General features: G+C 51.5%; 115 protein-coding genes, 4 tRNA genes and 3 pseudogenes (2 of these 122 only partly in view). 60 read left to right on the top strand and 62 right to left on the bottom strand.

What is annotated here, in order from left to right; all coding sequences use genetic code 11:
* A protein-coding gene (cycA, locus tag HUZ68_RS02055; protein WP_000228346.1) for a D-serine/D-alanine/glycine transporter crosses the window boundary here: on the bottom strand, positions 1-111 show its start. It extends 1,302 nt beyond the left edge of the window; 111 of the gene's 1,413 nt are visible here — the first part of the coding sequence; its start codon is at positions 109-111; its stop codon lies beyond the left edge, outside the window.
* A 308-nt stretch (positions 112-419) separates the two neighbouring features.
* Positions 420-1,040, bottom strand: a complete 621-nt coding sequence (gene fklB / locus HUZ68_RS02050) for a BamJ family beta-barrel-assembly machinery protein (protein WP_000211225.1) — start codon at positions 1,038-1,040, stop codon at positions 420-422.
* A 218-nt stretch (positions 1,041-1,258) separates the two neighbouring features.
* Here fklB and ytfB point away from each other — a divergent pair, with 218 nt between their 5' ends.
* Positions 1,259-1,897 carry a cell division protein YtfB gene (gene ytfB, locus HUZ68_RS02045; RefSeq protein ID WP_001119478.1) on the top strand — a complete coding sequence of 213 codons (639 nt, stop codon included), beginning with the start codon at positions 1,259-1,261 and terminating at the stop codon, positions 1,895-1,897.
* Here ytfB and HUZ68_RS02040 read toward each other — a convergent pair.
* Both HUZ68_RS02040 and HUZ68_RS02035 read right to left on the bottom strand, forming a co-directional pair.
* Positions 1,881-1,988, bottom strand: a pseudogene (locus HUZ68_RS02040) (TetR/AcrR family transcriptional regulator); the annotation flags it as partial. The gene ytfB and the pseudogene HUZ68_RS02040 overlap by 17 nt on opposite strands.
* 43 nt (positions 1,989-2,031) lie before the next feature.
* The gene (locus HUZ68_RS02035; protein WP_001383770.1) at positions 2,032-3,240 is read right to left on the bottom strand and encodes an RNA-guided endonuclease InsQ/TnpB family protein; all 1,209 of its coding nucleotides are present in this window, start codon (positions 3,238-3,240) and stop codon (positions 2,032-2,034) included.
* A 7-nt stretch (positions 3,241-3,247) separates the two neighbouring features.
* Here HUZ68_RS02035 and tnpA point away from each other — a divergent pair, with 7 nt between their 5' ends.
* Positions 3,248-3,679: an IS200/IS605-like element IS609 family transposase gene (gene tnpA / locus HUZ68_RS02030; protein ID WP_000604912.1), complete on the top strand. Its 432-nt coding sequence runs from the start codon at positions 3,248-3,250 to the stop codon at positions 3,677-3,679.
* Positions 3,680-3,715: 36 nt separating this feature from the next.
* On the opposite strand, the pseudogene HUZ68_RS02025 reads toward tnpA, so the two are convergent.
* Positions 3,716-4,030 (bottom strand): annotated as a pseudogene (locus HUZ68_RS02025) (TetR/AcrR family transcriptional regulator); the annotation flags it as partial.
* Positions 4,031-4,302: 272 nt separating this feature from the next.
* Between HUZ68_RS02025 and HUZ68_RS02020 the strand changes: the two are divergent.
* Positions 4,303-5,097, top strand: a complete 795-nt coding sequence (locus HUZ68_RS02020; protein WP_033815212.1) for a DUF2686 family protein — start codon at positions 4,303-4,305, stop codon at positions 5,095-5,097.
* Positions 5,098-5,167: 70 nt separating this feature from the next.
* Here the strand turns inward: HUZ68_RS02020 and rplI are convergent, their stop codons facing one another.
* The 4 genes from rplI to rpsF are packed head-to-tail and all read right to left on the bottom strand — an operon-like array spanning position 5,168 to position 6,607.
* Entirely contained in the window at positions 5,168-5,617 is a 450-nt protein-coding gene (gene rplI / locus HUZ68_RS02015) for a 50S ribosomal protein L9 (RefSeq protein ID WP_001196062.1), read from the bottom strand.
* A gap of 41 nt (positions 5,618-5,658) precedes the next feature.
* A complete protein-coding gene (gene rpsR, locus HUZ68_RS02010; protein ID WP_000135199.1) occupies positions 5,659-5,886 on the bottom strand; it encodes a 30S ribosomal protein S18 in 228 nt (75 codons plus the stop codon).
* A gap of 4 nt (positions 5,887-5,890) precedes the next feature.
* On the bottom strand, positions 5,891-6,205 hold the full coding sequence (priB, locus tag HUZ68_RS02005; RefSeq protein ID WP_001296681.1) for a primosomal replication protein N: 315 nt from the start codon (positions 6,203-6,205) through the stop codon (positions 5,891-5,893).
* A 6-nt stretch (positions 6,206-6,211) separates the two neighbouring features.
* Positions 6,212-6,607 carry a 30S ribosomal protein S6 gene (rpsF, locus tag HUZ68_RS02000; RefSeq protein ID WP_001216676.1) on the bottom strand — a complete coding sequence of 132 codons (396 nt, stop codon included), beginning with the start codon at positions 6,605-6,607 and terminating at the stop codon, positions 6,212-6,214.
* A gap of 326 nt (positions 6,608-6,933) precedes the next feature.
* Here rpsF and yjfY point away from each other — a divergent pair, with 326 nt between their 5' ends.
* Positions 6,934-7,209, top strand: a complete 276-nt coding sequence (gene yjfY, locus HUZ68_RS01995; RefSeq protein WP_000492914.1) for a DUF1471 family protein YjfY — start codon at positions 6,934-6,936, stop codon at positions 7,207-7,209.
* A 128-nt stretch (positions 7,210-7,337) separates the two neighbouring features.
* Here the strand turns inward: yjfY and ulaF are convergent, their stop codons facing one another.
* The 6 genes from ulaF to ulaA are packed head-to-tail and all read right to left on the bottom strand — an operon-like array spanning position 7,338 to position 11,744.
* Positions 7,338-8,024, bottom strand: a complete 687-nt coding sequence (ulaF, locus tag HUZ68_RS01990) for an L-ribulose-5-phosphate 4-epimerase UlaF (protein ID WP_001170808.1) — start codon at positions 8,022-8,024, stop codon at positions 7,338-7,340.
* Positions 8,024-8,878 carry an L-ribulose-5-phosphate 3-epimerase UlaE gene (gene ulaE, locus HUZ68_RS01985; RefSeq protein ID WP_033815213.1) on the bottom strand — a complete coding sequence of 285 codons (855 nt, stop codon included), beginning with the start codon at positions 8,876-8,878 and terminating at the stop codon, positions 8,024-8,026. Before ulaE ends, ulaF begins: the two co-directional genes overlap by 1 nt.
* A gap of 9 nt (positions 8,879-8,887) precedes the next feature.
* A complete protein-coding gene (gene ulaD, locus HUZ68_RS01980; protein ID WP_000056760.1) occupies positions 8,888-9,538 on the bottom strand; it encodes a 3-keto-L-gulonate-6-phosphate decarboxylase UlaD in 651 nt (216 codons plus the stop codon).
* Between the two features lie 13 nt (positions 9,539-9,551).
* Complete coding sequence (ulaC, locus tag HUZ68_RS01975) at positions 9,552-10,016, bottom strand: PTS ascorbate transporter subunit IIA (protein ID WP_000776543.1); 465 nt, start codon at positions 10,014-10,016, stop codon at positions 9,552-9,554.
* 9 nt (positions 10,017-10,025) lie between these two features.
* Entirely contained in the window at positions 10,026-10,331 is a 306-nt protein-coding gene (gene ulaB / locus HUZ68_RS01970; protein WP_000218362.1) for a PTS ascorbate transporter subunit IIB, read from the bottom strand.
* A 15-nt stretch (positions 10,332-10,346) separates the two neighbouring features.
* The gene (gene ulaA / locus HUZ68_RS01965) at positions 10,347-11,744 is read right to left on the bottom strand and encodes a PTS ascorbate transporter subunit IIC (protein WP_001350568.1); all 1,398 of its coding nucleotides are present in this window, start codon (positions 11,742-11,744) and stop codon (positions 10,347-10,349) included.
* Positions 11,745-12,098: 354 nt separating this feature from the next.
* On the opposite strand from ulaA, the gene ulaG reads away from it, so the two are divergent.
* Complete coding sequence (gene ulaG, locus HUZ68_RS01960; RefSeq protein ID WP_033815214.1) at positions 12,099-13,163, top strand: L-ascorbate 6-phosphate lactonase; 1,065 nt, start codon at positions 12,099-12,101, stop codon at positions 13,161-13,163.
* Positions 13,164-13,270: 107 nt separating this feature from the next.
* Complete coding sequence (gene ulaR, locus HUZ68_RS01955) at positions 13,271-14,026, top strand: HTH-type transcriptional regulator UlaR (protein ID WP_000133631.1); 756 nt, start codon at positions 13,271-13,273, stop codon at positions 14,024-14,026.
* Here the strand turns inward: ulaR and yjfP are convergent.
* Entirely contained in the window at positions 14,023-14,772 is a 750-nt protein-coding gene (gene yjfP, locus HUZ68_RS01950; RefSeq protein ID WP_033815215.1) for an esterase, read from the bottom strand. The two genes, ulaR and yjfP, sit on opposite strands and share 4 nt — an antisense overlap.
* 181 nt (positions 14,773-14,953) lie before the next feature.
* On the opposite strand from yjfP, the gene bsmA reads away from it, so the two are divergent.
* Both bsmA and yjfN read left to right on the top strand, forming a co-directional pair.
* Positions 14,954-15,283 carry a biofilm peroxide resistance protein BsmA gene (gene bsmA / locus HUZ68_RS01945; RefSeq protein WP_000254636.1) on the top strand — a complete coding sequence of 110 codons (330 nt, stop codon included), beginning with the start codon at positions 14,954-14,956 and terminating at the stop codon, positions 15,281-15,283.
* A gap of 148 nt (positions 15,284-15,431) precedes the next feature.
* Positions 15,432-15,707 carry a DUF1471 family protease activator YjfN gene (yjfN, locus tag HUZ68_RS01940; protein ID WP_000811566.1) on the top strand — a complete coding sequence of 92 codons (276 nt, stop codon included), beginning with the start codon at positions 15,432-15,434 and terminating at the stop codon, positions 15,705-15,707.
* Between the two features lie 116 nt (positions 15,708-15,823).
* Here the strand turns inward: yjfN and HUZ68_RS01935 are convergent, their stop codons facing one another.
* The 21 genes from HUZ68_RS01935 to nnr all read right to left on the bottom strand — a co-directional run bounded on the left by HUZ68_RS01935 (position 15,824) and on the right by nnr (position 37,660).
* Entirely contained in the window at positions 15,824-17,449 is a 1,626-nt protein-coding gene (locus HUZ68_RS01935; protein WP_001491463.1) for an isovaleryl-CoA dehydrogenase, read from the bottom strand.
* An 83-nt stretch (positions 17,450-17,532) separates the two neighbouring features.
* Entirely contained in the window at positions 17,533-18,696 is a 1,164-nt protein-coding gene (locus HUZ68_RS01930; protein ID WP_033815216.1) for a glutathionylspermidine synthase family protein, read from the bottom strand.
* A gap of 2 nt (positions 18,697-18,698) precedes the next feature.
* Complete coding sequence (locus tag HUZ68_RS01925; protein ID WP_033815217.1) at positions 18,699-19,337, bottom strand: DUF1190 domain-containing protein; 639 nt, start codon at positions 19,335-19,337, stop codon at positions 18,699-18,701.
* A gap of 9 nt (positions 19,338-19,346) precedes the next feature.
* Positions 19,347-19,745 carry a DUF350 domain-containing protein gene (locus tag HUZ68_RS01920; protein WP_000547760.1) on the bottom strand — a complete coding sequence of 133 codons (399 nt, stop codon included), beginning with the start codon at positions 19,743-19,745 and terminating at the stop codon, positions 19,347-19,349.
* 17 nt (positions 19,746-19,762) lie between these two features.
* Positions 19,763-20,422: a YjfK family protein gene (locus HUZ68_RS01915; RefSeq protein ID WP_095516755.1), complete on the bottom strand. Its 660-nt coding sequence runs from the start codon at positions 20,420-20,422 to the stop codon at positions 19,763-19,765.
* Positions 20,423-20,472: 50 nt separating this feature from the next.
* Positions 20,473-21,171, bottom strand: coding sequence for a PspA/IM30 family protein (locus tag HUZ68_RS01910; protein WP_000511955.1), 699 nt, complete (start codon positions 21,169-21,171; stop codon positions 20,473-20,475).
* An 18-nt stretch (positions 21,172-21,189) separates the two neighbouring features.
* Positions 21,190-21,591, bottom strand: coding sequence for a YjfI family protein (locus HUZ68_RS01905; RefSeq protein WP_000220132.1), 402 nt, complete (start codon positions 21,589-21,591; stop codon positions 21,190-21,192).
* Between the two features lie 126 nt (positions 21,592-21,717).
* Positions 21,718-22,449 carry a 23S rRNA (guanosine(2251)-2'-O)-methyltransferase RlmB gene (gene rlmB / locus HUZ68_RS01900; RefSeq protein ID WP_001293282.1) on the bottom strand — a complete coding sequence of 244 codons (732 nt, stop codon included), beginning with the start codon at positions 22,447-22,449 and terminating at the stop codon, positions 21,718-21,720.
* Positions 22,450-22,629: 180 nt separating this feature from the next.
* Positions 22,630-25,071: a ribonuclease R gene (rnr, locus tag HUZ68_RS01895; protein WP_000076316.1), complete on the bottom strand. Its 2,442-nt coding sequence runs from the start codon at positions 25,069-25,071 to the stop codon at positions 22,630-22,632.
* Positions 25,072-25,109: 38 nt separating this feature from the next.
* Entirely contained in the window at positions 25,110-25,535 is a 426-nt protein-coding gene (nsrR, locus tag HUZ68_RS01890) for a nitric oxide-sensing transcriptional repressor NsrR (RefSeq protein ID WP_001177639.1), read from the bottom strand.
* 204 nt (positions 25,536-25,739) lie between these two features.
* Positions 25,740-27,038 (bottom strand): adenylosuccinate synthase, encoded by a 1,299-nt coding sequence (purA, locus tag HUZ68_RS01885; protein ID WP_000527955.1) that lies wholly within the window; start codon positions 27,036-27,038, stop codon positions 25,740-25,742.
* Positions 27,039-27,141: 103 nt separating this feature from the next.
* Positions 27,142-27,339 (bottom strand): DUF2065 domain-containing protein, encoded by a 198-nt coding sequence (locus tag HUZ68_RS01880; RefSeq protein ID WP_001089295.1) that lies wholly within the window; start codon positions 27,337-27,339, stop codon positions 27,142-27,144.
* A gap of 81 nt (positions 27,340-27,420) precedes the next feature.
* A complete protein-coding gene (hflC, locus tag HUZ68_RS01875; protein WP_001232412.1) occupies positions 27,421-28,425 on the bottom strand; it encodes a protease modulator HflC in 1,005 nt (334 codons plus the stop codon).
* Between the two features lie 2 nt (positions 28,426-28,427).
* Positions 28,428-29,687: an FtsH protease activity modulator HflK gene (hflK, locus tag HUZ68_RS01870; RefSeq protein ID WP_000312488.1), complete on the bottom strand. Its 1,260-nt coding sequence runs from the start codon at positions 29,685-29,687 to the stop codon at positions 28,428-28,430.
* An 85-nt stretch (positions 29,688-29,772) separates the two neighbouring features.
* Positions 29,773-31,053, bottom strand: a complete 1,281-nt coding sequence (gene hflX / locus HUZ68_RS01865; protein ID WP_000460360.1) for a ribosome rescue GTPase HflX — start codon at positions 31,051-31,053, stop codon at positions 29,773-29,775.
* A gap of 76 nt (positions 31,054-31,129) precedes the next feature.
* The gene (gene hfq, locus HUZ68_RS01860) at positions 31,130-31,438 is read right to left on the bottom strand and encodes an RNA chaperone Hfq (RefSeq protein WP_001051883.1); all 309 of its coding nucleotides are present in this window, start codon (positions 31,436-31,438) and stop codon (positions 31,130-31,132) included.
* An 85-nt stretch (positions 31,439-31,523) separates the two neighbouring features.
* Positions 31,524-32,474 (bottom strand): tRNA (adenosine(37)-N6)-dimethylallyltransferase MiaA, encoded by a 951-nt coding sequence (gene miaA, locus HUZ68_RS01855; RefSeq protein WP_001280339.1) that lies wholly within the window; start codon positions 32,472-32,474, stop codon positions 31,524-31,526.
* Positions 32,467-34,314 (bottom strand): DNA mismatch repair endonuclease MutL, encoded by a 1,848-nt coding sequence (gene mutL / locus HUZ68_RS01850; protein ID WP_033815218.1) that lies wholly within the window; start codon positions 34,312-34,314, stop codon positions 32,467-32,469. The genes miaA and mutL overlap by 8 nt, the downstream gene beginning before the upstream one ends.
* Before the next feature lie 9 nt (positions 34,315-34,323).
* Complete coding sequence (gene amiB / locus HUZ68_RS01845; RefSeq protein WP_033815219.1) at positions 34,324-35,661, bottom strand: N-acetylmuramoyl-L-alanine amidase AmiB; 1,338 nt, start codon at positions 35,659-35,661, stop codon at positions 34,324-34,326.
* Positions 35,662-35,679: 18 nt separating this feature from the next.
* Complete coding sequence (tsaE, locus tag HUZ68_RS01840) at positions 35,680-36,141, bottom strand: tRNA (adenosine(37)-N6)-threonylcarbamoyltransferase complex ATPase subunit type 1 TsaE (RefSeq protein ID WP_000981977.1); 462 nt, start codon at positions 36,139-36,141, stop codon at positions 35,680-35,682.
* On the bottom strand, positions 36,113-37,660 hold the full coding sequence (nnr, locus tag HUZ68_RS01835) for a bifunctional ADP-dependent NAD(P)H-hydrate dehydratase/NAD(P)H-hydrate epimerase (RefSeq protein ID WP_077786713.1): 1,548 nt from the start codon (positions 37,658-37,660) through the stop codon (positions 36,113-36,115). Before nnr ends, tsaE begins: the two co-directional genes overlap by 29 nt.
* Here nnr and queG point away from each other — a divergent pair.
* Positions 37,659-38,798 carry a tRNA epoxyqueuosine(34) reductase QueG gene (gene queG, locus HUZ68_RS01830; RefSeq protein ID WP_001294211.1) on the top strand — a complete coding sequence of 380 codons (1,140 nt, stop codon included), beginning with the start codon at positions 37,659-37,661 and terminating at the stop codon, positions 38,796-38,798. The two genes, nnr and queG, sit on opposite strands and share 2 nt — an antisense overlap.
* On the opposite strand, the gene HUZ68_RS01825 is transcribed toward queG, so the two are convergent.
* The 5 genes from HUZ68_RS01825 to orn form a co-directional block, all read right to left on the bottom strand.
* Positions 38,781-38,834, bottom strand: coding sequence for a hypothetical protein (locus HUZ68_RS01825; RefSeq protein WP_010723271.1), 54 nt, complete (start codon positions 38,832-38,834; stop codon positions 38,781-38,783). The two genes, queG and HUZ68_RS01825, sit on opposite strands and share 18 nt — an antisense overlap.
* A 233-nt stretch (positions 38,835-39,067) precedes the next feature.
* A tRNA-Gly gene (locus tag HUZ68_RS01820) sits at positions 39,068-39,143 on the bottom strand.
* A 35-nt stretch (positions 39,144-39,178) separates the two neighbouring features.
* Positions 39,179-39,254 (bottom strand) — tRNA-Gly (locus tag HUZ68_RS01815).
* Between the two features lie 36 nt (positions 39,255-39,290).
* A tRNA-Gly gene (locus HUZ68_RS01810) sits at positions 39,291-39,366 on the bottom strand.
* 210 nt (positions 39,367-39,576) lie between these two features.
* A complete protein-coding gene (gene orn / locus HUZ68_RS01805) occupies positions 39,577-40,122 on the bottom strand; it encodes an oligoribonuclease (RefSeq protein WP_001295188.1) in 546 nt (181 codons plus the stop codon).
* Between the two features lie 94 nt (positions 40,123-40,216).
* Between orn and rsgA the strand changes: the two genes are divergently transcribed.
* The 3 genes from rsgA to mscM all read left to right on the top strand — a co-directional run bounded on the left by rsgA (position 40,217) and on the right by mscM (position 45,679).
* The gene (gene rsgA, locus HUZ68_RS01800; protein WP_239594016.1) at positions 40,217-41,269 is read left to right on the top strand and encodes a small ribosomal subunit biogenesis GTPase RsgA; all 1,053 of its coding nucleotides are present in this window, start codon (positions 40,217-40,219) and stop codon (positions 41,267-41,269) included.
* A gap of 96 nt (positions 41,270-41,365) precedes the next feature.
* Entirely contained in the window at positions 41,366-42,334 is a 969-nt protein-coding gene (gene asd, locus HUZ68_RS01795) for an archaetidylserine decarboxylase (RefSeq protein ID WP_033815120.1), read from the top strand.
* Positions 42,335-42,355: 21 nt separating this feature from the next.
* Positions 42,356-45,679, top strand: coding sequence for a miniconductance mechanosensitive channel MscM (gene mscM, locus HUZ68_RS01790; RefSeq protein ID WP_001236835.1), 3,324 nt, complete (start codon positions 42,356-42,358; stop codon positions 45,677-45,679).
* Positions 45,680-45,829: 150 nt separating this feature from the next.
* Here the strand turns inward: mscM and yjeM are convergent, their stop codons facing one another.
* Together yjeM and epmA are read right to left on the bottom strand one after the other, a co-directional pair.
* Positions 45,830-47,332 (bottom strand): glutamate/gamma-aminobutyrate family transporter YjeM, encoded by a 1,503-nt coding sequence (gene yjeM / locus HUZ68_RS01785; protein ID WP_033815121.1) that lies wholly within the window; start codon positions 47,330-47,332, stop codon positions 45,830-45,832.
* Positions 47,333-47,550: 218 nt separating this feature from the next.
* A complete protein-coding gene (epmA, locus tag HUZ68_RS01780) occupies positions 47,551-48,528 on the bottom strand; it encodes an elongation factor P--(R)-beta-lysine ligase (RefSeq protein WP_000004771.1) in 978 nt (325 codons plus the stop codon).
* Between the two features lie 324 nt (positions 48,529-48,852).
* Between epmA and frdA the strand changes: the two genes are divergently transcribed.
* From frdA to blc, 6 genes are all read left to right on the top strand, one after another.
* Positions 48,853-50,661, top strand: a complete 1,809-nt coding sequence (gene frdA, locus HUZ68_RS01775) for a fumarate reductase (quinol) flavoprotein subunit (protein WP_001192973.1) — start codon at positions 48,853-48,855, stop codon at positions 50,659-50,661.
* Entirely contained in the window at positions 50,654-51,388 is a 735-nt protein-coding gene (frdB, locus tag HUZ68_RS01770) for a fumarate reductase iron-sulfur protein (RefSeq protein WP_000829498.1), read from the top strand. Before frdA ends, frdB begins: the two co-directional genes overlap by 8 nt.
* A gap of 10 nt (positions 51,389-51,398) precedes the next feature.
* Positions 51,399-51,794 carry a fumarate reductase subunit FrdC gene (gene frdC, locus HUZ68_RS01765; RefSeq protein WP_000208757.1) on the top strand — a complete coding sequence of 132 codons (396 nt, stop codon included), beginning with the start codon at positions 51,399-51,401 and terminating at the stop codon, positions 51,792-51,794.
* Between the two features lie 10 nt (positions 51,795-51,804).
* On the top strand, positions 51,805-52,164 hold the full coding sequence (gene frdD, locus HUZ68_RS01760; RefSeq protein ID WP_000609663.1) for a fumarate reductase subunit FrdD: 360 nt from the start codon (positions 51,805-51,807) through the stop codon (positions 52,162-52,164).
* A 62-nt stretch (positions 52,165-52,226) separates the two neighbouring features.
* Positions 52,227-53,360, top strand: a complete 1,134-nt coding sequence (locus HUZ68_RS01755) for a BlaEC family class C beta-lactamase (protein ID WP_033815122.1) — start codon at positions 52,227-52,229, stop codon at positions 53,358-53,360.
* 88 nt (positions 53,361-53,448) lie between these two features.
* Positions 53,449-53,982, top strand: coding sequence for a lipocalin Blc (gene blc / locus HUZ68_RS01750; RefSeq protein ID WP_001238378.1), 534 nt, complete (start codon positions 53,449-53,451; stop codon positions 53,980-53,982).
* On the opposite strand, the gene sugE is transcribed toward blc, so the two are convergent.
* The 4 genes from sugE to efp form a co-directional block, all read right to left on the bottom strand.
* The gene (gene sugE / locus HUZ68_RS01745) at positions 53,979-54,296 is read right to left on the bottom strand and encodes a quaternary ammonium compound efflux SMR transporter SugE (protein WP_000118482.1); all 318 of its coding nucleotides are present in this window, start codon (positions 54,294-54,296) and stop codon (positions 53,979-53,981) included. The two genes, blc and sugE, sit on opposite strands and share 4 nt — an antisense overlap.
* 180 nt (positions 54,297-54,476) lie before the next feature.
* Positions 54,477-54,623: a lipoprotein toxin entericidin B gene (gene ecnB / locus HUZ68_RS01740; RefSeq protein ID WP_000239596.1), complete on the bottom strand. Its 147-nt coding sequence runs from the start codon at positions 54,621-54,623 to the stop codon at positions 54,477-54,479.
* 110 nt (positions 54,624-54,733) lie between these two features.
* Positions 54,734-54,859, bottom strand: a complete 126-nt coding sequence (gene ecnA / locus HUZ68_RS01735; RefSeq protein ID WP_000977757.1) for a lipoprotein antitoxin entericidin A — start codon at positions 54,857-54,859, stop codon at positions 54,734-54,736.
* Between the two features lie 51 nt (positions 54,860-54,910).
* Positions 54,911-55,477: an elongation factor P gene (gene efp / locus HUZ68_RS01730; RefSeq protein ID WP_000257278.1), complete on the bottom strand. Its 567-nt coding sequence runs from the start codon at positions 55,475-55,477 to the stop codon at positions 54,911-54,913.
* A 41-nt stretch (positions 55,478-55,518) separates the two neighbouring features.
* Between efp and epmB the strand changes: the two genes are divergently transcribed.
* Entirely contained in the window at positions 55,519-56,547 is a 1,029-nt protein-coding gene (epmB, locus tag HUZ68_RS01725; RefSeq protein WP_000940498.1) for an EF-P beta-lysylation protein EpmB, read from the top strand.
* Between the two features lie 394 nt (positions 56,548-56,941).
* The gene (locus tag HUZ68_RS01720) at positions 56,942-57,811 is read left to right on the top strand and encodes a YjeJ family protein (protein ID WP_001008051.1); all 870 of its coding nucleotides are present in this window, start codon (positions 56,942-56,944) and stop codon (positions 57,809-57,811) included.
* A 192-nt stretch (positions 57,812-58,003) separates the two neighbouring features.
* Here HUZ68_RS01720 and HUZ68_RS01715 read toward each other — a convergent pair whose 3' ends face one another.
* The 3 genes from HUZ68_RS01715 to HUZ68_RS01705 form a co-directional block, all read right to left on the bottom strand.
* Complete coding sequence (locus HUZ68_RS01715; protein WP_000558209.1) at positions 58,004-58,357, bottom strand: DUF4156 domain-containing protein; 354 nt, start codon at positions 58,355-58,357, stop codon at positions 58,004-58,006.
* A gap of 137 nt (positions 58,358-58,494) precedes the next feature.
* Positions 58,495-60,141 (bottom strand): chaperonin GroEL, encoded by a 1,647-nt coding sequence (gene groL, locus HUZ68_RS01710; RefSeq protein ID WP_000729117.1) that lies wholly within the window; start codon positions 60,139-60,141, stop codon positions 58,495-58,497.
* A 43-nt stretch (positions 60,142-60,184) separates the two neighbouring features.
* Positions 60,185-60,478 (bottom strand): co-chaperone GroES, encoded by a 294-nt coding sequence (locus HUZ68_RS01705; RefSeq protein WP_137560006.1) that lies wholly within the window; start codon positions 60,476-60,478, stop codon positions 60,185-60,187.
* 275 nt (positions 60,479-60,753) lie between these two features.
* Between HUZ68_RS01705 and yjeH the strand changes: the two genes are divergently transcribed.
* Complete coding sequence (gene yjeH, locus HUZ68_RS01700; protein ID WP_239594015.1) at positions 60,754-62,010, top strand: L-methionine/branched-chain amino acid transporter; 1,257 nt, start codon at positions 60,754-60,756, stop codon at positions 62,008-62,010.
* Between the two features lie 15 nt (positions 62,011-62,025).
* On the opposite strand, the gene HUZ68_RS01695 is transcribed toward yjeH, so the two are convergent.
* Complete coding sequence (locus HUZ68_RS01695) at positions 62,026-62,502, bottom strand: FxsA family protein (protein ID WP_033815123.1); 477 nt, start codon at positions 62,500-62,502, stop codon at positions 62,026-62,028.
* 336 nt (positions 62,503-62,838) lie between these two features.
* Between HUZ68_RS01695 and aspA the strand changes: the two genes are divergently transcribed.
* The 12 genes and pseudogenes from aspA (at position 62,839) to lysS (ending at position 77,967) form a co-directional block, all read left to right on the top strand.
* A complete protein-coding gene (gene aspA, locus HUZ68_RS01690) occupies positions 62,839-64,275 on the top strand; it encodes an aspartate ammonia-lyase (RefSeq protein ID WP_000069437.1) in 1,437 nt (478 codons plus the stop codon).
* 117 nt (positions 64,276-64,392) lie between these two features.
* Positions 64,393-65,694 carry an anaerobic C4-dicarboxylate transporter DcuA gene (gene dcuA / locus HUZ68_RS01685; protein ID WP_000961959.1) on the top strand — a complete coding sequence of 434 codons (1,302 nt, stop codon included), beginning with the start codon at positions 64,393-64,395 and terminating at the stop codon, positions 65,692-65,694.
* A 115-nt stretch (positions 65,695-65,809) separates the two neighbouring features.
* A complete protein-coding gene (cutA, locus tag HUZ68_RS01680; RefSeq protein WP_000883400.1) occupies positions 65,810-66,148 on the top strand; it encodes a divalent cation tolerance protein CutA in 339 nt (112 codons plus the stop codon).
* Positions 66,124-67,821 (top strand): protein-disulfide reductase DsbD, encoded by a 1,698-nt coding sequence (gene dsbD, locus HUZ68_RS01675; RefSeq protein WP_033815124.1) that lies wholly within the window; start codon positions 66,124-66,126, stop codon positions 67,819-67,821. The genes cutA and dsbD overlap by 25 nt, the downstream gene beginning before the upstream one ends.
* Before the next feature lie 36 nt (positions 67,822-67,857).
* Complete coding sequence (locus tag HUZ68_RS01670) at positions 67,858-68,433, top strand: transcriptional regulator (RefSeq protein WP_001188520.1); 576 nt, start codon at positions 67,858-67,860, stop codon at positions 68,431-68,433.
* A 106-nt stretch (positions 68,434-68,539) separates the two neighbouring features.
* Positions 68,540-68,615, top strand: a tRNA-Phe gene (locus HUZ68_RS01665).
* Positions 68,616-68,812: 197 nt separating this feature from the next.
* A pseudogene (locus tag HUZ68_RS25000) lies at positions 68,813-68,972 on the top strand (tyrosine-type recombinase/integrase); the annotation flags it as partial.
* A 259-nt stretch (positions 68,973-69,231) separates the two neighbouring features.
* Positions 69,232-70,770 (top strand): lysine decarboxylation/transport transcriptional activator CadC, encoded by a 1,539-nt coding sequence (gene cadC, locus HUZ68_RS01660; protein ID WP_033814921.1) that lies wholly within the window; start codon positions 69,232-69,234, stop codon positions 70,768-70,770.
* 365 nt (positions 70,771-71,135) lie between these two features.
* A complete protein-coding gene (gene cadB / locus HUZ68_RS01655; RefSeq protein WP_000092909.1) occupies positions 71,136-72,470 on the top strand; it encodes a cadaverine/lysine antiporter in 1,335 nt (444 codons plus the stop codon).
* 79 nt (positions 72,471-72,549) lie between these two features.
* Entirely contained in the window at positions 72,550-74,697 is a 2,148-nt protein-coding gene (cadA, locus tag HUZ68_RS01650) for a lysine decarboxylase CadA (protein WP_001295383.1), read from the top strand.
* A 58-nt stretch (positions 74,698-74,755) separates the two neighbouring features.
* Complete coding sequence (dtpC, locus tag HUZ68_RS01645; RefSeq protein WP_023308599.1) at positions 74,756-76,213, top strand: dipeptide/tripeptide permease DtpC; 1,458 nt, start codon at positions 74,756-74,758, stop codon at positions 76,211-76,213.
* Between the two features lie 236 nt (positions 76,214-76,449).
* On the top strand, positions 76,450-77,967 hold the full coding sequence (lysS, locus tag HUZ68_RS01640) for a lysine--tRNA ligase (protein ID WP_001295087.1): 1,518 nt from the start codon (positions 76,450-76,452) through the stop codon (positions 77,965-77,967).
* A gap of 118 nt (positions 77,968-78,085) precedes the next feature.
* Here lysS and ghoT read toward each other — a convergent pair whose 3' ends face one another.
* From ghoT to yjdI, 4 genes are all read right to left on the bottom strand, one after another.
* On the bottom strand, positions 78,086-78,259 hold the full coding sequence (gene ghoT / locus HUZ68_RS01635; protein WP_001173343.1) for a type V toxin-antitoxin system toxin GhoT: 174 nt from the start codon (positions 78,257-78,259) through the stop codon (positions 78,086-78,088).
* A 27-nt stretch (positions 78,260-78,286) separates the two neighbouring features.
* Positions 78,287-78,583 carry a type V toxin-antitoxin system endoribonuclease antitoxin GhoS gene (ghoS, locus tag HUZ68_RS01630; protein ID WP_000398619.1) on the bottom strand — a complete coding sequence of 99 codons (297 nt, stop codon included), beginning with the start codon at positions 78,581-78,583 and terminating at the stop codon, positions 78,287-78,289.
* 226 nt (positions 78,584-78,809) lie between these two features.
* Positions 78,810-79,082, bottom strand: a complete 273-nt coding sequence (locus HUZ68_RS01625; RefSeq protein WP_000405647.1) for a GNAT family N-acetyltransferase — start codon at positions 79,080-79,082, stop codon at positions 78,810-78,812.
* A gap of 11 nt (positions 79,083-79,093) precedes the next feature.
* The gene (gene yjdI / locus HUZ68_RS01620; RefSeq protein WP_000371704.1) at positions 79,094-79,324 is read right to left on the bottom strand and encodes a 4Fe-4S mono-cluster protein YjdI; all 231 of its coding nucleotides are present in this window, start codon (positions 79,322-79,324) and stop codon (positions 79,094-79,096) included.
* A 180-nt stretch (positions 79,325-79,504) separates the two neighbouring features.
* Between yjdI and HUZ68_RS01615 the strand changes: the two genes are divergently transcribed.
* The 5 genes from HUZ68_RS01615 to HUZ68_RS01595 all read left to right on the top strand — a co-directional run bounded on the left by HUZ68_RS01615 (position 79,505) and on the right by HUZ68_RS01595 (position 86,239).
* The gene (locus HUZ68_RS01615; RefSeq protein WP_001216477.1) at positions 79,505-81,136 is read left to right on the top strand and encodes a sensor histidine kinase; all 1,632 of its coding nucleotides are present in this window, start codon (positions 79,505-79,507) and stop codon (positions 81,134-81,136) included.
* Entirely contained in the window at positions 81,133-81,852 is a 720-nt protein-coding gene (dcuR, locus tag HUZ68_RS01610; RefSeq protein ID WP_000611288.1) for a two-component system response regulator DcuR, read from the top strand. The genes HUZ68_RS01615 and dcuR overlap by 4 nt, the downstream gene beginning before the upstream one ends.
* A 570-nt stretch (positions 81,853-82,422) precedes the next feature.
* Positions 82,423-83,763: an anaerobic C4-dicarboxylate transporter DcuB gene (gene dcuB / locus HUZ68_RS01605; protein WP_000899522.1), complete on the top strand. Its 1,341-nt coding sequence runs from the start codon at positions 82,423-82,425 to the stop codon at positions 83,761-83,763.
* Positions 83,764-83,840: 77 nt separating this feature from the next.
* Positions 83,841-85,487 (top strand): class I fumarate hydratase, encoded by a 1,647-nt coding sequence (fumB, locus tag HUZ68_RS01600; protein WP_000066681.1) that lies wholly within the window; start codon positions 83,841-83,843, stop codon positions 85,485-85,487.
* A gap of 122 nt (positions 85,488-85,609) precedes the next feature.
* Positions 85,610-86,239, top strand: coding sequence for a DUF2238 domain-containing protein (locus HUZ68_RS01595; RefSeq protein ID WP_000198733.1), 630 nt, complete (start codon positions 85,610-85,612; stop codon positions 86,237-86,239).
* 138 nt (positions 86,240-86,377) lie between these two features.
* Here HUZ68_RS01595 and melB read toward each other — a convergent pair whose 3' ends face one another.
* Positions 86,378-87,799 (bottom strand): melibiose:sodium transporter MelB, encoded by a 1,422-nt coding sequence (gene melB / locus HUZ68_RS01590; RefSeq protein ID WP_033814920.1) that lies wholly within the window; start codon positions 87,797-87,799, stop codon positions 86,378-86,380.
* A 102-nt stretch (positions 87,800-87,901) separates the two neighbouring features.
* Positions 87,902-89,257 carry an alpha-galactosidase gene (gene melA, locus HUZ68_RS01585; RefSeq protein WP_000986600.1) on the bottom strand — a complete coding sequence of 452 codons (1,356 nt, stop codon included), beginning with the start codon at positions 89,255-89,257 and terminating at the stop codon, positions 87,902-87,904.
* Between the two features lie 282 nt (positions 89,258-89,539).
* Between melA and melR the strand changes: the two genes are divergently transcribed.
* The 7 genes from melR to pmrB all read left to right on the top strand — a co-directional run bounded on the left by melR (position 89,540) and on the right by pmrB (position 98,987).
* Positions 89,540-90,448: a transcriptional regulator MelR gene (gene melR / locus HUZ68_RS01580; protein WP_001090758.1), complete on the top strand. Its 909-nt coding sequence runs from the start codon at positions 89,540-89,542 to the stop codon at positions 90,446-90,448.
* A gap of 198 nt (positions 90,449-90,646) precedes the next feature.
* On the top strand, positions 90,647-92,914 hold the full coding sequence (gene adiA, locus HUZ68_RS01575; protein ID WP_001308282.1) for an arginine decarboxylase: 2,268 nt from the start codon (positions 90,647-90,649) through the stop codon (positions 92,912-92,914).
* Between the two features lie 324 nt (positions 92,915-93,238).
* Positions 93,239-94,000: a DNA-binding transcriptional activator AdiY gene (gene adiY / locus HUZ68_RS01570; protein ID WP_001217059.1), complete on the top strand. Its 762-nt coding sequence runs from the start codon at positions 93,239-93,241 to the stop codon at positions 93,998-94,000.
* Between the two features lie 136 nt (positions 94,001-94,136).
* A complete protein-coding gene (gene adiC / locus HUZ68_RS01565) occupies positions 94,137-95,474 on the top strand; it encodes an arginine/agmatine antiporter (RefSeq protein ID WP_000093154.1) in 1,338 nt (445 codons plus the stop codon).
* Positions 95,475-95,577: 103 nt separating this feature from the next.
* Entirely contained in the window at positions 95,578-97,221 is a 1,644-nt protein-coding gene (gene eptA, locus HUZ68_RS01560; RefSeq protein ID WP_000919792.1) for a phosphoethanolamine transferase EptA, read from the top strand.
* Entirely contained in the window at positions 97,218-97,886 is a 669-nt protein-coding gene (gene basR / locus HUZ68_RS01555) for a two-component system response regulator BasR (RefSeq protein WP_000697915.1), read from the top strand. Before eptA ends, basR begins: the two co-directional genes overlap by 4 nt.
* Positions 97,887-98,987 (top strand): two-component system sensor histidine kinase PmrB, encoded by a 1,101-nt coding sequence (pmrB, locus tag HUZ68_RS01550; RefSeq protein ID WP_001052137.1) that lies wholly within the window; start codon positions 97,887-97,889, stop codon positions 98,985-98,987.
* On the opposite strand, the gene pmrR is transcribed toward pmrB, so the two are convergent.
* The 4 genes from pmrR to crfC all read right to left on the bottom strand — a co-directional run bounded on the left by pmrR (position 98,963) and on the right by crfC (position 104,033).
* Complete coding sequence (pmrR, locus tag HUZ68_RS01545; RefSeq protein WP_000797656.1) at positions 98,963-99,052, bottom strand: LpxT activity modulator PmrR; 90 nt, start codon at positions 99,050-99,052, stop codon at positions 98,963-98,965. The two genes, pmrB and pmrR, sit on opposite strands and share 25 nt — an antisense overlap.
* A 111-nt stretch (positions 99,053-99,163) precedes the next feature.
* The gene (gene proP / locus HUZ68_RS01540; protein WP_012311661.1) at positions 99,164-100,666 is read right to left on the bottom strand and encodes a glycine betaine/L-proline transporter ProP; all 1,503 of its coding nucleotides are present in this window, start codon (positions 100,664-100,666) and stop codon (positions 99,164-99,166) included.
* Positions 100,667-100,929: 263 nt separating this feature from the next.
* On the bottom strand, positions 100,930-101,808 hold the full coding sequence (locus HUZ68_RS01535) for a diguanylate cyclase regulator RdcB family protein (protein WP_033814919.1): 879 nt from the start codon (positions 101,806-101,808) through the stop codon (positions 100,930-100,932).
* Entirely contained in the window at positions 101,805-104,033 is a 2,229-nt protein-coding gene (gene crfC / locus HUZ68_RS01530) for a clamp-binding protein CrfC (RefSeq protein ID WP_033814918.1), read from the bottom strand. Before crfC ends, HUZ68_RS01535 begins: the two co-directional genes overlap by 4 nt.
* A gap of 401 nt (positions 104,034-104,434) precedes the next feature.
* Between crfC and HUZ68_RS01525 the strand changes: the two genes are divergently transcribed.
* The 15 genes from HUZ68_RS01525 to phnO all read left to right on the top strand — a co-directional run.
* Entirely contained in the window at positions 104,435-104,770 is a 336-nt protein-coding gene (locus HUZ68_RS01525) for a zinc ribbon domain-containing protein YjdM (RefSeq protein ID WP_001300891.1), read from the top strand.
* A gap of 359 nt (positions 104,771-105,129) precedes the next feature.
* The gene (gene yjdN / locus HUZ68_RS01520; protein ID WP_001131312.1) at positions 105,130-105,573 is read left to right on the top strand and encodes a VOC family metalloprotein YjdN; all 444 of its coding nucleotides are present in this window, start codon (positions 105,130-105,132) and stop codon (positions 105,571-105,573) included.
* A 132-nt stretch (positions 105,574-105,705) separates the two neighbouring features.
* Positions 105,706-106,494 (top strand): phosphonate ABC transporter ATP-binding protein, encoded by a 789-nt coding sequence (gene phnC / locus HUZ68_RS01515; RefSeq protein ID WP_001193418.1) that lies wholly within the window; start codon positions 105,706-105,708, stop codon positions 106,492-106,494.
* Positions 106,495-106,518: 24 nt separating this feature from the next.
* Complete coding sequence (gene phnD / locus HUZ68_RS01510; protein ID WP_033814917.1) at positions 106,519-107,535, top strand: phosphonate ABC transporter substrate-binding protein; 1,017 nt, start codon at positions 106,519-106,521, stop codon at positions 107,533-107,535.
* A 105-nt stretch (positions 107,536-107,640) separates the two neighbouring features.
* Entirely contained in the window at positions 107,641-108,420 is a 780-nt protein-coding gene (gene phnE, locus HUZ68_RS01505) for a phosphonate ABC transporter, permease protein PhnE (RefSeq protein ID WP_001193500.1), read from the top strand.
* A 20-nt stretch (positions 108,421-108,440) separates the two neighbouring features.
* Positions 108,441-109,166: a phosphonate metabolism transcriptional regulator PhnF gene (phnF, locus tag HUZ68_RS01500; protein WP_001400506.1), complete on the top strand. Its 726-nt coding sequence runs from the start codon at positions 108,441-108,443 to the stop codon at positions 109,164-109,166.
* Positions 109,167-109,619: a phosphonate C-P lyase system protein PhnG gene (phnG, locus tag HUZ68_RS01495; protein ID WP_000542787.1), complete on the top strand. Its 453-nt coding sequence runs from the start codon at positions 109,167-109,169 to the stop codon at positions 109,617-109,619.
* The gene (gene phnH / locus HUZ68_RS01490) at positions 109,616-110,200 is read left to right on the top strand and encodes a phosphonate C-P lyase system protein PhnH (protein ID WP_033814916.1); all 585 of its coding nucleotides are present in this window, start codon (positions 109,616-109,618) and stop codon (positions 110,198-110,200) included. The genes phnG and phnH overlap by 4 nt, the downstream gene beginning before the upstream one ends.
* Positions 110,200-111,264, top strand: a complete 1,065-nt coding sequence (gene phnI, locus HUZ68_RS01485; RefSeq protein WP_033814915.1) for an alpha-D-ribose 1-methylphosphonate 5-triphosphate synthase subunit PhnI — start codon at positions 110,200-110,202, stop codon at positions 111,262-111,264. Before phnH ends, phnI begins: the two co-directional genes overlap by 1 nt.
* Positions 111,257-112,102 (top strand): alpha-D-ribose 1-methylphosphonate 5-phosphate C-P-lyase PhnJ, encoded by an 846-nt coding sequence (gene phnJ / locus HUZ68_RS01480; RefSeq protein ID WP_033814914.1) that lies wholly within the window; start codon positions 111,257-111,259, stop codon positions 112,100-112,102. The genes phnI and phnJ overlap by 8 nt, the downstream gene beginning before the upstream one ends.
* Positions 112,099-112,857: a phosphonate C-P lyase system protein PhnK gene (gene phnK / locus HUZ68_RS01475; RefSeq protein ID WP_239594014.1), complete on the top strand. Its 759-nt coding sequence runs from the start codon at positions 112,099-112,101 to the stop codon at positions 112,855-112,857. Before phnJ ends, phnK begins: the two co-directional genes overlap by 4 nt.
* Before the next feature lie 110 nt (positions 112,858-112,967).
* Positions 112,968-113,648 (top strand): phosphonate C-P lyase system protein PhnL, encoded by a 681-nt coding sequence (phnL, locus tag HUZ68_RS01470; protein WP_033814913.1) that lies wholly within the window; start codon positions 112,968-112,970, stop codon positions 113,646-113,648.
* Positions 113,645-114,781, top strand: a complete 1,137-nt coding sequence (phnM, locus tag HUZ68_RS01465; RefSeq protein ID WP_033814912.1) for an alpha-D-ribose 1-methylphosphonate 5-triphosphate diphosphatase — start codon at positions 113,645-113,647, stop codon at positions 114,779-114,781. The genes phnL and phnM overlap by 4 nt, the downstream gene beginning before the upstream one ends.
* The gene (gene phnN / locus HUZ68_RS01460; protein WP_033814911.1) at positions 114,781-115,338 is read left to right on the top strand and encodes a ribose 1,5-bisphosphokinase; all 558 of its coding nucleotides are present in this window, start codon (positions 114,781-114,783) and stop codon (positions 115,336-115,338) included. Before phnM ends, phnN begins: the two co-directional genes overlap by 1 nt.
* On the top strand, positions 115,325-115,343 hold the 5' end (the start) of the coding sequence (gene phnO, locus HUZ68_RS01455) for an aminoalkylphosphonate N-acetyltransferase (protein WP_001110490.1). The gene runs 416 nt beyond the window's last position; 19 of the gene's 435 nt are visible here — the first part of the coding sequence; its start codon is at positions 115,325-115,327; the stop codon falls past the right edge of the window. Before phnN ends, phnO begins: the two co-directional genes overlap by 14 nt.

Below are 115,343 nucleotides of genomic sequence, written 5' to 3'. Positions count from 1 at the left end.
AATGGCACCGCCAATGGCAATAAGCTGAATATGTCGGTTTGTGAGATTGCGCCGTAGCGACTGTTCAGCCGGAGCCTGATCATCGGCAACGACTTTTACCTGATCTACCATGTTTTTTTCTTCCTGTACCTGTCTGTGTTGTTCAGGCTCTACGGCCTTTAGTCAGTCTATGATACGACGAATCTGTATCGGGACTCATCGATATTAGGTAACAATACGCGGGATGAATACTAAGATTTAGATCTAATGTTAATTTTATGTTTAAAATGAGTGTCATATCACGGTGATAACGCGAAACAGCTCACAAAAATACACGCTTACGGGGTCTTTGCAACACAAAATAGCGCCGTTTGGCAAACTGAAGGGTTTATTGCTGAATGCCTGCTCCCCTCTGGTTCGAGGGGAACAGAATGCGCTGCTTAGAGGATTTCCAGCAGTTCGACTTCAAACACCAGGGTGCTGAACGGAGGGATGGATGCGCCTGCGCCGCGCTCGCCATATGCCAGTTCCTGCGGGATAGTCAGTTCCCATTTAGAACCTACCGGCATCAGAGTCAGTGCTTCAATCCAGCCAGGGATCACGCCATTAACCGGGAATTCAGCGGGTTCACCACGAGCAACGGAGCTGTCAAACACGGTGCCGTCGATCAGTTTACCGGTGTAATGAACACGAACGCGGTCGGTACGTGCCGGAATTGCGCCTTCACCCTGGTTGATCACGCGGAATTGCAGGCCAGATTCGGTGCTATTCACACCTTCTTTTTTGGCGTTTTCTTCCAGGTATTTCACACCTTCTGCAGCCATCGCCTGGAAACGCTGACGACGAACGGCATCGGCGCGTTCGTGGATTTCACGCAGCGCGCGATGCACCACATCAACCGGAACAGCCGGATGTTTGCCTTCCAGCGCATCGGCAATACCTGCAACCAGTGCTTCTGGCAGCAGCCCTTCCAGGCCAGATTCACTCAGTTGTTGCCCTACCTGCAAACCAATGCCGTAGCTTGCTTGCGCTTCGATGGTGTCAAAAGTTGGGGTGGTCATCGTATTTCCTTTCTTAGGGTATAAAAGTAGCGGGCAGCATATCAGCCACACTTCTTTGGGTAAAACTTTGTCGCAGGAATGATGACAAATCCCGGGGAAAAAGAAACAATAGCAATATCCCGTATGAATATAATAAAGGCGGGTTTACCACGGACATCATAGCGTTAGCTTATTCATAGGCTATGATTGAGGAACAAGACGCGGAGCAGGAGGAAACCATGCCCGGGCGCTTTGAACTAAAACCAACCCTGGAGAAAGTCTGGCACGCGCCGGACAATTTTCGCTTCATGGACCCGCTGCCGCCGATGCATCGTCGGGGGATCATTATTGCCGCCATTGTATTGGTGGTCGGATTTCTGCTTCCATCTGATGATACGCCCAACGCGCCGGTGGTGACGCGTGAAGCGCAGTTAGATATTCAGTCGCAATCACAACCGCCGACAGAAGAACAGCTGCGGGCGCAATTAGTCACCCCACAAAATGATCCTGATCAGGTGGCTCCGGTCGCTCCAGAACCTATACAGGAAGGCCAGCCAGAAGAACAGCCGCAAACTACCCAAACGCAACCATTCCAGCCAGATAGCGGAATTGATAATCAATGGCGCTCTTACCGTGTCGAACCCGGTAAAACGATGGCGCAGCTGTTCCGCGACCACGGACTGCCCGCTACCGATGTCTATGCAATGGCGCAGGTAGAAGGCGCGGGTAAGCCGCTGAGTAATTTGCAAAACGGGCAGATGGTGAAAATCCGCCAGAACGCCAGCGGCGTGGTGACGGGCTTAACCATTGATACGGGGAATAATCAACAGGTCCTGTTTACCCGCCAGCCGGATGGCAGTTTTATTCGCGCGCGGTAGATGAAGGGTCAACCAGAAGCCAGCTAAGGATTGTCTCTTTGATGACCTTACGTCTGGCTTCCAGTGCCTGGGGTGAAATCATACTGATGTGTTGACATCCTCCACGCCCTGAAGGACGTGGATCCCTGCTACGTTCAGGCTGTCGCCTGAATCATTTCGGTGGGTTCCTGCTTCAACGAGCGGCCTGACTGCACCATCTCTCCACAGGCAAGAACGGCGTGCCCCGCCGCTAAAATGTTACGAGCGCCATTTACATCAGCGTTCGCTGTATATCCACATGCCTGGCATCTGAATTTACTTTGTGACAGGCGATTTTCTTTCGCTGTATGACCACAGCACGCGCAACGCTGGCTTGTGTACGCTGGCGGAACAGCAAGCACCTGACCGCCTCGCCAGAGCTGCTTGTACTCAAGCTGGCGGCGCATTTCATACCAGCCCTGATCCAGTATCGAACGGTTTAAACCTGATTTTGCCCGGACATTGCGCCCCGGCTGGCTGACCGTACCCGCTGCTGACTTTGACATGTTGCTGACCTTCAAATCCTCAATGACTATCATTGCGTGGTTTTTGCTGACGGTCGTTGTGACTTTGTGAAGGTAGTCCCTGCGGATATTTGCGATACAGGAATGCAGTCGCTGTATTTTGCGTTTCTGCTTCTGCCAGTTGTTGCTGAATTTGACCTTGCGGCTTAACTGTCGCTGAAGTCTCGCCAGCGTCTTCTGGTTTTTCTGAAAACTGTTTACAGGCCCAAAGACTGTGCCATCTGACAGCGTGGCGAGTTTAGCCACGCCAGCATCCAGTCCGACCATTAATGCTGAAGGGTGAACCGGAGTTGATACTTCATTTTCAGTCTGAATACTGATGTACCACTTACCGCAGGACTGGCTGACAGTGACATTTTTCACAACACCCGTGACCTGACGGCTATTCCGGTAGCGCATCCAGCCAAGTTTCGGCAGAAAAATACGGCTGTTTTCCTGATCGAGCTTAACGCCCTGCGGGTAGCGGAATGCATCATTCTGTCCCCGCTTCTTGAATCGGGGAAAAGCAGCCCGCTTCTGGAAGAAGTTTTTGTAAGCCCGCTCAAGGTCTTTCAGTGACTGTTGCAATGGCTGTGACGGGGCATCTTTAAGCCATTGCGTTTCAGTGGCATTTTTCCACTCAACCAGCCAGGAAGCCATTTTCCCGTAAGGGATGTATTTATTACCGGCCTCATGATTCTCATTCTGAAGCGCCAGAGCACGATTGAAAACGAAACGACATGCGCCTGCGAAGCGCCTCATTTCACGCTCCTGTTGACCACCGGGTCTTAACTGGAATTTAAATGCCTGTAGTCGTTTCACAGGCCAAATGATACTTTGGTCTGTGAAAAAAGAAACCGATATCCGGCGTGGAAGGCATTGTGTTTTCCTGATGCATGTTCACCTGGTCTTTGTCACCAAATACCGACGCCAGATTTTTGACCATGACGCGACAGAAAAACTACGCACTTACTTTTCAAAGGTATGTGCTGATTTTGAAGCTGAACTGGTTGAAATGGATGGCGAACCAGATCACGTCCATTTGTTAATTAACTATCCTCCCAAACTGGCGATATCCAGTCTGGTAAACAGCCTCAAAGGCGTATCGGGTAGGTTACTGCGACGAGATCGACCAGATATTGCAGTCAGGTATTACTACAAAGGCGTTTTGTGGAGTCCTGGCTATTTTGCCAGTAGCTGCGGAGGTGCGCCAATATCCGCCATCCGTCAATACATTGAACAACAGCAAACACCTGGTTAGGTGGAAAACCGCGCCGTATATCCCCGCCCTGAAGGACGGGGTTTTACGGCGCACCGGATAAACCAGGCCAAGCGTATGCTGGTTGATCAAATAATATCCCCCAAGCGCAGCAATATTAATATTCACCTGAAATGGGTCGATATCTGGCTTAAAAATATTGTGTTTCTTCCCTTCATCCAATAAGGATTCCATTAACTGCAAGTGCGCATGGGTAATTTCTAAGAGACGCTGTGATTTTGCATAATGCACACCTTTACTTTGATTTTCACTATGCACAATTTTTAAAAACCAAGGATTGGCAATATAATAATTCCATGTAAAATCAATAATTTTCTCAATGGCTTTTTGTGGCTGGTTAACCTGCTGATTAACGAATACACCAATACCGACAGCGTAGAATAATTACATACCGCACAACAAGAATGTACGGTGTAAGGCGTGGAAGTCATTTTCTCCCCTGCTGCATCGTTATATCCACAATGAGCGATTTTTGATATTAATATCTTTCACCATCCGCTATTTTCACTACTTCAGAAAACAAACTTATTTTTATTAATATCAATTCTTTTTCTTTGAACATTCAACTGCGATATTTGTAAAAATATTAAACAGGCAACAATAAAATGACATTACCAACAACTATTTATTCATTCCCCGCATATTTACCTCGTTTTTCGTCCACCGACAAACCAGCAAAACTAAAATTTCATCAATACGCACGCGCTACATTACTGTCAAATCGTGGAAGAGATCATAATTGCGATGGCAGACGTACTGTTGAGATCCACAAACTAGATCTCTCAGACTGGCAAGCATTCAATAAGTTAGCGACGAGGTGTAATGCTTACGATGGAATCACAATGAATGGTGATAATTCTTTTGGATGGAACCATGAAGCTACATTAGATAATATTCACGCCCAGAAATACAATAAAGCTTACGCGGGTGCGAGGTTAACCGCAGAACTGAAATATTTATTGCAAGATGTCGAATCCTTCGAACCCAACAGTAAATACACAATACACGAAGTGGTTTTGGGACCTGGTTATGGTACTCCAGACTATACCGGCCAAACGATAGGATACGTTGTAACCCTTCCTGCCCAAATGCCTAATTGCTGGTCATCTGAACTACCAACAATCGATCTTTATATCGACCAACTTCGCACTGTTACAGGCGTTTCTAATGCCCTCGGATTCATCATTGCTGCATTGCTAAACGCGTATTCTGATTTACCCCATGATTTGAAAATTGGTCTGCGTTCCTTATCAAGTTCAGCCGCAATCTACTCGGGTTTGGGTTTCGAGCGAGTGCCGCAGGAGCGAGACATCAGTTGCGCTCGTATGTATCTAACGCCAGCAAACCATCCTGACTTATGGACACAAGAGAATGGTGAATGGATCTACTTGCGAAACTAATACCTGACGAAAAATAGAAAGCAAAACGCCGACCACTGGTCGGCGTTTTTACGTCTCGTTGAATAACGAATTATTCAGCTACTACGTTTACGATCACTTTCGCGAATACTTCGCTGTGAACCTGGAAGCTCACTTCGTGTTCGCCAGTGGTACGCAGAACGCCGTTCGGCAGACGAACTTCGCTCTTAGCCACTTCAACGCCAGCTGCAGTTACAGCGTCAGCGATGTCGCGAGTACCGATGGAACCGAACAGTTTACCTTCGTCGCCAGCTTTAGACGCGATGGTAACAGTTTCCAGTGCATTGATTTTCTCAGCGCGAGCATTAGCAGCTGCCAGAACCTCAGCCAGTTTAGCTTCCAGTTCAGCGCGACGTGCTTCGAAGAATTCAATGTTTTTCTTGGTAGCTGGAACAGCTTTACCCTGCGGTACCAGGAAGTTACGAGCATAGCCCGCTTTAACGTTTACCTGATCACCCAGGCTACCCAGGTTTGCTACTTTATCAAGCAGAATAACTTGCATTACCTTATCCTCTCAAAGTCGTATTAATGGACCGTGACCGATTACTGATGGCGATCAGTGTACGGCAGCAGGGACAGGTAGCGAGCGCGTTTGATAGCGCGAGCCAGCTGACGCTGGTATTTTGCACGGGTACCGGTGATACGGCTTGGGACAATCTTACCGCTTTCGGTGATGTAGTTTTTCAGCGTAGCGATATCTTTATAGTCGATCTCTTGAACGCCTTCCGCGGTGAAACGGCAGAACTTGCGACGACGGAAATAACGTGCCATATGGCTAGTCTCCAGAATCTATCAATTCAATCTGCTCGGCATGCAAAACCATTTTGCTCAGTCCGTTCTTTGCCTTGTGGCATGAAATGAACCCCTGAACGGTTATGCGACTGCCGACCGTTATACTGTGAGTAATGGCCTGGTTTTCGTGTCCGCTAACAATAACGGGCATTTGGCACCACGCCTGCCGGTGAAAACCGGCTTCCTCCTGCACAGAACGATGCTCAAGCACGAACTGGCAGTGAGGAATTCCTGATGGACTGACCTTTCGAAGGGGAGTCCTGCACACGGTGCCGGACAACACCAGACGGTTGGTCATCAGAAATTACTCTTCAGAATCCCCAGCTTCAGCATCATCAGCGGTTTCGTTTGCGAAATCATCGCGACGCTCACGGCGCTCGTCTTTCGCTTTAACCATCGGAGATGCTTCGGTAACAGCGTGCTTGGTACGCATAACCATGCTGCGGATAACGGCATCGTTGAAGCGGAAGGTAGTTTCCAGCTCATCGATCACTTCCTGCGGAGCTTCAACGTTCATCAGAACGTAGTGAGCTTTGTGCAGTTTGTTGATCGGGTAAGCCAGCTGACGGCGGCCCCAGTCTTCCAGACGGTGGATCTTGCCTTCTGCACCAGTGATGGCAGCAGTGTAGCGCTCGATCATGCCCGGAACCTGTTCGCTCTGGTCAGGATGGACCATAAAAACGATTTCGTAATGACGCATCGAATTGCTCCTTACGGATTATTCAGCCTCCTGTCTGGGTCAGCCGAATCCCGGGGAGGCAAGGAACGTGTTAAAGGTCGGCTGAAAAATGACGCGTTATAGTACTGACATACCCCGCTAAACTCAAGGCCAGCCGACAAATAAATCTCATCTTTCACCAAAGTGGACTAACACGCTGATTTGAAGTTCATCACACTTCATCATGGTGTTTTTTTGAACAACTGCATCAGAAATGGTCACCATCAACTTCTTTATCATTGATTAAAATTAAATCAGAAGATCATCACAGAGGAGAGCACACAAAGTCAGCCGTCGAGGAGGTATCTATGTTCAGTCGTGTTTTAGCCCTTCTGGCTGTGCTTTTGCTAAGTGCAAATACATGGGCAGCCATTGAAATTAATAACCACCAGGCCAGAAATATGGACGATGTGCAAAGCTTAGGCGTGATTTATATCAATCATAACTTCGCCACTGAAAGCGAAGCACGTCAGGCATTAAATGAAGAAACAGATGCGCAAGGCGCAACGTACTACCACGTAATTCTGATGCGGGAACCGGGGAGTAACGGCAATATGCACGCCAGCGCGGATATTTATCGCTAGCACCAGGTATAACCAACGAAACATTGCCATAGTTTGCTTTGCCCCCTTCGCAGGGGGCTTTTTTTGAAAAACGGCTGCGGAATTAGACCAGTTATCTCCCGAGGAAGGAAATTTCCGCAGCGCGTGTTCTACTTCTGCCCGTAATAAGCGTTAGGACCGTGTTTACGCATGAAGTGTTTATTCATCAGGTAGCTGTCGATGTGATTGAGTTGTGGGTTAATGCCGCGGGCAATCCACGCCATTTTCGCCACTTCTTCCATCACCACCGCGTTATGCACCGCATCGTGAGCATCTTTCCCCCAGGCGAACGGCCCGTGCTGATACACCACAATTCCCGGCGTATGCAGCGGCTCGGCGTTGCCCAGCGTTTCGATAATCACTTTGCCGGTGTTCAGTTCATACTCGCCCTGCACCTCTTCTTCGCTTAACCCGCGCGTACACGGAATGTCGCCAAAGAAGTAGTCGGCGTGCGTGGTGCCTAACGCCGGGATCGCCAGCCCCGCCTGCGCCCATGCGGTAGCATGAGTTGAGTGGGTATGGACAATGCCGCCAAGCGACGGGTAACGACGGTAGAGTTCAAGATGCGTCGCTGTGTCGGAAGACGGACGATATTCCCCTTCCACCACCTTACCGCTCATATCGACCACCACCATATCGTCTGCTTTCATGGTTTCGTAGGCGACGCCGCTGGGCTTGATCACCACCAGCCCGCGTTCGCGGTCGATAGCGCTGACGTTGCCCCAGGTAAAGGTCACCAGCCCATAGCGCGGCAGATCCATGTTGGCTTCAAACACCTGCTGTTTTAGCTTTTGCATTATGCCGCCTCCACCATGCCCGCTTTGGCCATGCGCGCTTTCACCCAATCACGCGCTTTCGCCACTTCTGCCGCCGGGTCTTCCGCCGTTTCGCTCCACATCTCAATCAGGTACGGCCCGCAATAGCCACTCTGTTTGAGCGTTTCAAAGCAACGTTCAAAATCCACTACACCTTCGCCAAACGGCACGTTTTTAAAGACACCCGGTTTGGTGTCTTTCACATGCACCGCGACGATATGCCCCATTCCGGCCTGCAACTCCATCTGCACGTCGTTGTCCCACGCCGACAGGTTGCCGATATCCGGGTAGAGCTGGAACCACGGATTGTTGAGATAGTGCGCGTAGCCCAGCGCCTTGCTGATGGAGTTCATCAGAGGATAATCCATGATCTCCATCGCCAGCGTCACCTGCGCGCGGCTTGCCATCTCAACGCTCTCTTTCAGTCCGTCACGGAAACGACGACGCGTTTCGTTATTGGCTTCCTGATAGTAAACGTCATAGCCCGCCAGCTGGATCACGCGAATGCCAACGTCCTGGGCGAACTGGATAGCTTTACGCATAATCTCCAGCCCCTGCGCCCGCACCGCGTCATCTTCACTGCCCAGTGGGAAACGACGATGAGCAGAAAGGCACATGGACGGCACGCGCACGCCGGTTTCAACAATCACATTGACCAGCGCCAGACGCTGCTCGCGGCTCCAGTCGAGGCGCGACAGGCGCTCGTCCGTTTCATCTACCGACATCTCGACAAAATCGAAGCCCAACGTTTTTGCCAGTTGCAGGCGTTCCAGCCAGCACTCCCCGGCGGGGAGCGCTTTTTCATAGATGCCAAGCGGGATTTGTTTGGACAACATATCCGCTCCTTAGCCCCACAGTTCAGCGATGGAACGTTTGAACTGACGTGCGGCTTCCACCGGAGAAGCGGCATCACGGATACTACGGCCCGCGATAAAGACGTGAATCGGAATACCCTTGAACAGCGGCAGATCTTCCAGCGCCAGGCCTCCGGTGACGGTGACTTTGAAGCCCATATCGGAAAGACGTTTGATCGCGGTAATGTCCGCTTCACCCCACGCCACACCTGCGGCCTGTGCGTCACGGCTGCGGTGATAAACCACCTGCTGAATGCCTGCATCGCGCCACTGTTGCGCCTGTTCCCAGGTCCAGTAACCGGTCAGTTCGATCTGCACGTCGCCGTTAAACTCTTTTGCCACGTCCAGCGCGCCTTTGGCGGTGTTGATATCCGCACAGCAAATTACCGTCACCCAGTCAGCGTTGGCTTCGAAGCACATACGCGAAAGGATTTTGCCTGCATCGGCAATTTTGGCGTCTGCCAGTACGATTTTGTGCGGGTAGAGCGCTTTCAGGTCACGAACCGCACGCACGCCTTCGCCCACGCACAGAATGGTGCCCACTTCGATAATGTCGACTTCTTCGGCAATCAGGCGAGTGGTTTCGTAGGCGCTATCCATAGTCTGGTTGTCCAGCGCGACTTGCAACATCGGTAATGACATGTTCAATTCCTTCTTAAGCTGCCGCGTTGGTGCGGTCAATTAAATCCAGTACTTCCTGCTCGGTACGGCAGGCGCGTAAACGGTCAAAATTCTCTTCATCTTCAAACAGGTTGACGATCTGCATGATGCCCACTTCCTGGTGAGTATTGGCATCGACCGCCGCCATGGTGATGAGGATATCCACCGGATCGTTGTCGTCGTGGTTAAATTCCAGCGGCTTTTTCAGCGTTACCAGAGAGAAACCGGTTTTCTTAACACCCTCTTCCGGCCGCCCGTGCGGCATCGCCAGCCCCGGAGCGATAACGAAATAAGGGCCAAACTGTTCCACGCCATCCAGAATCGCCTGGTAATAGCGCGGCTCGACAACGTCCGCCGCCACCAGCAGATCGACGCCGATTTTCACCGCGTCCTGCCAGGTTTCAGCTTCAGCCTGCAGGCGGATGGATTTATTTACAGCCAGCGAATCACGTAATTTCATGGCGCGTCCTTACTTCACATCCTGCGGGAAATGCTCTTTGATCACTTCCAGCAGTTTCGGGCCAAAGTCAGCAGGAGAGAGCATGTTGCGCACGCCAACCACGTATTTGTTGCCGGTCACGGTGATTTCGCCCGCAATGTGCGTAGAAGCGATGATGATATCCGCGCCGCTCAACTCGCTTTTGTATTCGCCAACCGCGCAGCTGTTTACCGTGTGGTCAATGTTTGATTGGGTTAAAAACTGGTCCACTTTCATCTTCATGATCATGGAACTGCCTTGTCCGTTGCCACACACAGCCAGAATACGTACGGTCATAATCAAAACTCCTTATTAAGCAGACTGTTCTGCCAGTTGTTTTTCTGCATCTTCTTCTGCGCGCAGCGCGCGGCCAGCGAAGAACATATAAGCCAGTGCAATTACAATGATGACGGCCATAAAGGCGATACCGATGGAGAAGAAGCCCTGCATCATCGGCGGTGCCAGAATCGACCAGTCCGCCATACCCATCCAGGCACTCATACCGGTAAGTTTCACCGCCCAGACGCAACCAAAGATTTCGATCATCCCCATCACCAGACAAATCTTCAGCGCCGCACGCCAGCCGCCGAAGTGGTTAGCGAACACGCCGATGGTGGCGTTGGAGAAGAACATCGGGATAAAGCCTGGAATAATCAGAATGGAAGAGCCGCAGGCGACCAGGATGCCAACTGCAATCAGCTGACCGATGGTGCCCCACATAAAGCCCCAGACCACGGCGTTCGGCGCGAAGCTATAGATAGCCGCACAGTCAATCGCCAGAACCGCACCTGGGATCAGGCGCTGGGAGATACCGTTAAATGCTTCAGAGAGTTCCGCCACAAACATGCGCACGCCCTGAGTGATGATGAAGATCGCCACCGCGAAGGAGAAACCGGTTTGCAGGATGTAGACCGTCCAGTGCACTTTGCCCGCCATCGCCTGCACGGTGTCGATACCGAAGGAGAGCAGAATGGCACCAAAGAAGATGGTCATGACAATCGCCGTGGAGACGATGTTGTCGTGGAAAATATTCAGCCAGCCTGGCAGTTTGAGGTCTTCAACGCTTTCCTCTTTTTTGCCGAGGAACGGCGCAACTTTATAGGCAATCCATGATGCAAACTGTTGCTGGTGACCGATGGAGAAACCACAGCCGTCGGTGACTTCCTGAGTCGGCTTGTACATCATGTTGGAGGTAATGCCCCAATAGAGCGAAACCAGAATCGCGGTGCAGATAATGGTGGTCCACATGGAGTAGCCAAAGATGAACAGCGTGACGGCAATCAGCCCCGCCTGCTGAAACATAATGTGGCCGGTCAGCATGATGGTACGAATACCGGTAATGCGACGCAGCAGCACGTAACAGATGTTCAGTGCCAGCGCTAACAACACCGCGTAACCTACCCAGCTATAGGCATCGCCCATGCGGTCGATGGTTGCCATCATCGAAGCGTAAGTATCTGAAATTGCGCCGTTAATGCCGTAGACTTCGGACATTTTCGCCACCACCGGTTTGAAGGTGCTGGTGAGGATGCCGGACCCTGCCTGCAACAACATGAAACCAATTATGGTTTTAATCGTGCCTTTAATAATAACGCTGACACTTTTGCGCAGTAGGATGTAGCCCAGACAGGTCACAATACCCAGCAACAACGGGGCATTGGTCATGACCTGGTTAAAAAACACGGTAAAGATGTTGTAGAGGATCTCCATAACGATCTCCTGAAGAAGAGGTAACCGGGTATTCCACACACCCGGAATGTTGTGCACTCACTCTAATTTTCAAAAGTAATCACAACAAGATTATTTATGATTAAATGTGACGCGACCCGCAAATAATTCCACATGGAAAGAGTGGGATTCACACAACGAAACAATTATTCATTTAAATTCATTTAGTTAATCGAATTACACATTCCATTAAATCTTTCCATACTCAAAATCAACAACAACTTCCCTGGCAAAAAGTCAAAAAACGGTCATTGCCTTCCTGAAAAAATAGTGTCAGGATTAATCAAAACCAATCACATATTGATTCGAATTGAACTATCATGAAGGTAAATGGCGATGAGTAAAGTGAAAAGTATTACCCGTGAATCCTGGATCCTGAGCACTTTCCCGGAGTGGGGTAGCTGGCTGAATGAAGAAATTGAACAAGAGCAGGTAGCTCCTGGTACATTCGCGATGTGGTGGCTCGGTTGTACCGGGATCTGGCTGAAATCGGAAGGCGGTACCAACGTCTGCGTCGATTTTTGGTGCGGTACTGGCAAACAAAGTCACGGTAACCCGCTGATGAAACAGGGTCACCAGATGCAGCGTATGGCTGGCGTGAAAAAACTGCAGCCGAACCTGCGTACCACCCCGTTTGTTCTTGATCCGTTTGCGATTCGCCAGATCGACGCGGTACTGGCGACTCACGATCACAACGATCATATCGACGTTAACGTCGCTGCTGCCGTGATGCAGAACTGTGCTGATGACGTACCGTTTATCGGACCGAAAACCTGTGTGGATTTGTGGATTGGCTGGGGCGTACCGAAAGAGCGTTGCATCGTGGTCAAACCGGGCGATGTAGTAAAAGTGAAAGACATTGAAATTCATGCACTTGATGCTTTCGACCGTACTGCACTGATCACCCTGCCTGCCGATCAAAAAGCGGCTGGCGTACTGCCAGATGGCATGGACGATCGCGCGGTGAACTACCTGTTCAAAACGCCTGGCGGCTCCCTGTATCACAGCGGCGACTCCCACTACTCTAACTATTATGCGAAGCACGGTAACGAACATCAGATCGACGTGGCGTTAGGATCGTACGGCGAAAACCCGCGCGGTATCACCGACAAAATGACCAGCGTCGATATGCTGCGTATGGGCGAAGCGCTGAATGCGAAAGTAGTGATCCCGTTCCACCACGATATCTGGTCAAACTTCCAGGCCGATCCGCAAGAGATCCGCGTGCTGTGGGAGATGAAAAAAGATCGCCTGAAATATGGCTTTAAGCCGTTTATCTGGCAGGTGGGCGGCAAATTTACCTGGCCGCTGGATAAAGACAACTTCGAGTACCACTATCCGCGCGGTTTCGATGATTGCTTCACTATTGAACCGGATCTGCCGTTCAAGTCATTCCTGTAATCTGTCGTTTATACCGGATAGCGTGGAGAAGTTCGCGCTATCCGGCGTAGTATTTCCTGGCTATTTCAAATATCATCTAAAAAAATCAAATTTTATCGGAATAGCTCATGACTGAAGCACAAAGACATCAAATCCTCCTGGAAATGCTCGCACAATTGGGCTTTGTGACCGTTGAGAAAGTCGTTGAGCGTCTGGGAATTTCGCCTGCCACTGCGCGACGCGATATCAATAAACTTGACGAAAGCGGCAAACTGAAAAAAGTGCGCAATGGCGCAGAAGCTATTACCCAACAGCGCCCGCGCTGGACGCCGATGAATCTGCATCAGGCGCAGAATCACGATGAAAAAGTACGTATCGCCAAAGCGGCATCACAGCTGGTTAATCCGGGCGAAAGCGTAGTCATCAACTGCGGCTCCACCGCGTTTCTGCTTGGGCGGGAAATGTGTGGCAAGCCAGTGCAAATCATCACTAATTATCTACCGCTGGCAAATTACCTGATCGATCAAGAACATGACAGCGTGATCATTATGGGCGGACAGTACAACAAAAGTCAGTCCATCACTTTAAGCCCGCAGGGCAGCGAAAACAGTCTCTATGCCGGGCACTGGATGTTTACCAGCGGAAAAGGGCTGACCGCAGAAGGGTTGTATAAAACCGATATGCTGACAGCAATGGCAGAGCAGAAGATGCTGAGCGTGGTAGGGAAACTGGTGGTACTGGTTGATAGCAGTAAGATTGGCGAACGCGCGGGAATGCTTTTTAGCCGTGCCGATCAAATCGATATGCTTATCACCGGCAAAAATGCTAACCCGGAAATCCTGCAACAACTGGAAGCGCAAGGGGTCAGCATTCTGCGTGTTTAAAGATGCTGGCGGAAAAATGTCACGGCAGCATCTAACGCCTCAGGCGTAATGCGGTGACGCACGCCTGGCTGCCATGAACAGGTTAGCAGTTTATCCCGTCCCGTCTCGCTTAAGGCCTGCTGCAAACGTAGTGATTCGTCGGCAGGCACAACGTCATCGTCGAGGCCATGCCACAGCAGTAGAGGTCTGTCACTAAGTTGTTCCAGGTGGTTTGTCGCTTCCCACTCTGCCAGCGGCGCGACAATGTTATTGAATTCATTCTGCTGTGCTGTCGTTTCAGGTATCAGCGGTGGAAACAGTGAACGGGCGAGTGATGTAAAATAGCCCGATCCCATCATGCTGGCGGTACATTTCACCGTGGGGTGGCGAGCGGTAATTCCCAGTGCCGTCATCGCGCCCATCGACGCGCCACCGACTGCCAGACGGTCATCAAGCAGCCAGTTTTCTTCGGCTATTGCCGCACGTAAAGTAGTGAATTCCTGCATACTTTGTAGCAAGATTTGCCAGAATTGATTTAACCGCCGCGCTGCGTCACCACTAAAACGACTACCGTGATCGGGCGCATCCGGCATGATCACCCGCAAACCAGCCTGCGCCAGCGCAACGGCAAAATAGCTATACACCAGACTGGACGAAGTAAAGCCGTGATAAAAAATCACGCACGGTAACGGGGTATCTTTTTGTCCGACAGGATAAGCATGAAGAACGGGAATATCTGCCAGCTCGCGTGATTCTATTTCAATCATCTGTCTCTCCTTTTTGTCTGGTATGACATGAAGAAATCCTTAGCACAAGTTTCTGCTGGCGGTATTAGTTCATAATGTTGAGATGTGGGTTACGCTTTCGTCACGTTTTCATTCGAAAATCGCGTACCAGGTAACAATTCGGGAACATTCCCCCAAAGTTAAATTAATAAGGCACTACACTATGGTTAGCAGGAAACGTAATAGCGTTATTTACCGGTTTGCCAGTTTATTATTGGTGTTGATGTTAAGTGCCTGTAGCGCACTGCAAGGTACGCCACAGCCAGCACCGCCAGTAACGGACCATCCGCAAGAGATTCGCCGCGACCAGACGCAAGGGTTACAGCGAATAGGTAGCGTAAGCACGATGGTTCGGGGTTCTCCGGATGACGCATTAGCAGAAATCAGAGCGAAAGCTGTCGCTGCAAAAGCTGATTATTACGTTGTCGTCATGGTGGACGAAACCATCGTGACAGGACAGTGGTATTCACAAGCCATTTTGTACCGTAAATAAATCAGACAACTTACATAGTCAGCTTTACATTGCTTTGCGTCCCTATGCGTTTACCTGTGCACAATAAATTACCGGCTGGAAGCCTGGGCGTTTATTACCGCGATGGAATGCCCTGCAACATGTGGGGAAATGAAAAATGGAGCTGACGATGAAACAATTACTTGCCTCACCCTCGCTGCAATTAGTGACTTATCCTGCGAGCGCCACGGCACAGTCTGCAGAATTCGCCAGTGCTGACTGCGTGACGGGCCTGAATGAAATAGGTCAGATCTCAGTTAGCAATATTTCAGGGGATCCGCAGGACGTGGAACGTATCGTGGCGTTAAAGGCCGATGAACAAGGTGCGTCATGGTACCGCATTATTACCATGTACGAAGACCAGCAGCCTGATAACTGGCGTGTACAGGCGATACTGTATGCGTGAGTGTCATCTACAGCAAATGAACAATGCCGGATGCGGCGCGAGCGCCTTGTCCGGCCTGCAATTTTCACATATTTCATTGAGTTAATCGAAACCAGCGTCGCATCAGTCGTATACGCTTACACACACACTCCCCCCGTCGCCCGCAGCAATAAATCATTCTGGATCTGCTCTGACAACCGTACGCCGCCGCGCGTATCTAACATCACCTGACACCACGCCTGCGCCATTGGCGGAGAGGCATATTTCAACATTTGCGCACCGCAGCCCAGCAGGAATAGCTGATGAGTAATCTCTCGCCCCAGTTCTTCAGCTGGCTTACGCAGCTGCTGCTGTAAACGACGAACCGCGCGATCAAAATAGCGATCCTGCCCTTTCACTTCCACAAATGCTTCCGACAATAAGTCGTATACGCCCGCTTGCTTATTGAGAACGCGCAGCACATCCAGGCACATAATATTGCCGGAACCTTCCCAAATACTGTTTACCGGCATCTCCCGGTAAAGCCGCGGCAGCTCGCTCTCCTCGCAATAACCAATGCCGCCCAGCACCTCCATCGCTTCGGCCACAAACGGCATACCTCGTTTGCAGATCACAAATTTTGCCGCAGGCGTAAATAAACGCGCCCACAGGGCTTCTTTGGCATCGGCACGCCGGTCCCACGCTCGCGCAAGACGAAACAGCAACGCCGTTTGCCCTTCAAGCTGAAGTGCCATGCGACTTAAGACATGACGCATAAGGGGCTGTTGGATCAATGGATTACCAAAAACATGGCGTTGATGTGCATGATAAATCGCCAGCGAAAATGCACGGCGCATCATGGCATGGCTACCCAGGGCGCAATCAAAACGCGTCATCCCCCCCATTTTCAGGATCAGACGAATTCCTTCCCCTTCCTGCCCCAATAACCAGCCAATGGCATCCTGAAACTCCACTTCGCAACTGGCGTTAGAGCGATTACCCAGCTTATCTTTCAGCCGCTCGAGGCGAATCGCGTTGCGTTGCCCGTCAGGCAAAAAGCGCGGCACAAAAAAGCAGGACAGACCGCCCGCGGTCTGCGCCAGCACCAGATGCGCATCGCTTTGCGGCACCGAGAAAAACCATTTATGCCCCACCAGCCGATAAGAGCCATCTTCCAAACGCTCTGCACGGGTGGTGTTGCTCATGACATCGGAACCGCCCTGCTTTTCCGTCATTCCCATGCCAATCAACAAACCGCGTTTTTGCCCACCAGGCAATAAGTGAGAATCGTAGCGATCGCTCAGCAGCGGCGTGGTCCAGTCCTGAAACGGCGTGGGTAACATCTGTAACAACAATGGCGTGGCGGCAAAGGTCATGGTTATCGGACATAACGACCCCGCCTCAACCTGTGCGTGCAACATAAAACGCGCCGCGCGCGCCACAAATGCGCCGGAGCGAGCGTCTTCTTCCCAGGCAAGATTGTGCACCCGATTGGTACATAGCGCCTGCATCAGCAGGTGCCAGGCGGGGTGAAAACGCACATCGTCCAGACGGCGTCCTTGCGCATCGTAGCGCAATAATTCAGGCGGATTCACATTCGCCAGCCGCCCCAGTTCAAGGGATTCAGCCGTTCCTAACTGCTGACCAATACTGGCTAGAAAATCGCTATCCCAGCCAGCACCTTCACGCGTTACCGCTTCGCAAAGCGCACCATCAGACAGGTATAAGTTGCTGTTATTTAATGGTATAGGTTGATTAAAAACGGTGTGAGTTTGCCAGTGCACTGTGTCTCCCTCCATCAATGGCAGTCACCATTAGTATGGTCACTGCCATGGATTCATGACAGAAAGAGATTGCTAAAACATTCTTATCCAGCAATGTAATGCGGAACGAAACGTGAGGTGTCTTTGGTGATCAGTGTGTTATCTTCACGGATCCCCATTCCGCACGCTTCATCATCGACAATCCAGCTACCGATGAGTGTGTAGCTATCGCCAAATTGCGGCAGAGGTTGAAACGCCTGGTAGATCATCGGTTCATCGGCGTAATCACCATCAGCGTGGTCAACGACGTTATTCTGGCCGTCGAAAATGGTGACATTTCCGCCTTCGCGCGAGTAGATCGGTTTACGCACATAGCTTTCGCCAGCGGCAATCTGCGGTTTTTCACCCTCAAACCAGGATGCAAGAAGGTTAGGATGACCAGGGAAGAAGCGCCAAAGCAGCGGCATTAGCCCTTTATTACTCAAGATACTTTTCCATAACGGCTCCACCCATTGCTCGCGACGCTTGCGCAGCAGCGGACCATTATCGTCACGCATCATCCACTCCAGCGGATACAGCTTAAATGCACGCTGGATGACATTATCATCAAGATCGGTCAGTACGCCGCCGACGCCCAAACCGAGATCTTCAATGTAGATAAACCGCGACTCCTGCCCTGCCTGCTGGGCGCAGTCCTGCAAGTACAGCACGGTACTCCTGTCTTCATCGGTGTCCTGACAGCAGCAAAAATAAAACGGCTCCCGACTGTAAAGCTCACTAAAGCGCGAAATCAGGCGTTCCTGAATGGCATTGTACTGATCGGCATCACGCGGAATAATGCCGCTGCGCCGGGCATCCTCTAGCCACAACCACTGGAAATAAGCCGACTCATACAACGAGGTCGGCGTATCGGCGTTGTACTCCAGCAGCTTCACCGGCGCATTGCCACACCAGGCAAAATCCATCCGGCCATACAGCGAAGGATCGCGTGCGCGCCAGCTTTCAGCGATCACATCCCAGTACAACGGCGGGATCGCCAGTTGCGTCAGGATCTCTTCGTCTTTAACCGCGCGATCCACCACCTCAAGGCACATCTGATGCAGTTCCGCAGTCGGTTTTTCGATCTGCTCTTCAATCTGGCGCAGAGTAAAACGGTAAGCCCGACTCTCGTCCCAATAGATTTCATTGTCGATGATATGAAAGTCGAAACCGTTGTCAGCGGCGATTTGGTCCAGATCCCGCCGCACAGGAACGTTGTGTCTCAGCATGATTAGCCTCCCCAATGCCCACGGGCGCTGGAAGAACGACCATAGCCGCCGCGCGAAACGGTCGACGCTTTTCTGGTGGTAAAGCCGCCTGAAGAGTAAGATTCTTTTTTGCCAGAACCGGAGCGCCAGGAGTAATCACCAGAAGTGTTGCGCCAGACGGGGCGGGAAGCAAATGAGGATCCGCCGCTGTTATAGACGAACGGCTCATCGCGATCTTTACGAATAACCCGGCTTAACAAAAATCCAGAAACGACCGGGATCCAACTCTGTTCAACATTGTCGTAGTAGCAATTTTCGTACTTAGACTGACAGTTCTGCTGAGTCATATTCTTCGGAACATCGGCATAAAATGCCGCTTTGGCGTTGTTCCAGCCACGCGCGCAAATGTCGGCATTATTACCGTCATCAATACAATCCTGCACAGTCGAGTAAAACGTTCCGTCGCCGTCGTTATCGACATCGCTACTTTCACTCCATCCTTTGACTATTAAAAAAGCGGCACCGCCCATTAGCGCCAACGTTAAGTATTTTTGTGCGTAGCGATTGCGACGCGGTTCAAAAGGATTATTCGGTCTACCAATGCGACTGATCGCTCCGTGACCAATTTTACTGTTATTTCTTGATTTGCGTTTTCTGGCCATGATCGTCCATTACCATGTCATACAAGCTGCGTTAAAAATACCGCCAGCCAGCGCGGCGGTTCCCATAAACATTCCTGCTGCGGTATTGTGATTAATAATTTTTTCGCTTAATGCGGGCATATAAAGTCTGACACCAGCAAAAACGAGTAACTGAATCACCAGTGCAATCCCGCCCCAGGCGAAATAGTCTGGAATACTCACCGCATTGATTGCCGCACTGGATAAGGGGATCACGTAACCCAACAATGTACCGCTGAACGCCAGTGACGCTGCGGTATTATTGTTTTTGATTAATTGCCATTCATTGTGCGGTGTAATTTTGGAGTAGATAAACAGAAAAATAATCACCATCGCCACGCCAATAAAAAAATAGGCACTAAAGGCAAGAAGTGAATCCAGTATATGCATTGTAAACGTCCTTGTAATTAACCAATAATATGAAGTGATGTCAGCGGGATATCGACACCCAACGCGCGCGAAAATAACCACTCTGGCTCACCGAGATCGTTAAAAAATTCCTCACCATTTAGCAGCAAATATTCGTAAGTATCTTCGGTCACTTGCCGCTGGTAGCCCATGGTAAAATTATGGACTTCCCATTTAGCATGATTTTGATTTTCTACTTTTTCCAGCATGTAGACGGGTTCGATATTTCCCGGTTCTTCGCTGTTAAAAAATCGCTGCCAGCGTTTTTCCTGCCAGTTTAAGGTCATTGCCCCCATCGTTTTGGCGTTGATCGCCTCGCGCCAGTGACTCTCTTTACTGATACCGTAGCTCTCTTCATAGACAAAGAGCTTGATATCATCAATGTCATCAATATCTTCGCCGCCGGTGGTATTGATTTGCAGAAACTCATCGCCTGAAGTGTAGTAGCGGAAAATCTGGCTACCGCCGCCCAGATCGATGTGACTGACAGCGGCTACCGTAAATTCCTCACCCGGCAGCGCAATCAGCAATTCATCTTCCAGCAAACGAAACGCTAACGTGTCGAGCGTAAAGCCACTATTGAGATGAAGTCCCAGCGGACCGCGAGCGATAGCAGGCTTATTATCCTTGCCAAACAGACGCTGGAAAAAACCAGACATATTTTATCCTTAAAATAGTTGCCAGCCTTGCAGTGAGGCTGGCAAAAAAATTACTCGCCCTGTTGGCGTTGCAGTCTTGCTAATACATCCTGGGCGCTACTTTTATTGCTACCGCCAATTCCGGCTTCCGCCAGCTTTTCGTCAAGGTCGCGACCGTCTGCGACTTTCTCCAACTGTGCGGCAGCATCCAGGCGAGCCTGACGTTCGGCCTGACGCGTTTGCAGGCGTTTTAAGGATTCTGCCGCTGTCGAAACGCTGGAAGATGCGCCAACGGTAGAGGTTGTTACAGCCTGTTGTGCACGCTGCATGGCTTCAGTGGCTTTAACGACTTCCATTTGCTGCTCAAACTGAGCGATACGCTGCGCTGTCGCTGTAACTGCTTTTTCCACGCCATCACGGGAGACTTCCAGATTCGACAACACTTGCTCTTCAGCGGTAATGAGATTCTCAAGGCGCGCGATTTCTTCAGCAACTTCGTTAATCAACGACGGATTAACGTTCTTGCTTAACGCTTCCAGCGCACGGGCTTCCAGACTGGCTTTGCGCTCACGTAAATCTTTCAGCTTATCGTGACTTAATTTCACCCGCGCCAGCAGATCAACGCGAGATTTTCCGGCTTTATCGAGTTCAGCTTTAGCGTCACGAATATGCTGTTCCAGCATGCGCACACCCTGGGTTTCTTCAATGGACTCTTCCGCCTGGGAGATAAACGATTTCCCCAGCGTAAATAAACTTTTTAAAATTCCCATAAATACCCGTCCTTGTAATTAGTGTGAATATTCTTCTGTAATTTCAGCCAGATCCAATGCGTTATCTACCAGCGAGGTTATCTCAAGCAGGATATCTTCAAGAGAAGATTTAAGCGATAACGCCCCGAAAACAATGTAATACTCTTCCTGTTGCACGCTGGAGATTCCTACCGATGACAACGGCATCATCTTCTGATTTCTTAATAAGAAGGTATTAAATTTATCTGGATTGCTGATACTACTTACCGGACAAATAAAGGTTTCGATAATCATTTGGCGGGAAGTAAAAAGAATATTGATTTGCAAATCGCCATAATCATTCATTTTAATAATTAATGCGTTCTCGCTATTTGTTACATCAATATTTTGTTCAGGTACAGTTTGCAGCGCCGTCGCCAGCGCCAACGGATTCCATGTCATATATTATTCCATATAGATTAAGTTTAAATATTAATAAAATGAATATTTGCAGTACGTAATTATCTTACCAGCTATAGACAAAAAAAAACCATCCAAATCTGGATGGCTTTTCATAATTCAGAGGAACTAGCTGCGCTGACGAACCGCTTCAAATAAGCAAATTCCGGTTGCAACCGAAACGTTCAGAGAAGAAACACTTCCTGCCATTGGGATGCTGATCAACTCATCGCAATGTTCACGGGTCAGGCGACGCATACCTTCACCTTCCGCGCCCATCACCAGCGCCAGGCGTCCGGTCATTTTGCTCTGATAGAGTGTATGATCCGCCTCACCTGCCGTACCGACGATCCAGATATTCTCTTCCTGCAACATACGCATGGTGCGCGCAAGGTTAGTCACCCGAATCAGTGGAACGCTTTCTGCCGCGCCGCAGGCTACTTTTTTCGCCGTGGCGTTGAGCTGTGCGGAGCGATCTTTCGGCACAATCACCGCGTGAACGCCAGCAGCGTCCGCGCTACGCAGGCACGCGCCGAGGTTGTGCGGATCGGTTACACCGTCGAGGATCAGCAGGAACGGTTGATCGAGCGAAGCGATCAGATCCGGCAGATCGTTTTCCTGATACTGACGTCCTGGCTTCACGCGGGCGATAATGCCCTGATGCACGGCACCGTCGCTTTTCTCGTCGAGATATTGGCGGTTTGCCAACTGGATAACCACGCCCTGAGACTCAAGGGCGTGAATCAGCGGTAACAGACGTTTATCTTCACGGCCTTTTAAAATAAAGACTTCCTGAAAACGTTCAGGGGCGCGCTCCAGCAGGGCCTGCACTGCGTGGATGCCGTAAATCATTTCGCTCATTAATGTACTCGTTGTTTACGTTTTGCCTGATGCACTACGTTTATCCGGTCTACATGATCCCTGCAATATATTGAATTTGCGTGATTATGTAGGCCGGATAAGGCGTTCACGCCGCATCCGGCATGAACAAAGCGCATTTTGTCAGCAATCTAACCCTCTTCTGTTTGAAGAGGGTAATGATCACTCTGCCACTTTTTTCTTCGCCGCACGCTTCGCTTTGGTCGCTGCAGCTATTTTCTGCGTTTTCGCCGATGGCTTTTTCGCTTTTCTCGCGTCTTTCTTCGCTGCTTTCGGCTTCGTTTTTTTCTCACCGCGGAAGGCGCTGTCTGGCTCAAAGTTTACCTTTTTACCGACCTGACGACGCTTGCCGCCTTTTTTACCTGCATCGCCTTTTTTCGCTTTCTCGCGCGCCGTTTTACCGACGTTGCGCGGTGCGCGTTCGCTGGAGATCAGGCTAAAGTCGATTTTGCGCTCGTCCATATTAACCGCTTCGACGCGAACTTCCACGCGATCGCCCAGGCGATAAGTCTGGCCGCTGGATTCACCCATCAGGCGTTGCCCTACCTGGTCAAAGCGATAGTAGTCATTGTCCAGCGAAGAGACATGGACCAGCCCATCAATGAACAAGTCGTCCAGACGGACGAAGAAGCCAAAGCCAGTGACGCTGGAAATTACGCCTTTAAAGACGTTACCTACCTGGTCGAGCATGAAGTCACACTTCAGCCAGTCAGCCACATCGCGCGTTGCTTCGTCGGCACGACGTTCCGCCATCGAACAGTGCTGACCCAGTTGCAGCATCTCTTCCATCGAATAATGGTAGCCACCGGTTTCAGTGGTGTTGCCCTGATGCCCCTGCTCTTTCGCCAACAGATACTTAATGGCGCGGTGCAGCGTCAGGTCAGGATAACGACGAATCGGCGAAGTAAAGTGCGCATAGGACTGCAATGCCAGGCCAAAGTGACCACGGTTTTCCGGATCGTAAATCGCCTGTTTCATCGAGCGCAGCAGCATGGTTTGCAGCATTTCTGCATCAGGACGGTCGGCAACCGACTCCAGCAGCTCCGCGTAGTCGCGCGGTTCCGGCTTGTTACCGCCCGGCAGTTCCAGCCCCAGCTCTGCCAGCACTGAACGGAAAGAGGTAATCGCTTCGGTGCTCGGCTTGTCGTGAATACGGAACAGTGCCGGTTCTTTGGCTTTCTCAACGAAACGCGCCGCCGAGATATTCGCCAGAATCATGCACTCTTCAATTAACTTGTGCGCGTCGTTACGCTGAGTCTGTTCGATACGCTCAATACGGCGTTCAGCGTTGAAAATAAACTTCGCTTCTTCGCTCTCAAATGAGATCCCGCCACGTTCTTCACGGGCTTTATCCAGCACTTTATAGAGGTTATGCAACTCTTCGAGATGCTTAACCAGCGGAGCGTACTGCTCGCGCAGATCCTGATCGCCCTGCAGAATATGCCAGACTTTGGTGTAGGTCAGACGCGCGTGAGAGCTCATCACCGCTTCGTAGAATTTGTAGCCCGTCAGGCGGCCTTTCGACGAAACCGTCATCTCGCACACCATACACAGGCGGTCTACCTGCGGATTGAGCGAGCACAGACCGTTAGAGAGCACTTCCGGCAGCATCGGGATAACCTGCGAAGGGAAGTACACCGACGTACCACGGTTACGCGCTTCTCTGTCCAGCGGCGTTGGCGGACGCACATAGTAGCTGACGTCAGCAATCGCGACCCATAAACGCCAGCCGCCGCCGCGTTTTTTCTCGCAGTAAACTGCATCGTCAAAGTCACGGGCGTCTTCGCCATCAATGGTGACCAGCGGTAAATCGCGCAGATCAACACGGCCCGCTTTTGCTTCTTCCGGCACTTCTTCTTTCAGCCCGGCAACCTGTTGCTCAACAGCCTGCGGCCAGATGTACGGAATTTCATGGGTACGCAGAGCGATATCAACCGCCATGCCGGTGCCCATATTATCGCCAAGGACTTCGACGATTTTACCCACCGCTTTGGTGCGGCGAGTCGGACGCTGAGTCAGTTCGACTACGACCACAAAGCCCATCCGCGCGCCCATGATCTGATCGGGCGGGATTAAGATATCGAAGCTCAGACGGCTATCGTCAGGAACCACAAAGCCGACGCCCGCTTCGGTAAAGTAGCGACCAACAATCTGGCTGGTTTTTGGCACCAGTACGCGGACAATACGCGCTTCACGACGACCTTTACGGTCAGCGCCCAGCGGCTGCGCCAGCACCTGATCGCCATGAATGCAGGTTTTCATCTGCTCGCTGGAGAGATACAAATCATCTTTACGCCCTTCAACCCGCAGAAAGCCGTAGCCATCACGGTGGCCAATAACGGTACCTTTCACCAGGTCGAGGCGTTCCGGCAGCGCATAGCACTGACGACGAGTGAAGACCAGTTGACCATCGCGCTCCATCGCGCGCAGGCGGCGACGCAGGCCTTCAAGCTGCTCTTCGCCTTCAATGTGCAGTTCTACCGCCAGCTCATCACGGCTGGCCGGTTTTTCACGTTTGGTTAAATGTTCGAGGATAAATTCCCGACTAGGGATGGGATTCGCGTATTTTTCAGCTTCGCGTTCCTGGAAAGGATCTTGTGACATCTCGGTTCCTCCGTTGTCATCTCTGATGAAGATTTTCGTCACTCCACCAGCAATAATTTATAAAGCGGTTGATTCTCTTCAACCAAATCGGCAAGCGTGTAGTTATCCAGTTCCGTAAGAAAACTTTGCACGGCCTTAGAAAGCGCCTGTTTCAACCGACAGGCAGGTGTAATGTGGCAAAACTCACTGCTGCAATTCACCAGCGATAAGGGCTCCAGCTCGCGCACCACATCACCAATACGTATCGCACTCGCCGGTTTACCCAGGCGAATGCCGCCATTTTTTCCACGAACAGCAGTCACGTAGCCGGCACGACTAAGTTGATTGATTATTTTGACCATATGATTACGGGAGACGCCGTAGACGTCAGTCACTTCAGAAATACTGGTCATCCGCCCTTCTGGCAATGACGCCATGTAGATCAGCGCACGTAATCCGTAATCAGTGAAACTCGTTAACTGCACATCAACCTCAAAAGGGAAATCGGGAAAAAATACATTTATATTGATGATAAACCAGCCACAAGCTGTGTCGCTAATTTATTTCAGTTCGGGGAAGGAAAAAAGCGAGGATTTAACACTGTGTCGGATAGCGTAATGGCTTAACCGACACAGCAATGTATCACACTGTTAGCCCGGCAGGCAAAATATCTGCCAGGCGTACCAGAATTACGCGTCGAACGGGTCGCGCAGAATCATGGTTTCAGTACGATCCGGACCGGTAGAGATGATATCGATCGGCACACCGGTCAGCTCTTCAATACGTTTGATGTAGTTCAGCGCCGCCTGCGGCAGACCGCTACGATCTTTAACGCCGAAGGTGGATTCAGACCAGCCCGGCATGGTTTCGTAAATCGGCTCTACACCTTTCCAGTCGTCAGCTGCCAGCGGAGTGGTAGTCACTTCACGACCATCCGGCATACGGTAAGCCACGCAGAGTTTAACCTCTTTCAGGCCATCCAGAACGTCCAGTTTAGTCAGGCAGAAGCCAGACAGGGAGTTCAACTGTACCGCACGACGAACGGCAACGGTGTCCAACCAGCCGGTACGACGACGACGACCCGTAGTTGCGCCGAATTCGTTACCCTGCTTGCAGAGGAACTCGCCAGTTTCATCAAACAGTTCAGTCGGGAATGGACCTGCACCCACACGAGTGGAGTAAGCTTTGAGAATACCCAGAACGTAATCAACATAACGCGGGCCCAGGCCGGAACCGGTCGCCACGCCACCAGCAGTGGTGTTGGAAGAAGTTACGTACGGATAAGTACCGTGGTCGATATCCAGCAGCGTACCCTGCGCACCTTCGAACATGACGAAATCGCCACGCTGACGCGCCTGGTCGAGCAGGTCAGAAACGTCAACCACCATAGAAGTCAGGATGTCGGCAACAGCCATCGTATCATCCAGAACTTTCTGGTAATCAACCGCTTCAGCTTTGTAGTAGTTAACCAACTGGAAGTTGTGATATTCCATCACTTCTTTCAGTTTTTCAGCGAAGGTTTCTTTGTCGAAAAGGTCGCCAACACGCAGACCGCGACGTGCCACTTTATCTTCATAAGCAGGCCCGATACCACGACCGGTGGTGCCGATCGCTTTCGCGCCACGCGCTTTCTCACGCGCGTTATCCAGCGCAACGTGATAATCAAGGATCAGCGGACATGCTTCAGACAGCAGCAGACGCTCACGAACGGGGATGCCACGGTCTTCCAGTTCTTTCATCTCTTTCATCAGCGCGGCCGGAGACAGCACAACACCGTTACCGATGATGCTGGTTACATTCTCGCGGAGAATACCTGATGGAATAAGATGGAGAACGGTTTTTTCACCGTTGATTACGAGAGTATGGCCTGCGTTGTGACCGCCCTGGTAGCGTACAACATATTTAGCCCGTTCAGTCAGAAGATCGACGATCTTACCTTTACCTTCGTCACCCCATTGGGTGCCCAGTACGACGACGTTGTTACCCATTTTTCAAAATCACCGTTTGCTTAAAAATGGATTCTACCATCGCTTTTTCAGAGTTACAGCACTTTTTGCACTCAAAAATGACCTCGATCAGTCTGTTTTTTGTTCAGCCAATCGTTTTCCTCAACATGTAGTAGACCACAACGCCCGCAACCACAAGTCCACCGCCAAAACGACGTAAAATATTATCGGGCAAATTGGTCATCGCAGAGATCATCTTCTTCCATGCCTTCGGGTAAAGCATCGGCCCTAAACCTTCCAGTACCAAAACCAGGGCAAGCGCCAGCCAGATTGTCGAATTCATTCATTATCCTTATAGAAAAAGAAAACCACCGACATCCCAGAGGATGCGGTGGCTTTATTGACCTGTACCGCAGTCGTTATATTAACGCGTTGCGGAAGTCGGCGTCTTCATGTAGCGGAAGAAATCGCTATCCGGGCTCATGACCATCACGTCCTGATTGCCAGAGAAGCTGTTCTCATAAGCACGCAGGCTACGGATGAATGCGTAGAAGTCCGGATCTTTACTGAATGCATCAGCAAACAGTTTGGCTGCTTCGGCATCGCCTTCACCACGCATGATACGGCCCTGACGCTCAGCTTCTGCCAGCGTTCTGGTCACTTCATAGTCGGCAGTCGCGCGCAGTTTTTCCGCTTCTTCCTGACCTTGTGAACGGTGACGACGCGCTACCGCTTCACGCTCGGCGCGCATACGGTTGTAGATCGCTTCAGACACTTCGGTCGGCAGGTTGATCTGCTTGATACGCACATCGACAACTTCAATACCCAGCGCCGCCATACTGTTCGGGTTGATGACCGGAACTTTGCCCTTCGTCTCAGCCGTTACGCGCTCTGCCGCTTCGGCAATGGCGTTATCTGCCGCCGGGGTAGTAACTTCATCTTCTGTACCCGCAGAACCGGAGTTCAGCGCGTCACGTACTTCGAGGGTCAGACGACCACGGGAATCAGTGACGATATCTTTCACGTCCAGGCGACCAATTTCAGAACGCAGACGGTCAGAGAACTTACGTTTCAACAGCACTTCCGCTTGCGAAATGTCGCCACCACCCGTTGCCAGGTAGTAACGGCTGAAATCGCTGATGCGCCATTTGATGTAAGAGTCGACGATCAGGTCTTTCTTCTCTTTGGTCACAAAGCGGTCGGCCTGGTTGTCCATGGTCTGAATACGTGCGTCGAGCATTTTCACCGTTTCAATGAACGGTATCTTGAAATGCAGACCCGGCTCATAAACCAGAGGTTTGTTGTCATCGTCACGCAGTACCTTACCAAAACGCAGCGTAATACCGCGCTCACCTTCTTTGACGACAAAGACAGACATGTAAAGCACTACCAGCACGATGATGATAATCGCGATAACTGACTTACGCATCGTTATTCCCCCTGACGCTGGTAGTCGTTACGCTGCGCATTGGCGCGGCGTTGGTCCATAATATCGCCCTGACTGGTGGACGACGTGTTGCTTGCTCCACTGGTTGTGGAGGAAGAGGCTGGCGGCAGACGCAGCAGATTGCTGGCACCGTTATCGCTCTTCGCCGCAGGGGCGTTACCACCTTTCAGCATCTGGTCTAACGGCAGAACCATCAGGTTGCCACCTTTGTCGTTAACCAGCACTTTGCGGGTGTTGCCCAACACTTTTTCCATCGTCTCGATATACAGACGCTCGCGAGTAATTTCCGGCGCGGCTTTATATTCCGGCAGAAGTTTAGCAAAGCGCGCCACTTCACCCTGAGCTTCCAGGATGGTCTGGGCCTTGTACGCACGCGCCTCTTCGAGGATACGTTGCGCCTGACCGTTCGCACGCGGCTGAACTTCGTTGGTATACGCTTCTGCTTCACGAATGTATTGCTGTTCGTTTTCACGCGCGGCAATCGCATCGTCAAACGCCGCTTTTACTTCTTCCGGCGGACGAGCTGCCTGGAAGTTGACGTCCAGCAGCGTGATACCCATGTCATACGGGCGGATAGTTTCTTCCAGTTCGCGCTGAGTATCGCTACGAATCACGGTACGACCTTCCGTCAGAATGCGGTCCATGGTGTATTTACCGATAACTCCACGCAGGGCGCTGTCGGTAGCCTGACGCAGGCTGTCATCCGGGCTGGTCACGCTATACAGATATTTTTCCGGATTGGTGACGCGATACTGCACGTTCATCTCAACGCGCACTACGTTCTCGTCCGACGTCAGCATCACACCAGAAGCGGCCAGTTCACGCACGGCTTCCACGTTCACCGGTTTGACTTCGTCGATAAACGTCGGTTTCCAGTTCAGACCCGGCTCAACCAGATGGCTGAATTTACCAAAGCGTGTTACCACGCCGCGTTCGGCTTCTTTAATGGTATAGAAACCACTGGCCGCCCAGATAATGACAATCGCTGCCGCTGCGATGGTAACGACACGACCGCCAAGCTGCGGGCGCGGGCCTTGCGATGAACTGCCACCGCCAGATCCGGTGCCTTTACCGCCGCCCAGACCACCGAGCTTTTTGCTCAGTTTGCGGAAGATATCATCTAAATCAGGTGGCCCTTGATCGCGACCGCCTTTGTTTCCATTTCCCTCAGAGTTGCCGCCAGGTTTGCTGCTTCCCCACGGGTCGCGGTCTTGTCCGTTATTACCGGGCTGATTCCACGCCATGTTTGTGCTCCATATTTGTTATGCGGTGATCCCTGTTGTCTTTCGACGCCAGAGGATATGACTCCACGCTTCAGACGCTACGCCGTTAGATCAGGTAATCGATCAACGCCGGTTCTTGTTTACAGAGGCGACGCCAGTCAACGATCGGCATACGAACTTGCAGACTTACGCTGCCGTCCTCCTCCATCCACTCTTTTTCTATTGCCTGAAGCTGATAAAAACGACTTCTCAGACGCCCTTCCTGCGGTGGCAGACGCAATGTATGCTGCGCCACCTCGCCGGAAAGCCGCTCCGTCAAAGCCTGAAAAAGCTGTGGTATCCCCGCTCCGGTCTGTGCGGAAAGCCAGACACGGATCGGTTTGTTCTCTTCGTCCCGATCAATACGCGGTTCGAAATCTTCCAGCATATCGATCTTGTTCATCACCAGCAGGGTTGGGATCTCGTGAGCGTCGATCTCTTCAAGAACCGTATTCACCGCTTCGATGTTTTCTTGTACACGCACATCCGCCGCATCAATGACGTGCAGCAGTAATGTGGCTTGCCGCGTCTCTTGTAACGTGGCTTTAAATGCTGCCACCAGATCGTGCGGCAGGTGGCGAATAAACCCTACGGTATCTGCAAGTACGGTTTCACCGACATCTGCAACGTCAATACGCCGCAACGTCGGGTCGAGGGTGGCAAACAACTGGTCTGCCGCGTAGACCCGCGCTTCGGTGATGCGATTGAAAAGGGTAGATTTACCGGCGTTGGTATATCCCACCAGCGAAACAGTAGGAACGTCGGCTTTGATACGCGATTGCCGCCCCTGCTCACGCTGCTTTTCAACTCTTTCCAGGCGCGACTGTATCTGCACGATGCGATTACGCAACAAACGACGGTCGGTTTCGAGCTGGGTTTCACCCGGACCACGCAAACCAATCCCGCCTTTCTGTCTTTCAAGATGGGTCCAGCCACGCACCAGGCGTGTAGCCAGATGGCGCAGCTGCGCCAGCTCAACCTGCAACTTACCCTCATGGGTACGCGCACGTTGGGCGAAAATATCTAAAATAAGGCCGGTGCGGTCGATAACACGACACTCGCACAAACGCTCCAGGTTACGCTCTTGCGCCGGGCTCAGGGCATGGTCAAAAAGTACGACCGAAGCACCCGTCGCTTTGACAGCTTCCGCAATTTCAACTGCTTTACCTTCACCTACAAAATACTTTGGGTGCGGCGCTTTACGGCTACCGGTAATCACCTGCAATGCTTCGACACCGGCGGAAGAGACCAGAGATTCAAACTCCTGGAGGTCTTCCATATCTTTGTCTTGCGTAAAATAGATGTGTACCAGTACCGCCTGCTCACCAGCATCATAACGGTCAAACAAGCGTATAACCCTCTAAATAGATCAGCGGGGAACGCAGGATCGCTGGCTCCCCGTGTAAAAAAAACAGCCCGAAACCTTATTCGGTTTCTTCGCTGTCCTGTTGCGCGGAAGTATTCTGCGCGCTGCTACCATGATGGTAGTTACTGCTGGTACCGCCACCGGCGTTGTTACTGTGATGAGAAACCGGGCGAGACGGGACAACAGTAGAAATCGCGTGCTTGTAAACCATCTGGCTGACCGTGTTTTTCAACAGGATCACGAACTGATCAAAAGACTCGATTTGCCCTTGCAGCTTAATACCATTCACCAAATAAATAGAAACTGGAACACGTTCCCGACGCAGTGCGTTCAGGAACGGATCTTGTAAAGATTGCCCCTTAGCCATTCTCTCTTTTCCTTATATGCTTATTTGTACTTTGAACCTTTCGATTCTGAAAAAATTGCGCACGATACGTCTCAATTGTACACATTCAGCCTGCGATAGCACCAACAACCTGTAATACTTCGTCACGCGCCTGTTCTGGTTTTTCACTATCAAGCCAGTGAACCCCTTCCCAACCACGCAGCCAGGTTATCTGCCGCTTCGCCAACTGTCTCGTGGCGCAAACACCTCGATAAACCATTTCATCGTATGAGATTTCGCCTTCAAGGTAAGACCACATCTGGCGATAACCCACGCAACGAATGGAAGGCAAGTCCGTATGCAAATCTCCTCGGGCAAAAAGCGCCCGGACTTCTGCTTCAAAACCTGAAGCCAACATCTGATGAAAACGCTGCTCAATTCGTTGATGGAGCAGTTCACGGCTCGCCGGGGCGATGGCGAACTGATGCACCTGATACGGTAGAGCGTCTCCTGACGTTTGCGTCAGTTCCGTTAAAGTTTTACCCGAAATGAAAAAAACTTCCAGTGCCCGGGAAAGCCTTTGTGGATCATTTGGATGAATCCTTGCTGCCGCAACCGGATCGATCTCCTGAAGTTGACGATGCAATGACTCCCAACCTTGCTCTGCCGCCTGTTGCTCAATTCTGGCCCGTACTTCCGGGTCTGCCGACGGTAGCGGCGACAACCCTTCCAGCAATGCCTTGAAATACAACATCGTACCGCCCACTAACAGTGGGATCCGCCCCGCCGCGGTGATATCGGCCATTTCCGCCAGCGCATCGCGGCGAAAATCAGCAGCCGAGTAAGCCTGCGACGGATCGCGAATATCCAGCAATCGGTGCGGCGCGGCGAGTAACTCTTCAGCGTTCGGCTTCGCCGTCCCGATATCCATCCCTTTGTAAATAAGGGCAGAATCAACGCTTATCAACTCTACTGGTAAAATTTTACGCAGTTCAATGGCTAACGCCGTTTTACCGGAGGCCGTCGGCCCCATCAAAAAAATCGCCTTAGGCAGGCTCGCCTTACTGATATCACTCATCTTTCAGGGCTTTTATCGCCGGATGTAAATCAACAGATTGTAACAGACCACCCGGCGGCGTTTTCACAAGTTGCGGACATAACCGTTCCACGTCCGCCAGCAGGGTTATGGCCTGTGCCATTGACCACTGCGCATGTTCGCTCATCAGATTTCGTGCAATCCACTGCGCAATATTGCCAGGTTCGAATACGGACTGCTTCGCCAGGTAGCCTATCAGTTCAGGAATCAAGATTTGTAAATTTTGTTGGCGTAAGGGTAAAGGCACGGCCCTGATGGTCACATGCTGCGCATCGGACTGAAATTCAATACCCAATTCCGCCAGGGCAGACTGCGCTTTTTCTAATGCCGATTTTTCTTCGCCAGAAACTTTTAGCCGCAACGGAATCAGCAACGGCTGGGCGCAAACGGGCGCTTCACCCGGCGTCAATTGTGCCTGACGCAGCCAACGTTCTGCCACTGGCAAGGCTAAAAGTGAAATGTTGCCGTCGCGCTCCAGCAACGCACAGTCGGAATGGACGATAGTCAGTACCCGACCAAAACTCTGACTGTTCGCCGCAAGTGCAGGTTCCTGCGGTTCCGGCGCTTTTGGTTTTTGCATCGGCGCGGGCGTTTGCAAAAGCTGGCGATACACTTCACCTTGCTGTTTCTGGTAACCTGGCTGCGCATTCGGCCAGGGGGCAGCCGGACGACTGCCTGAGGCGGGCGCAGGAGAGTAGCGCGGAGCTACCGGCTCACGAGCTGCCGGTTCTGCAAAGTGATTGCGCCCCGCCGCCACGCGGTTTTCCGGAATGGGACGCGGTGCAGGTTGGGGTTCATCGTCCAGCGGTAGCGGCGTTTCCAGTTGCTGTTGTAGCACGCTCAGCACGCCCTGATAGATAAAATCATGCACCAGACGCGACTGATGGAAACGCACTTCGTGTTTGGCGGGGTGTACGTTGACGTCCACCTGATGCGGGTCGATCTCCAGATACAACACAAACGCCGGTTGTTGATCGGCCCCCAGTTTGTCTTCGCAGGCCTGGCGGATCGCGTGATTGATCAGGCGATCGCGCATCATGCGACCATTCACGTAGCAATACTGAATTTCCGCCAGTGCGGGCGTGGTGTGATTTGGATCGGCCACCCAGCCGCGCAGGGTGAGATCGCCGTGTTGCCATTCAATCGCCAGCGCTTGTTCGAGAAAAGCGGTGCCACAAATCGCGCCTAAGCGCCGTTCTTTTTGCCCGCCTTCCGGCACTGCGCGGTACTGACGCACAATTTTACCGTTATGCGACAGGTTGATCGTGACGTCGAAACGCGCCAGCGCAATGCGGCGGATGATTTCATCGATATGGTTAAATTCGGTTTTCTCGGTGCGCAGGAATTTGCGCCGCGCCGGGGTGTTGTAGAACAGATCCAGCACCTCCAGCGTCGTTCCCACCGGATGCGCCGCCGGTTTAACCGTCACGTCCATATCGCGCCCTTCGGCATAGGCCTGCCAGGCTTCCTGCTGTTCTGCGGTGCGTGAAGTGAGCGTCAGGCGGGAAACCGAACTGATACTCGCCAGCGCCTCACCGCGAAAGCCCAGGCTGATAATGGCTTCGAGATCGTCCAGAGAGGCGATTTTACTGGTGGCATGACGAGCCAGCGCCAGCGCCAGCTCATCTTTTTTGATACCGCAGCCGTTATCACGAATGCGGATAAGTTTCGCCCCACCGCGTTCGATATCAATATCGATACGCGTCGCACCTGCATCGAGGCTGTTTTCCACCAGTTCTTTGACTACCGACGCAGGTCGCTCGACCACCTCACCTGCGGCAATCTGGTTCGCCAGTTGTGGCGGTAAGACCTGAATTGGCATCAATCGTCCTTAGTTTGGCAGCGAACGATCTGGCGTCGTCACCGTACTGGCAGTTTGTGCCGTTGCCCCCTGCGGCGCAGATTGCATCGGATGCGCAAGGAAATAATTGCGCAGGCCTTTATAAATGGCTTCTGCCAGCTGTTGTTGGTAATCGTCGCTCGCCAGCAAACGTTCTTCGCTGTTGTTGCTGATAAAACCGGTTTCGACCAGTACTGATGGGATATCCGGCGAACGCAGAACGCCAAGGCTGGCATGTTCTGGTCGACGTTTATGAATTTCGCCAATGCGTTGCAACTGACTGATCATACTGGTCGCTACATCATACCCTACCCGCTGGGAATGACCGAACTGTAAATCCAGCACCGCCTGGCTTAAATAGGGGTCAGACTGACTGTTCGCCAGCACATCGCCCGCGCCGCCCAGCAGCTCCGACTGTTTCTCATGCTGTTCCAGCCAGCTTGCCATCTCGCTGTTTGCACGACGGTTTGAGAGCACCCATACGGAAGCGCCAGTCGCACTGCGGTTCGGTGCGGCATCAGCGTGAATCGACACGAGGAAATTGGCGTTTTGCTTACGTGCCACATCGCTGCGCCCCATCACCGAGATAAAGTAATCCCCGTCACGGGTTAAAACGCCTTTAAACATCGGATCGTCATTGAGCAAGGTACGTAATTTACGCGCGATGGCGATGGTGACATTTTTCTCCCGCGTACCACCGGGGCCGATAGCGCCAGGGTCCTGACCGCCGTGTCCGGCATCAATAGCGATGATAATTTTATCGCCAGTGTTAGCCGTCGCGCGGGCTGCCGGACGCGTTACCGTATTACTGCTGATAACACCCGTAGTGCGGTTACTTTCCGTTTTAAACGGATTGCGCGCCGGTTCGCTGACGCGCGGTGCGACAACCGCAGGCGTTTCAACGCGTTTCGCAACCACGGGCGGCGGAGGAGGCGGTGGCGGCGCATCGGCGTTAATCGTAAAGACGACAGTGTAATTGCTGCCATTCTGCCGCTTCACCGCTTCGGTTTTACCATTTTCGGTAAGATCGACCACCAGCCGTAGCGTTTGTGCATCTTTAGGCGTTCCAGAGCGAATCGCCTTCACCAGATTATTGCCGCTGAACAACAATGGCAGTCCCTGAATCACGCCCGTTTGTTTGATATCGAGCGCCACGGTGCGTTTGCTTTGATGGCTAAACGCATAATCAGGATCGCCAATAAAACTCAACGTTATCCGCGCCTGTTGGTTGCCGTTAGAAACCTGAATATCAGAGAGCGTCGCGGCACCCACCTGCGCGCACAGCAGCAGCAACGTCGCTACCAACCAATTTCTGATGCGATACATCATCCCGCCACCTTTCAAAGGTTAACCGGCTAAACGCGCCAGCAACAATTCACCCGCAGAGGAAACCGCACTCACGCGCGCCTCACGGCCTTGTGCCTGATAATCAATGTGTATTTCGACATCCGGGTCAGGAAGAACACCTGTACCTTGTTGTGGCCACTCCACCAGGCAGATGGCATCGTTGGCAAAATAATCGCGGATCCCCATAAACTCCAGCTCCTCGGGATCGGCAAGGCGGTACAAATCAAAGTGATAAACCATTAAGTTGTCGAGCGTATAGGGTTCGACCAGCGTATAAGTGGGGCTTTTGACATTACCCTGATGGCCCAAAGCCTGTAAAAAGCCCCGGCTAAAGGTGGTTTTACCTGCGCCTAAATCGCCATACAGATAGATTACGGTTGCGCCATCGCAGGCTTTCGCTACCCGCTCGCCCAGGTCTAATGTTGCCTGCTCATCAGGGAGCGGAATTACTCGATTCATCATGGTTTTTATCAGTCACTTCCGGGTTAACAATACGCTGTAGCGTGGAAAAGAGATCGGTTGCCAGCATCCCGCGCGTTCCAAAACGCGCCGCCAGTACGTCAGCTGCCTCACCGTGCGCGACACAGCCCGCACAGGCGGCATCATACGGCGATAGTTTTTGCCCAAGCAATGCGCCAATAATACCAGAGAGCACATCGCCCATGCCGCCGCTCGCCATGCCTGCATTTCCGGCATCAATAATGCCTAAAGCGTCAGGATGGGCGGCGACCACGGTTCCGGCACCTTTCAGCACCGCTACGCCGCCATAACGTTGTACCAGACGTTGGGCGCAATGTAAGCGGTCACTTTCAATTTCAGCGACGGAACAGCCTAACAACCGTGCGGCCTCGCCAGGATGCGGCGTGATCACGCGATTGTGACGCTTATCGGGATTGATTGCCAGCAGGTTCAATGCATCGGCATCCCACAACATCGGTTTGCGAAAATTCTCAACTTTTTGCAGGGCTTTTTTCCCCCACTCTTGCTGGCCCAGACCGGGACCAATCACCACCACATCGGCCCATTCCAGGCTTTCGGTAAGAGAGTCCATAGTCAGTTCATGCACCATCAATTCTGGTCGTGCAGTCAGCAGCGGCGCAATGTTTTCACTGCGGGTCAGAACTCGGACTAAACCAGCACCAGCACGCAGCGCCGCTTCCCCCGTCATACGAATAGCCCCCGCCGTGCCGTGATCGCCACCGATAATCACCAGCCGCCCGTGATCGCCTTTATGCGAAGTCGGGCGACGCGGTTTCAGCCAGTGAGAAAGTTGTTCTGCCGAAAACCGCTGAATTTTCGTCTCCTGACCTGCCAGCCAGCTATCCAGCCCCAGTGAGTCAAAATGCAGTTGTCCTGTAACATCCCGCGCTTTTCCAGTGAGCAAGCCTGGTTTCAGCGCAATAAAAGTGATGGTGTGATCGGCGTTGATCACTGCGCCTGGCGTAGCGCCGGTTTCAGCCAGCAGGCCGGAAGGGATATCAACCGCCACAATCGGCGCAGAATGGGAATTAGCGTGGTCGATTAACTGGCTAATGGATTCGCGGGGCGCTTGCTGCAAGCCGGTACCGAGCAGCGCATCAACGATCAGATCTACCGATTCGGGCCAGACAATATTCGAAGCATGGATCTCGCCACCCGCGTTTAACCATGCTTCGCGTGCCAGCGCGGCCTCTTCCGGCAACGGTTTGTCGCTATCCTGGGCCAACAACGTGACCTCAATGCCGAGCGCTTTGGCCAGTCGCGCGACCACGTAGCCATCGCCGCCGTTATTACCATGACCGCACAGCACCAGCCAGTGGCGGGCGTCAGGATACGCCGAACGACACACCTGGAATGCGGCCTCGCCAGCGCGAAGCATCAGCTCATAGAGTGTGAGCCCCAGCACATCTGCCGCCTCGCGTTCTCCGCGGCGGATATCGTCGGCGTACCAGACGGTGTGTGGTATACTTACGGGGTTTTTCTTCATTGTATGGTCCGTCATGTCAGAGCCCCTCGATCTCAATCAGTTAGCGCAAAAAATTAAACAGTGGGGGCTGGAACTGGGCTTTCAGCAGGTAGGTATTACCGATACCGATCTCAGCGAGTCCGAGCCCAAACTGCAAGCATGGCTGGACAAACAATACCACGGCGAAATGGACTGGATGGCACGTCACGGTATGTTGCGCGCCCGCCCTCACGAATTATTGCCCGGTACGCTGCGCGTGATCAGCGTGCGGATGAATTACCTTCCTGCTAACGCCGCATTTGCCAGCACGCTGAAAAACCCCAAACTCGGCTATGTTAGCCGTTATGCGCTGGGCCGTGACTATCACAAACTTCTGCGCAACCGACTCAAAAAGCTGGGCGAGATGATTCAGCAACATTGTGTTTCGCTGAATTTTAGACCGTTTGTCGATTCTGCGCCTATTCTCGAGCGCCCGTTAGCTGAAAAAGCTGGGCTCGGCTGGACAGGTAAGCACTCACTTATCCTCAATCGCGAGGCCGGTTCGTTCTTCTTTTTAGGCGAATTGCTGGTCGATATTCCTCTGCCCGTGGATCAACCAGTCGAGGAAGGATGTGGTAAATGCGTGGCCTGTATGACGATTTGCCCGACCGGTGCCATCGTCGAGCCATATACCGTCGATGCTCGCCGCTGTATCTCTTATCTCACCATCGAACTGGAAGGGGCGATCCCGGAAGAGTTGCGACCGTTAATGGGAAACCGTATTTACGGTTGCGATGACTGCCAGCTTATCTGCCCGTGGAATCGCTATTCACAACTCACTACAGAAGACGATTTCAGCCCGCGTAAGCCGCTACACGCACCGGAACTCATTGAGTTATTCGCCTGGAGCGAAGAGAAGTTTTTAAAAGTCACGGAAGGTTCGGCGATTCGCCGTATAGGTCACCTGCGTTGGCTGCGTAATATTGCTGTAGCCTTAGGCAATGCGCCCTGGGATGAAACGATTCTGGCGGCGCTGGAAAGTCGTAAAGGTGAGCACCCACTTCTTGATGAGCACATAGCGTGGGCGATTGCGCAGCAAATCGAGAGACGAAATGCGTGCATAGTCGAAGTGCAATTGCCGAAAAAACAGCGTCTGGTTCGGGTGATTGAAAAAGGGTTACCGCGTGACGCCTGATTCATCCACAGCTTGTGAATAAAAATAAAAACGCATTGCAATTCAAGACGAATAAAATCGTCAAGTGATCGACTCGACAAAACGAGATCTTAATTTTTAACTTATCTATCAAAAGGTTAAAAAAATACTATTCACCGTGCGAAGTTTCTTTGAAATTAAGATTACGGCCTGAGGCTGTGGATAACTCTGTTTACAAGAGTTTGTCAGAGACAACAAAAACCAGCAATAACGCATCGCGTCGCTGTGGATATTTTATTGAGAGAAGAATTTGGAGCGGGAAACGAGACTCGAACTCGCGACCCCGACCTTGGCAAGGTCGTGCTCTACCAACTGAGCTATTCCCGCTTGGGTGGTCTGTGCTTTGCAGCACTTTCAAATTTTGGAGCGGGAAACGAGACTCGAACTCGCGACCCCGACCTTGGCAAGGTCGTGCTCTACCAACTGAGCTATTCCCGCTTGGGTGGTCTGTGCTTTGCAGCACTTTTCAAATTTTGGAGCGGGAAACGAGACTCGAACTCGCGACCCCGACCTTGGCAAGGTCGTGCTCTACCAACTGAGCTATTCCCGCGTACTACTTAATTTTGCTTTCGTAATTTTCGCATTTCTGCGTCGTTACGGGAGGCGCATTATACGAGAAATCTTTCCCTCTGCAACCCCCCTAAAAAATTTTTTTTGAGTTTTTATCTCAAGTGCTGAAATTATCAGCAAGGCGTTCAATTTAGCGTCAAAATCACGCCGCCGCAAGTGGATTCCGACGCTTACGTGACCAGGAAAAATTTTACAGCTTGATAAAATGCTCGCGGTAGTAAGCCAGCTCCGCCACCGATTCACGGATATCATCCATCGCCTGATGCGTCCCCTGCTTGGTAAAACCATCCAGAATTTCCGGCTTCCAGCGGCGCGCCAGCTCTTTCAGGGTGCTGACATCGAGATAACGGTAGTGGAAGTAGGCTTCCAGCTCCGGCATGTATTTAAACAGGAAGCGACGGTCCTGACCGATGCTGTTACCGCAAATCGGCGATTTACCCGCAGGCACCCACTGTTTTAAAAATTCGAGCGTTGCCAGTTCAGCTTCACGATCGCCCATCGTGCTCGCTTTCACGCGCTCCACCAGCCCGCTGGCGGTATGGGTGCGCACGTTCCAGTCATCCATCAGCGCCAGCTGTTCATCGGACTGATGTACTGCAATGGTCGGCCCTTCTGCCAGAATATTCAGGTTGGCATCGGTCACCAGCGTGGCAATCTCAATAATGCGATCGCGCTCGGGATCCAGACCGGTCATCTCAAGATCGATCCAAATCAGGTTGTTTTCATTGGCACTCATGCTATTTTCCACCCATTCACAGTGACTATATTGATCCACAATTGCGTGTATCATAGATGTTTTGCCCATCAGGGGCGACCAGGAGTCTGTACGATTGAGTAAAAATAAACTCTCCAAAGGCCAGCAGCGCCGCGTGAACGCCAATCACCAGCGTCGTCTTAAAACGTCTAAGGAGAAGCCCGACTACGACGACAATCTGTTTGGCGAGCCTGATGAAGGTATCGTCATCAGCCGCTTTGGTATGCACGCTGATGTGGAATCCGCCGATGGCGACGTTCACCGCTGCAATATTCGCCGTACCATCCGTTCGCTGGTGACCGGCGACCGCGTAGTCTGGCGTCCGGGTAAACCGGCGGCGGAAGGCGTAAATGTCAAAGGGATCGTGGAAGCGGTGCATGAGCGCACCTCAGTGTTGACGCGTCCGGATTTCTACGACGGCGTGAAACCTATTGCCGCCAACATCGACCAGATTGTCATTGTCTCCGCCATTTTGCCGGAGCTGTCGCTCAATATTATCGACCGTTATCTGGTGGCCTGCGAAACCTTGCAGATTGAGCCGATTATTGTGCTCAACAAGATAGACCTGCTGGACGACGAAGGTATGGAGTTCGTCAACGAGCAGATGGATATCTACCGCAATATCGGTTATCGCGTATTGATGGTTTCCAGCCATACTCAGGATGGGCTAAAACCGCTGGAAGGGGCGTTGACCGGGCGCATCAGCATTTTTGCCGGGCAGTCTGGCGTTGGTAAATCCAGCCTGCTGAACGCGTTGCTGGGGCTGCAAAAAGAGATCCTGACCAACGATGTCTCTGACAACTCGGGGCTCGGTCAGCACACCACGACCGCCGCTCGGCTGTATCACTTCCCGCACGGCGGTGATGTGATTGATTCCCCTGGTGTGCGTGAGTTCGGCCTCTGGCACCTGGATCCGGAACAAATCACTCAGGGTTTTGTCGAATTCCATGACTACTTAGGTCTGTGTAAATATCGCGATTGCAAACACGATACCGATCCGGGCTGCGCTATCCGGGAAGCGGTTGAGGAAGGAAAAATCGCGGAAACCCGTTTCGAAAACTATCACCGTATTCTGGAAAGCATGGCGCAGGTAAAAACGCGTAAAAACTTTTCTGATACGGATGACTGACAATTAAGCTAACCGTCGTTAGAATCGTCCCCTTTTTTTCAGGATCCGGCATGTAGGCCGGATCAGGAACGACAAAACAATGGCCTGGAGGCTACTTTGTTAAATTCATTTAAACTTTCGCTACAGTACATTCTGCCGAAACTATGGCTTACTCGCCTGGCGGGTTGGGGCGCAAGCAAGCGGGCAGGATGGCTGACAAAACTGGTTATCGATCTGTTCGTTAAATACTACAAGGTCGACATGAAAGAGGCGCAAAAGCCGGACACCGCCAGCTACCGCACCTTTAACGAATTCTTTGTCCGTCCGCTGCGTGACGAAGTACGCCCAATCGATACCGATCCGAATGTCCTGGTTATGCCTGCCGATGGCGTTATCAGCCAGTTGGGTAAAATCGAAGAAGATAAAATCCTGCAAGCCAAAGGCCACAACTATAGCCTCGAAGCCCTGCTGGCAGGTAACTACCTGATGGCGGACCTGTTCCGCAACGGTACGTTTGTGACCACTTACCTCTCCCCGCGTGACTACCACCGCGTACACATGCCGTGCAACGGTATTCTTCGTGAGATGATCTACGTGCCGGGCGATCTCTTCTCCGTTAACCATCTCACGGCTCAGAACGTGCCGAATCTGTTTGCCCGTAACGAACGCGTGATCTGCCTGTTCGATACCGAATTTGGCCCAATGGCGCAGATTCTGGTCGGGGCGACGATTGTAGGCAGCATTGAGACTGTCTGGGCGGGCACCATTACGCCGCCGCGCGAAGGCATCATCAAGCGCTGGACCTGGCCTGCCGGGGAAAACGACGGTTCTGTGGCACTGCTGAAAGGCCAGGAAATGGGTCGCTTTAAACTCGGTTCCACCGTTATCAACCTGTTTGCACCGGGTAAAGTGAATCTGGTTGAGCAACTGGAAAACCTGTCTGTCACGAAAATTGGCCAGCCGCTGGCAGTATCTACCGAAACCTTTGTTACGCCAGACGCTGAACCCGCCCCGCTTCCTGCTGAAGAGATCGAAGCAGAACACGACGCCAGCCCATTGGTTGACGATAAAAAAGACCAGGTCTAATCCATCAAAGGAAACACTGACGTGCGCCTGATTATCACTTTTCTGATGGCCTGGTGCCTCAGTTGGGGGGCGTACGCCGCGACGGCCCCCGATAGCAAACAAATCACCCAGGAACTGGAGCAGGCAAAAGCGGCGAAACCCGCGCAGCCGGAAGTCGTAGAGGCGCTCCAGTCTGCCTTAAATGCGCTTGAGGAACGAAAAGGTTCCCTTGAGCGCATCAAGCAATATCAAGAAGTTATTGATAATTATCCGAAACTCTCCGCGACTCTTCGCGCGCAGTTAAACAACATGCGTGACGAGCCGCGCAGCGTGTCGCCGGGGATGTCTACCGACGCGCTGAATCAGGAAATTCTCCAGGTCAGCAGTCAGTTGCTGGATAAAAGCCGTCAGGCCCAGCAAGAGCAGGAGCGCGCCCGCGAGATTGCCGATTCGCTGAATCAACTGCCGCAACAGCAAACCGACGCCCGCCGTCAGTTAAACGAGATCGAGCGCCGCCTGGGAACGCTTACCGGCAATACTCCGCTCAATCAGGCACAAAATTTCGCGTTGCAGTCTGACTCCGCACGTCTTAAGGCGCTCGTTGATGAACTGGAGCTGGCGCAGCTGTCTGCCAATAACCGCCAGGAATTAGCGCGCTTGCGCTCAGAGCTGGCGGAAAAAGAGAGCCAGCAACTGGATGCGTATTTGCAGGCCTTGCGTAATCAATTGAACAGCCAACGCCAGCTTGAGGCAGAGCGGGCGCTGGAAAGTACCGAATTACTAGCAGAAAACAGTGCCGATTTGCCGAAAGATATCGTCGCGCAATTCAAAATTAACCGCGAACTATCGGCGGCTTTGAATCAACAGGCGCAGCGGATGGATCTCGTTGCCTCGCAACAGCGTCAGGCTGCCAGCCAGACGTTACAGGTCCGGCAGGCGTTGAATACGCTGCGTGAACAGTCGCAATGGCTGGGATCGTCCAATCTGCTCGGTGAAGCGTTGCGGGCGCAGGTGGCACGGCTGCCGGAAATGCCGAAACCACAACAGCTTGATACCGAAATGGCGCAGTTGCGTGTGCAACGGTTACGTTATGAGGATCTGCTTAATAAACAGCCGCTGCTACGGCAAATTCATCAGGCCGACGGTCAGCCGCTGACTGCCGAGCAAAACCGTATTCTCGAAGCACAGCTACGCACTCAGCGTGAGTTGCTGAACTCATTGTTGCAGGGTGGCGACACACTACTGCTGGAACTGACCAAGCTGAAAGTCTCTAACGGGCAACTGGAGGACGCGCTGAAAGAGGTGAACGAAGCGACGCACCGCTATCTGTTCTGGACCTCTGACGTGCGCCCGATGACCATCGCCTGGCCGCTGGAAATCGCCCAGGATCTGCGTCGTCTCATTTCGCTGGACACCTTCAGTCAGTTGGGCAAAGCCAGTGTGATGATGCTGACCAGCAAAGAGACGATTTTGCCGCTGTTTGGCGCGTTGATTCTGGTCGGTTGCAGTATTTACTCGCGCCGCTATTTCACCCGTTTTCTTGAACGTTCGGCGGCGAAAGTCGGTAAAGTGACTCAGGATCACTTCTGGCTGACGTTACGCACTCTTTTCTGGTCGATTCTCGTCGCGTCACCGCTGCCGGTGCTGTGGATGACGCTGGGTTACGGCTTGCGCGAGGCGTGGCCTTATCCGCTGGCGGTCGCGATTGGTGATGGCGTCACAGCCACCGTGCCGCTGCTGTGGGTAGTGATGATTTGCGCTACCTTTGCCCGCCCGAACGGCTTGTTTATCGCTCATTTTGGTTGGCCGCGCGAACGTGTTTCCCGTGGGATGCGCTACTACCTGATGAGCATCGGGCTTATTGTGCCACTGATTATGGCGCTGATGATGTTCGATAACCTCGACGACCGCGAATTTTCCGGTTCGCTGGGACGGCTTTGCTTTATCCTCATTTGCGGTGCGCTGGCGGTGGTCACCCTCAGCCTGAAAAAGGCCGGGATACCGCTGTATCTCAACAAAGAGGGCAGCGGCGACAACATTACCAACCATATGCTGTGGAACATGATGATTGGCGCGCCACTGGTTGCCATTCTGGCGTCGGCGGTGGGTTATCTGGCAACGGCGCAGGCACTGTTAGCGAGGCTTGAAACCTCGGTTGCCATCTGGTTCCTGCTACTGGTGGTTTATCACGTTATCCGCCGCTGGATGCTGATCCAGCGCCGCAGGCTGGCGTTTGACCGGGCGAAGCATCGCCGGGCAGAGATGTTAGCGCAACGCGCGCGTGGCGAAGAGGAAGCGCATCATCACAGTAGCCCGGAAGGGGCAATTGAAGTCGATGAAAGCGAAGTCGATCTCGATGCCATTAGTGCGCAATCCTTGCGGCTGGTGCGCTCAATTTTGATGTTGATCGCCCTGCTTTCGGTCATTGTGCTGTGGTCAGAAATCCATTCCGCTTTCGGCTTCCTCGAAAATATTTCGCTGTGGGATGTCACCTCCACGGTACAGGGCGTAGAAAGTCTGGAGCCAATTACCCTCGGTGCGGTGCTGATTGCCATTCTGGTGTTTATCATCACCACGCAACTGGTGCGCAACCTGCCCGCGCTGCTGGAACTGGCGATTTTGCAGCACCTGGATTTAACGCCGGGTACGGGTTACGCCATCACCACCATCACCAAATATCTGCTGATGCTGATTGGCGGGCTGGTCGGCTTCTCAATGATTGGTATTGAGTGGTCGAAATTGCAGTGGCTGGTTGCCGCGCTCGGTGTTGGTCTCGGTTTTGGTTTGCAGGAAATTTTCGCCAACTTTATCTCTGGCCTGATCATCCTGTTCGAAAAACCGATTCGCATTGGCGATACGGTAACGATCCGCGATCTTACTGGTAGCGTGACAAAAATTAACACCCGCGCCACCACCATCAGCGACTGGGACCGTAAAGAGATAATCGTGCCGAACAAGGCGTTTATTACCGAGCAGTTTATCAACTGGTCGCTCTCTGACTCGGTCACGCGCGTGGTATTGACGATTCCGGCCCCTGCCGATGCCAACAGTGAAGAAGTGACGGAAATCCTGCTCACCGCAGCGCGTCGCTGCTCGCTGGTGATCGACAACCCGGCACCGGAAGTCTTCCTGGTGGATCTGCAACAGGGGATTCAGATTTTCGAGCTGCGTATTTACGCCGCTGAGATGGGTCACCGTATGCCGCTACGCCATGAGATCCACCAGCTGATTCTGGCTGGCTTCCATGCCCACGGTATCGATATGCCATTCCCGCCCTTCCAGATGCGTCTGGAAAGCCTCAACGGTAAACAAACGGGGAGAACGCTGACGTCTGCGGGCAAAGGTCGTCAGGCGGGAAGTTTGTAATGCATGAAGCTGCCAAATGATGTCAACGTGGCTCATTTAGCAGCTTAACATCATCTTCAGTTATCACCGGCCCTGGAGAGTATCATCCATACGCATTACTTCCTGACAACTCATCGCCGGAGAGACGATGAGTTGCAGGATTTCATATGATCAGTCGAGAGCTAACTCAGGTTTATTCGCCATGCGACTGCAATAGTTCTGGTAAATCGCCATCGCTAACAGCGAGAAGAAGACAGGGCCGCCAATCATCCACAATGTGCTGTCCCAGTCTCCGGCTTCAACCACAGGCTGAATAATGGTGAAGACGTTCGCAAATGTCACCACCAGAACGACAACCACCGTCGCAATCATTGCCGACATACGCGTTTTGAAAATCACAAATGGTCTGTCGAGATCCTGACGTGCTTTAAAGAATGGGAAAGCCAGCGCGAGGAACAGGTAAGGAAGCGTCATAGACACGTTCGCCATCAGCGTCAGCTTGTTAAAGAACGCCGATGCGGTACCGCCACCAAACGAAACCAGCAGGATGAAGACAGTAACCAACCCGCACTGCATCCACATGGCGATAGACGGCATCCCCATCTCATTCAGGCGCGTCATCGGTTCCGGCCACAACGCTTTCGGCGTCCCCTGGATGATGGCTTTCAGCGGTGAATAGCAAAGCGTAAAGAACGCACCGGTATAAGCGAGGAACATCGAAAGTCCGGTAATACGCGCAAACCATACTCCCAGCGACAATGACGCTTCAGGTGACAAATGCAGTGCGTTACCCAGCGTCACCCCGAGGCTCTTCATCAGCACATAGGTAATATTGCCAAGGTTAACGGAACCATTACTTAATACCTGCTGCCAGTTTGTGCTGACGCCCCATAAAAATATTGCCAGCGAATAACCGATTGAAATAACAATAGCGGCAAAAACAATACCTTTGGCAAAGTTCTTTTCTGGATTTTCCGTTTTATCGACCAGACCACCAACCGCTTCAATTCCGCCATAGGCAAAAATAGCAAATACCACAAACGATAGCATTGCCAGACCGGACTGATAACCCGGGTTCGGTGATGCAAGGAAATTAATATCCTGCGCGAAATGCCCACCATTTAATAACAAAATAGTAATGCTTACTAACAGCAATACTAAATTCAGACACATTACTGCAATACCGCCCACCGCAGTAATGCGGGCAATTTTATTAATCCCCTTAGAAGCAACGACGGTGACCAGAATCATCCATGCCACTGCCAGCAGACCAACCACCTGCGTAGGCTCCAGTCCGGCAATACGCCAGTGCTGGGTCATGTCGCTACCATAGAGGAATGTTGAGAACGGTACCCAAACTTTCGCGGAGGTACTCACCATCCAGATGATATAAGAGGAAAACCACATAAACGTACCAATGAAGGCAAAACGTGGTCCGACACTATTATTCATCCAGGAATAGATACCACCTTCTTCTTTGCGATAAGCAGCTCCCATTTCAGCCATCATTAAGGCGAATGGAATAAAGAATAACAATGCAGAAAATATATAAAAGGGAATCGCACTATAACCCATTAAGTAATAAGCCGATGGGCTATTGGCAAATCCAAATACGGAAGTAAAGATCATCAATATGAGTCCTATCAGACTCATCTTTTTTATCGTGTGAGGCATGAAACCATCCTTCATTTCAGCGCGTGTATAAAACGCGCCCACTGAACTGCACTGCCCAACATTGAGCGGGCAGCGTAAAAACCAATACAGAATTGATACCTGGATGATATCAAATATCCAGTCTTAAATTGTGGCCTTTAGCGGAAAAATGAAAACATATGCTACAGAATGGCGCTTATCACGCCATTCTTCGCTGTTAATTCAGTAATTTTTCAGAATTATGCCCGGTCAACGCTAAAGGCGATGACTTCAGCCAGTGTCTCCGCACCCAGCGCCAACATCACCAGACGATCAACGCCTAATGCCACGCCGGAACAGTCAGGCATACCGACTTTCAAGGCTTCAATCAGATTCTGGTCAATGGGGTGCTGCGGCAAACCGCGCGCCGCGCGCTTACGGTTATCTTGTTCAAAGCGTTGTTGCTGCTCACGGGCATCCGTCAATTCATGGAAACCATTCGCCAGCTCAATACCTTTATAATAAACCTCAAAGCGTTCAGCGACCCGATGATCTTCGGTACTGATTTGCGCCAGTGATGCCTGGCTGGCTGGAAAGTGGTACACAAAGGTCGGTTTTTCTTTACCAATATTTGGCTCTACGCCAAAGGTAAACAGCAATTGTAGCAACGTGTCGCGGTCTTCTTCGGTATCAGCAACATTGCTCAAATCCAGTTTCGCTGCCACTTCCCGCAGTTGCGTTTTGTCGGCAGAGAGTGGGTCAATTTCCAGATAACGCAAGAAAGCTTGTTGATAAGAAAGGCTTTCTGCTGCCGGGCAGTCCAGCACCTGTTGTAAGAGATCGTCCACCTCGTTCATCAACCGGTACATATCATAGTGCGGTCGATACCACTCAAGCATAGTGAACTCAGGGTTGTGATAACGCCCCATCTCTTCATTACGGAAGCTGCGGCACAGCTGGAATACCGGCCCACAACCAGCAACCAGCAGGCGTTTCATATGGTATTCAGGGCTGGTCATTAACCAGAGATTCATCCCCTGCGAATGCCCGGGGCCAACGAAACGTGTCTCAAACGGGACCAAATGAATATCGGTTACCGTCGCCTGGCTCATACAAGGCGTCTCCACCTCCAGCACTCCACGATCGGCAAAGAAACGACGGATCTCCGCCATAATCGCCGCGCGTTTTAATAAGTTAGGAATGGATGCGCTCGGCTGCCAGGATGCCGTTTCGCTCATAGTTAAATCTCCAGTTTTTGACAAGGGCACGAAGTCTACTCGCAACGCGACGGCGAGACAAATTTTACGCAGGAATCAAACAACGGTGGGCAGTGACTAAAAAAAGCACGATCTGATGGTTTAGTAATTAAATTAATCATCTTCAGTGATAATTTAGCCCTCTTGCGCACTAAAAAAATCGATCTCGTCAAATTTCAGACTTATCCATCAGACTATACTGTTGTACCTATAAAGGAGCAGTGGAATAGCGTTCGCAGACCGTAACTTTCAGGCACTTACCCTGAAGTACGGGGCTGTGGGATAAAAACAATCTGGAGGAATGTCGTGCAAACCTTTCAAGCCGATCTTGCCATTGTAGGCGCCGGTGGCGCGGGATTACGTGCTGCAATTGCTGCCGCGCAGGCAAATCCAAATGCAAAAATCGCACTAATCTCAAAAGTATACCCGATGCGTAGCCATACCGTTGCTGCAGAAGGGGGCTCCGCCGCTGTCGCGCAGGATCATGACAGCTTCGAATATCACTTTCACGATACAGTAGCGGGTGGCGACTGGTTGTGTGAGCAGGATGTCGTGGATTATTTCGTCCACCACTGCCCAACCGAAATGACCCAACTGGAACTGTGGGGGTGCCCATGGAGCCGTCGCCCGGATGGTAGCGTCAACGTACGTCGCTTCGGCGGCATGAAAATCGAGCGTACCTGGTTCGCCGCCGATAAGACCGGCTTCCATATGCTGCACACGCTGTTCCAGACCTCTCTGCAATTCCCGCAGATCCAGCGTTTTGACGAACATTTCGTGCTGGATATTCTGGTTGATGATGGTCATGTTCGCGGCCTGGTAGCAATGAACATGATGGAAGGCACGCTGGTGCAGATCCGTGCTAACGCGGTCGTTATGGCTACTGGCGGTGCGGGTCGCGTTTATCGTTACAACACCAACGGTGGCATCGTTACCGGTGACGGTATGGGTATGGCGCTAAGCCACGGCGTTCCGCTGCGTGACATGGAATTCGTTCAGTATCACCCAACCGGTCTGCCAGGTTCCGGTATCCTGATGACCGAAGGTTGCCGTGGCGAAGGCGGTATTCTGGTCAACAAAAATGGCTACCGTTATCTGCAAGATTACGGCATGGGCCCGGAAACTCCGCTGGGCGAGCCGAAAAACAAATATATGGAACTGGGTCCACGCGACAAAGTTTCTCAGGCCTTCTGGCACGAATGGCGTAAAGGCAACACCATCTCCACGCCGCGTGGCGATGTGGTTTATCTCGACTTGCGTCACCTCGGCGAGAAAAAACTGCATGAACGTCTGCCGTTCATCTGCGAACTGGCGAAAGCGTACGTTGGCGTCGATCCGGTTAAAGAACCAATTCCGGTACGTCCGACCGCACACTACACCATGGGCGGTATCGAAACCGATCAGAACTGTGAAACCCGCATTAAAGGTCTGTTCGCCGTGGGTGAATGTTCCTCTGTTGGTCTGCACGGTGCAAACCGTCTGGGTTCTAACTCCCTGGCGGAACTGGTGGTCTTCGGCCGTCTGGCCGGTGAACAAGCGACAGAGCGTGCAGCAACTGCCGGTAATGGCAACGAAGCGGCAATTGAAGCACAGGCAGCTGGCGTTGAACAACGTCTGAAAGATCTGGTTAACCAGGATGGCGGCGAAAACTGGGCGAAGATCCGCGACGAAATGGGCCTGGCTATGGAAGAAGGCTGCGGTATCTACCGTACGCCGGAACTGATGCAGAAAACCATCGACAAGCTGGCAGAGCTGCAGGAACGCTTCAAGCGCGTGCGCATCACCGACACTTCCAGCGTGTTCAACACCGACCTGCTCTACACCATTGAACTGGGCCACGGTCTGAACGTTGCTGAATGTATGGCGCACTCCGCAATGGCACGTAAAGAGTCCCGCGGCGCACACCAGCGTCTGGACGAAGGTTGCACCGAGCGTGACGACGTCAACTTCCTCAAACACACCCTCGCCTTCCGCGATGCTGATGGCACGACTCGCCTGGAGTACAGCGACGTGAAGATTACTACGCTGCCGCCAGCTAAACGCGTTTACGGTGGCGAAGCGGATGCAGCCGATAAGGCGGAAGCAGCCAATAAGAAGGAGAAGGCGAATGGCTGAGATGAAAAACCTGAAAATTGAGGTGGTGCGCTATAACCCGGAAGTCGATACCGCACCGCATAGCGCATTCTATGAAGTGCCTTATGACGCAACTACCTCATTACTGGATGCGCTGGGCTACATCAAAGACAACCTGGCACCGGACCTGAGCTACCGCTGGTCCTGCCGTATGGCGATTTGTGGTTCCTGCGGCATGATGGTTAACAACGTGCCAAAACTGGCATGTAAAACCTTCCTGCGTGATTACACCGACGGTATGAAGGTTGAAGCGCTAGCTAACTTCCCGATTGAACGCGATCTGGTGGTCGATATGACCCACTTCATCGAAAGTCTGGAAGCGATCAAACCGTACATCATCGGCAACTCCCGCACCGCGGATCAGGGTACTAACATCCAGACCCCGGCGCAGATGGCCAAGTATCACCAGTTCTCCGGTTGCATCAACTGTGGTCTGTGCTACGCCGCGTGCCCGCAGTTTGGCCTGAACCCAGAGTTCATCGGTCCGGCTGCCATTACGCTGGCGCATCGTTATAACGAAGATAGCCGCGACCACGGTAAGAAGGAGCGTATGGCGCAGTTGAACAGCCAGAACGGCGTATGGAGCTGTACTTTCGTGGGCTACTGCTCCGAAGTCTGCCCGAAACACGTCGATCCGGCTGCGGCCATTCAGCAGGGCAAAGTAGAAAGTTCGAAAGACTTTCTTATCGCGACCCTGAAACCACGCTAAGGAGTGCAACATGACGACTAAACGTAAACCGTATGTACGGCCAATGACGTCCACCTGGTGGAAAAAATTGCCGTTTTATCGCTTTTACATGCTGCGCGAAGGCACGGCGGTTCCGGCTGTGTGGTTCAGCATTGAACTGATTTTCGGGCTGTTTGCCCTGAAAAATGGCCCGGAAGCCTGGGCGGGATTCGTCGACTTTTTACAAAACCCGGTTATTGTGATCATTAACCTGATCACTCTGGCGGCAGCTCTGCTGCACACCAAAACCTGGTTTGAACTGGCACCGAAAGCGGCCAATATCATTGTAAAAGACGAAAAAATGGGACCAGAGCCAATTATCAAAAGTCTCTGGGCGGTAACTGTGGTTGCCACCATCGTAATCCTGTTTGTTGCCCTGTACTGGTAAGGAGCCTGAGATGATTAATCCAAATCCAAAGCGTTCTGACGAACCGGTATTCTGGGGCCTCTTCGGGGCCGGTGGTATGTGGAGCGCAATTATTGCGCCGGTGATGATCCTGCTGGTGGGTATTCTGCTGCCGCTGGGGCTGTTTCCGGGTGATGCACTGAGCTACGAGCGCGTTCTGGCGTTCGCGCAGAGCTTCATTGGTCGCGTATTCCTGTTCCTGATGATCGTTCTGCCGCTGTGGTGTGGTTTACACCGTATGCACCACGCGATGCACGATCTGAAAATCCACGTACCTGCGGGCAAATGGGTTTTCTACGGTCTGGCTGCTATCCTGACAGTTGTCACGCTGATTGGTGTCGTTACAATCTAACGCATCGCCAATGTAAATCCGGCCCGCCTATGGCGGGCCGTTTTGTATGGAAACCAGACCCTATGTTCAAAACGACGCTCTGCGCCTTATTAATTACCGCCTCTTGCTCCACATTTGCTGCCCCTCAACAAATCAACGATATTGTGCATCGCACAATTACCCCGCTTATAGAGCAACAAAAGATCCCCGGTATGGCGGTGGCGGTAATTTATCAGGGTAAACCTTATTACTTTACCTGGGGCTATGCGGACATCGCCAAAAAGCAGCCCGTCACACAGCAAACGTTGTTTGAGTTAGGTTCGGTCAGCAAAACATTTACGGGCGTGCTTGGTGGCGACGCTATTGCTCGAGGGGAAATCAAGTTAAGCGATCCCGCAACAAAATACTGGCCTGAACTTATCGCTAAACAGTGGAATGGGATCACACTATTACATCTCGCAACCTACACTGCTGGCGGCCTGCCATTGCAAGTGCCGGATGAAGTGAAATCCTCAAGCGACTTGCTGCGCTTCTATCAAAACTGGCAGCCTGCATGGGCTCCAGGAACACAACGTCTGTATGCCAACTCCAGTATCGGTTTGTTCGGCGCACTGGCTGTGAAGCCGTCTGGTTTGAGTTTTGAGCAGGCGATGCAAACTCGTGTCTTCCAGCCACTAAAACTCAACCATACGTGGATTAATGTACCGTCCGCAGAAGAAAAGAATTACGCCTGGGGATATCGCGAAGGCAAGGCAGTTCATGTTTCGCCAGGGGCGTTAGATGCTGAAACTTATGGTGTGAAGTCGACCATTGAAGATATGGCCTGCTGGGTACGAAGCAATATGAATCCCCGTGATATCAACGACAAAACACTTCAGCAAGGGATACAACTGGCACAATCTCGCTACTGGCAAACCGGCGATATGTATCAGGGTCTGGGCTGGGAAATGCTGGACTGGCCGGTAAATCCTGACATCATCGTTAACGGCAGTGACAATAAAATTGCACTGGCAGCACGCCCCGTAAAAGCGATTACGCCTCCAACTCCTGCAGTACGCGCATCATGGGTGCATAAAACGGGGGCGACCGGCGGATTTGGTAGCTATGTCGCGTTTATTCCAGAAAAAGAGCTGGGTATCGTGATGCTGGCTAACAAAAACTATCCCAATCCAGCGAGAGTCGCCGCCGCCTGGCAGATTCTCAACGCTCTGCAGTAAAATTTCATCGGGTCCGAATTTTCGGACCTTTTCTCCGCTTTTCCTTGCTGTCATCTACACTTAGAAAAAAACCAGTAAGGAAACATTTATGCGCCTGCTCCCTCTCGTTGCCGCAGCGACAGCTGCATTTCTGGTCGTTGCCTGCAGTTCTCCTACGCCCCCGCGTGGCGTGACCGTAGTGAATAATTTCGACGCTAAACGCTATCTCGGTACCTGGTATGAGATTGCCCGTTTTGATCACCGCTTTGAACGTGGACTGGAAAAAGTCACCGCAACATACAGCCTGCGTGATGACGGCGGCCTGAATGTCATTAATAAAGGCTATAACCCTGACAGAGGAATGTGGCAGCAGAGTGAAGGGAAAGCGTACTTTACCGGCGCACCAACTCGCGCTGCGCTGAAAGTGTCATTCTTTGGTCCTTTCTATGGCGGTTATAACGTTATTGCACTCGATCGGGAATACCGCCATGCGCTGGTTTGCGGCCCGGACCGCGACTACCTGTGGATACTCTCCCGCACGCCAACCATTTCTGACGAAGTGAAACAGGAGATGCTGGCAGTCGCGACCCGGGAAGGGTTTGATGTCAGTAAGTTTATTTGGGTACAGCAGCCCGGTAGTTAGTGAGTGCTGAGTTTCAGACCAATAATCCCCAATACGATTAACGCCAGACTCGCCAGACGCATCGGGTTAGCGGACTCACCGAGCAGCACAATGCCGGTGATGGCCGCGCCGACTGCGCCAATACCCGTCCACACGGCATAAGCCGTCCCTACTGGTAACGATTTCATCGCCCAGGCAAGTAGCGCCATACTGACAATCATCGCCGTCACGGTAATAACACTCGGCGTCAAACGACTAAAGCCGTGGGTATATTTCAGGCCAACGGCCCATACCACTTCCAGCAGACCAGCAATAACTAAGATAATCCAGGACATATCAGGCTCCGGAGAATTGGGGCCGTCCCCGGTGAAAAGAGGCGTTTGCAGGTCGTCCTGCAAAGCTGATGGTTGAACGGATATTTTGCCAGGTGGCAGAGGAATTTCAACTATTACCTTTGTGACTATCGCAAAAAAACAAACGGCACGACACAGCTGTCGTACCGTTATTGCTTATTGCTATTGCTGCGCTTTCGTTGCTGCGCCAGAAATCGCGTTACCGCCATCAGAAATGTCTTCACCAACGCCACGCGTGGTGTTGCAGGCAGTTAATACTGTTGAAAGCACCAGAACAGAAAAGATCGCTGCAATTGTCTTCTTCACCATAACGTCTTCCTTTTAGGTAATGTTATTTATGTTTGCCTATAGCAAATTAATAATAGACAACATCGCCAAAAATGACGGAAATCTGATGATTTTTCGGAAGAGAAGAAAAATTAGCTGGCAGCGCGGGAGATGGAGTTGCCGAGATGTTTGATGTCTTCGCCGAAACCGCGAGCGGTGTTACAGCCCGTGAGCAGCGTGCTGGCAAGCAAAACAAGAACGATAAGGCGTTTCATCATCTCTGACCTGAATAAGTGATGGTGCAGCCTGCAGGCCGCACCACAACCGCATTACTTCACGCGAGAGACGTATTCACCAGAGCGGGTATCCACTTTGATGACTTCGCCGATTTGTACGAACAGCGGAACTTTAACCACAGCGCCAGTAGACAGGGTAGCCGGTTTGCCGCCAGTACCTGCGGTATCACCTTTCAGGCCCGGATCGGTATCAACGATTTCCAGTTCAACGAAGTTCGGCGGAGTAACGGAGATCGGCTGACCATTCCACAGAGTTACGATACACTCTGCCTGATCCAGCAGCCATTTAGCGTTGTCGCCAATTGCTTTTGCGTCAGCAGACAGCTGCTCGAAAGTTTCGTTGTTCATGAAGTGCCAGAACTCACCGTCGTTGTACAGGTAAGTCAGGTTCATATCGACAACATCAGCGCCTTCAGCGGAATCAGTAGATTTGAAGGTTTTTTCTACGCGAGTACCGGTCAGCAGACGACGCAGTTTAACGCGAGCAAATGCCTGGCCTTTACCCGGTTTTACGAATTCACTCGCTTCAACCGCGTAAGGTTCGCCGTCTAACATGATTTTAAGACCAGCACGAAAATCGTTGCTATAGTACGTTGCCATAAGGCCCTCTGAAATTTGTTAATTGGTAGCTAAGCCACAAAATGGCGCATATTGTAACCCTAAATACCCCATCCAGAGAAGATTGGTTAACGCAACTTGCCGATGTTGTGACCGATCCTGATGAACTTCTGCGTCTTTTGAATATAGACGCGGACGAAAAACTGTTGGCCGGACGCAACGCCAAAAAGCTGTTTGCCCTGCGTGTGCCCCGCTCATTTATCGATCGCATGGAGAAAGGCAATCCGGACGATCCGCTTTTGCGTCAGGTACTTACCTCGCAAGATGAGTTTGCCATCGCGCCCGGATTCTCCACCGACCCGCTGGAAGAACAGCACAGCGTAGTGCCTGGTTTGTTGCATAAATACCACAACCGGGCGCTTTTGCTGGTCAAAGGCGGCTGCGCGGTAAATTGCCGCTATTGCTTCCGCCGCCACTTCCCCTATGCCGAAAATCAGGGCAACAAGCGTAACTGGCAAACTGCACTTGAGTATGTTGCTGCGCATCCGGAACTGGACGAGATGATTTTTTCCGGCGGCGATCCGCTGATGGCGAAAGATCACGAGCTGGACTGGTTGCTCACACAACTGGAAGCCATCCCGCATATCAAACGTCTGCGGATTCACAGTCGTCTGCCGATTGTGATCCCGGCACGCATCACAGATGCGCTGGTTGAACGCTTTTCACATTCTACGCTGCAAATCTTGCTGGTGAATCACATCAACCATGCCAATGAGATAGATGAAACATTCCGTCAGGCGATGGCTAAGTTGCGCCGGGCGGGCGTTACTTTGCTGAACCAGAGCGTTCTGTTACGTGGTGTGAACGATAACGCACAAACGCTGGCAAACCTAAGTAATGCGTTGTTCGATGCCGGCGTGATGCCGTATTACCTGCATGTGCTCGATAAAGTACAGGGCGCGGCGCATTTTATGGTGAGTGATGACGAAGCACGGCAGATTATGCGTGAGTTGCTGACACTGGTGTCGGGATATCTGGTGCCGAAACTGGCGCGAGAAATTGGCGGCGAACCCAGCAAAACGCCGCTGGATCTCCAGCTACGCCAGCAGTAACTGATTAAACAGGGAAGTCAAACATTAAAATTGCCTGATGCGCTACGCTTATCAGGCCTACATCGTGCATTGAAATTGAATGGATTTGCAATGAACTGTAGGCCGGATAAGGCGTTTACGCCGCATCCGGCAAGAGCAACAAACGCAAGTACAGCAACCTGTCATTAAACTGGGAAATTTAATCTTTGCCCGTTGCATAACCTTTAATTATTCATATGCATTGCTGTTGTTGCTCTTTATATAACTAACATCAATAATTAACCTTTCTTTTCTGTTTATATAGAGTGAGTACGGCTATTTATGTTATTTTAACAACTATTACTACCAAGCCCATTTATCTGGCTTATAAATTAAAATTAATTATTTAATTGAGAAATGGTTAGGGAGAACCTACATGGCCATAAGCATCAAGGGTGTTAATACCGGTGTTATTCGCAAGAGTAATAATTTCATTGCACTGGCGCTGAAAATTAAAGAACCTCGCAATAAAGAATCGTTGTTCTTTATGTCTGTCATGGAACTGCGCGACCTGCTGATTGCGCTGGAAAGTCGTCTGCATCAAAAGCATAAACTGGATGCTGCTGCACGCCTTCAGTATGAGCAAGCTCGCGATAAAGTCATTAAGAAAATGGCAGAAAATATCCCAGAAATTCTGGTTGATGAGCTTAAAAATGCCGATATTAATCGTCGGGTTAACACGCTGGAACTTACCGATAATCAAGGCGAAAATCTTACCTTCGTATTAACGCTACATGACGGTAGCAAATGTGAGTTAGTCGTCAATGAGTTGCAGATTGAAATGCTGGCGCGAGCAATCATTCATGCAATTAATAATGCAGAAATGCGCGAACTGGCATTACGTATTACCTCACTGTTAGATTTCCTGCCGTTATACGACGTTGACTGCCAGGAAAATGGCAATCTGGAATATGACACCTATTCCCAACCGGAATGGAAACATAACTTGTTTGACCATTATCTGGCGGTGCTTTACCGCTTTAAAGATGAAAGTGGCAAAGAACAATTTAGCGGCGCAGTGGTGAAAACGCGTGAAGCAACGCCGGGTAAAGAAGTAGAGGCGATCACTCGCCGAATGCTTGATTTCAGCCCACGACTGAAAAAACTCGCGGGTGTGCCATGTCAGGTCTATGTTCGCACCGTAGCGGCGAATAACGCCCAACCGCTAACCCAGGATCAATGCTTACGCGCGCTGCATCACTTACGTGTTCAATCCACCAGCAAAACTGCACCACAGGCGAAATAATCTCATCTTTGCTAATGCGAGGCTGGAGCCATCCAGCCTGAAATGACTGATAACGTGATCGTTGGTCATGCCGGATGCGGCGTAAACGCCTTATCCGGCCTACAAATTCTCAAGCATTCAATCAGTTGCAATGCCTTATGTAGGCCTGATAAGCGAAGCGCATCTGGCAATTATACGTTTGTCACCATCACATCAGTTCGGGCACTTATAAACCTGACCGATAATCTGGCTATCCGTCGGGACAAAACTGGACAACATTCCCTGCGACGGGCTGCTGATGCCATAAATCACGTTACCGCCCATTGCAGCCGCCTGGTTGCGCAGATCGTTTGCAGCGCCGCGCATAGAACCGCCCTCTTCTCCGTGTTGCCCGGAAAGCCAGTTGCTTTGCTTACCTGTCGCAGTACCAATCAGCTGGCACTCTGCGCCTGGCTGCTCGTCCACAATGCGTACACTCTGACCGGCAGCACTCAATTCGTTGCTGGAGCTACAACCCGCCATCAGTAGCGCGGCACCGACAATCCCTGCTAAGTATTTTACGTGCATGTTATTCCCCATAATCAATGAGCTGGACGCCACTCGCGTCGTCCGTGTCTGAATCTTATACTAGAAAGATGACCAAAAGAAAAACCCCCAGACATTTCTGCCCGGGGGTTTGTTTATTTCTGCGAGGTGCAGGGCAATTACATCATGCCGCCCATGCCACCCATGCCGCCCATACCGCCAGCAGCGCCTAAGTCAGCTGCATCGTTTTTCGGCAGGTCGGTAACCATGCATTCGGTGGTGATCATCAGGCCAGCCACAGAAGCTGCGTACTGCAGAGCAGAACGAGTTACTTTGGTTGGGTCCAGGATACCCATGTCGATCATGTTGCCGTATTCTTCGGTTGCTGCGTTGTAACCGTAGTTGCCGTCGCCACCTTTAACGGTGTTAGCAACAACAGACGGTTCTTCGCCGCAGTTCAGGACGATCTGACGCAGCGGAGCTTCCATTGCACGCAGTGCAACTTTGATACCCACGTTCTGGTCTTCGTTCTGACCACGCAGGTCAGCCAGTTTAGACGCTACGCGGATCAGCGCAACACCACCACCAGCAACCACGCCTTCTTCTACCGCAGCACGGGTCGCGTGCAGGGCGTCTTCAACGCGTGCTTTTTTCTCTTTCATTTCAACTTCGGTAGCAGCACCTACTTTGATAACTGCAACGCCGCCTGCCAGTTTCGCTACGCGCTCCTGCAGTTTTTCACGGTCGTAGTCAGAAGTTGCTTCTTCAATCTGCTGACGGATCTGAGCAACACGGCCCTGGATTGCAGCTTCTTCACCCACGCCATCGATGATAGTGGTGGTGTCTTTGTTGATCACAACACGTTTAGCCTGACCCAGGTCTTCCAGGGTTGCTTTTTCCAGCTCCATACCGATCTCTTCAGAGATTACGGTACCGCCAGTCAGGGTTGCGATATCCTGCAGCATAGCTTTACGACGATCGCCGAAGCCCGGAGCTTTAACTGCAGCAACTTTCACGATGCCACGCATGGTGTTAACAACCAGAGTTGCCAGCGCTTCGCCTTCTACATCTTCAGCGATGATCAGCAGCGGTTTGCCTGCTTTGGCAACGGCTTCCAGAACCGGCAGCATTTCGCGGATGTTGGAGATTTTCTTGTCAGCCAGCAGGATGAACGGGCTTTCCAGTTCTACTGCGCCAGTTTCCGGCTTGTTGATGAAGTAAGGAGACAGGTAGCCACGGTCGAACTGCATACCTTCAACCACGTCCAGTTCGTCCTGCAGACCGGTACCGTCTTCAACGGTGATAACGCCTTCTTTACCGACTTTGTCCATCGCTTCAGCGATCAGTTTACCTACGGTTTCGTCGGAGTTAGCGGAGATAGTACCAACCTGAGCAATCGCTTTAGAGTCAGAGCACGGTACGGACAGCGCTTTCAGTTCTTCAACTGCAGCGGTAACAGCTTTGTCGATACCACGTTTCAGGTCCATCGGGTTCATGCCCGCAGCAACAGCTTTCAGACCTTCAGTGATGATAGCCTGAGCCAGTACGGTTGCAGTGGTGGTACCGTCGCCTGCAGCGTCGTTCGCTTTAGAGGCAACTTCTTTCACCATCTGCGCACCCATGTTTTCGAACTTGTCTTCCAGTTCGATTTCACGAGCAACGGAAACACCATCTTTGGTGATGGTCGGTGCACCGAAAGATTTATCCAGAACTACGTTACGGCCTTTCGGACCGAGGGTAACTTTCACTGCATCTGCCAGTACGTTTACGCCGCGCAGCATTTTCACACGAGCGTCGTTACCGAATTTTACGTCTTTAGCTGCCATTATCTTTATTCCTTAAATTCGTATGTTCAGTGTCGTGCGAGGATTACGCTTCAACAATTGCCAGAATGTCGCTTTCGGACATGATCAACACTTCTTCATTGTCGATCTTCTCGGATTTCACACCGTAGCCATCGTTGAAAATAACGATGTCGCCAACTTTCACATCCAGCGGCTTCACTTCGCCATTTTCAAGGATACGGCCATTGCCGACAGCCAGCACTTCGCCGCGGGTGGATTTAGCCGTTGCAGAGCCGGTCAGAACGATGCCGCCAGCAGATTTAGTTTCAACTTCTTTACGCTTGACGATCACGCGATCATGCAATGGACGAATATTCATTGATAACTCTCCTTTGAGAAAGTCCGTATCTGTTATGGGTGACGCCGGAGCTTACGTGGTTTCCCGGCTGGTGACCAGAGAAATGGGGATGAGGCTTCGCCCCTTCAAGGGGGAAAAAGAAAAAAAATTCTGATCAGCACAAAATCGGGTGAAAACCCTGATTCACCTCACATTTCATCGCAATTTCTTCATCGCCGTCATAAGCGAATCTGATTGTGCTACCATCGAAAATCTACGCAGTTGCCCAAAATTTGGGCGCAATCGGACATCAACCCATGAGTGGACTCAAACAAGAACTGGGGCTGGCCCAGGGCATTGGCCTGCTATCGACGTCATTATTAGGCACTGGCGTGTTTGCCGTTCCTGCGTTAGCTGCGCTGGTAGCGGGCAATAACAGCCTGTGGGCGTGGCCCGTTTTGATTATCTTAGTGTTCCCGATTGCGATTGTGTTTGCGATTCTGGGTCGCCACTATCCCAGTGCAGGCGGCGTCGCGCACTTCGTCGGTATGGCGTTTGGTTCGCGGCTTGAGCGAGTCACCGGCTGGCTGTTTTTATCGGTCATTCCCGTGGGTTTGCCTGCCGCGCTACAAATTGCTGCCGGATTCGGCCAGGCAATGTTTGGCTGGCATAGCTGGCAACTGTTGTTGGCAGAACTCGGTACGCTGGCGTTGGTGTGGTATATCGGTACTCGCGGTGCCAGTTCCAGTGCAAATCTACAAACAGTTATTGCCGGACTTATCGTCGCGCTGATTGTCGCTATCTGGTGGGCGGGCGATATCAAACCTGCGAGTATCCCCTTCCCCGCGCCAGGAAATATCGAACTTACCGGGTTATTTGCTGCGTTATCAGTGATGTTCTGGTGTTTTGTCGGTCTTGAAGCATTTGCCCATCTTGCCTCGGAATTTAAAAATCCAGAACGTGATTTTCCTCGTGCTTTGATGATTGGTCTGCTGCTGGCAGGATTAGTCTACTGGGGCTGTACGGTAGTCGTCTTACACTTAGACGCCTATGGTGAACAAATGGCCGCGGCAGCATCGCTTCCAAAAATTGTAGTGCAACTGTTCGGTGTAGGAGCGTTATGGATTGCCTGCGTAATTGGCTATCTGGCCTGCTTTGCCAGTCTCAACATTTATATACAGAGCTTCGCCCGCCTGGTCTGGTCGCAGGCGCAACATAATCCTGACCACTACCTGGCACGCCTCTCTTCTCGCCATATCCCGAATAATGCCCTCAATGCGGTGCTCGGATGCTGCGTGGTGAGCACTTTGGTGATTCATGCTTTAGAGATCAATCTGGACGCTCTTATTATTTATGCCAATGGCATCTTTATTATGATTTATCTGTTATGCATGCTGGCAGGCTGTAAATTATTGCAAGGACGTTATCGACTACTGGCGGTGGTTGGCGGGCTGTTATGCGTTCTGTTACTGACAATGGTCGGCTGGAAAAGTCTCTATGCGCTGATTATGCTGGCGGGGTTATGGCTGTTTCTGCCAAAACGAAAAACGCCGGAAAATGGCATAACCACATAATCCGGCGTTTCGACATTAATCCTGGCGATCGTCTTTATGATCAAGGCGGTCGCGGTCATCATCCTTTCGCTGGTACTCACCATCAAAAGTATTACCGCCACCGGTCCCGGCGCTAAAACCGCCGCCTGGCATGCGAGAAAAGCGCAAATGTGGCATCAACTTCACTGTCAGATGCTTTTGCACCGGCGGCAATAAAAGCAGAAGACCGAGGAAGTCGGTGAAAAAGCCCGGTAATAAAAGCAGCAAACCGGCAATGATCAGCGAAACACTTTTAATCATCTCCGCCGCAGGGTTTTCACCCGCCGCCATTTTTTGCTGCATCAGCACGAAATTCTTAAAGCCCTGGTTACGTACCAGTGACATACCGATAACTGACGTAAATATAACCAGCACGAGAGTCAGCAATACCCCCAATACATGGGCAACCTGAATAAAGATTGAAATCTCAATATAGACATAAAGGAAAATGACAATAAAAGGTAACCAGCGCAAAGGTTTCTCCTGTAATAGCAGCCGGTTAACCCCGGCTACCTGAATGGGTTGCGAATCGCGTTCAGCTTATATTGTGGTCATTAGCAAAATTTCAAGATGTTTGCGCAACTATTTTTGGTAGTAATCCCAAAGCGGTGATCTATTTCACAAATTAATAATTAAGGGGTAAAAACCGACACTTAAAGTGATCCAGATTACGGTAGAAATCCTCAAGCAGCATATGATCTCGGGTATTCGGTCGATGCAGGGGATAATCGTCGGTCGAAAAACATTCGAAACCACATATATTCTGTGTGTTTAAAGCAAATCATTGGCAGCTTGAAAAAGAAGGTTCACATGTCAAACAACATTCGTATCGAAGAAGATCTGTTGGGTACCAGGGAAGTTCCAGCTGATGCCTACTATGGTGTTCACACTCTGAGAGCGATTGAAAACTTCTATATCAGCAACAACAAAATCAGTGATATTCCTGAATTTGTTCGCGGTATGGTAATGGTTAAAAAAGCCGCAGCTATGGCAAACAAAGAGCTGCAAACCATTCCTAAAAGTGTAGCGAATGCCATCATTGCCGCATGTGATGAAGTCCTGAACAACGGAAAATGCATGGATCAGTTCCCGGTAGACGTCTACCAGGGCGGCGCAGGTACTTCCGTAAACATGAACACCAACGAAGTGCTGGCCAATATCGGTCTGGAACTGATGGGTCACCAGAAAGGTGAATATCAGTACCTGAACCCGAACGACCATGTTAACAAATGTCAGTCCACTAACGACGCCTACCCGACCGGTTTCCGTATCGCAGTTTACTCTTCCCTGATTAAGCTGGTAGATGCGATTAACCAACTGCGTGAAGGCTTTGAACGTAAAGCTGTCGAATTCCAGGACATCCTGAAAATGGGTCGTACCCAGCTGCAGGACGCAGTACCGATGACCCTCGGTCAGGAATTCCGCGCTTTCAGCATCCTGCTGAAAGAAGAAGTGAAAAACATCCAACGTACCGCTGAACTGCTGCTGGAAGTTAACCTTGGCGCAACAGCAATCGGTACTGGTCTGAACACGCCGAAAGAGTACTCTCCGCTGGCAGTGAAAAAACTGGCTGAAGTTACTGGCTTCCCATGCGTACCGGCTGAAGACCTGATCGAAGCGACCTCTGACTGCGGCGCTTATGTTATGGTTCACGGCGCGCTGAAACGCCTGGCTGTGAAGATGTCCAAAATCTGTAACGACCTGCGCTTGCTCTCTTCTGGTCCACGTGCCGGCCTGAACGAGATCAACCTGCCGGAACTGCAGGCGGGCTCTTCCATCATGCCAGCTAAAGTAAACCCGGTTGTTCCGGAAGTGGTTAACCAGGTATGCTTCAAAGTCATCGGTAACGACACCACTGTTACCATGGCAGCAGAAGCAGGTCAGCTGCAGTTGAACGTTATGGAGCCGGTCATTGGCCAGGCCATGTTCGAATCCGTTCACATTCTGACCAACGCTTGCTACAACCTGCTGGAAAAATGCATTAACGGCATCACAGCTAACAAAGAAGTGTGCGAAGGTTACGTTTACAACTCTATCGGTATCGTTACTTACCTGAACCCGTTCATCGGTCACCACAACGGTGACATCGTGGGTAAAATCTGTGCCGAAACCGGTAAGAGTGTACGTGAAGTCGTTCTGGAACGCGGTCTGTTGACTGAAGCGGAACTTGACGATATTTTCTCCGTACAGAATCTGATGCACCCGGCTTACAAAGCAAAACGCTATACTGATGAAAGCGAACAGTAATCGTACAGGGTAGTACAAATAAAGAAGGCACGTCAGATGACGTGCCTTTTTTCTTGTGAGCAGTAACTTAAAAATAACAATCTAATATCAACTTGTTAAAAAACAAGGAAGGCTAATATGCTAGTTGTAGAACTCATCATAGTTTTGCTGGCGATCTTCTTGGGCGCCAGATTGGGGGGAATAGGTATTGGTTTTGCAGGCGGATTGGGGGTGCTGGTTCTTGCCGCTATTGGCGTTAAACCCGGTAACATCCCGTTCGATGTCATTTCCATTATCATGGCGGTTATCGCCGCTATTTCTGCCATGCAGGTTGCTGGCGGTCTGGACTATCTGGTTCATCAGACAGAAAAGCTGCTGCGCCGTAACCCGAAATACATCACGATCCTCGCACCGATCGTGACCTATTTCCTGACTATCTTTGCTGGTACTGGCAACATCTCTCTGGCGACACTGCCAGTTATCGCTGAAGTTGCGAAGGAACAAGGCGTTAAACCTTGCCGTCCGCTGTCTACTGCAGTGGTATCCGCGCAGATTGCGATCACCGCATCGCCAATCTCAGCGGCAGTGGTTTACATGTCTTCCGTGATGGAAGGTCATGGCATCAGCTACCTCCATCTGCTCTCCGTGGTCATCCCGTCCACCCTGCTGGCGGTTCTGGTGATGTCCTTCCTGGTCACTATGCTGTTCAACTCCAAACTCTCTGACGATCCGATTTATCGCAAGCGTCTGGAAGAGGGCCTGGTTGAACTGCGCGGTGAAAAGCAGATTGAAATCAAATCCGGTGCAAAAACGTCCGTCTGGCTGTTCCTGCTGGGCGTAGTTGGCGTGGTTATCTATGCAATCATCAACAGCCCAAGCATGGGTCTGGTTGAAAAACCGCTGATGAACACCACCAACGCAATCCTGATCATCATGCTCAGCGTTGCAACTCTGACCACCGTTATCTGTAAAGTCGATACCGACAACATCCTCAACTCCAGCACCTTCAAAGCAGGTATGAGCGCCTGTATTTGTATCCTGGGTGTTGCGTGGCTGGGCGATACTTTCGTTTCCAACAACATCGACTGGATCAAAGATACCGCTGGTGAAGTGATTCAGGGTCATCCGTGGCTGCTGGCCGTCATCTTCTTCTTTGCTTCTGCTCTGCTGTACTCTCAGGCTGCAACCGCAAAAGCACTGATGCCGATGGCTCTGGCACTGAACGTTTCTCCGCTGACCGCTGTTGCTTCTTTCGCTGCGGTGTCTGGTCTGTTCATTCTGCCGACCTACCCGACGCTGGTTGCTGCGGTACAGATGGATGACACGGGTACTACCCGTATCGGTAAATTCGTCTTCAACCATCCGTTCTTCATCCCGGGTACTCTGGGTGTTGCCCTGGCCGTTTGCTTCGGCTTCGTGCTGGGTAGCTTCATGCTGTAATGACCAATCGCGGGGCGTTCACGCCCCGCTTTCTTTCCCGCCGACTAACATCCTTCCCCCGTCCGTTGTATAGTGACCTCTCTCTTGCGGTTCCATCTGTTCTTGCGAGGTGTTTATGCTTGATGAAAAAAGTTCGAATACCGCGTCTGTCGTGGTGCTATGTACCGCACCGGATGAAGCGACAGCCCAGGATTTAGCCGCCAAAGTGCTGGCGGAAAAACTGGCGGCCTGCGCGACCTTGATCCCCGGCGCTACCTCTCTCTATTACTGGGAAGGTAAGCTGGAGCAAGAATACGAAGTGCAGATGATTTTAAAAACTACCGTATCTCACCAGCAGGCACTGCTGGAATGCCTGAAGTCTCATCATCCATATCAAACCCCGGAACTTCTGGTTTTACCTGTTACACACGGAGACACAGATTACCTCTCATGGCTCAACGCATCTTTACGCTGATCCTGCTACTTTGCAGCACTTCCGTTTTTGCCGGATTATTCGACGCGCCGGGACGTTCACAATTTGTCCCCGCGGATCAAGCCTTTGCTTTTGATTTTCAGCAAAACCAACATGACCTTAATCTGACCTGGCAGATCAAAGACGGTTACTACCTCTACCGTAAACAGATCCGCATTACGCCGGAACACGCGAAAATTGCCGACGTGCAGCTGCCGCAAGGCGTCTGGCATGAAGATGAGTTTTACGGCAAAAGCGAGATTTACCGCGATCGGCTGACGCTTCCCGTAACCATCAACCAGGCGAGTGCGGGAGCGACGTTAACAGTCACCTACCAGGGCTGTGCTGATGCCGGTTTCTGTTATCCGCCAGAAACCAAAACCGTTCCGTTAAGCGAAGTGGTCGCCAACAACGCAGCGTCACAGCCTGTGTCTGTTCCGCAGCAAGAGCAGCCCACCGCGCAATTGCCCTTTTCCGCGCTCTGGGCGTTGTTGATCGGTATTGGTATCGCCTTTACGCCATGCGTGCTGCCAATGTACCCACTGATTTCTGGCATCGTGCTGGGTGGTAAACAGCGGCTCTCCACTGCCAGAGCATTGTTGCTGACCTTTATTTATGTGCAGGGGATGGCACTGACTTACACGGCGCTGGGTCTGGTAGTTGCCGCCGCAGGGTTACAGTTCCAGGCGGCGCTACAGCACCCATACGTGCTCATTGGCCTCGCCATCGTCTTTACCTTGCTGGCGATGTCAATGTTTGGCTTGTTTACTCTACAACTCCCCTCCTCGCTGCAAACGCGCCTCACGCTGATGAGCAATCGCCAACAGGGCGGCTCACCCGGCGGAGTGTTTATTATGGGGGCGATTGCCGGACTGATCTGTTCACCATGCACCACCGCACCGCTTAGCGCGATTCTGCTGTATATCGCCCAAAGCGGGAACATGTGGCTGGGCGGCGGCACGCTTTATCTCTATGCGTTGGGCATGGGCCTGCCGCTGATGCTAATTACCGTCTTTGGTAACCGCTTGCTGCCGAAAAGCGGCCCGTGGATGGAACAAGTCAAAACCGCGTTTGGTTTTGTGATCCTCGCACTGCCGGTCTTCCTGCTGGAGCGAGTGATTGGTGATGTATGGGGATTGCGCTTGTGGTCGGCGCTGGGTGTCGCATTCTTTGGCTGGGCCTTTATCACCAGCCTACAGGCCAAACGCGGCTGGATGCGCGTGGTGCAAATAATCCTGCTGGCAGCGGCATTGGTTAGCGTGCGCCCACTTCAGGATTGGGCATTTGGTGCGACGCATACCGCGCAAACTCAGACGCATCTCAACTTTACACAAATCAAAACGGTAGATGAGTTAAATCAGGCGCTCGTTGAAGCCAACGGCAAACCGGTGATGTTAGATCTTTATGCCGACTGGTGCGTCGCCTGTAAAGAGTTTGAGAAATACACCTTCAGCGACCCGCAGGTGCAAAAAGCGTTAGCAGACACGGTCTTACTTCAGGCCAACGTCACGGCCAACGACGCACAAGATGTGGCGCTGTTAAAGTATCTTAATGTCCTTGGTCTACCGACAATTCTCTTTTTTGACGGACAAGGCCAGGAGCATCCACAAGCACGCGTCACGGGCTTTATGGATGCTGAAACCTTCAGCGCACATTTGCGCGATCGCCAACCGTGAACGACACTTGCAGTGGGAAAGACGGAGGAAAATAGCGTGCAACGTGAAGATGTACTGGGAGAAGCCCTGAAATTATTAGAATTACAAGGGATTGCCAACACCACGCTGGAGATGGTTGCTGAACGTGTGGATTATCCACTGGACGAGCTGCGCCGCTTCTGGCCAGACAAAGAGGCAATCCTCTACGATGCGCTGCGTTATCTTAGCCAACAGATAGATGTCTGGCGTCGTCAGCTGATGCTGGACGAAACGCAAACCGCCGAACAAAAGTTGCTGGCACGTTATCAGGCGTTATCGGAGTGCGTTAAAAACAACCGCTATCCGGGCTGTCTGTTTATCGCTGCCTGTACGTTTTATCCCGATCCTGGCCACCCTATTCATCAACTGGCCGATCAGCAAAAAAGCGCGGCCTACGATTTCACCCACGAACTGTTAACCACGCTGGAAGTTGACGATCCGGCGATGGTAGCAAAGCAGATGGAACTGGTGCTGGAAGGCTGTTTAAGCCGAATGCTGGTGAATCGTAGCCAGGCGGATGTCGACACTGCACATCGGCTGGCGGAAGATATCCTGCGCTTCGCCCGCTGCCGCCAGGGTGGCGCATTGACCTGACAGAAACACAGAAAAGAAGCGATTTGCCGCAATCTTAAGCAGTTGAATCGCTTTTACTGAAATTAGGTTGACGAGATGTGCAGATTACGGTTTAATGCGCCCCGTTGCCCGGATAGCTCAGTCGGTAGAGCAGGGGATTGAAAATCCCCGTGTCCTTGGTTCGATTCCGAGTCCGGGCACCAAATTCATATAAACGGACCTCCACGGAGGTCCGTTTTTCGTTTCAAGACGCCACGATTTAAGCGTTCTGCCTCCAAATCAATTCTACCGAACTCAACCAGATTCTCCCCACATCACCAGCAATTTGCGGGCATATCCCAATTCGGGAAAATTTGTTCCTGAGCGATAGCACTAACTGACGTGAAATGTCGTGCGACCCCGTGATGCTGTTGAACGTCAAATGACGTCATCAGGAGCGTAACGCATCCATAAAGCACAACACCGGTCTGAACGGCGACTGATGAGATTTTCTGAATGAGAACAAAGAGAAATGTATCAGTCCGCTTGCTCATGCAAAGACTAACAATCCATTAAAATAGTAAGCGCTCCGGACAATTTTCCATGGATTATTTTCTGAACATTTTTCTTTGGCAAAGATGATGAATTTTGATGGTAAGGAATATTACTTCTGGTTCTCAGTAAAATCCTTTCGTAATACTATGTAATCAAGAAGTTTATGGCTGGTAAAAATAACGTCTTGCATTCACCAATAATATGTAAATAAACCCATCTATAGATGGTAAAAATAGGTTGTGGCAATTATCATTGCATCATTCCCTTTTCGAATGAGTTTCTATTATGCAACAACCTGTAGTTCGCGTTGGCGAATGGCTTGTTACTCCGTCCATAAACCAAATTAGCCGCAATGGGCGTCAACTTACCCTTGAGCCGAGATTAATCGACCTTCTGGTTTTCTTTGCTCAACACAGTGGCGAAGTACTTAGCAGGGATGAACTTATCGATAATGTCTGGAAGAGAAGTATTGTCACCAATCACGTTGTGACGCAGAGTATCTCAGAACTACGTAAGTCATTAAAAGATAATGATGAAGATAGTCCTGTCTATATCGCTACTGTACCAAAGCGCGGCTATAAATTAATGGTGCCGGTTATCTGGTACAGCGAAGAAGAGGGAGAGGAAATAATGCTATCTTCGCCTCCCCCTATACCAGAGGCGATTCCTGCCACAGATTCTCCCTCCCACAGTCTTAACATTCAAAACACCGCAACGCTACCTGAACAATCCCCAGTTAAAAGCAAACGATTCACTACCTTTTGGGTATGGTTTTTTTTCCTGTTGTCGTTAGGTATCTGTGTAGCACTGGTAGCGTTTTCAAGTCTTGATACACGTCTTCCGATGAGCAAATCGCGTATTTTGCTCAATCCACGCGATATTGACATTAATATGGTAAATAAAAGTTGTAACAGCTGGAGTTCCCCGTATCAGCTCTCTTACGCGATAGGCGTGGGTGATTTGGTGGCGACATCACTTAACACCTTCTCCACCTTTATGGTGCATGACAAAATCAACTACAACATTGATGAACCGAGCAGTTCCGGTAAAACATTATCTATTGCGTTTGTTAATCAGCGCCAATACCGTGCTCAACAATGCTTTATGTCGATAAAATTAGTAGACAATGCAGATGGTTCAACCATGCTGGATAAACGTTATGTCATCACTAACGGTAATCAGCTGGCGATTCAAAATGATTTACTGGAGAGTTTATCAAAAGCGTTAAACCAACCGTGGCCACAACGAATGCAGGAGACGCTCCAGCAAATTTTGCCTCATCGTGGTGCGTTATTAACTAATTTTTATCAGGCACATGATTATTTACTGCATGGCGATGATAAATCATTGAACCGTGCCAGTGAATTATTAGGTGAGATTGTTCAATCATCCCCAGAATTTACCTACGCGAGAGCAGAAAAAGCATTAGTTGATATCGTGCGCCATTCTCAACATCCTTTAGATGAAAAACAATTAGCAGCACTGAACACAGAAATAGATAACATTGTTACACTACCGGAATTGAATAACCTGTCCATTATATATCAAATAAAAGCGGTCAGTGCTCTGGTAAAAGGTAAAACAGATGAGTCTTACCAGGCGATAAATACTGGCATTGATCTTGAAATGTCCTGGCTAAATTATGTATTGCTTGGCAAGGTTTATGAAATGAAGGGGATGAACCGGGAAGCGGCTGATGCATATCTCACCGCCTTTAATTTACGCCCAGGGGCAAACACCCTTTACTGGATTGAAAATGGTATATTCCAGACTTCTGTTCCTTATGTTGTACCTTATCTCGACAAATTTCTCGCTTCAGAATAAGTAACCCCCGGGTTGATTCATGATCGGGAATATTTGTTGTTGAGTTTTTGTATGTTCCTGTTGGTATAATATGTTGCGGCAATTTATTTGCCGCATAATTTTTATTACATAAATTTAACTAGAAGACGTCACGCAATCTATTGTAAACATTGAATGTTTATCTTTTCATGATATCAACTTGCGATCCTGATGTGTTAATAAAAAACCTCAAGTTCTCACTTACAGAAACTTTTGTGTTATTTCACCTAATCTTTAGGATTAATCCTTTTTTCGTGAGTAATCTTATCGCCAGTTTGGTCTGGTCAGGAAATAGTTATACATCATGACCCGGACTCCAAATTCAAAAATGAAATTAGGAGAAGAGCATGAGTTCTGCCAAGAAGATCGGGCTATTTGCCTGTACCGGTGTTGTTGCCGGTAATATGATGGGGAGCGGTATTGCATTATTACCTGCGAACCTAGCAAGTATCGGTGGTATTGCTATCTGGGGTTGGATTATCTCTATTATTGGTGCAATGTCGCTGGCGTATGTATATGCCCGACTGGCAACAAAAAACCCGCAACAAGGTGGCCCAATTGCTTATGCCGGAGAAATTTCTCCTGCATTTGGTTTTCAGACAGGTGTTCTTTATTACCATGCTAACTGGATTGGTAACCTGGCGATTGGTATTACCGCTGTATCTTATCTTTCCACCTTCTTCCCAGTATTAAATGATCCTGTTCCGGCGGGTATCGCCTGTATTGCTATCGTCTGGGTATTTACCTTTGTAAATATGCTCGGCGGTACTTGGGTAAGCCGTTTAACCACTATTGGTCTGGTGCTGGTTCTTATTCCTGTGGTGATGACTGCTATTGTTGGCTGGCATTGGTTTGATGCGGCAACTTATGCAGCTAACTGGAATACTGCGGATACCACTGATGGTCATGCGATCATTAAAAGTATTCTGCTCTGCCTTTGGGCCTTCGTGGGTGTTGAATCCGCAGCTGTAAGTACTGGTATGGTTAAAAACCCGAAACGTACCGTTCCGCTGGCAACCATGCTGGGTACTGGTTTAGCAGGTATTGTTTACATCGCTGCGACTCAGGTGCTTTCCGGTATGTATCCGTCTTCTGTAATGGCGGCTTCCGGTGCTCCGTTTGCAATCAGTGCTTCAACTATCCTCGGTAACTGGGCTGCGCCGCTGGTTTCTGCATTCACCGCCTTTGCGTGCCTGACTTCTCTGGGCTCCTGGATGATGTTGGTAGGCCAGGCAGGTGTACGTGCCGCTAACGACGGTAACTTCCCGAAAGTTTATGGTGAAGTCGACAGCAACGGTATTCCGAAAAAAGGTCTGCTGCTGGCTGCAGTGAAAATGACTGCCCTGATGATCCTCATCACTCTGATGAACTCTGCCGGTGGTAAAGCATCTGACCTGTTCGGTGAACTGACCGGTATCGCAGTACTGCTGACTATGCTGCCGTACTTCTACTCTTGCGTTGACCTGATTCGTTTTGAAGGCGTTAACATCCGCAACTTTGTCAGCCTGATCTGCTCTGTACTGGGTTGCGTGTTCTGCTTCATCGCGCTGATGGGCGCAAGCTCCTTCGAGCTGGCAGGTACCTTCATCGTCAGCCTGATTATCCTGATGTTCTACGCTCGCAAAATGCACGAGCGCCAGAGCCACTCAATGGATAACCACACCGCGTCTAACGCACATTAATTAAAAGTATTTTCCGAGGCTCCTCCTTTCATTTTGTCCCATGTGTTGGGAGGGGCCTTTTTTACCTGGAGATATGACTATGAACGTTATTGCAATATTGAATCACATGGGGGTTTATTTTAAAGAAGAACCCATCCGTGAACTTCATCGCGCGCTTGAACGTCTGAACTTCCAGATTGTTTACCCGAACGACCGTGACGACTTATTAAAACTGATCGAAAACAATGCGCGTCTGTGCGGCGTTATTTTTGACTGGGATAAATATAATCTCGAGCTGTGCGAAGAAATTAGCAAAATGAACGAGAACCTGCCGTTGTACGCGTTCGCTAATACGTATTCCACTCTCGATGTAAGCCTGAATGACCTGCGTTTACAGATTAGCTTCTTTGAATATGCGCTGGGTGCTGCTGAAGATATTGCTAACAAGATCAAGCAGACCACTGACGAATATATCAACACTATTCTGCCTCCGCTGACTAAAGCACTGTTTAAATATGTTCGTGAAGGTAAATATACTTTCTGTACTCCTGGTCACATGGGCGGTACTGCATTCCAGAAAAGCCCGGTAGGTAGCCTGTTCTATGATTTCTTTGGTCCGAATACCATGAAATCTGATATTTCCATTTCAGTATCTGAACTGGGTTCTCTGCTGGATCACAGTGGTCCACACAAAGAAGCAGAACAGTATATCGCTCGCGTCTTTAACGCAGACCGCAGCTACATGGTGACCAACGGTACTTCCACTGCGAACAAAATTGTTGGTATGTACTCTGCTCCGGCAGGCAGCACCATTCTGATTGACCGTAACTGCCACAAATCGCTGACCCACCTGATGATGATGAGCGATGTTACGCCAATCTATTTCCGCCCGACCCGTAACGCTTACGGTATTCTTGGTGGTATCCCACAGAGTGAATTCCAGCACGCTACCATTGCTAAGCGCGTGAAAGAAACACCAAACGCAACCTGGCCGGTACATGCTGTAATTACCAACTCTACCTATGATGGTCTGCTGTACAACACCGACTTCATCAAGAAAACACTGGATGTGAAATCCATCCACTTTGACTCCGCGTGGGTGCCTTACACCAACTTCTCACCGATTTACGAAGGTAAATGTGGTATGAGCGGTGGCCGTGTGGAAGGGAAAGTGATTTACGAAACCCAGTCCACTCACAAACTGCTGGCGGCGTTCTCTCAGGCTTCCATGATCCACGTTAAAGGTGACGTAAACGAAGAAACCTTTAACGAAGCCTACATGATGCACACCACCACTTCTCCGCACTACGGTATCGTGGCGTCCACTGAAACCGCTGCGGCGATGATGAAAGGCAATGCAGGTAAGCGTCTGATCAACGGTTCCATTGAACGTGCGATCAAATTCCGTAAAGAGATCAAACGTCTGAGAACGGAATCTGATGGCTGGTTCTTTGATGTATGGCAGCCGGATCATATCGATACGACTGAATGCTGGCCGCTGCGTTCTGACAGCACCTGGCACGGCTTCAAAAACATCGATAACGAGCACATGTATCTTGACCCGATCAAAGTCACCCTGCTGACTCCGGGGATGGAAAAAGACGGCACCATGAGCGACTTTGGTATTCCGGCCAGCATCGTGGCGAAATACCTCGACGAACATGGCATCGTTGTTGAGAAAACCGGTCCGTATAACCTGCTGTTCCTGTTCAGCATCGGTATCGATAAGACCAAAGCACTGAGCCTGCTGCGTGCTCTGACTGACTTCAAACGTGCGTTCGACCTGAACCTGCGTGTGAAAAACATGCTGCCGTCTCTGTATCGTGAAGATCCTGAATTCTATGAAAACATGCGTATTCAGGAACTGGCTCAGAATATCCACAAACTGATTGTTCACCACAATCTGCCGGATCTGATGTATCGCGCATTTGAAGTGCTGCCGACAATGGTAATGACTCCGTATGCTGCATTCCAGAAAGAGCTGCACGGTATGACCGAAGAAGTTTACCTCGACGAAATGGTAGGTCGTATTAACGCCAATATGATCCTTCCATATCCGCCGGGAGTTCCTCTGGTAATGCCGGGTGAAATGATCACCGAAGAAAGCCGTCCGGTTCTGGAGTTCCTGCAGATGCTGTGTGAAATCGGCGCTCACTATCCGGGCTTTGAAACCGATATTCACGGTGCATACCGTCAGGCTGATGGCCGCTATACCGTTAAGGTATTGAAAGAAGAAAGCAAAAAATAATTAGCTCGTACAAGGGAAGTGGCTTGCCACTTCCCTTTTTTGCTCATAAGGAGAACACATGAAAACACCCTCACAGCCGCGCGCGATATACTATATCGTGGCGATCCAAATCTGGGAGTACTTCAGTTTTTACGGCATGCGTGCCTTACTCATTCTCTATCTCACCCATCAGCTTGGTTTTGATGATAACCATGCCATCAGCCTGTTCAGCGCATATGCTTCTCTGGTTTACGTTACCCCTATTCTCGGCGGCTGGCTTGCCGACCGCCTGCTCGGCAACCGCACTGCAGTGATTGCCGGCGCGCTGTTAATGACCCTTGGCCATGTGGTGCTGGGCATTGATACAAATTCAACCTTTAGCCTGTATCTGGCGCTGGCAATCATTATTTGTGGCTACGGTTTATTCAAATCAAACATCAGCTGTTTGCTTGGCGAGCTCTACGACGAGAACGATCATCGACGTGATGGCGGTTTTTCGCTGCTGTATGCTGCGGGCAATATCGGTTCTATCGCCGCCCCCATCGCCTGCGGCCTGGCTGCTCAGTGGTATGGATGGCATGTTGGCTTTGCCCTTGCGGGTGGCGGCATGTTTATCGGTTTGTTGATTTTCTTAAGCGGACATCGTCATTTCCAGTCCACGCGTAGTATGGATAAAAAAGCGCTCACTAGCGTCAAATTTGCCTTACCAGTATGGAGCTGGTTAGTGGTGATGCTCTGTTTAGCCCCAGTATTTTTTACCCTGCTGCTGGAGAACGACTGGTCGGGATATTTGCTGGCGATCGTTTGCCTCATTGCCGCACAAATCATTGCCCGCATGATGATCAAATTCCCCGAACACCGCCGTGCTCTTTGGCAAATTGTATTGTTGATGTTTGTCGGGACATTGTTCTGGGTACTGGCACAACAGGGCGGCAGTACCATCAGCTTGTTTATCGATCGCTTTGTGAATCGTCAGGCATTCAATATTGAAGTACCTACAGCACTATTCCAGTCGGTGAATGCAATTGCGGTGATGCTCGCTGGGGTTGTACTGGCCTGGCTGGCATCGCCAGAAAGCCGCGGCAACTCAACATTGCGCGTCTGGCTGAAGTTTGCCTTTGGCTTACTTCTGATGGCTTGTGGCTTTATGTTGCTGGCATTTGATGCCCGACATGCAGCGGCTGGCGGTCAAGCGTCAATGGGCGTGATGATATCCGGGCTGGCGCTAATGGGCTTTGCCGAACTCTTTATTGACCCGGTGGCGATTGCGCAAATCACGCGTCTGAAAATGTCTGGCGTATTAACCGGGATTTATATGCTGGCAACAGGCGCGGTCGCCAACTGGCTGGCAGGCGTAGTGGCACAGCAGACGACAGAGTCGCAAATTAGCGGTATGGCAATTGCAGCTTACCAGCGATTCTTTTCTCAGATGGGAGAGTGGACGTTGGCTTGTGTCGCGATCATCGTCGTATTGGCCTTTGCTACCCGTTTCCTGTTTAGCACGCCGACGAATATGGTACAGGAGAGCAACGATTAACTGTCGTAAAAACAATTGGTTATGAATAAATTAACTTTCAGTTTATCACACTAGTAAATCGAGATTAATAAGTCATTTAAACCATTTTGATGGTTATTTATTAGTGATATCAACTTGAGGTAAGCGTTAGTTTCGATAAGATAAACTGAGTTATTAATAGTCGAGGCAGATAATACAGTGTACCGATCTGTCTCTTTATCTACGCTAAATTGAAAGCTGGATTTAGAGGAACCAAAATGTCTGAACAAGAAACACGGGGAGCCAATGAGGCTATTGATTTTAACGATGAACTGAGAAATCGCCGCGAAAAACTGGCGGCACTACGTCAGCAAGGTGTGGCGTTTCCCAATGATTTTCGCCGCGACCATACCTCTGACCAGTTGCACGAAGAGTTTGATGCGAAGAATAACCAGGAACTGGAATCCTTAAACATTGAAGTCTCGGTTGCTGGCCGAATGATGACCCGTCGTATCATGGGGAAAGCCTCCTTTGTAACGTTGCAGGATGTCGGTGGCCGTATTCAACTGTACGTCGCACGAGATAGCCTGCCAGAAGGTGTTTATAACGATCAGTTTAAAAAATGGGATCTGGGTGACATTATCGGTGCCCGCGGTACGCTGTTTAAGACGCAAACGGGTGAGCTTTCCATTCACTGTACTGAGTTGCGCCTGCTGACTAAAGCACTACGTCCTTTACCAGATAAATTCCATGGTCTGCAGGATCAGGAAGTCCGTTATCGTCAACGTTATCTGGACCTCATCGCTAACGATAAATCCCGTCAAACGTTTGTTGTCCGTTCAAAAATTCTGGCCGCTATCCGTCAGTTCATGGTCGCGCGCGGCTTTATGGAAGTAGAAACCCCGATGATGCAGGTAATTCCAGGTGGGGCATCTGCTCGCCCATTTATTACCCATCATAATGCTCTGGATTTAGATATGTATCTGCGTATCGCGCCGGAGCTGTATCTGAAACGTCTGGTTGTAGGCGGTTTTGAACGGGTATTCGAAATCAACCGTAACTTCCGTAATGAAGGTATTTCTGTTCGCCATAATCCTGAGTTCACAATGATGGAACTCTACATGGCGTATGCGGATTACCACGATTTGATTGAACTGACAGAGTCACTGTTCCGCACCCTGGCACAAGAGGTTCTGGGTACCACTAAAGTCACTTATGGCGAGCATGTGTTTGATTTCGGCAAACCGTTTGAAAAACTCACCATGCGCGAAGCAATCAAAAAATATCGTCCAGAAACCGATATGGCCGACCTGGATAATTTTGATGCTGCTAAAGCATTAGCTGAATCTATCGGAATTACGGTAGAGAAAAGCTGGGGGCTGGGACGTATTGTCACGGAGATCTTTGATGAAGTGGCAGAAGCACATCTGATTCAGCCAACCTTTATTACGGAATATCCGGCAGAAGTGTCCCCGCTGGCGCGCCGTAATGATGTTAACCCGGAAATCACCGACCGTTTTGAATTCTTCATCGGTGGTCGTGAAATCGGTAATGGTTTTAGCGAATTAAACGACGCAGAAGATCAGGCTGAACGTTTCCAGGAACAGGTTAACGCTAAAGCCGCAGGTGACGACGAAGCCATGTTCTATGACGAAGATTACGTGACTGCGCTGGAATATGGTCTGCCGCCAACCGCTGGTCTGGGTATTGGTATCGACCGAATGATTATGCTGTTTACAAACAGTCATACTATTCGTGACGTTATTCTCTTCCCGGCGATGCGCCCACAGAAATAAATTTCACTTTAATGAACGAAGCAGTCAGGCGACTGCTTCGTTCATCGTTCCGCAAATCCAGTTTTGAGGAGAGACGCTTCGTTTCAAGATAACCAGCGGGTCCACTCAACTACAGCTCCTAAAAGAGAGAAAAAAGTAATGCCACAGGCAGACTCATTGGCCAGGTTATTCCGACCAGGAATGCACTAAGTAAACGAATATGTGTTTTCTCATGTGAGATAAACCAGATAATGACAAAGGATATGTTCACACCAATCACATAAAAAATTAATATTTTAGAGAATAGTGCCATTTTTTATGTTCTTCTTATCCTTCCTGGCTATTTGTAAAACTGACGGAAATAGTCATCAACTGTCATAATGTTGAGGTCAAAGTCAATATCCGGTAAGTCTAAGCATTTAAGCCTGATTAAATCTTCGATTTCACTTGCGGCTAACGATGTCGTTATTGCGAAGGAGTTTTCATTCAATTGTCGTGGTATCCCATATTCATCAGCCACGATAGAGGAGAAATTCATATCATACATCAATGATCTTAACCTTAAGAACACTGAGGAATAAGATGATGGATAATCAAAAGAAACAACATAAGTATTGAACTTGTTTTTACCTTCCATAATATGACTCCTATCAATATTGAACGCTCTGGGGACGCAAAACTTATTAACCCCGATTGATGATTCTCATATAGGAGATATTCTTTTTTTTGCTCAGTAAAGGGGATGACTTGGGACAAAAAAACGCGCTCTCTGCCCATTCTTTGTGCATCCCCCTACCCTTCAGATGCTCTCCTGCATCACTCCGCGGAGAGCATGAAAAATATCGTGGCTCTGTACTCTTCCATCAACTGCGAATATCATCATACTCCCGCGTTTTATCAAATTCGTGTTTCGCAAATGGGCATAGTGGGATAATTTTTCGTTTTTCCCGACGCATTTTTTCCACTACTTTCGCAACCAGCTGTTTACCGATCCCTTGCCCTTTCAGGCTTTCATCGACATCGGTATGTTCTATAATTGCTAAATTCTCTCCGGTCGGCACAAAGACAATTTCAGCGATTTGCTTGCCTTGTTCGTCATTAATGTAAAATTTATTGTGGCCTTCGCGTATTTCCATTTTACCCTCGCTTATTTATGACGGTATTTCAGCGCACCACTCGGGCACGTATCAATCACTTTCACCACAGTGGCAACGTCGACTTCATCCGGCATGATCCACGGCTTTCGTTTGAGATTAAATAACTTGCCGTTGCCACGTACGCAATTGCCAGAATGCTGACATATCGCAGTGTTGAAATAGACATCGATCTTTTCGCCGGTATAACAGCGATAACCCCCGTCCAGTAGCGCCTGATCCATGACCTTCCCTCTCTCATCAGTATGGTTTTCACTATAAGCATAGCCCTGGAATCTTCATACAGCACTGGCAGTTTCCGTTGCCAGAGTCTCTTCCCCTATATAGCCAATCATTCTTACTCCCTTTGAATTACCCGCCTCATCAGAGATAATGCTTAAGAAATTTGTCACACAAGGAAGCTGATGAGACATTCATTGCCCTACCGCATGTTACGCAAACGTCCGATGAAATTGAGTACCACAGTGATCTTAATGGTCAGCGCGGTACTGTTCTCGGTGCTATTGGTGGTGCATCTGATTTACTTCTCGCAAATCAGTGATATGACGCGAGACGGGCTAGCCAACAAGGCACTGGCAGTGGCGCGTACTCTCGCCGACTCGCCGGAAATCCGTCAGGGCTTGCAGAAAAAACCGCAGGAGAGCGGCATCCAGGCCATCGCGGAAGCCGTGCGCAAACGCAACGATCTGCTGTTTATTGTCGTTACCGATATGCAAAGTCTTCGCTACTCGCATCCTGAAGCCCAGCGTATTGGTCAGCCATTTAAAGGTGATGACATCCTTAAAGCGCTGAATGGCGAAGAAAATGTCGCTATCAATCGCGGTTTTCTGGCGCAGGCTTTACGCGTATTTACCCCCATCTACGATGAAAATCATAAACAAATTGGCGTGGTGGCGATCGGCCTTGAGTTAAGCCGCGTGACCCAACAGATCAATGACAGTCGCTGGAGCATTATCTGGTCAGTATTATTTGGCATGCTGGTCGGACTGATTGGCACCTGCATTCTGGTTAAAGTACTGAAAAAAATCCTTTTCGGCCTGGAACCCTACGAAATCTCCACGCTGTTTGAGCAACGCCAGGCCATGTTGCAGTCTATCAAAGAAGGCGTCGTTGCCGTGGACGATCGCGGCGAGGTCACGCTGATCAACGATGCCGCACAAGAATTGCTGAATTACCGTAAGTCGCAGGACGATGAGAAACTGTCGACGCTAAGCCACTCGTGGTCACAGGTGGTAGATGTCTCGGAAGTGTTACGCGACGGTACCCCGCGCCGCGACGAAGAGATTACGATTAAAGATCGGCTATTACTGATCAACACCGTTCCGGTGCGCAGTAATGGCGTTATCATCGGTGCCATTTCAACCTTCAGGGACAAAACCGAAGTACGTAAACTGATGCAGCGACTCGATGGTCTGGTCAACTATGCTGACGCACTTCGTGAACGATCCCACGAATTTATGAATAAATTGCATGTGATTCTCGGATTATTGCATCTGAAGAGTTATAAGCAGTTGGAAGATTACATTCTCAAAACAGCCAATAACTATCAGGAAGAGATTGGCTCTCTGCTGGGTAAGATCAAATCTCCGGTTATCGCTGGTTTTTTAATCAGCAAGATTAACCGCGCGACCGATTTAGGCCATACGCTGATTTTAAACAGTGAAAGCCAGCTGCCAGACAGCGGCAGTGAGGACCAGGTCGCGACGCTGATTACCACATTGGGAAATCTGATAGAAAACGCGCTGGAAGCATTAGGGCCGGAACCCGGTGGCGAAATTAGCGTAACATTGCACTACCGTCACGGCTGGCTGCACTGCGAAGTTAACGATGATGGACCGGGGATCGCACCCGACAAAATCGATCACATTTTTGACAAAGGTGTCTCGACAAAAGGAAGCGAGCGAGGCGTCGGTTTAGCACTTGTCAAACAACAGGTAGAAAATCTCGGCGGCAGCATCGCCGTGGAATCGGAACCCGGGATTTTCACACAATTTTTTGTCCAGATACCCTGGGACGGGGAGAGGTCGAACAGATGATCAATGTATTAATTATCGATGACGACGCAATGGTCGCGGAGCTGAATCGCCGATACGTAGCACAAATCCCAGGCTTTCAATGCTGTGGAACAGCCTCGACGCTGGAGAAAGCCAAAGAGATTATCTTCAATAGCGATACGCCTATCGACCTGATATTGCTCGATATCTATATGCAAAAAGAGAACGGGCTCGATTTACTGCCTGTCCTGCATAACGCGCGTTGCAAAAGTGACGTGATTGTCATCTCCTCCGCAGCCGATGCGGCAACCATTAAAGATTCGCTGCATTACGGTGTCGTGGATTACCTGATCAAACCCTTCCAGGCTTCCCGCTTTGAAGAGGCGCTCACCGGCTGGCGGCAAAAGAAAATGGCGCTGGAAAAACATCAGTATTATGACCAGGCCGAGCTTGATCAGCTAATCCACGGCAGCAGCTCCAACGAACAGGATCCTCGTCGCTTGCCAAAAGGCTTAACGCCGCAGACGTTACGCACGCTGTGCCAATGGATTGACGCGCATCAGGACTATGAGTTTTCAACCGACGAGCTGGCTAACGAGGTTAACATCTCGCGTGTTTCCTGCCGTAAATACCTCATCTGGCTGGTCAACTGCCACATCTTGTTCACCAGTATCCATTATGGCGTCACGGGGCGTCCGGTTTACCGTTACCGTATTCAGGCAGAACACTACTCACTACTGAAACAATATTGCCAATAACGGATCGCTGGTTATCTGTAAGTAATAATTATTACCGTAATGCAAAATACCCCTGGCACAAGTTACATCCTTCATCAGTAAAACTTGTGCCAGATCAAATATAATTATCCCTCCATCATCGCTAAAAATTAATATCTCTTCAGGTGAACGGTGTTTTTAATTTCAAAACGCTAACAAAAGTTAATTAACTATTATGTCACCCGCATTATGTGTATTTTTACCCACAAATGGGTAGATCAGATTAATCTATAAACCTAATGATATCTGCCCTGAGAACAAAAAATAGACCGATAAATATCAATAAGATAACAGCAAACAAAACATTAACATCTGCGCAGTACAAACTTTAAACCCATCGCCAGAGAGTTTTTCTCTCTGAAAAAGCCGCTTATCACAGTGCATAAATTTGCCGCTGCTTTAATCAGCCAATATTCACTGTGAGGTATTTGCTAAAGCCGGTAACGACCAAACGGATATTTAGTCAGGCTCTGAAAACAGTTCATACAAAACAGAACGTGACTGTGATCTATTCAGCAAAAATTTAAATAGGATTATCGCGAGGGTTCACACATGTTATTTACTATCCAACTTATCATAATACTGATATGTCTGTTTTATGGTGCCAGAAAGGGTGGTATCGCGCTGGGTTTATTAGGCGGTATCGGTCTGGTCATTCTGGTCTTCGTCTTCCACCTTCAGCCAGGTAAACCACCAGTTGATGTCATGCTGGTTATCATTGCGGTGGTGGCGGCATCGGCGACCTTGCAAGCTTCGGGCGGTCTTGATGTCATGCTGCAAATTGCCGAGAAGCTGCTGCGCCGCAACCCGAAATATGTCTCAATTGTCGCGCCGTTTGTGACCTGTACGCTGACCATTCTTTGCGGTACGGGTCATGTGGTTTACACCATTCTGCCGATCATCTACGACGTCGCCATTAAGAACAACATCCGTCCGGAACGTCCGATGGCGGCAAGTTCTATCGGTGCACAGATGGGGATTATCGCCAGTCCGGTGTCGGTTGCGGTCGTGTCTCTGGTTGCAATGCTGGGTAATGTCACCTTTGATGGTCGCCATCTTGAGTTCCTCGACCTGCTGGCAATCACCATTCCATCGACGTTAATCGGTATCCTGGCGATCGGTATCTTCAGCTGGTTCCGCGGTAAAGATCTGGATAAAGACGAAGAGTTCCAGAAATTCATCTCCGTACCGGAAAACCGTGAGTATGTTTACGGTGATACCGCGACGCTGCTGGATAAAAAACTGCCGAAAAGCAACTGGCTGGCAATGTGGATTTTCCTCGGGGCAATCGCTGTAGTCGCACTTCTTGGTGCTGATTCGGACCTGCGTCCATCCTTCGGCGGCAAACCGCTGTCGATGGTACTGGTTATTCAGATGTTTATGCTGCTGACCGGGGCGCTGATTATTATCCTGACCAAAACCAATCCCGCGTCTATCTCAAAAAACGAAGTCTTCCGTTCCGGTATGATCGCCATCGTGGCGGTGTACGGTATCGCATGGATGGCAGAAACCATGTTCGGTGCGCATATGTCTGAAATTCAGGGCGTACTGGGTGAAATGGTGAAAGAGTATCCGTGGGCCTATGCCATTGTTCTGCTGCTGGTTTCCAAGTTTGTAAACTCTCAGGCTGCGGCGCTGGCGGCGATTGTTCCGGTCGCGCTGGCGATCGGCGTTGATCCGGCATACATCGTGGCTTCAGCACCGGCTTGCTACGGTTATTACATCCTGCCGACTTATCCGAGCGATCTGGCAGCGATTCAGTTTGACCGTTCCGGCACCACCCACATCGGTCGCTTCGTCATCAACCACAGCTTTATTCTGCCGGGGTTGATTGGTGTGAGCGTATCGTGCGTCTTCGGCTGGATCTTCGCCGCGATGTACGGGTTCTTATAAATGCACTTTGCGTGCCGCCCGTGACTACGCGGCACGCCATTTTCGAATAACAAATACAGAGTTACAGGCTGGAAGCTATGTCAAACAAACCCTTTATCTACCAGGCACCTTTCCCGATGGGGAAAGACAATACCGAATACTATCTACTCACTTCCGATTACGTTAGCGTTGCCGACTTCGACGGCGAAACCATCCTGAAAGTGGAACCAGAAGCCCTGACCCTGCTGGCGCAGCAAGCCTTTCACGACGCTTCTTTTATGCTCCGTCCGGCACACCAGAAACAGGTTGCGGCTATTCTTCACGATCCAGAAGCCAGCGAAAACGACAAGTACGTGGCGCTGCAATTCTTAAGAAACTCCGAAATCGCCGCCAAAGGCGTGCTGCCTACCTGCCAGGATACCGGCACCGCGATCATCGTCGGTAAAAAAGGCCAGCGCGTGTGGACCGGCGGCGGTGATGAAGAAGCGCTGTCGAAAGGCGTCTATAACACCTATATCGAAGATAACCTGCGCTATTCACAAAACGCGGCGCTGGACATGTACAAAGAGGTCAACACCGGCACTAACCTGCCTGCACAAATCGACCTGTACGCGGTAGATGGCGATGAGTACAAATTCCTTTGCGTTGCGAAAGGCGGCGGCTCTGCCAACAAAACGTATCTCTACCAGGAAACCAAAGCCCTGCTGACTCCCGGCAAACTGAAAAACTTCCTCGTCGAGAAAATGCGTACCCTCGGTACTGCAGCCTGCCCGCCGTACCATATCGCGTTTGTGATTGGCGGTACGTCTGCGGAAACCAACCTGAAAACCGTCAAGTTAGCAAGCGCTCACTATTACGATGAACTGCCGACGGAAGGGAACGAACATGGTCAGGCGTTCCGCGATGTCCAGCTGGAACAGGAACTGCTGGAAGAGGCCCAGAAACTCGGTCTTGGCGCGCAGTTTGGCGGTAAATACTTCGCGCACGACATTCGCGTTATCCGTCTGCCACGTCACGGCGCATCCTGCCCGGTAGGCATGGGCGTCTCCTGCTCCGCTGACCGTAACATTAAAGCGAAAATCAACCGCGAAGGTATCTGGATCGAAAAACTGGAACACAATCCAGGCCAGTACATTCCACAAGAACTGCGTCAGGCCGGTGAAGGCGAAGCGGTGAAGGTCGACCTTAACCGCCCGATGAAAGAGATCCTCGCCCAGCTTTCGCAATATCCGGTATCCACCCGTTTGTCGCTCACCGGCACCATTATTGTGGGTCGAGATATTGCACACGCCAAGCTGAAAGAGCTGATTGACGCCGGTAAAGAACTTCCGCAGTACATCAAAGATCACCCGATCTACTACGCGGGTCCGGCGAAAACCCCTGCCGGTTATCCATCAGGTTCACTTGGCCCAACCACCGCAGGTCGTATGGACTCCTACGTGGATCTGCTGCAATCCCACGGCGGCAGCATGATCATGCTGGCGAAAGGCAACCGCAGCCAGCAGGTTACCGACGCGTGCCATAAACACGGCGGCTTTTACCTCGGTAGCATCGGCGGTCCGGCGGCGGTACTGGCGCAGCAGAGCATCAAGCATCTGGAATGCGTCGCTTATCCGGAGCTGGGTATGGAAGCTATCTGGAAAATCGAAGTAGAAGATTTCCCGGCGTTTATCCTGGTCGATGATAAAGGTAACGACTTCTTCCAGCAAATCGTCAACAAACAGTGCGCGAACTGCACTAAGTAACCTCTTCGGCCCAGCGCCTGGCAGCATGCTGCCAGGTGATCCCCCTGGGCCACCTCTTTTGCGATTGTAATTTCACGCTTGCTGGTGAATAGTCAGTATTTTCCCTGACTTGCGAACTCACCATGACCCGCACACTCAAGCCGTTAATTCTTAACACCGGCGCACTGGCGCTAACGTTAATCCTGATTTATACCGGCATTTCGGCCCATGACAAACTCACCTGGCTGATGGAAGTGACACCGGTGATTATTGTCGTGCCGCTACTGCTTGCCACCGCGAAACGTTATCCGTTAACGCCGCTGCTCTATACGCTCATTTTCTTTCACGCCATCATCCTGATGGTCGGCGGGCAATACACCTACGCGAAAGTCCCCATCGGTTTTGAGGTGCAGGAATGGCTGGGGTTGAGCCGTAATCCGTATGACAAGCTGGGGCATTTTTTCCAGGGGCTGGTGCCTGCACTGGTGGCACGTGAGATCCTTGTGCGCGGGATGTACGTTCGCGGACGTAAAATGGTGGCGTTTCTGGTCTGTTGCGTGGCGCTGGCGATAAGCGCGATGTATGAATTAATCGAGTGGTGGGCGGCGCTGGCAATGGGCCAGGGAGCGGATGATTTTCTCGGCACCCAGGGCGACCAGTGGGACACGCAATCCGATATGTTCTGCGCGCTACTTGGCGCATTAACGACGGTGATATTCCTCGCTCGCTTTCATTGCCGCCAGCTACGGCGCTTTGGCTTGATAACCGGATAACAACGTGCACTTTGTTGATGCCGGATGCGGCGTGAATTCCTTATCCGGTCTACAAAATTTGCAAATCCAAAGCATTACATTAAGACGTGGCCTGATAAACATATCGCATCAGGCCATTTTCGTTAGCTATTGTCCACGTCAGGCTTTCACATCACTCACTGCACCGACCGGAATATCAGCATGAACAGGCTCGGGCGGTACTTTGCGATATTTATCCAGCAGATGAATCTGGATCCTGCGCAGCGTGTCGCCATTGAGGCGATAGAAACGGAAGTAGAGAATCAGCGTTACCATGAAAAACAGAGTCGGTAGAGCAATCATAATAAACTGCATACCTAATAGGGCTTGCGTAGACTGTTCAACATTCGGTACATAGCCAATCATCCCTAACACAACCGCAATGAAAAAAGCCGCAAAGGCTGAACCGCCCTTCACCACCATAGTCTGCACGGAGTAAGCGATGCTTTCACAGCGTACGTGCAGTTTATATTCACCGTAATCAACGGTATCTGCCACCATGATGACCTGTAATACCCAGAAAAGCGCCGTTCCCACATTCAGCAAAATACCCGCAATCACAATGAGGACGACGTTGTGATAGCTCATTAATGCCATTAACAGGAGAACACCACAGCTTAACACCGGAAGAATAGATGCTCCGGCCCATAAAATGCGTCGGGATAATGATTTAACTAAGCGTGGGAAGAATACTAACGTCACCAGGTTAGCAGCTCCCGCATACGACAGATAATAGGGGAACAAATCCGCATCACCGATAACATATGAGAAATAATAGATAGCAAAGCCGGTAATAATGTTGCTGGCTACATTATAAGCAAGAGCCATACCCAAGAGGCATGAAAGCTGATCGTTTTTATAAATAAGCGCAACGATGGCTTTAAGTGTCAGATGGCTTCCTTCAGCAGACGGTTGATTGTCTGACGAAAAGACTTCATGCACATTGCGCAGAGTGATGATGGTTGAAACAATAAAAAAGGCGATCAGTACCAGTGTGAACATCTGAAAGCCAAATCCCCGATCGCCACCGCCGACATAATTAACAAATGGTAGCGTCACACCTGCCGTAACAAAGCCCGCCAGACTGGCAAAAAAACGCGGATAAGGAACCAGTTGTTCACGCTCACGTTTATCGAGCGTGATGGTTGGAACCAGCGACCAGAAGGGAATATCCATAATGGTGTAAGTCATGCCCCAGAGGATGTAGGTCACGCAAACAAAGGCAATCTGAGTAGTACCTTCAAACAGATGCGCACTAAAGAGGAGAAATAAGATTACAGAGTTTGCCAACGTACCGATCAGGATCCAGGGTTTGAACTTACCCCATCGCGATCGCGTAGCATTTACAATCCATCCCATAATCGGATCGTTAATAGCATCCCAGATCCTCGCCACCAGAAACAAAGTACCGACCAAACCCACAGACAGCCCGACGACATCGGTGTAGTAATACATGAGGTACATATACACAATGCCGATCGCAAAATCCTTCCCGAACGCTCCAAATCCATAACTGAGTTTTGTAGTCATTGAAATGCTCATAGGGTATCGGGTCGCTGTTACCAACGCCCGCCTTCTGTTATTGGTATCGTCAGAGGTGTGCGCCGGAATAAATCCCCCGGCGCAGTAGCGTTTAGTCGCGTTTTAACGGTGCAACCAGCCTGGCAGCCAGTCGCCGTGGGCGGCAATCAGGTCGTCAACAAGAGCATATATTTCGTCAATGCCCAGCACGGCGGCAGTATGCGGGTCCATCATCGCGGCGTGGTAAACACGGTCGCGATTTTCCGTAAGAATAGCTTCGGTCAGCAGCGTCTGTACGTTAATGTTGGTTTGCATCAGGGCGGCCAGATGCGAAGGTAGCGTACCGACTTTGGTCGGCTGAATGCCATTAGCATCAACCAGACAGGCTACTTCCACGCAACATCCTTGTGGCAGGTTATCAATCAAACCATCGTTACGGACGTTGCCGTAAATCACACTCGGCTCGCCCGTCCAGATAGCGTTCATGATTGTGCTGGCATATTCCCGTGACGGTTTAATATCAATCCGGGAGGCGTTTTTATACTCCTCCAGCTCTTTATGCCAGTTCGCCAGCTGCTCGACGCAGCGTTTCGGGTACTCATCCAGCGGTACTTTATAACGCTCAATCAAATCCTCACGACCTGGCTTAATAAACCACGGTGTGTACTCAGCAAAATGTTCTGACGATTCCGTGACGAAATAGCCCAGCTTTTTGAACATTTCATAGCGCACAATATTCTGGCAGCGAGTATTGCCGTGAATATTCGGCTTCGGTGCCTGCCCTGCGTCATAAGCCGCCAGCAGTTCCGGGTAGAGATTCACGTAACTGCCGTCGGCGGTTTTGCGCTCCAGCTCCAGGTAAAACGCCATATGGTTGATACCTGCGCAACGGTAACGCAGCGTAGCCGGGTCGATATTGAGGTCACGCGCCAGCTCTTCCGCCGTTCCCTGCACCGAATGGCACAGCCCGACCTGTTTGATATGCGGATAGCGGGCATACATCGCCCAGGTATTCATCGCCATTGGGTTAACATAGTTGAGCATGGTGGCATCGGGGCAGACTTCCGTCATGTCCTCGCAAATTTGCCACAGATGCGGAATGGTACGTAGCGCGCGCATAATACCGCCCGGCCCCAACGTATCGGCAATGGTTTGTTCCAGACCATGCCGCTTACAGACCTCGAAATCAGTCACCGTGCAAGGTTCATAACCGCCAATCTGAAATGCCACCACGACAAAATCGGCATCCTCTAAGGCTTCTTTCTGTTGGGTGTGGCAGGTGATTTTGCCGCTGGCCCCTGCTGAATCCATCAGCTTACGCACCACAATATGCGACTCTTCCAGGCGGGTGGGGTCAATGTCCATCAGGGCAATATGCGCCGTTTTCAGCGCCTCGCGATGGAACACATCACCAAGAATATTTTTAACGAAAATCGTCGAACCAGCGCCGATAAATGTAATTTTGGGTGCAGACATCATGCAGATCTCCTGGCTTGCTTGAATAACTTCATCATGGCAGGCGAATCTGCAGAAAACCTCCGGCTTCCAGGTTGAGCATTCCCATAAACTCAGATCCTGCGTGAAGCAGCAGTAAATCTGAGTTTATGGGAATAATTCACCTGAAAAGCAGAGTTTTCGGCCTCATGATGCTCGGACACTCCCCTCGCCCCTCTGGGAAGAGGGTGAAAACCGTGCTCCCACTCGCAGTCATCCTCCCTCACTCCTGCCATAATTCTGATATTCCAGGAAAGAGAGCCATCCATGAATACAGATACGTTTATGTGCAGCAGCGACGAAAAACAGACCCGCAGCCCGCTGTCGCTGTATTCGGAATACCAGCGGATGGAGATTGAGTTTCGCGCACCGCATATCATGCCCACCAGCCACTGGCATGGTCAGGTCGAAGTGAATGTGCCTTTCGATGGCGATGTGGAATACCTGATCAACAATGAAAAAGTGAATATCAATCAGGGTCATATCACGCTGTTCTGGGCCTGTACACCGCACCAACTAACAGATACCGGAACCTGTCAGAGCATGGCGATTTTTAATCTGCCGATGCATCTGTTTCTCTCCTGGCCGCTGGATAAAGACCTGATTAACCACGTCACTCACGGCATGGTGATCAAATCACTTGCCACACAGCAACTTAGCCCGTTTGAAGTACGCCGCTGGCAGCAGGAATTAAACAGTCCGAATGAACAAATTCGCCAGCTCGCCATTGATGAAATTGGCCTGATGCTCAAGCGATTTAGCCTCTCTGGCTGGGAACCGATTCTGGTCAATAAAACCTCGCGCACACACAAAAACAGCGTCTCGCGCCATGCGCAATTTTATGTTAGCCAGATGCTGGGCTTTATTGCCGAAAACTATGATCAGGCGCTGACCATCAACGATGTGGCTGAGCACGTCAAACTTAACGCCAACTATGCAATGGGGATATTCCAGCGGGTCATGCAATTGACGATGAAACAGTACATTACCGCGATGCGCATCAACCACGTTCGCGCGTTACTGAGCGATACCGATAAAAGTATTCTCGATATTGCCCTGACGGCAGGCTTTCGTTCAAGTAGTCGTTTTTACAGCACGTTCGGCAAATATGTCGGCATGTCGCCGCAACAATACCGCAAACTTAGCCAACAGCGCCGCCAGACGTTTCCCGGCTAAAGACGATATCAGTATCAGCCAAAAAAATAGTTTAGCCGTCGATAATAAGCAGTGAAAATAATTTAAAATAATCACATAAAGCATTGTTTATAAAAACAAATATTTGAAAAATGTTTGTTTTTCACGCGCTTTACAGCCCGAAAAGGCCGGAAGATACTTGCCCGCAACGAAGATTCCTTCATAACCGGGTAAGCAATGATGAAAGTATTAATTGTTGAAAGCGAGTTTCTCCATCAAGACACCTGGGTCGGTAACGCCGTTGAGCGTCTGGCAGATGCTTTAAGCCAGCAAAATGTTACCGTGATTAAATCCACCTCCTTTGATGATGGTTTTGCCATTCTCTCTTCAAACGAAGCCATTGACTGCCTGATGTTCAGCTATCAAATGGAACATCCGGACGAACATCAAAACGTCAGACAATTGATCGGTAAGCTTCATGAGCGCCAACAAAACGTGCCGGTCTTCCTGTTGGGCGATCGGGAAAAAGCCCTCGCCGCAATGGATCGCGACCTGCTGGAGCTTGTCGATGAATTCGCCTGGATTCTGGAAGATACCGCCGACTTTATCGCCGGACGCGCCGTTGCCGCGATGACCCGCTACCGCCAGCAGCTGTTGCCGCCACTGTTCAGCGCGCTGATGAAATATAGCGACATCCATGAATATTCCTGGGCAGCGCCAGGCCACCAGGGCGGCGTTGGTTTTACCAAAACACCCGCCGGACGTTTCTACCATGACTACTATGGTGAAAATCTGTTCCGCACCGACATGGGCATCGAACGAACTTCCCTCGGTTCTTTGCTTGACCATACTGGCGCATTTGGCGAAAGCGAAAAATATGCCGCACGCGTATTTGGTGCCGATCGCTCCTGGTCGGTAGTCGTCGGTACTTCCGGCTCTAACCGCACCATCATGCAGGCTTGCATGACCGATAACGATGTAGTGGTTGTTGACCGTAACTGCCATAAATCCATCGAACAAGGTTTGATGCTGACAGGCGCGAAACCGGTCTACATGGTGCCAAGCCGCAACCGCTACGGCATTATCGGGCCAATCTATCCGCAGGAAATGCAACCTGAAACCTTGCAGAAGAAAATCAGTGAAAGCCCGCTGACTAAAGACAAAGCCGGGCAAAAACCGTCTTACTGCGTGGTGACCAACTGCACCTATGACGGCGTGTGTTATAACGCTAAAGAAGCGCAGGATCTGCTGGAAAAAACCTCCGATCGTCTGCACTTTGACGAAGCCTGGTACGGCTATGCACGTTTCAACCCGATCTATGCCGATCACTATGCCATGCGCGGCGAACCTGGCGATCACAACGGCCCTACCGTTTTCGCCACCCACTCCACCCACAAACTGCTGAATGCGCTGTCACAGGCCTCTTACATTCATGTGCGTGAAGGTCGTGGTGCGATTAACTTCTCCCGCTTCAATCAGGCGTACATGATGCATGCCACCACCTCCCCGCTGTATGCCATCTGCGCATCCAACGACGTGGCGGTGTCGATGATGGACGGCAACAGTGGCCTGTCACTGACGCAGGAAGTGATCGACGAAGCGGTTGATTTCCGTCAGGCGATGGCGCGGCTGTATAAAGAGTTCACCGCTGACGGTAGCTGGTTCTTCAAACCGTGGAACAAAGAAGTCGTCACCGACCCACAAACCGGCAAAACCTATGACTTTGCTGACGCGCCAACCAAACTGTTGACCACCGTTCAGGACTGCTGGGTAATGCATCCGGGCGAAAGCTGGCACGGCTTCAAAGATATTCCGGATAACTGGAGTATGCTCGACCCGATTAAAGTCAGCATCCTTGCTCCGGGAATGGGTGAAGATGGTGAACTGGAAGAAACCGGTGTTCCGGCGGCGCTGGTCACTGCCTGGCTTGGTCGCCACGGCATTGTGCCTACCCGCACCACTGACTTCCAAATTATGTTCCTGTTCTCTATGGGCGTAACCCGTGGGAAATGGGGGACTCTGGTTAACACCCTTTGCTCCTTCAAACGCCACTATGACGCCAACACACCGCTGGCGCAGGTGATGCCGGAACTTGTTGAACAATATCCTGACACTTACGCGAACATGGGGATTCACGATCTGGGTGACACCATGTTTGCCTGGCTGAAAGAAAACAATCCTGGCGCACGGTTGAACGAAGCCTATTCCGGCCTGCCGGTGGCGGAGATCACCCCGCGTGAAGCGTACAACGCGATTGTCGATAACAATGTCGAACTGGTATCCATTGAAAATCTACCAGGACGCATCGCGGCAAACTCAGTTATCCCGTATCCGCCAGGAATCCCGATGCTGCTGTCTGGTGAAAACTTCGGCGATAAAAACAGTCCGCAAGTAAGTTATTTACGCTCGCTGCAATCCTGGGACCATCATTTCCCTGGATTTGAACACGAAACTGAAGGGACTGAAATTATTGACGGTATTTACCACGTTATGTGTGTGAAAGCGTAACCACTATTCCGCTGAAGGCGTAATTGTTTAAATAACATTACGCCGCCTGGCCTTAGGCCTTTTGAGTATGGCAACGTTTTCATAAAAATTGCTGCAAACAAAAATGTCATACTTTTTGCGCGGCCCCACCCCGCGCTTTTTTTTGCCTGTTATTTACCCTGTAAAAAAATATGTACATGAGAAATTTTTATAAAAATTTGTAATATTAGTAAAACTCGTTATTTTTATGCATGTTTATATTCATCATACAATTATATAACCATTTCCCGGTATCGCTTTGCTTTAGCGAGAACTGGTCTTTTATTCGCACTCAGGAGTACATGTATGAGGATTTGCAGCGACCAACCTTGTATTGTTTTATTGACTGAAAAAGATGTCTGGATAAGGGTGAATGGGAAAGAACCTATTAGCCTTAAAGCTAACCATATGGCGTTATTAAATTGTGAAAATAATATTATCGACGTCTCCTCTCTTAACAACACTTTGGTTGCTCATATTAGTCACGACATCATCAAAGATTACCTCCGGTTTCTGAATAAAGATCTCTCGCAAATACCAGTATGGCAACGTAGCGCTACGCCCATTCTCACCCTGCCATGCCTGACACCAGACGTCTTTCGCGTTGCCGCGCAACACAGCATGATGCCCGCAGAAACTGAGTCAGAAAAGGAACGAACACGCGCATTATTATTCACGGTGCTATCCCGTTTTCTCGACAGTAAAAAATTCCTTTCATTAATGATGTATATGTTACGTAATTGTGTAAGTGACAGCGTTTATCAAATTATTGAAAGCGATATTCACAAAGACTGGAATCTTAGTATGGTAGCCAGTTGTTTATGTCTTAGCCCAAGTCTGTTAAAGAAAAAGCTGAAAAGCGAAAACACCAGTTATAGCCAAATAATCACCACCTGCCGCATGCGTTATGCCGTAAATGAATTAATGATGGACGGTAAAAATATCTCTCAGGTATCACAGTCCTGCGGCTACAACAGTACGTCGTACTTTATTTCTGTCTTTAAAGACTTCTACGGTATGACGCCGCTGCATTATGTTAGTCAGCACAGAGAACGCACTGTCGCCTGATTTTTAACCTTAACGAAGAGCTATATTAATAACGGCATCAGCGATAACCCGGTCGATAATAATTCAACTATCGAATGCAGGCGTATGATATGACGTAATTTATTGTCACGAAGCTCGCCTTCGCAGGAGTTTAATTATGTCTTCGGATGCTGATGCTCACAAAGTGGGCTTAATCCCCGTCACCCTGATGGTGTCGGGGAATATTATGGGGTCAGGTGTTTTTCTGTTACCTGCAAACCTGGCCTCCACTGGCGGGATTGCCATATATGGATGGTTGGTGACGATTATCGGTGCGCTGGGGCTCTCGATGGTATACGCCAAAATGTCGTTCCTCGATCCAAGTCCTGGTGGTTCTTACGCTTACGCCCGCCGCTGCTTTGGCCCGTTTCTCGGTTATCAAACCAACGTCCTCTACTGGCTGGCCTGCTGGATCGGCAATATCGCCATGGTGGTCATTGGCGTAGGATATTTAAGTTACTTCTTCCCGATTCTGAAAGATCCATTGGTATTAACCATCACCTGCGTCGTGGTGCTGTGGATCTTCGTCCTGCTGAACATTGTCGGTCCGAAAATGATCACCCGTGTGCAGGCCGTTGCCACCGTGCTGGCGCTGATCCCCATCGTCGGGATTGCCGTATTTGGCTGGTTCTGGTTCCGTGGTGAAACCTATATGGCGGCATGGAACGTCAGCGGCCTGGGCACCTTCGGTGCAATTCAAAGTACCCTTAACGTTACGCTGTGGTCGTTCATCGGTGTGGAAAGTGCCTCCGTTGCCGCAGGTGTGGTGAAAAACCCGAAACGCAATGTCCCTATCGCCACCATCGGTGGGGTATTGATTGCCGCCGTTTGCTATGTGCTCTCCACCACCGCGATTATGGGGATGATCCCTAATGCCGCACTGCGCGTTTCTGCCTCGCCATTCGGTGATGCCGCACGGATGGCGTTGGGTGACACCGCCGGGGCCATTGTTTCCTTCTGCGCAGCTGCGGGTTGCTTAGGTTCACTGGGCGGCTGGACATTGCTGGCGGGTCAAACGGCGAAAGCCGCTGCCGATGACGGACTGTTCCCACCGATTTTTGCCCGTGTAAATAAAGCGGGTACGCCAGTGGCGGGGCTGATTATCGTCGGTATTTTGATGACCATCTTCCAGCTCAGCAGCATTTCACCAAACGCGACCAAAGAATTCGGTCTGGTTTCTTCCGTGTCGGTCATCTTTACACTGGTGCCATATCTTTACACCTGTGCGGCGTTACTGCTGCTCGGACACGGTCACTTTGGTAAAGCACGCCCGGCATATCTGGCAGTTACTACCATTGCCTTCCTCTACTGCATCTGGGCCGTGGTGGGGTCCGGGGCGAAAGAGGTTATGTGGTCATTTGTCACCCTGATGGTCATCACCGCCATGTATGCGCTGAATTACAACCGGCTGCATAAAAACCCGTATCCCTTAGATGCACCAATAAGCAAAGATTAATTCCCCTTAATCCAGCAAAGATAAAAGCCAACCTTAAGAACTTAAGGTTGGCTTAATTTTGCTTTGCGAGCATATGCGCACTTTGTTCGATGGAAACACCGTGATGTTGAAGCGCCTACTAAAAAGACCCTCTTTGAATTTACTCGCCTGGCTATTGTTGGCCGCTTTTTATATCTCTATCTGCCTGAATATTGCCTTTTTTAAACAGGTGTTGCAGGCGCTGCCGCTGGACTCGCTGCATAACGTACTGGTTTTCTTGTCGATGCCGGTCGTCGCCTTCAGCGTGATTAATATTGTCCTGACACTAAGCTCTTTCTTATGGCTTAATCGACCGCTGGCCTGCCTGTTTATTCTGGTTGGCGCGGCTGCACAATATTTCATAATGACTTACGGCATCGTCATCGACCGCTCGATGATTGCCAATATTATTGATACCACTCCGGCAGAAAGTTATGCGTTGATGACGCCGCAAATGTTATTAACGCTAGGATTCAGCGGCGTGCTTGCTGCGCTGATTGCCTGCTGGATTAAAATCAAACCTGCCACTTCGCGCCTGCGCAGTGTTCTTTTCCGTGGAGCCAATATTCTGGTTTCTGTACTGCTGATTTTGCTGGTCGCCGCACTATTTTATAAAGACTACGCCTCGTTGTTCCGCAACAACAAAGAGCTGGTGAAGTCCTTAAGCCCCTCTAACAGCATTGTTGCCAGCTGGTCATGGTACTCCCATCAGCGACTGGCAAATCTGCCGCTGGTGCGAATTGGTGAAGACGCGCACCGCAACCCGTTAATGCAGAACGAAAAACGTAAAAATTTGACCATCCTGATTGTCGGCGAAACCTCGCGGGCGGAGAACTTCTCCCTCAACGGCTACCCGCGTGAAACTAACCCGCGGTTGGCGAAAGATAACGTGGTCTATTTCCCTAATACCGCATCTTGCGGCACGGCAACGGCAGTTTCAGTACCGTGCATGTTCTCGGATATGCCGCGTGAGCATTACAAAGAAGAGCTGGCACAGCACCAGGAAGGCGTGCTGGATATCATTCAGCGAGCGGGCATCAACGTGCTGTGGAATGACAACGATGGCGGCTGTAAAGGTGCCTGCGACCGCGTGCCTCACCAGAATGTCACCGCGCTGAATCTGCCTGATCAGTGCATCAACGGCGAATGCTATGACGAAGTGCTGTTCCACGGGCTGGAAGAGTACATCAATAACCTGCAGGGTGATGGCGTGATTGTCTTACACACCATCGGCAGCCACGGTCCGACCTATTACAACCGCTATCCGCCGCAGTTCAGGAAATTTACCCCAACCTGCGACACCAATGAGATCCAGACCTGTACCAAAGAGCAACTGGTGAACACTTACGACAACACGCTGGTTTACGTCGACTATATTGTTGATAAAGCGATTAATCTGCTGAAAGAACATCAGGATAAATTTACCACCAGCCTGGTTTATCTTTCTGACCACGGTGAGTCGTTAGGTGAAAATGGCATCTATCTGCACGGTTTGCCTTATGCCATCGCCCCGGATAGCCAAAAACAGGTGCCGATGCTGCTGTGGCTGTCGGAGGATTATCAAAAACGGTATCAGGTTGACCAGAACTGTCTGCAAAAACAGGCGCAAACGCAACACTATTCACAAGACAATTTATTCTCCACGCTATTGGGATTAACTGGCGTTGAGACGAAGTATTACCAGGCTGCGGATGATATTCTGCAAACTTGCAGGAGAGTGAGTGAATGAAAATTCTGATTGTTGAAGACGATACGCTGTTATTGCAGGGACTGATTCTGGCGGCGCAAACCGAAGGCTACGCGTGCGATGGCGTGACAACCGCGCGGATGGCGGAACAAAGCCTTGAGGCAGGTCATTACAGCCTGGTGGTACTGGATTTAGGGTTACCCGACGAAGATGGACTGCATTTTCTCGCCCGTATCCGGCAGAAAAAATATACCCTGCCGGTACTGATCCTCACCGCTCGCGATACGCTGACCGACAAAATCGCCGGGCTGGATGTCGGTGCCGACGACTATCTGGTGAAGCCTTTTGCGCTGGAAGAGTTACATGCCCGTATCCGCGCCCTGCTACGACGCCATAATAATCAGGGCGAAAGTGAGCTGATTGTTGGCAATCTGACGCTGAACATGGGTCGCCGTCAGGTATGGATGGGCGGTGAAGAGTTGATTCTGACGCCCAAAGAATATGCTCTGCTGTCACGGTTAATGCTCAAAGCAGGCAGTCCGGTGCATCGGGAAATTCTCTACAACGACATCTATAACTGGGACAATGAACCCTCGACCAACACCCTGGAAGTGCATATCCACAATCTGCGCGACAAAGTGGGCAAAGCCCGTATCCGCACCGTGCGCGGCTTTGGCTATATGCTTGTCGCGAATGAGGAAAACTAATTGAATCTGATGCGTTTTCTGCGCCGACCAATATCGCTGCGCCAACGGCTGATATTGACCATCGGGGCCATTTTGTTGGTGTTTGAGCTGATCAGCGTCTTCTGGCTATGGCATGAAAGTACCGAGCAGATTCAGCTGTTTGAGCAGGCGCTACGCGACAATCGCAACAACGATCGCCACATCATGCGTGAGATCCGCGAGGCGGTCGCCAGCCTGATTGTCCCCGGCGTCTTTATGGTCAGCCTGACGCTATTTATCTGCTATCAGGCGGTACGCCGCATCACCCGCCCGCTGGCGGAGCTGCAAAAAGAGCTGGAAGCGCGCACCGCCGACAACTTAACGCCAATTGCCATTCACAGCGCCACCCTCGAAATCGAAGCGGTGGTTTCGGCGTTGAACGATCTGGTCAGTCGCCTGACCAGCACGCTGGATAACGAAAGGTTATTTACCGCTGACGTCGCGCACGAACTGCGAACGCCACTGGCGGGGGTGCGTTTGCATCTGGAACTGCTGGCGAAAACGCATCACATTGATGTAGCACCGTTAGTGGCACGGCTTGATCAGATGATGGAGAGCGTCTCCCAGCTGCTGCAACTGGCGCGTGCCGGACAGTCATTTTCTTCCGGTAATTATCAACATGTAAAACTGCTGGAAGATGTCATTCTCCCCTCGTATGACGAACTCAGTACCATGCTCGACCAGCGACAGCAAACCCTGCTATTGCCAGAGAGCGCCGCCGACATCACCGTTCAGGGTGATGCAACCCTGCTGCGGATGTTATTGCGAAACCTGGTAGAAAACGCCCATCGTTACAGCCCGCAAGGCAGCAACATTATGATTAAGCTGCAAGAAGATGGCGGAGCGGTCATGGCAGTTGAAGATGAAGGACCAGGTATTGATGAGAGTAAATGCGGGGAGTTGAGTAAAGCGTTTGTACGTATGGACAGCCGTTATGGCGGGATTGGTCTGGGGTTAAGTATTGTCAGCCGCATTACACAGTTGCATCACGGGCAGTTTTTCCTGCAAAACCGGCAAGAGACTTCCGGCACGCGGGCCTGGGTACGGCTGAAGAAAGATCAGAACGTGGCAAACCAGATATAAAGAAAGCTGCTGACCACCAGCACGCTGAACACGGTAGTTAAACTTTCATAAACACGGTTTTTCATTGCACTCTCCTCCGTTAACCTGGAGGAGAGTATGCGCGTCAGAGATTAAGTGAACCTTAAGAGTTCAATTGGCCTGATAAGACAGCGTCACATCAGGCCATCCGTTTCAGCTTATTCATCAATTCGCGGATGTTGCTGCACCAGGCGGGTACGTTTCGCCTGCAAATCGGCAATCTCGTGGTCAATATCATCGATTTTCTGCTCGATATTATCGTAATGCTCGACGAGAATTTCCTTCGCTTCCTGTATATCTGACGCCGCCGGTGTCGCACCTTTCAACGGACGATTCGCCGTCTCTTTCATGGTTACGCCAGTGATTAAACCAACCACCGCCACTACCATCAGGTAATAGGCAGGCATCATCAGATTCTGCGAGCTTTCGACCAGCCAGGCCGCCAGTGTTGGCGTCAGACCGGCAACCAGCACCGAAATATTAAATGCCGCCGCCAGCGCGCTGTAACGGATATGCGTCGGGAACATCGCTGGCAAGGTAGAAGCCATAACGCCCGTAAAGCAGTTAAGGATCACCGCCAGCATCAGTAACCCGGCAAAAATCAGACCGATGACGTTACTGTTAATCAGAATAAACGCCGGGATCGCCAACACAAACAGGGCAACACTACCAAGTAGCACAAACGGACGACGGCCAAAACGGTCGCTCAGCAAGCCCATCACCGGCTGGACAAACAGCATACCGATCATAATGGCGATAATAATCAGCACCCCGTGGTCTTCGGAGTAATGCAGGTTATGCGACAAATAACTCGGCATATAGGTCAGCAACATGTAGTAAGTCACGTTGGTGGCAATTACCAGACCAATACATGTCAACAGGCTGCGCCAGTATTTAGTGGCAATCTCTTTAAACGAGACTTTCGGGCCATCCTGCAAACCTTCGCGGTCGCCCTGTTCCAGTTTATCAACATGCTGCTGGAACGCCGGAGTTTCTTCCAGCGCATGGCGCAGGTAAAGCCCGATAATCCCTAACGGCAGAGCGATAAAGAACGGAATACGCCAGCCCCAGTCGAGGAAGTTCTCTTCGCCGACAATGGTCGAAATTAACACCACTACGCCAGCTCCCAGCACAAACCCGGCAATAGAACCGAAGTCCAGCCAGCTGCCCATAAAGCCACGTTTACGGTCAGGGGAGTATTCCGCAACAAATATTGACGCCCCGGTATATTCACCGCCGACCGAGAAACCTTGTGCCATCTTACAGATCAACAGCAGAATCGGTGCCCAAATACCAATCGTGTCGTAGGACGGTATTAAGCCAATACAGAACGTACTGATCGACATAATCACAATAGTGATAGCGAGGATCTTCTGGCGACCATATTTATCGCCCAACATACCAAAGAAGAGTCCGCCAAGCGGTCGAATCAGAAAGGGAACGGAGAAAGTGGCAAGTGCAGCAACCATCTGCACGCTGGGGTCAGCCCCCGGGAAAAAAACTTTACCTAATGCGTAAGCAACAAAACCATAAACACCAAAATCAAACCATTCCATTGCATTACCCAGTGATGCTGCGGTAATGGCTTTACGCAGTTTACCGTCATCAATAATGGTGACATCACGAAGGGTAATTGGTTTTACTTTTTTCCTTTTCAGCATAGCTTTCCTCGCAGAGTTGGCCCATTTCCGCAAACGCCAGAAAAATCAGCGCGACGGCCGCAAAAGGGGAGCGGGAATTGCAGGATGCAATCTCTGTAACAAGCGTAGCGGGTTTGCTTACACCCTCCGGTTAAGGAATGTACAATCAAACCAGTTGACGCCTGAATTGGGCAGTTAGTGACCTTTTTACCCTACCAGTGTTTAAATTTGTGATCAACTTCACACATGGATTTCGTTTAGGACTCATTGATGTAACTAATTATTTACGCCAAATTTACAGAGAAGATTTCCTCGACCATTGCCCCCACCAAACGCTGCGCTGAACAGAGTCGTGGCATCCCCAGCGCGACAGTTTGCCAACGTTGGGTCACTGACCAGCAAACGGGTTGTTTATCTGCCGTGGTCCACTTTCCCAGCCAACTTAAAAAATCAGCATGATCCCCGCCCGTCGGAACGGTCGAAGAGGCAAACCACTGATGGTAATAGTGACGCGTGGTCGGGGCCGCATTGATACTCTCTGCCAGATGTTGTGTCGCTTTCACGCGCAAATCACCCAGCAACAACGCCACCGCTTGCGGGCTTCCCAGACGACAGGCATCGCCAAATGCCCCCCAACGCAACTCTTCGAGAACGATAAAACAGCGCCCAGGCAACGACCAGGCGTTATACGCCTCAGCACGCCAGCGGGTAAAAATTTGCTCGCTCTGTTCACCCGCCTGCACCAGTAGGCCTCGTTGCGTTAACGCCTTTTCCTTCCAGCGACAACGGGCTGAAAACCACTCATACAAGGCGGCAATTTGCTGGGGGAGCTCCGGGAAAGCAGAGTGCTGGCGGTGATCCATTTTTTGCAGCAGCGCCAGATGCTGCGCGATCTGCGTCAGCGCCAGATGACCGGGATCCAGCATCGACGCCAGTTTTTCCACCAATGTCAAACGCAGGCTAAGCGGCGCATTTAACATGCCGCCGTTCGTCCATGTCTGAAGCTGCACGCGCGCAAGAAGTTCCTGCATCAGTCGTTCACGAAACTGCTGCTGATGGGCTTGTGGAAGGCGGGCATCATCGCCCTGCGCCAGATCCACTAAAAAGCGGGGATAAACCGACTCCAGCACGCGACCGGGGCCGTCCAGTAACGTCTTGGTCAATATCGTTCTGCCGTGAAAAGTGTTTGAATATCATCGCGTAACAGCTGGGCGTCGGTGTAAATCCAGCCGTGAGTCATCACAGTCTGCTGCAATTGCTGCTGCATCAGCCTGACCACCGATTCATTTTGTTGACGCAGAGCCAGACTTTCGCGTAAACGCGTCTGTAATTCCGTCAAACATGAAGCGAACTCAGCGAAAAAAGTATTCATGCCTGCCGTAACAGATTCATCGACCTGCTCTGCCAGAACTTTAGCCATTTGTTGGCAATAAAGATCGACTTCTGCGCTTAATGCTCCTTGCAACACACTGTAATCAACCGTTTCTGTCGGGGATTTCTCATTCCCCCGTCCCCAGTCGGGCTGATTCAACCAGCGCGAAAAAGTCTCACGCACAACGCCTAAACGCGTGCTCTGCTCGTCCGTTGCTTCCTGGCGCGAAATGACTTCACTGAACAGCTGGCGAGTGTTGAAGTGGGGAACTGCGCCGTGAAAAACAGGAAAATGAAACCCGGGACGAAACCCTGACTCGCTCAATTCCATTTTGACTTGTTGTTCAATGGGGCGAATAACATCGGTTAACACCCGGCAAAGAGTGGATTCAAGCTCGGCAAAACGCAGCGTAAAGTCGCGACTGATGGTGTTCTGCGCCGTCTGTAACAGTGTCTCACAGCGGGTACGAATCTCGCTTAACGGCTCCGAATCATCCTGAAACAAGGCGGCTAACTGCGCCTTCAGCGCATCTTGCTGTTGACGCAGAAAGAGGTTGGCGGAGGTCAGGGCCAGCTCGATTTCATGTTTAATCTCGCCGCTCACCTGCGCCTGATTGAGTTGCAATAGCTGCAAACTTTCTTCGATCTGGTGGATATTTTGCCGCAATTGTTCACAAGCGACGTTTAACCCGTGCGCACGAAAATCCAGGTATTCCCGCGCCTGCTGCGCGTAATTCAACAGTTTATGCGCGGCAGATCGCAGAGCATACAACGAGGCGTTAGCATAAGCGGCATGAAGCAACGCCTGAATTGGCTGGGCGAACAGCGAATCTTCCCACAACTGATCGGCAGCATGACGAATATGTTCGAGGTCCGCCAGATCGGCATGACGCCAGCGCCTGCCGAGCGCGGCATGGGCAAAATCTTCCACCCAGCGTTGTTGCTCTGGCGCTGGTAACTTATCGTTGTTGGCTAACTCATGGCGCGCCCGATTCGCCAGGTAGCCCCACATCGACGACACCGGAAATATCTGCTGTGGCGTAATACAGCCTTTCATCAGCGTCCCGGAAATCAGTGCCCGCACCTGGTCGGCGTCGTCACTGTTACGATCCTGTTGATCGAACTTATTGACCAGCACATACAGCGGCACCGATTGCCCCACCGCCAAAATCGCCTCACGGACCTCTTCATCGGAGATCGATTTCAGTTGCGTATAATCCAGCACCGCCAGTACCGCCGAGGCGCGTGCCAGCTGCTGGTTAAGCATTTTTTGCAGATGCGGTTGCCCGGCTTCATTTGGCCCGGGGGTATCCAGTAACGTCAACTGACCGGGATAACTCTCCAGCCCCGCCAGATGGACAAACTCCACTTCAATCACGGGAATATGCTCAATGGCGGCGTAAGCAGAAAAAGGAAAATCGACGTCCAGCGCCTTCGCCAGTCGCACCAAATCATTCAAACTTTTCAGACAATGAAAAATAGGCTGGGCACCCAGATAATATTTATCGAAAGCGACGCCATTTTCGATCCGCTGCATAAGCGCACGCATATCTTTATCTATTTCCAGCACATCGGTCAGATGCTTAATATCGCAATCACGCAGGCGCTGTTGTAATTTTTGAATTAAACAATCGATTGGTGCAACATGTGAAAAATGCAGTACCGGTTCTTTTTGCCCGGGCGTATGGCGAATAAGCGTCGGCAGCGCAGTCATTGGGCGATTACGATTAGGCAGAACCTCCGTACCAACAATGGCATTAATGGTGGTGGATTTCCCTGCTTTCATAGTACCGACAATCGCCAGCACCATTTCCAGTCGGGAAATTTTACGCAACTCATTATTCAGCATCGCGTGACGCTCGGCGATATTAGGCTGACTCCAGGGTAAAGCCCGTTGTGGCGCATCGTCTCCGGGTACAGAGAGAGGCATTTTTTCCAGTAACTGCAACTGTTGGCGAGAAAGCTGTAACAGGCGTTCAGCCTCCTGACTTAACTCATACAGGGTCTGTGTGTACATAGAAAATTCTTCCTTAAAGCAAATTTTATTACTTTTATTTAGCCAGATTGTTTTTGAGTTCTGTTTTCGGCTTTTATAATTACTGCAAGAAATAATTTTATATTTAGAGTGTTGTTTTTTATTAGAATAAATAACATCTTCCGATACGTTTAAAACGTCAGAAAGATAAAAATATCATGTGAATAAAAAAAAGAACAAGGAGAGCATTAACCTTATCTTAAATAATAAATGAAGGCAAAAAGATTATTTTCTTTTTGCGTTTCCTTTCAAATGAAAACGATCGTCGTCTAAAATCAGCAGTACCCCCGACAAACTCAGGGATTTTGTGTATAATTGCGGCCTTTTTCGGCAATCTGCCGTTTTTTGGCGCTTTTGCCCTGCTGACTTTTGAGGAAATCCACATGTCATTACCACACTGCCCAAAATGCAACTCCGAATACACCTACGAAGATAACGGCATGTACATCTGCCCGGAATGTGCCTACGAATGGAACGACGCAGAACCTGCACAGGAAAGCGACGAGCTGATCGTTAAAGATGCTAACGGCAATCTGCTGGCTGACGGCGACAGCGTTACCATCATTAAAGATCTGAAGGTGAAAGGTAGCTCTTCGATGCTGAAAATTGGCACCAAAGTGAAAAACATCCGCCTGGTTGAAGGCGACCATAACATCGATTGCAAAATCGACGGTTTTGGTCCGATGAAACTGAAATCTGAGTTTGTGAAAAAGAACTGATTGTATTGTGATCGGTAGGCCGGATAAGGCGTTTACGCCGCATCCGGCAACGGTGCCAGATGCCTGATGCGACGCTTGCGCGTCTTATCAGGCCTACAAATTCCCGCACCCTCCGTAGGCCGGATAAGGCGTTTACGCCGCATCCGGCAACAGTGCCAGATGCCTGATGCGACGCTCGCGCGTCTTATCAGGCCTACAAATTCCCGCACCCTCCGTAGGCCGGATAAGGCGTTTACGCCGCATCCGGCAACAGTGCCGACTGCCTGATGCGACGCTTACCGCGTCTTATCAGGCCTCCCCCTCATCTGTATAAATTTCGAACTACACTTAACTGGCTTCTCTTAACTGAGGTCACCATCATGCCGTTAAGTCCCTACCTCTCTTTTGCCGGTAACTGTGCCGACGCAATTGCTTATTATCAACGTACGTTGGGCGCGGAACTGCTCTATAAAATCAGCTTCGGCGAAATGCCAAAATCAGCGCAGGACAGCGCCGAAGGCTGCCCTTCCGGAATGCAATTTCCCGATACTGCCATCGCTCATGCCAACGTGCGTATTGCCGGAAGCGATATCATGATGAGCGATGCTATACCGTCAGGAAAAGCCAGCTACTCCGGTTTTACGCTGGTGCTCGATTCGCAACAGGTCGAAGAAGGAAAACGCTGGTTTGATAACCTTGCAGCTAACGGAAAAATCGAAATGGCCTGGCAGGAAACTTTCTGGGCGCATGGCTTTGGCAAAGTCACCGATAAATTTGGCGTACCGTGGATGATTAATGTCGTCAAACAACAACCAACGCAATAATCCGCCGGGAGGCCCGCCCTCCCGCACTGTCATCGAATTCCCGTTAACTCTTCATCTGTTAGTCACTTTTAATTAACCAAATCGTCACAATAATCCGCCACGATGGAGCCACTTTTTTAGGGAGGCTGCATCATGCAAACGATTATCCGTGTCGAGAAGCTCGCCAAAACCTTCAATCAGCATCAGGCGCTGCATGCGGTTGATCTGAACATTCATCACGGTGAAATGGTGGCTCTGCTTGGGCCGTCGGGTTCCGGCAAATCCACCCTTTTACGTCACTTAAGCGGCCTGATTGTCGGCGATAAAAAGCCAGAATGCCGCGTCGAGCTGCTGGGCCGCACCGTCCAGCAAAATGGCCGCTTAGCCCGCGATATCCGCAAAAGCCGCGCCAACACCGGCTACATCTTCCAACAATTCAACCTGGTGAATCGCCTGAGCGTACTGGAGAACGTGCTGATTGGCGCGCTCGGCAGCACGCCGTTCTGGCGCACCTGTTTTAGTTGGTTCACCCGCGAGCAGAAACAGCGCGCGTTACAGGCGCTGACCCGCGTTGGCATGGTGCATTTTGCCCATCAGCGCGTTTCCACCCTCTCCGGCGGACAGCAGCAGCGTGTGGCGATTGCCCGCGCGCTGATGCAGCAGGCGAAGGTGATTCTGGCGGACGAACCGATCGCCTCGCTGGACCCGGAATCCGCCCGCATCGTGATGGACACCCTGCGCGACATCAACCAGAACGACGGCATCACCGTGGTCGTCACGCTGCATCAGGTGGATTACGCCCTGCGCTACTGCGAGCGCATCGTCGCCCTGCGCCAGGGGCACGTCTTCTACGACGGCAGCAGCCAACAGTTTGATAACGAACGTTTTGACCATCTCTACCGCAGCATTAATCGCATCGAAGAGAACGCGAAAGCTGCCTGACATCCCCATCATTGAGGAAAACGAATGAACGCTAAGATAATTGCCTCGCTGGCCTTCACCAGCATGTTCAGCCTCAGCACCCTGTTTAGCCCGGCGCACGCCGAAGAGCAGGAAAAGGCGCTGAATTTCGGCATTATTTCAACGGAATCACAGCAAAACCTGAAACCGCAATGGACGCCGTTTTTACAGGATATGGAGAAGAAGCTGGGCGTGAAGGTCAACGCCTTCTTTGCCCCGGACTACGCGGGCATTATCCAGGGAATGCGCTTCAACAAAGTGGATATCGCCTGGTACGGCAACCTGTCGGCGATGGAAGCGGTGGATCGCGCCAACGGTCAGGTCTTCGCTCAGACCGTCGCGGCGGACGGATCGCCGGGTTACTGGAGCGTGTTGATCGTCAACAAAGATAGCCCGATCAACAACCTGAACGATCTGCTGGCGAAGCGGAAAGATCTCACCTTCGGCAATGGCGATCCTAACTCCACCTCTGGCTTCCTCGTCCCCGGCTACTACGTCTTCGCCAAAAACAATATCTCCGCCAGCGACTTCAAGCGCACCGTCAACGCCGGGCATGAAACCAACGCGCTGGCCGTCGCCAACAAGCAGGTGGATGTTGCCACTAACAACACCGAAAACCTCGACAAGCTGAAAACCTCCGCGCCGGAGAAGTTGAAAGAACTGAAAGTGATCTGGAAGTCGCCGCTGATCCCAGGCGATCCGATCGTCTGGCGTAAAAACCTTTCCGAAACCACCAAAGACAAGATCTACGACTTCTTTATGAACTACGGAAAAACGCCGGAAGAGAAAGCGGTGCTGGAACGCCTGGGCTGGGCGCCGTTCCGCGCTTCCAGCGACCTGCAACTGGTGCCGATTCGCCAGCTCGCACTGTTTAAAGAGATGCAAAGCGTGGAAGGCAATAAAGGGCTGAATGAGCAGGACAAGCTGGCAAAAACCACCGAGATTCAGGCGCAGCTGGATGACCTGGACCGCCTGAACAACGCGCTAAGCGCGATGAGTTCGGTGAGTAAAGCGGTGCAGTAAATCGTAGGTCGGATAAGACGCCCCGGCGTCGCATCCGACAATGTGCAGGCGTTGATGCCGGATGCGGTGCAAGCACCTTATCCGGCCTACAGACCGGAGCCAAACATGCAAACCATCACCATCGCCCCACCCAAGCGCAGCTGGTTCTCGCTTCTGAGCTGGGCCGTTGTTCTCGCCGTGCTGGTCGTCTCGTGGCAGGGCGCGGAAATGGCCCCGCTCACGCTGATTAAAGACGGCGGCAACATGGCGACGTTCGCCGCCGACTTCTTCCCGCCCGATTTCAGCCAGTGGCAGGATTACCTCACCGAAATGGCCGTCACGCTGCAAATCGCCGTCTGGGGCACCGCGCTGGCGGTGGTTCTCTCCATCCCCTTCGGCCTGATGAGCGCCGAAAACCTGGTGCCATGGTGGGTTTACCAGCCCGTTCGCCGCCTGATGGACGCCTGCCGCGCCATTAACGAAATGGTCTTCGCCATGCTGTTCGTGGTCGCCGTCGGCCTCGGCCCGTTCGCTGGCGTGCTGGCGCTGTTTATCCACACCACCGGCGTGCTCTCCAAGCTGCTTTCCGAAGCGGTGGAAGCGATCGAACCCGGCCCGGTGGAAGGCATTCGCGCGACCGGCGCCAACAAGCTGGAAGAGATCCTCTACGGCGTGCTGCCGCAGGTGATGCCGCTGCTGATCTCCTACTCCCTCTATCGCTTCGAATCTAACGTCCGCTCAGCGACCGTCGTCGGCATGGTCGGCGCGGGCGGGATCGGCGTCACGCTGTGGGAAGCGATTCGCGGTTTCCAGTTCCAGCAAACCTGCGCCCTGATGGTGCTGATTATCGTCACGGTCAGCCTGCTGGATTTCCTCTCTCAACGGTTGCGTAAGCACTTTATCTGATTAGCGAGGCATTGATAGCTATGCACTTGTCTACACATCCGACCAGCTACCCAACACGCTATCAGGAGATAGCCGCAAAACTTGAGCAGGAGCTGCGTCAACACTACCGCTGCGGCGACTATCTTCCCGCCGAGCAGCAGCTGGCGGCGCGCTTTGAGGTGAACCGGCACACCCTGCGCCGCGCCATCGACCAACTGGTGGAAAAAGGCTGGGTACAGCGCCGTCAGGGCGTCGGCGTGCTGGTGCTGATGCGCCCGTTCGATTACCCGCTCAACGCCCAGGCGCGTTTTAGCCAGAATCTACTTGATCAGGGCAGTCACCCCACCAGCGAAAAACTGCTGTCTGTGCTCCGCCCGGCCTCCGGCCACGTCGCTGACGCGCTGGGTATCGCCGAGGGCGAGAACGTTATCCACCTGCGCACCCTGCGCCGGGTCAACGGCGTCGCGCTCTGTTTAATCGACCACTACTTTGCGGACCTCACCCTCTGGCCGACGCTGCAACGCTTCGACAGCGGCTCGCTGCACGATTTTCTGCGCGAGCAAACGGGGATTGCGCTGCGCCGTAGCCAGACGCGGATCAGCGCCCGCCGCGCCCAGGCCAAAGAGTGCCAGCGTCTTGAAATCCCGAATATGTCGCCGCTGCTGTGCGTGCGCACCCTTAACCACCGTGACGGTGAAAGCAGCCCGGCGGAGTACTCCGTCAGCCTGACGCGCGCCGACATGATTGAATTCACTATGGAGCACTGAATGCACGCAGATACCGCGACCCGCCAGCACTGGATGTCCGTACTGGCGCACAGCCAACCGGCAGAACTGGCAGCCCGCCTGAACGCGCTGAACATCACCGCCGACTATGAGGTGATCCGCGCCGCTGAAACTGGCCTGGTACAGATTCAGGCGCGGATGGGCGGCACCGGTGAACGCTTTTTTGCCGGCGACGCCACGCTCACCCGCGCCGCCGTACGCCTGACTGACGGCACGCTCGGCTACAGCTGGGTGCTGGGGCGCGACAAACAGCACGCCGAACGCTGCGCGCTGATTGACGCGCTGATGCAGCAAACCCGCCACTTTCAAAACTTATCAGAAACTCTTATTGCCCCGCTGGACGCTGACCGTATGGCACGCATTGCCGCACGCCAGGCCGAAGTGAACGCCAGCCGGGTCGACTTCTTTACGATGGTTCGCGGAGACAACGCATGACCCTGGAAACCGCTTTTATGCTTCCCGTGCAGGATGCCCAGCACAGTTTTCGTCGCCTGTTAAAGGCCATGAGCGAGCCGGGCGTGATTGTCGCCCTGCATCAGCTCAAACGCGGCTGGCAGCCGCTGAATATCGCCACCACCAGCGTGCTGCTGACGCTGGCCGATAACGACACGCCGGTGTGGCTTGCCGCGCCATTAAGTAACGATATCGTCAGCCAGAGCCTGCGTTTTCATACCAACGCGCCGCTGGTCAGCCAGCCGGAACAGGCGACCTTCGCGGTAACGGATGAGGCGATTTCCAGCGAACAGCTCAACGCCCTTTCCACCGGCGCCGCCGTTGCGCCGGAAGCGGGCGCGACGCTGATTTTACAGGTCGCCAGCCTGAGCGGCGGGCGCATGCTGCGCCTTACCGGCGCGGGCATTGCCGAAGAACGAATGATCGCCCCGCAGCTGCCGGAGTGCATTCTGCACGAACTCACCGAGCGCCCGCACCCGTTCCCGCTCGGCATCGACCTGATCCTGACCTGCGGCGAGCGCCTGCTGGCTATCCCGCGAACCACTCATGTGGAGGTGTGCTGATGTACGTTGCCGTGAAAGGGGGCGAGAAGGCGATCGACGCCGCCCACGCCCTGCAAGAGAGCCGACGCCGGGGCGATACCGATTTGCCCGAACTGAGCGTCGCCCAGATTGAACAGCAGCTTAACCTTGCGGTGGATCGCGTGATGACCGAAGGCGGCATTGCCGACCGCGAACTGGCGGCGCTGGCGCTGAAACAGGCCAGCGGCGATAACGTCGAAGCAATTTTCCTGCTGCGCGCCTACCGCACCACGCTGGCGAAGCTCGCGGTAAGCGAGCCGCTCGACACCACCGGGATGCGCCTCGAACGGCGTATCTCCGCCGTTTATAAAGACATTCCCGGCGGCCAGCTGCTTGGCCCAACCTACGACTACACCCATCGCCTGCTCGATTTCACCCTGCTGGCAAACGGCGAAGCGCCGACGCTGACCACCGCCGACAGCGAACAACAGCCGTCGCCGCACGTTTTCAGCCTGCTGGCGCGTCAGGGGCTGGCGAAGTTTGAAGAGGATAGCGGCGCACAGCCGGACGACATCACCCGCACGCCGCCGGTTTACCCCTGCTCACGTTCTTCCCGTTTGCAGCAGTTGATTCGCGGCGACGAAGGCTATTTGCTGGCGCTGGCCTACTCCACCCAGCGCGGTTACGGGCGCAACCACCCGTTCGCGGGCGAGATCCGCAGCGGCTATATCGACGTATCGATTGTGCCGGAAGAGCTGGGATTTGCGGTAAACGTCGGCGAACTGCTGATGACCGAGTGTGAAATGGTTAACGGTTTTATCGACCCGCCGGATGAACCGCCGTACTTCACGCGCGGCTACGGGCTGGTGTTCGGCATGAGCGAGCGCAAAGCGATGGCGATGGCGCTGGTCGACCGCGCTCTGCAAGCCCCGGAGTACGGCGAGCACGCGACAGGCCCGGCGCAGGATGAAGAGTTCGTGCTGGCACATGCCGACAACGTCGAAGCCGCAGGCTTTGTCTCACACCTCAAACTCCCGCACTACGTCGATTTCCAGGCCGAACTGGAGCTACTCAAACGTCTGCAACAGGAGCAGAACCATGGCTAATCTGAGCGGCTACAACTTTGCCTACCTCGACGAGCAGACCAAACGCATGATCCGCCGCGCCATCTTAAAAGCGGTGGCGATCCCCGGTTATCAGGTGCCGTTTGGCGGGCGCGAGATGCCAATGCCGTACGGCTGGGGAACCGGCGGCATTCAGCTTACCGCCAGCGTGATTGGCGAAAACGACGTGCTGAAGGTGATTGACCAGGGCGCGGATGACACCACCAACGCCGTGTCGATTCGCAACTTCTTCAAGCGCGTGACCGGGGTAAACACCACGGAACGTACGGACGATGCGACGGTTATCCAGACGCGTCACCGCATCCCCGAAACGCCGCTGACCGAAGATCAGATAATTATCTTCCAGGTGCCGATCCCCGAGCCGCTGCGCTTTATCGAGCCGCGCGAAACGGAAACCCGCACCATGCACGCGCTGGAAGAGTACGGCGTGATGCAGGTGAAACTGTATGAAGATATTGCCCGCTTCGGTCATATCGCCACTACCTACGCCTATCCGGTGAAGGTGAACGGGCGCTACGTGATGGACCCGTCGCCGATCCCGAAATTCGATAACCCGAAAATGGACATGATGCCCGCCCTGCAACTGTTCGGCGCGGGGCGCGAGAAGCGCATCTATGCGGTGCCGCCGTTTACCCGCGTGGAAAGCCTCGATTTCGACGATCACCCGTTCACCGTTCAGCAGTGGGATGAACCATGCGCCATCTGCGGATCGACCCACAGCTATCTTGATGAAGTGGTGCTGGATGACGCCGGAAACCGCATGTTTGTCTGCTCCGATACCGATTATTGCCGCCAACAGAGCGAGGCAAAAAGCCAATGAATCAACCGTTACTTTCGGTCAATAACCTGACCCACCTTTACGCGCCGGGCAAAGGCTTTAGCGATGTCTCTTTTGATTTATGGCCGGGAGAAGTGCTGGGCATTGTCGGGGAATCCGGCTCCGGGAAGACCACGCTGCTGAAATCAATCTCCGCGCGTCTGACGCCGCAACTGGGGGAGATTCACTATGAAAACCGTTCCCTCTATGGCATGAGCGAGGCCGACCGCCGTCGCCTGCTGCGCACCGAATGGGGCGTAGTGCATCAGCATCCGCTCGACGGCCTGCGCCGCCAGGTGTCGGCAGGCGGCAATATCGGCGAGCGGCTGATGGCAACCGGGGCGCGTCATTACGGCGACATTCGCGCTACCGCGCAGAAGTGGCTGGAAGAGGTGGAAATTCCCGCCAACCGGATCGACGACCTGCCGACCACCTTTTCCGGCGGTATGCAGCAGCGTTTGCAGATTGCCCGCAACCTGGTGAGGCATCCGAAGCTGGTGTTTATGGACGAGCCAACCGGTGGGCTGGATGTGTCGGTGCAGGCGCGCCTGCTCGACCTGCTGCGCGGCCTGGTGGTGGAGCTGAACCTGGCGGTGGTGATTGTCACCCACGATTTAGGCGTCGCCCGCCTGCTGGCGGACCGTTTGCTGGTGATGAAGCAGGGGCAAGTGGTGGAGAGTGGGTTAACCGACCGCGTGCTCGACGACCCGCATCATCCGTATACACAGCTGCTGGTGTCATCGGTTTTGCAGAATTGAGCCGGTGCCGGATGCGGCGTAAACGCCTTATCCGGCCTACAAATGCGCTCCCCGTAGGTCGGATAAGACGCGTCAGCGTCGCATCCGACACCCGAACCACGAGGCGAAAAATGATTAACGTACAAAACGTCAGTAAAACCTTCATCCTGCACCAGCAAAACGGCGTGCGCCTGCCCGTCCTCAACCGCGCCTCGCTCATCGTCAACGCGGGCGAATGCGTGGTGCTCCACGGCCATTCCGGCAGCGGAAAATCAACCCTGCTACGCTCGCTGTACGCCAACTATCTGCCCGACGAAGGGCAAATCCAGATCAAACACGGTGACGAGTGGGTAGACCTGGTCACCGCGCCAGCGCGCAAAGTGGTGGAGATCCGCAAAACCACCGTCGGCTGGGTGAGCCAGTTTCTGCGCGTCATCCCGCGTATTTCGGCGCTGGAAGTGGTGATGCAGCCGCTGCTCGATACCGGCGTTCCGCGTGAAGCCTGCGCCGCTAAAGCCGCGCGTCTACTCACCCGCCTGAACGTGCCGGAACGCCTGTGGCGCCTGGCGCCATCGACCTTCTCCGGCGGCGAACAGCAGCGCGTCAACATCGCCCGCGGCTTTATCGTCGACTACCCCATTCTGCTGCTCGACGAACCTACCGCCTCGCTGGACGCCAAAAACAGCGCCGCGGTGGTGGAACTGATCCGCGAAGCCAAAGCCCGCGGCGCAGCCATTGTCGGCATCTTCCATGACGAAGCCGTACGTAATGACGTTGCCGACCGCCTGCACCCAATGGGAGCCTCTTCATGATTATCAATAACGTCAAATTGGTGCTGGAAAACGAGGTGGTAAGCGGTTCGCTGGAGGTACAGGACGGCGAAATCCGCGCCTTTGCCGAAAGCCAGAGCCGCCTGCCGGAGGCGATGGACGGCGAAGGCGGCTGGCTGCTGCCGGGGCTGATTGAGCTGCATACCGATAATCTGGATAAATTCTTCACCCCGCGCCCGAAAGTTGACTGGCCTGCCCACTCGGCGATGAGCAGCCACGACGCGCTGATGGTGGCGAGCGGCATCACCACCGTACTGGATGCCGTGGCGATTGGCGACGTGCGCGACGGCGGCGATCGGCTGGAGAATCTGGAGAAGATGATCAACGCCATCGAAGAGACGCAGAAACGCGGCGTCAACCGCGCCGAGCACCGCCTGCACCTGCGCTGCGAGCTGCCGCACCACACCACGCTGCCGCTGTTTGAAAAACTGGTGCAGCGCGAACCGGTGACGCTGGTGTCGCTGATGGACCACTCGCCGGGCCAGCGCCAGTTCGCCAACCGCGAGAAGTATCGCGAGTATTATCAGGGTAAATACTCTCTCACTGATGCGCAGATGCAGCAGTATGAAGAGGAACAGCTGGCGCTTGCTGCACGCTGGTCGCAGCCAAATCGCGAATCCATCGCCGCAATGTGCCGCGCGCGACAAATTGCGCTCGCCAGCCACGATGACGCCACGCACGCCCACGTGGCCGAATCCCATCAGCTTGGCAGCGTGATCGCCGAATTTCCCACCACGTTCGAAGCGGCAGAAGCCTCGCGCAAGCATGGTATGAACGTGCTGATGGGCGCGCCAAATATCGTGCGTGGCGGTTCGCACTCCGGCAACGTGGCGGCCAGTGAACTGGCGCAGCTTGGCCTGCTGGATATCCTCTCTTCCGACTACTACCCCGCCAGCCTGCTGGATGCGGCGTTCCGCGTCGCCGATGACGAGAGCAACAGCTTTACGCTGCCGCAGGCGGTGAAGCTGGTGACTAAAAATCCAGCGCAGGCGCTTAATCTCCAGGATCGCGGGGTGATTGGCGAGGGCAAACGCGCGGACCTGGTGCTGGCGCATCGCAAGGGCAATCACATTCATATCGACCACGTCTGGCGTCAGGGTAAAAGGGTGTTCTGATGACGGGAAAACTGATTTGGTTAATGGGGCCGTCCGGCTCCGGGAAAGATAGCCTGCTGGCGGAACTCCGCCTGCGGGAACAGGCGCAGTTACTGGTGGCTCATCGCTACATCACGCGCGACGCCAGCGCCGGAAGCGAAAACCATATCGCCCTGAGCGAGCAGGAGTTTTTTACCCGCGCAGGTCAGCAACTCTTCGCGTTAAGCTGGCATGCTAACGGCTACTATTACGGCGTCGGGCTGGAGATCGACCTCTGGCTGCATGCCGGATTCGACGTGGTGGTCAACGGCTCACGCGCCCATCTGCCGCAGGCGCGGGCACGCTATGCATCGGCGCTGCTGCCCATCTGCTTACAGGTGTCGCCAGAGATCCTGCGCCAGCGCCTGGAAAACCGTGGTCGTGAAAACGCCAGTGAAATTAACGCCCGGCTGGCGCGCGCCGCCCGCTATACTCCTCAGGATTGCCATACGCTCAATAATGACGGCAGCCTGCGCCAGTCGGTCGACACGCTGCTGACGCTGATCCATCAGAAGGAGAAACACCATGCCTGCTTGTGAGCTTC

The sequence above is a fragment of the Shigella dysenteriae genome, from assembly GCF_022354085.1.
Classification (GTDB): Bacteria; Pseudomonadota; Gammaproteobacteria; order Enterobacterales; family Enterobacteriaceae; genus Escherichia; species Escherichia coli.
The sequence above is the reverse complement of the archived record's forward strand: the minus strand, read 5'-3'. Positions and strand labels throughout refer to the sequence as shown.

Bases quoted from the DNA above. Each gene is read 5' to 3' on its own strand.
- yjfP (WP_033815215.1), bottom strand. From the start codon at position 14,772: ATGATTGAAATAGAATCACGCGAGCTGGCAGATATTCCCGTTCTTCAT.
- HUZ68_RS01915 (WP_095516755.1), bottom strand. From the start codon at position 20,422: ATGTCTGGTTTTTTCCAGCGTCTGTTTGGCAAGGATAATAAGCCTGCT.
- cutA (WP_000883400.1), top strand. From the start codon at position 65,810: ATGCTTGATGAAAAAAGTTCGAATACCGCGTCTGTCGTGGTGCTATGT.
- phnL (WP_033814913.1), top strand. From the start codon at position 112,968: ATGATTAACGTACAAAACGTCAGTAAAACCTTCATCCTGCACCAGCAA.
- HUZ68_RS01720 (WP_001008051.1), top strand. From the start codon at position 56,942: ATGGCCATAAGCATCAAGGGTGTTAATACCGGTGTTATTCGCAAGAGT.
- priB (WP_001296681.1), bottom strand. From the start codon at position 6,205: ATGACCAACCGTCTGGTGTTGTCCGGCACCGTGTGCAGGACTCCCCTT.
- rpsF (WP_001216676.1), bottom strand. From the start codon at position 6,607: ATGCGTCATTACGAAATCGTTTTTATGGTCCATCCTGACCAGAGCGAA.
- adiC (WP_000093154.1), top strand. From the start codon at position 94,137: ATGTCTTCGGATGCTGATGCTCACAAAGTGGGCTTAATCCCCGTCACC.
- dsbD (WP_033815124.1), top strand. From the start codon at position 66,124: ATGGCTCAACGCATCTTTACGCTGATCCTGCTACTTTGCAGCACTTCC.
- cadC (WP_033814921.1), top strand. From the start codon at position 69,232: ATGCAACAACCTGTAGTTCGCGTTGGCGAATGGCTTGTTACTCCGTCC.
- melR (WP_001090758.1), top strand. From the start codon at position 89,540: ATGAATACAGATACGTTTATGTGCAGCAGCGACGAAAAACAGACCCGC.
- frdD (WP_000609663.1), top strand. From the start codon at position 51,805: ATGATTAATCCAAATCCAAAGCGTTCTGACGAACCGGTATTCTGGGGC.
- mutL (WP_033815218.1), bottom strand. From the start codon at position 34,314: ATGCCAATTCAGGTCTTACCGCCACAACTGGCGAACCAGATTGCCGCA.
- HUZ68_RS01525 (WP_001300891.1), top strand. From the start codon at position 104,435: ATGTCATTACCACACTGCCCAAAATGCAACTCCGAATACACCTACGAA.
- phnH (WP_033814916.1), top strand. From the start codon at position 109,616: ATGACCCTGGAAACCGCTTTTATGCTTCCCGTGCAGGATGCCCAGCAC.
- tsaE (WP_000981977.1), bottom strand. From the start codon at position 36,141: ATGATGAATCGAGTAATTCCGCTCCCTGATGAGCAGGCAACATTAGAC.
- tnpA (WP_000604912.1), top strand. From the start codon at position 3,248: ATGATACTTTGGTCTGTGAAAAAAGAAACCGATATCCGGCGTGGAAGG.
- hflC (WP_001232412.1), bottom strand. From the start codon at position 28,425: ATGCGTAAGTCAGTTATCGCGATTATCATCATCGTGCTGGTAGTGCTT.
- HUZ68_RS01705 (WP_137560006.1), bottom strand. From the start codon at position 60,478: ATGAATATTCGTCCATTGCATGATCGCGTGATCGTCAAGCGTAAAGAA.
- hfq (WP_001051883.1), bottom strand. From the start codon at position 31,438: ATGGCTAAGGGGCAATCTTTACAAGATCCGTTCCTGAACGCACTGCGT.
- queG (WP_001294211.1), top strand. From the start codon at position 37,659: ATGTCAGAGCCCCTCGATCTCAATCAGTTAGCGCAAAAAATTAAACAG.
- melB (WP_033814920.1), bottom strand. From the start codon at position 87,799: ATGAGCATTTCAATGACTACAAAACTCAGTTATGGATTTGGAGCGTTC.
- bsmA (WP_000254636.1), top strand. From the start codon at position 14,954: ATGGTTAGCAGGAAACGTAATAGCGTTATTTACCGGTTTGCCAGTTTA.
- dcuA (WP_000961959.1), top strand. From the start codon at position 64,393: ATGCTAGTTGTAGAACTCATCATAGTTTTGCTGGCGATCTTCTTGGGC.
- ghoT (WP_001173343.1), bottom strand. From the start codon at position 78,259: ATGGCACTATTCTCTAAAATATTAATTTTTTATGTGATTGGTGTGAAC.
- ghoS (WP_000398619.1), bottom strand. From the start codon at position 78,583: ATGGAAGGTAAAAACAAGTTCAATACTTATGTTGTTTCTTTTGATTAT.
- proP (WP_012311661.1), bottom strand. From the start codon at position 100,666: ATGCTGAAAAGGAAAAAAGTAAAACCAATTACCCTTCGTGATGTCACC.
- yjfN (WP_000811566.1), top strand. From the start codon at position 15,432: ATGAAACAATTACTTGCCTCACCCTCGCTGCAATTAGTGACTTATCCT.
- rpsR (WP_000135199.1), bottom strand. From the start codon at position 5,886: ATGGCACGTTATTTCCGTCGTCGCAAGTTCTGCCGTTTCACCGCGGAA.
- pmrR (WP_000797656.1), bottom strand. From the start codon at position 99,052: ATGAAAAACCGTGTTTATGAAAGTTTAACTACCGTGTTCAGCGTGCTG.
- orn (WP_001295188.1), bottom strand. From the start codon at position 40,122: ATGAGTGCCAATGAAAACAACCTGATTTGGATCGATCTTGAGATGACC.
- rnr (WP_000076316.1), bottom strand. From the start codon at position 25,071: ATGTCACAAGATCCTTTCCAGGAACGCGAAGCTGAAAAATACGCGAAT.
- epmB (WP_000940498.1), top strand. From the start codon at position 55,519: ATGGCGCATATTGTAACCCTAAATACCCCATCCAGAGAAGATTGGTTA.
- ecnB (WP_000239596.1), bottom strand. From the start codon at position 54,623: ATGGTGAAGAAGACAATTGCAGCGATCTTTTCTGTTCTGGTGCTTTCA.
- yjeH (WP_239594015.1), top strand. From the start codon at position 60,754: ATGAGTGGACTCAAACAAGAACTGGGGCTGGCCCAGGGCATTGGCCTG.
- ulaC (WP_000776543.1), bottom strand. From the start codon at position 10,016: ATGAAATTACGTGATTCGCTGGCTGTAAATAAATCCATCCGCCTGCAG.
- HUZ68_RS01615 (WP_001216477.1), top strand. From the start codon at position 79,505: ATGAGACATTCATTGCCCTACCGCATGTTACGCAAACGTCCGATGAAA.
- efp (WP_000257278.1), bottom strand. From the start codon at position 55,477: ATGGCAACGTACTATAGCAACGATTTTCGTGCTGGTCTTAAAATCATG.
- melA (WP_000986600.1), bottom strand. From the start codon at position 89,257: ATGATGTCTGCACCCAAAATTACATTTATCGGCGCTGGTTCGACGATT.
- blc (WP_001238378.1), top strand. From the start codon at position 53,449: ATGCGCCTGCTCCCTCTCGTTGCCGCAGCGACAGCTGCATTTCTGGTC.
- phnD (WP_033814917.1), top strand. From the start codon at position 106,519: ATGAACGCTAAGATAATTGCCTCGCTGGCCTTCACCAGCATGTTCAGC.
- dcuB (WP_000899522.1), top strand. From the start codon at position 82,423: ATGTTATTTACTATCCAACTTATCATAATACTGATATGTCTGTTTTAT.
- frdC (WP_000208757.1), top strand. From the start codon at position 51,399: ATGACGACTAAACGTAAACCGTATGTACGGCCAATGACGTCCACCTGG.
- ulaE (WP_033815213.1), bottom strand. From the start codon at position 8,878: ATGTTGTCCAAACAAATCCCGCTTGGCATCTATGAAAAAGCGCTCCCC.
- yjdI (WP_000371704.1), bottom strand. From the start codon at position 79,324: ATGGATCAGGCGCTACTGGACGGGGGTTATCGCTGTTATACCGGCGAA.
- lysS (WP_001295087.1), top strand. From the start codon at position 76,450: ATGTCTGAACAAGAAACACGGGGAGCCAATGAGGCTATTGATTTTAAC.
- ulaB (WP_000218362.1), bottom strand. From the start codon at position 10,331: ATGACCGTACGTATTCTGGCTGTGTGTGGCAACGGACAAGGCAGTTCC.
- phnF (WP_001400506.1), top strand. From the start codon at position 108,441: ATGCACTTGTCTACACATCCGACCAGCTACCCAACACGCTATCAGGAG.
- HUZ68_RS01925 (WP_033815217.1), bottom strand. From the start codon at position 19,337: ATGGCCAGAAAACGCAAATCAAGAAATAACAGTAAAATTGGTCACGGA.
- HUZ68_RS01920 (WP_000547760.1), bottom strand. From the start codon at position 19,745: ATGCATATACTGGATTCACTTCTTGCCTTTAGTGCCTATTTTTTTATT.
- HUZ68_RS01880 (WP_001089295.1), bottom strand. From the start codon at position 27,339: ATGAATTCGACAATCTGGCTGGCGCTTGCCCTGGTTTTGGTACTGGAA.
- phnM (WP_033814912.1), top strand. From the start codon at position 113,645: ATGATTATCAATAACGTCAAATTGGTGCTGGAAAACGAGGTGGTAAGC.
- HUZ68_RS01625 (WP_000405647.1), bottom strand. From the start codon at position 79,082: ATGGAAATACGCGAAGGCCACAATAAATTTTACATTAATGACGAACAA.
- HUZ68_RS01930 (WP_033815216.1), bottom strand. From the start codon at position 18,696: ATGCTGAGACACAACGTTCCTGTGCGGCGGGATCTGGACCAAATCGCC.
- phnE (WP_001193500.1), top strand. From the start codon at position 107,641: ATGCAAACCATCACCATCGCCCCACCCAAGCGCAGCTGGTTCTCGCTT.
- ytfB (WP_001119478.1), top strand. From the start codon at position 1,259: ATGCCCGGGCGCTTTGAACTAAAACCAACCCTGGAGAAAGTCTGGCAC.
- groL (WP_000729117.1), bottom strand. From the start codon at position 60,141: ATGGCAGCTAAAGACGTAAAATTCGGTAACGACGCTCGTGTGAAAATG.
- cadB (WP_000092909.1), top strand. From the start codon at position 71,136: ATGAGTTCTGCCAAGAAGATCGGGCTATTTGCCTGTACCGGTGTTGTT.
- HUZ68_RS01755 (WP_033815122.1), top strand. From the start codon at position 52,227: ATGTTCAAAACGACGCTCTGCGCCTTATTAATTACCGCCTCTTGCTCC.
- HUZ68_RS01910 (WP_000511955.1), bottom strand. From the start codon at position 21,171: ATGGGAATTTTAAAAAGTTTATTTACGCTGGGGAAATCGTTTATCTCC.
- nnr (WP_077786713.1), bottom strand. From the start codon at position 37,660: ATGACGGACCATACAATGAAGAAAAACCCCGTAAGTATACCACACACC.
- phnI (WP_033814915.1), top strand. From the start codon at position 110,200: ATGTACGTTGCCGTGAAAGGGGGCGAGAAGGCGATCGACGCCGCCCAC.
- phnG (WP_000542787.1), top strand. From the start codon at position 109,167: ATGCACGCAGATACCGCGACCCGCCAGCACTGGATGTCCGTACTGGCG.
- ulaG (WP_033815214.1), top strand. From the start codon at position 12,099: ATGAGTAAAGTGAAAAGTATTACCCGTGAATCCTGGATCCTGAGCACT.
- HUZ68_RS01905 (WP_000220132.1), bottom strand. From the start codon at position 21,591: ATGACATGGAATCCGTTGGCGCTGGCGACGGCGCTGCAAACTGTACCT.
- purA (WP_000527955.1), bottom strand. From the start codon at position 27,038: ATGGGTAACAACGTCGTCGTACTGGGCACCCAATGGGGTGACGAAGGT.
- frdB (WP_000829498.1), top strand. From the start codon at position 50,654: ATGGCTGAGATGAAAAACCTGAAAATTGAGGTGGTGCGCTATAACCCG.
- epmA (WP_000004771.1), bottom strand. From the start codon at position 48,528: ATGAGCGAAACGGCATCCTGGCAGCCGAGCGCATCCATTCCTAACTTA.
- basR (WP_000697915.1), top strand. From the start codon at position 97,218: ATGAAAATTCTGATTGTTGAAGACGATACGCTGTTATTGCAGGGACTG.
- dtpC (WP_023308599.1), top strand. From the start codon at position 74,756: ATGAAAACACCCTCACAGCCGCGCGCGATATACTATATCGTGGCGATC.
- hflK (WP_000312488.1), bottom strand. From the start codon at position 29,687: ATGGCGTGGAATCAGCCCGGTAATAACGGACAAGACCGCGACCCGTGG.
- yjfY (WP_000492914.1), top strand. From the start codon at position 6,934: ATGTTCAGTCGTGTTTTAGCCCTTCTGGCTGTGCTTTTGCTAAGTGCA.
- ulaF (WP_001170808.1), bottom strand. From the start codon at position 8,024: ATGCAAAAGCTAAAACAGCAGGTGTTTGAAGCCAACATGGATCTGCCG.
- fumB (WP_000066681.1), top strand. From the start codon at position 83,841: ATGTCAAACAAACCCTTTATCTACCAGGCACCTTTCCCGATGGGGAAA.
- yjeM (WP_033815121.1), bottom strand. From the start codon at position 47,332: ATGCCTCACACGATAAAAAAGATGAGTCTGATAGGACTCATATTGATG.
- rplI (WP_001196062.1), bottom strand. From the start codon at position 5,617: ATGCAAGTTATTCTGCTTGATAAAGTAGCAAACCTGGGTAGCCTGGGT.
- dcuR (WP_000611288.1), top strand. From the start codon at position 81,133: ATGATCAATGTATTAATTATCGATGACGACGCAATGGTCGCGGAGCTG.
- ulaD (WP_000056760.1), bottom strand. From the start codon at position 9,538: ATGTCATTACCGATGTTGCAAGTCGCGCTGGACAACCAGACTATGGAT.
- phnC (WP_001193418.1), top strand. From the start codon at position 105,706: ATGCAAACGATTATCCGTGTCGAGAAGCTCGCCAAAACCTTCAATCAG.
- sugE (WP_000118482.1), bottom strand. From the start codon at position 54,296: ATGTCCTGGATTATCTTAGTTATTGCTGGTCTGCTGGAAGTGGTATGG.
- adiA (WP_001308282.1), top strand. From the start codon at position 90,647: ATGAAAGTATTAATTGTTGAAAGCGAGTTTCTCCATCAAGACACCTGG.
- ulaA (WP_001350568.1), bottom strand. From the start codon at position 11,744: ATGGAGATCCTCTACAACATCTTTACCGTGTTTTTTAACCAGGTCATG.
- HUZ68_RS02020 (WP_033815212.1), top strand. From the start codon at position 4,303: ATGACATTACCAACAACTATTTATTCATTCCCCGCATATTTACCTCGT.
- HUZ68_RS01595 (WP_000198733.1), top strand. From the start codon at position 85,610: ATGACCCGCACACTCAAGCCGTTAATTCTTAACACCGGCGCACTGGCG.
- phnN (WP_033814911.1), top strand. From the start codon at position 114,781: ATGACGGGAAAACTGATTTGGTTAATGGGGCCGTCCGGCTCCGGGAAA.
- fklB (WP_000211225.1), bottom strand. From the start codon at position 1,040: ATGACCACCCCAACTTTTGACACCATCGAAGCGCAAGCAAGCTACGGC.
- rlmB (WP_001293282.1), bottom strand. From the start codon at position 22,449: ATGAGCGAAATGATTTACGGCATCCACGCAGTGCAGGCCCTGCTGGAG.
- adiY (WP_001217059.1), top strand. From the start codon at position 93,239: ATGAGGATTTGCAGCGACCAACCTTGTATTGTTTTATTGACTGAAAAA.
- phnJ (WP_033814914.1), top strand. From the start codon at position 111,257: ATGGCTAATCTGAGCGGCTACAACTTTGCCTACCTCGACGAGCAGACC.
- phnK (WP_239594014.1), top strand. From the start codon at position 112,099: ATGAATCAACCGTTACTTTCGGTCAATAACCTGACCCACCTTTACGCG.
- miaA (WP_001280339.1), bottom strand. From the start codon at position 32,474: ATGAGTGATATCAGTAAGGCGAGCCTGCCTAAGGCGATTTTTTTGATG.
- eptA (WP_000919792.1), top strand. From the start codon at position 95,578: ATGTTGAAGCGCCTACTAAAAAGACCCTCTTTGAATTTACTCGCCTGG.
- cadA (WP_001295383.1), top strand. From the start codon at position 72,550: ATGAACGTTATTGCAATATTGAATCACATGGGGGTTTATTTTAAAGAA.
- ecnA (WP_000977757.1), bottom strand. From the start codon at position 54,859: ATGATGAAACGCCTTATCGTTCTTGTTTTGCTTGCCAGCACGCTGCTC.
- amiB (WP_033815219.1), bottom strand. From the start codon at position 35,661: ATGATGTATCGCATCAGAAATTGGTTGGTAGCGACGTTGCTGCTGCTG.
- aspA (WP_000069437.1), top strand. From the start codon at position 62,839: ATGTCAAACAACATTCGTATCGAAGAAGATCTGTTGGGTACCAGGGAA.
- crfC (WP_033814918.1), bottom strand. From the start codon at position 104,033: ATGTACACACAGACCCTGTATGAGTTAAGTCAGGAGGCTGAACGCCTG.
- ulaR (WP_000133631.1), top strand. From the start codon at position 13,271: ATGACTGAAGCACAAAGACATCAAATCCTCCTGGAAATGCTCGCACAA.
- HUZ68_RS01715 (WP_000558209.1), bottom strand. From the start codon at position 58,357: ATGCACGTAAAATACTTAGCAGGGATTGTCGGTGCCGCGCTACTGATG.
- yjdN (WP_001131312.1), top strand. From the start codon at position 105,130: ATGCCGTTAAGTCCCTACCTCTCTTTTGCCGGTAACTGTGCCGACGCA.